This is a genomic window from Pedococcus aerophilus (assembly GCF_039532215.1).
GTDB classification, from domain to species: domain Bacteria; phylum Actinomycetota; class Actinomycetes; order Actinomycetales; family Dermatophilaceae; genus Pedococcus; species Pedococcus aerophilus.
This window is the reverse complement of record NZ_BAAARN010000004.1, coordinates 227,648-341,125: the sequence shown is the minus strand read 5'-3', so window position 1 is coordinate 341,125 and position 113,478 is coordinate 227,648. Positions and strand designations below refer to the sequence as shown.

Annotated in this window: 108 protein-coding genes, 2 tRNA genes and 1 pseudogene (2 of these 111 only partly in view); 48 read left to right on the top strand and 63 right to left on the bottom strand. The window is 71.6% G+C overall.

Annotated features, from left to right (window positions below; all coding sequences use genetic code 11):
- The 3 genes from ABD286_RS16175 to ABD286_RS16165 all read right to left on the bottom strand — a co-directional run.
- A protein-coding gene (locus tag ABD286_RS16175) for a hypothetical protein (protein WP_344195312.1) crosses the window boundary here: on the bottom strand, positions 1–116 show its start. It extends 592 nt beyond the left edge of the window; 116 of the gene's 708 nt are visible here — the first part of the coding sequence; its start codon is at positions 114–116; the stop codon falls past the left edge of the window.
- A gap of 175 nt (positions 117–291) precedes the next feature.
- Positions 292–807 (bottom strand): DUF3145 domain-containing protein, encoded by a 516-nt coding sequence (locus ABD286_RS16170; protein ID WP_344195310.1) that lies wholly within the window; start codon positions 805–807, stop codon positions 292–294.
- 264 nt (positions 808–1,071) lie between these two features.
- Positions 1,072–1,434 carry a bleomycin resistance protein gene (locus ABD286_RS16165; RefSeq protein ID WP_344195308.1) on the bottom strand — a complete coding sequence of 121 codons (363 nt, stop codon included), beginning with the start codon at positions 1,432–1,434 and terminating at the stop codon, positions 1,072–1,074.
- A 145-nt stretch (positions 1,435–1,579) separates the two neighbouring features.
- Here ABD286_RS16165 and ABD286_RS16160 point away from each other — a divergent pair.
- A tRNA-Ile gene (locus tag ABD286_RS16160) sits at positions 1,580–1,653 on the top strand.
- Between the two features lie 385 nt (positions 1,654–2,038).
- Here the strand turns inward: ABD286_RS16160 and ABD286_RS16155 are convergent.
- The 7 genes from ABD286_RS16155 to ABD286_RS16125 all read right to left on the bottom strand — a co-directional run bounded on the left by ABD286_RS16155 (position 2,039) and on the right by ABD286_RS16125 (position 11,466).
- Positions 2,039–2,491, bottom strand: coding sequence for an ANTAR domain-containing protein (locus tag ABD286_RS16155; RefSeq protein ID WP_344195306.1), 453 nt, complete (start codon positions 2,489–2,491; stop codon positions 2,039–2,041).
- Positions 2,492–3,795: 1,304 nt separating this feature from the next.
- Positions 3,796–5,766 carry a DUF6541 family protein gene (locus ABD286_RS16150; protein ID WP_344195304.1) on the bottom strand — a complete coding sequence of 657 codons (1,971 nt, stop codon included), beginning with the start codon at positions 5,764–5,766 and terminating at the stop codon, positions 3,796–3,798.
- Between the two features lie 4 nt (positions 5,767–5,770).
- Positions 5,771–6,502 carry an ABC transporter ATP-binding protein gene (locus ABD286_RS16145; RefSeq protein WP_344195302.1) on the bottom strand — a complete coding sequence of 244 codons (732 nt, stop codon included), beginning with the start codon at positions 6,500–6,502 and terminating at the stop codon, positions 5,771–5,773.
- Positions 6,502–7,389: an ABC transporter permease gene (locus tag ABD286_RS16140; protein ID WP_344195300.1), complete on the bottom strand. Its 888-nt coding sequence runs from the start codon at positions 7,387–7,389 to the stop codon at positions 6,502–6,504. The genes ABD286_RS16145 and ABD286_RS16140 overlap by 1 nt, the downstream gene beginning before the upstream one ends.
- The gene (locus ABD286_RS16135) at positions 7,386–9,350 is read right to left on the bottom strand and encodes a glycosyltransferase (RefSeq protein ID WP_344195298.1); all 1,965 of its coding nucleotides are present in this window, start codon (positions 9,348–9,350) and stop codon (positions 7,386–7,388) included. Before ABD286_RS16135 ends, ABD286_RS16140 begins: the two co-directional genes overlap by 4 nt.
- Positions 9,347–10,558, bottom strand: coding sequence for a UDP-galactopyranose mutase (gene glf, locus ABD286_RS16130; RefSeq protein ID WP_344195296.1), 1,212 nt, complete (start codon positions 10,556–10,558; stop codon positions 9,347–9,349). Before glf ends, ABD286_RS16135 begins: the two co-directional genes overlap by 4 nt.
- A complete protein-coding gene (locus ABD286_RS16125) occupies positions 10,555–11,466 on the bottom strand; it encodes a glycosyltransferase (RefSeq protein ID WP_344195294.1) in 912 nt (303 codons plus the stop codon). Before ABD286_RS16125 ends, glf begins: the two co-directional genes overlap by 4 nt.
- Positions 11,467–11,633: 167 nt before the next feature.
- Here ABD286_RS16125 and glfT1 point away from each other — a divergent pair, with 167 nt between their 5' ends.
- From glfT1 to ABD286_RS16100, 5 genes are all read left to right on the top strand, one after another.
- Entirely contained in the window at positions 11,634–12,578 is a 945-nt protein-coding gene (glfT1, locus tag ABD286_RS16120) for a galactofuranosyltransferase GlfT1 (protein WP_344195292.1), read from the top strand.
- Positions 12,579–12,631: 53 nt separating this feature from the next.
- Positions 12,632–13,372, top strand: a complete 741-nt coding sequence (locus ABD286_RS16115) for an amino acid ABC transporter ATP-binding protein (protein WP_344195290.1) — start codon at positions 12,632–12,634, stop codon at positions 13,370–13,372.
- A gap of 59 nt (positions 13,373–13,431) precedes the next feature.
- Positions 13,432–14,277 carry a glutamate ABC transporter substrate-binding protein gene (locus ABD286_RS16110; protein WP_344195288.1) on the top strand — a complete coding sequence of 282 codons (846 nt, stop codon included), beginning with the start codon at positions 13,432–13,434 and terminating at the stop codon, positions 14,275–14,277.
- A gap of 110 nt (positions 14,278–14,387) precedes the next feature.
- Complete coding sequence (locus ABD286_RS16105; RefSeq protein WP_344195286.1) at positions 14,388–15,050, top strand: amino acid ABC transporter permease; 663 nt, start codon at positions 14,388–14,390, stop codon at positions 15,048–15,050.
- Positions 15,047–15,982, top strand: a complete 936-nt coding sequence (locus ABD286_RS16100) for an amino acid ABC transporter permease (RefSeq protein WP_344195284.1) — start codon at positions 15,047–15,049, stop codon at positions 15,980–15,982. Before ABD286_RS16105 ends, ABD286_RS16100 begins: the two co-directional genes overlap by 4 nt.
- Before the next feature lie 94 nt (positions 15,983–16,076).
- Here the strand turns inward: ABD286_RS16100 and ABD286_RS16095 are convergent.
- From ABD286_RS16095 to dnaG, 3 genes are all read right to left on the bottom strand, one after another.
- Positions 16,077–16,149 (bottom strand) — tRNA-Asn (locus ABD286_RS16095).
- 94 nt (positions 16,150–16,243) lie between these two features.
- The gene (locus tag ABD286_RS16090) at positions 16,244–16,792 is read right to left on the bottom strand and encodes a hypothetical protein (RefSeq protein ID WP_344195282.1); all 549 of its coding nucleotides are present in this window, start codon (positions 16,790–16,792) and stop codon (positions 16,244–16,246) included.
- Positions 16,792–18,804: a DNA primase gene (gene dnaG, locus ABD286_RS16085; RefSeq protein ID WP_344195280.1), complete on the bottom strand. Its 2,013-nt coding sequence runs from the start codon at positions 18,802–18,804 to the stop codon at positions 16,792–16,794. Before dnaG ends, ABD286_RS16090 begins: the two co-directional genes overlap by 1 nt.
- A gap of 218 nt (positions 18,805–19,022) precedes the next feature.
- Here dnaG and ABD286_RS16080 point away from each other — a divergent pair, with 218 nt between their 5' ends.
- From ABD286_RS16080 to ABD286_RS16070, 3 genes are all read left to right on the top strand, one after another.
- Complete coding sequence (locus ABD286_RS16080) at positions 19,023–20,054, top strand: iron ABC transporter substrate-binding protein (protein WP_344195278.1); 1,032 nt, start codon at positions 19,023–19,025, stop codon at positions 20,052–20,054.
- A 105-nt stretch (positions 20,055–20,159) separates the two neighbouring features.
- A complete protein-coding gene (locus tag ABD286_RS16075) occupies positions 20,160–21,635 on the top strand; it encodes an ABC transporter permease (protein ID WP_344195276.1) in 1,476 nt (491 codons plus the stop codon).
- Complete coding sequence (locus tag ABD286_RS16070; RefSeq protein WP_344195274.1) at positions 21,632–22,669, top strand: ABC transporter ATP-binding protein; 1,038 nt, start codon at positions 21,632–21,634, stop codon at positions 22,667–22,669. The genes ABD286_RS16075 and ABD286_RS16070 overlap by 4 nt, the downstream gene beginning before the upstream one ends.
- Before the next feature lie 21 nt (positions 22,670–22,690).
- On the opposite strand, the gene ABD286_RS16065 is transcribed toward ABD286_RS16070, so the two are convergent.
- Both ABD286_RS16065 and ABD286_RS16060 read right to left on the bottom strand, forming a co-directional pair.
- Complete coding sequence (locus ABD286_RS16065) at positions 22,691–23,929, bottom strand: deoxyguanosinetriphosphate triphosphohydrolase (RefSeq protein WP_344195272.1); 1,239 nt, start codon at positions 23,927–23,929, stop codon at positions 22,691–22,693.
- Positions 23,930–23,939: 10 nt separating this feature from the next.
- Positions 23,940–24,665 carry a YdeI/OmpD-associated family protein gene (locus ABD286_RS16060; protein ID WP_344195270.1) on the bottom strand — a complete coding sequence of 242 codons (726 nt, stop codon included), beginning with the start codon at positions 24,663–24,665 and terminating at the stop codon, positions 23,940–23,942.
- Between the two features lie 134 nt (positions 24,666–24,799).
- On the opposite strand from ABD286_RS16060, the gene ABD286_RS16055 reads away from it, so the two are divergent.
- Positions 24,800–25,372, top strand: a complete 573-nt coding sequence (locus ABD286_RS16055) for a type 1 glutamine amidotransferase domain-containing protein (RefSeq protein WP_344195268.1) — start codon at positions 24,800–24,802, stop codon at positions 25,370–25,372.
- 91 nt (positions 25,373–25,463) lie between these two features.
- On the opposite strand, the gene dusB is transcribed toward ABD286_RS16055, so the two are convergent.
- The gene (gene dusB / locus ABD286_RS16050; RefSeq protein WP_344195266.1) at positions 25,464–26,684 is read right to left on the bottom strand and encodes a tRNA dihydrouridine synthase DusB; all 1,221 of its coding nucleotides are present in this window, start codon (positions 26,682–26,684) and stop codon (positions 25,464–25,466) included.
- 38 nt (positions 26,685–26,722) lie between these two features.
- Between dusB and ABD286_RS16045 the strand changes: the two genes are divergently transcribed.
- Positions 26,723–27,592, top strand: a complete 870-nt coding sequence (locus ABD286_RS16045; RefSeq protein WP_344195264.1) for a sulfurtransferase — start codon at positions 26,723–26,725, stop codon at positions 27,590–27,592.
- A 51-nt stretch (positions 27,593–27,643) separates the two neighbouring features.
- On the opposite strand, the gene ABD286_RS16040 is transcribed toward ABD286_RS16045, so the two are convergent.
- The 6 genes from ABD286_RS16040 to ABD286_RS16015 all read right to left on the bottom strand — a co-directional run bounded on the left by ABD286_RS16040 (position 27,644) and on the right by ABD286_RS16015 (position 35,322).
- Positions 27,644–28,252 carry a response regulator transcription factor gene (locus ABD286_RS16040; RefSeq protein ID WP_344195262.1) on the bottom strand — a complete coding sequence of 203 codons (609 nt, stop codon included), beginning with the start codon at positions 28,250–28,252 and terminating at the stop codon, positions 27,644–27,646.
- Positions 28,249–29,577, bottom strand: coding sequence for a sensor histidine kinase (locus ABD286_RS16035; protein ID WP_344195260.1), 1,329 nt, complete (start codon positions 29,575–29,577; stop codon positions 28,249–28,251). The genes ABD286_RS16040 and ABD286_RS16035 overlap by 4 nt, the downstream gene beginning before the upstream one ends.
- A 50-nt stretch (positions 29,578–29,627) precedes the next feature.
- Positions 29,628–30,428, bottom strand: coding sequence for an ABC transporter permease (locus tag ABD286_RS16030; RefSeq protein WP_344195258.1), 801 nt, complete (start codon positions 30,426–30,428; stop codon positions 29,628–29,630).
- A complete protein-coding gene (locus tag ABD286_RS16025; RefSeq protein WP_344195256.1) occupies positions 30,425–31,375 on the bottom strand; it encodes an ABC transporter ATP-binding protein in 951 nt (316 codons plus the stop codon). The genes ABD286_RS16030 and ABD286_RS16025 overlap by 4 nt, the downstream gene beginning before the upstream one ends.
- Positions 31,376–31,486: 111 nt before the next feature.
- Positions 31,487–32,959 carry an HNH endonuclease signature motif containing protein gene (locus ABD286_RS16020; RefSeq protein WP_344195254.1) on the bottom strand — a complete coding sequence of 491 codons (1,473 nt, stop codon included), beginning with the start codon at positions 32,957–32,959 and terminating at the stop codon, positions 31,487–31,489.
- A gap of 92 nt (positions 32,960–33,051) precedes the next feature.
- Positions 33,052–35,322 carry a cell wall-binding repeat-containing protein gene (locus ABD286_RS16015; protein WP_344195253.1) on the bottom strand — a complete coding sequence of 757 codons (2,271 nt, stop codon included), beginning with the start codon at positions 35,320–35,322 and terminating at the stop codon, positions 33,052–33,054.
- A gap of 219 nt (positions 35,323–35,541) precedes the next feature.
- Between ABD286_RS16015 and ABD286_RS16010 the strand changes: the two genes are divergently transcribed.
- The 4 genes from ABD286_RS16010 to ABD286_RS15995 all read left to right on the top strand — a co-directional run bounded on the left by ABD286_RS16010 (position 35,542) and on the right by ABD286_RS15995 (position 39,253).
- On the top strand, positions 35,542–36,750 hold the full coding sequence (locus ABD286_RS16010) for a threonine synthase (RefSeq protein WP_344195251.1): 1,209 nt from the start codon (positions 35,542–35,544) through the stop codon (positions 36,748–36,750).
- A gap of 34 nt (positions 36,751–36,784) precedes the next feature.
- The gene (locus tag ABD286_RS16005; protein ID WP_344195249.1) at positions 36,785–37,483 is read left to right on the top strand and encodes a spermidine synthase; all 699 of its coding nucleotides are present in this window, start codon (positions 36,785–36,787) and stop codon (positions 37,481–37,483) included.
- A 199-nt stretch (positions 37,484–37,682) separates the two neighbouring features.
- Positions 37,683–38,228, top strand: coding sequence for a heme NO-binding domain-containing protein (locus ABD286_RS16000; RefSeq protein WP_344195247.1), 546 nt, complete (start codon positions 37,683–37,685; stop codon positions 38,226–38,228).
- Positions 38,228–39,253 carry a sensor histidine kinase gene (locus ABD286_RS15995; RefSeq protein ID WP_344195245.1) on the top strand — a complete coding sequence of 342 codons (1,026 nt, stop codon included), beginning with the start codon at positions 38,228–38,230 and terminating at the stop codon, positions 39,251–39,253. Before ABD286_RS16000 ends, ABD286_RS15995 begins: the two co-directional genes overlap by 1 nt.
- Positions 39,254–39,296: 43 nt before the next feature.
- Here the strand turns inward: ABD286_RS15995 and ABD286_RS15990 are convergent, their stop codons facing one another.
- Both ABD286_RS15990 and ABD286_RS15985 read right to left on the bottom strand, forming a co-directional pair.
- Positions 39,297–40,949, bottom strand: coding sequence for a sigma factor-like helix-turn-helix DNA-binding protein (locus tag ABD286_RS15990; protein WP_344195243.1), 1,653 nt, complete (start codon positions 40,947–40,949; stop codon positions 39,297–39,299).
- Between the two features lie 25 nt (positions 40,950–40,974).
- Entirely contained in the window at positions 40,975–42,366 is a 1,392-nt protein-coding gene (locus ABD286_RS15985) for a glycine--tRNA ligase (RefSeq protein ID WP_344195241.1), read from the bottom strand.
- A gap of 96 nt (positions 42,367–42,462) precedes the next feature.
- On the opposite strand from ABD286_RS15985, the gene ABD286_RS15980 reads away from it, so the two are divergent.
- The 5 genes from ABD286_RS15980 (at position 42,463) to ABD286_RS15960 (ending at position 46,048) form a co-directional block, all read left to right on the top strand.
- The gene (locus ABD286_RS15980; RefSeq protein WP_344195239.1) at positions 42,463–42,744 is read left to right on the top strand and encodes a DUF6703 family protein; all 282 of its coding nucleotides are present in this window, start codon (positions 42,463–42,465) and stop codon (positions 42,742–42,744) included.
- Between the two features lie 61 nt (positions 42,745–42,805).
- Positions 42,806–43,753: a metal ABC transporter substrate-binding protein gene (locus ABD286_RS15975; protein WP_344195237.1), complete on the top strand. Its 948-nt coding sequence runs from the start codon at positions 42,806–42,808 to the stop codon at positions 43,751–43,753.
- A complete protein-coding gene (locus tag ABD286_RS15970) occupies positions 43,750–44,571 on the top strand; it encodes a metal ABC transporter ATP-binding protein (protein WP_344195235.1) in 822 nt (273 codons plus the stop codon). The genes ABD286_RS15975 and ABD286_RS15970 overlap by 4 nt, the downstream gene beginning before the upstream one ends.
- Positions 44,568–45,608 (top strand): metal ABC transporter permease, encoded by a 1,041-nt coding sequence (locus ABD286_RS15965; RefSeq protein ID WP_344195233.1) that lies wholly within the window; start codon positions 44,568–44,570, stop codon positions 45,606–45,608. Before ABD286_RS15970 ends, ABD286_RS15965 begins: the two co-directional genes overlap by 4 nt.
- Positions 45,605–46,048, top strand: coding sequence for a Fur family transcriptional regulator (locus tag ABD286_RS15960; protein WP_344195231.1), 444 nt, complete (start codon positions 45,605–45,607; stop codon positions 46,046–46,048). The genes ABD286_RS15965 and ABD286_RS15960 overlap by 4 nt, the downstream gene beginning before the upstream one ends.
- A 171-nt stretch (positions 46,049–46,219) precedes the next feature.
- Here ABD286_RS15960 and ABD286_RS15955 read toward each other — a convergent pair whose 3' ends face one another.
- Positions 46,220–47,002 (bottom strand): isoprenyl transferase, encoded by a 783-nt coding sequence (locus ABD286_RS15955; RefSeq protein WP_344195229.1) that lies wholly within the window; start codon positions 47,000–47,002, stop codon positions 46,220–46,222.
- A 170-nt stretch (positions 47,003–47,172) separates the two neighbouring features.
- Positions 47,173–47,895, bottom strand: a pseudogene (gene recO, locus ABD286_RS15950) (DNA repair protein RecO); the annotation flags it as partial.
- Positions 47,896–47,972: 77 nt separating this feature from the next.
- On the opposite strand from recO, the gene ABD286_RS15945 reads away from it, so the two are divergent.
- The 3 genes from ABD286_RS15945 (at position 47,973) to ABD286_RS15935 (ending at position 50,488) form a co-directional block, all read left to right on the top strand.
- On the top strand, positions 47,973–48,470 hold the full coding sequence (locus ABD286_RS15945) for an HIT family protein (protein ID WP_344195227.1): 498 nt from the start codon (positions 47,973–47,975) through the stop codon (positions 48,468–48,470).
- A gap of 33 nt (positions 48,471–48,503) precedes the next feature.
- The gene (locus ABD286_RS15940; protein ID WP_425565407.1) at positions 48,504–49,142 is read left to right on the top strand and encodes an alpha-ketoglutarate-dependent dioxygenase AlkB; all 639 of its coding nucleotides are present in this window, start codon (positions 48,504–48,506) and stop codon (positions 49,140–49,142) included.
- A 722-nt stretch (positions 49,143–49,864) separates the two neighbouring features.
- Positions 49,865–50,488, top strand: a complete 624-nt coding sequence (locus tag ABD286_RS15935; RefSeq protein ID WP_344195225.1) for an Ig-like domain-containing protein — start codon at positions 49,865–49,867, stop codon at positions 50,486–50,488.
- Between the two features lie 19 nt (positions 50,489–50,507).
- Here the strand turns inward: ABD286_RS15935 and ABD286_RS15930 are convergent, their stop codons facing one another.
- The 6 genes from ABD286_RS15930 to ABD286_RS15905 form a co-directional block, all read right to left on the bottom strand.
- Positions 50,508–51,104: a GNAT family N-acetyltransferase gene (locus ABD286_RS15930; RefSeq protein ID WP_344195223.1), complete on the bottom strand. Its 597-nt coding sequence runs from the start codon at positions 51,102–51,104 to the stop codon at positions 50,508–50,510.
- Between the two features lie 32 nt (positions 51,105–51,136).
- Positions 51,137–52,876: a 2-isopropylmalate synthase gene (leuA, locus tag ABD286_RS15925; protein WP_344195221.1), complete on the bottom strand. Its 1,740-nt coding sequence runs from the start codon at positions 52,874–52,876 to the stop codon at positions 51,137–51,139.
- Between the two features lie 204 nt (positions 52,877–53,080).
- Complete coding sequence (locus ABD286_RS15920) at positions 53,081–54,118, bottom strand: 1-aminocyclopropane-1-carboxylate deaminase (RefSeq protein ID WP_344195219.1); 1,038 nt, start codon at positions 54,116–54,118, stop codon at positions 53,081–53,083.
- A gap of 2 nt (positions 54,119–54,120) precedes the next feature.
- Positions 54,121–54,825 (bottom strand): GntR family transcriptional regulator, encoded by a 705-nt coding sequence (locus ABD286_RS15915; protein ID WP_344195217.1) that lies wholly within the window; start codon positions 54,823–54,825, stop codon positions 54,121–54,123.
- A gap of 33 nt (positions 54,826–54,858) precedes the next feature.
- Positions 54,859–56,139, bottom strand: a complete 1,281-nt coding sequence (locus tag ABD286_RS15910) for an MFS transporter (protein ID WP_344195215.1) — start codon at positions 56,137–56,139, stop codon at positions 54,859–54,861.
- The gene (locus ABD286_RS15905) at positions 56,136–56,726 is read right to left on the bottom strand and encodes an ArsR/SmtB family transcription factor (RefSeq protein WP_344195213.1); all 591 of its coding nucleotides are present in this window, start codon (positions 56,724–56,726) and stop codon (positions 56,136–56,138) included. The genes ABD286_RS15910 and ABD286_RS15905 overlap by 4 nt, the downstream gene beginning before the upstream one ends.
- Before the next feature lie 120 nt (positions 56,727–56,846).
- Between ABD286_RS15905 and ABD286_RS15900 the strand changes: the two genes are divergently transcribed.
- Positions 56,847–57,839, top strand: coding sequence for a GNAT family N-acetyltransferase (locus ABD286_RS15900; RefSeq protein ID WP_344195211.1), 993 nt, complete (start codon positions 56,847–56,849; stop codon positions 57,837–57,839).
- A gap of 3 nt (positions 57,840–57,842) precedes the next feature.
- Here ABD286_RS15900 and ABD286_RS15895 read toward each other — a convergent pair whose 3' ends face one another.
- The 8 genes from ABD286_RS15895 to ABD286_RS15860 form a co-directional block, all read right to left on the bottom strand.
- On the bottom strand, positions 57,843–58,082 hold the full coding sequence (locus ABD286_RS15895; protein ID WP_344195209.1) for a hypothetical protein: 240 nt from the start codon (positions 58,080–58,082) through the stop codon (positions 57,843–57,845).
- A gap of 23 nt (positions 58,083–58,105) precedes the next feature.
- Positions 58,106–59,140, bottom strand: coding sequence for an aspartate-semialdehyde dehydrogenase (locus ABD286_RS15890; protein WP_344195207.1), 1,035 nt, complete (start codon positions 59,138–59,140; stop codon positions 58,106–58,108).
- A gap of 44 nt (positions 59,141–59,184) precedes the next feature.
- The gene (locus tag ABD286_RS15885) at positions 59,185–60,951 is read right to left on the bottom strand and encodes a BCCT family transporter (RefSeq protein ID WP_344195516.1); all 1,767 of its coding nucleotides are present in this window, start codon (positions 60,949–60,951) and stop codon (positions 59,185–59,187) included.
- A 366-nt stretch (positions 60,952–61,317) separates the two neighbouring features.
- A complete protein-coding gene (gene era / locus ABD286_RS15880) occupies positions 61,318–62,289 on the bottom strand; it encodes a GTPase Era (protein WP_344195205.1) in 972 nt (323 codons plus the stop codon).
- Entirely contained in the window at positions 62,286–63,608 is a 1,323-nt protein-coding gene (locus tag ABD286_RS15875; RefSeq protein WP_344195203.1) for a hemolysin family protein, read from the bottom strand. Before ABD286_RS15875 ends, era begins: the two co-directional genes overlap by 4 nt.
- Positions 63,609–63,618: 10 nt before the next feature.
- On the bottom strand, positions 63,619–64,086 hold the full coding sequence (gene ybeY, locus ABD286_RS15870) for an rRNA maturation RNase YbeY (protein ID WP_344195201.1): 468 nt from the start codon (positions 64,084–64,086) through the stop codon (positions 63,619–63,621).
- Positions 64,064–65,137: a PhoH family protein gene (locus ABD286_RS15865; RefSeq protein WP_344195199.1), complete on the bottom strand. Its 1,074-nt coding sequence runs from the start codon at positions 65,135–65,137 to the stop codon at positions 64,064–64,066. The genes ybeY and ABD286_RS15865 overlap by 23 nt, the downstream gene beginning before the upstream one ends.
- 24 nt (positions 65,138–65,161) lie before the next feature.
- A complete protein-coding gene (locus tag ABD286_RS15860) occupies positions 65,162–65,587 on the bottom strand; it encodes a histidine triad nucleotide-binding protein (protein WP_344195197.1) in 426 nt (141 codons plus the stop codon).
- A 70-nt stretch (positions 65,588–65,657) separates the two neighbouring features.
- Here ABD286_RS15860 and ABD286_RS15855 point away from each other — a divergent pair, with 70 nt between their 5' ends.
- Together ABD286_RS15855 and ABD286_RS15850 are read left to right on the top strand one after the other, a co-directional pair.
- The gene (locus ABD286_RS15855) at positions 65,658–66,260 is read left to right on the top strand and encodes a SigE family RNA polymerase sigma factor (protein ID WP_344195195.1); all 603 of its coding nucleotides are present in this window, start codon (positions 65,658–65,660) and stop codon (positions 66,258–66,260) included.
- Complete coding sequence (locus ABD286_RS15850; RefSeq protein WP_344195193.1) at positions 66,257–67,447, top strand: Gmad2 immunoglobulin-like domain-containing protein; 1,191 nt, start codon at positions 66,257–66,259, stop codon at positions 67,445–67,447. The genes ABD286_RS15855 and ABD286_RS15850 overlap by 4 nt, the downstream gene beginning before the upstream one ends.
- A gap of 15 nt (positions 67,448–67,462) precedes the next feature.
- On the opposite strand, the gene ABD286_RS15845 is transcribed toward ABD286_RS15850, so the two are convergent.
- From ABD286_RS15845 to hrcA, 3 genes are all read right to left on the bottom strand, one after another.
- The gene (locus tag ABD286_RS15845) at positions 67,463–68,206 is read right to left on the bottom strand and encodes a 16S rRNA (uracil(1498)-N(3))-methyltransferase (RefSeq protein ID WP_344195191.1); all 744 of its coding nucleotides are present in this window, start codon (positions 68,204–68,206) and stop codon (positions 67,463–67,465) included.
- Positions 68,207–68,257: 51 nt separating this feature from the next.
- Complete coding sequence (gene dnaJ, locus ABD286_RS15840) at positions 68,258–69,382, bottom strand: molecular chaperone DnaJ (RefSeq protein ID WP_344195189.1); 1,125 nt, start codon at positions 69,380–69,382, stop codon at positions 68,258–68,260.
- 83 nt (positions 69,383–69,465) lie between these two features.
- Complete coding sequence (gene hrcA / locus ABD286_RS15835) at positions 69,466–70,497, bottom strand: heat-inducible transcriptional repressor HrcA (protein ID WP_344195187.1); 1,032 nt, start codon at positions 70,495–70,497, stop codon at positions 69,466–69,468.
- 165 nt (positions 70,498–70,662) lie between these two features.
- Here hrcA and ABD286_RS15830 point away from each other — a divergent pair, with 165 nt between their 5' ends.
- The gene (locus ABD286_RS15830) at positions 70,663–71,538 is read left to right on the top strand and encodes a DUF3097 domain-containing protein (RefSeq protein ID WP_344195185.1); all 876 of its coding nucleotides are present in this window, start codon (positions 70,663–70,665) and stop codon (positions 71,536–71,538) included.
- 113 nt (positions 71,539–71,651) lie between these two features.
- The gene (locus ABD286_RS15825) at positions 71,652–72,074 is read left to right on the top strand and encodes a DUF4870 domain-containing protein (RefSeq protein WP_344195183.1); all 423 of its coding nucleotides are present in this window, start codon (positions 71,652–71,654) and stop codon (positions 72,072–72,074) included.
- A 7-nt stretch (positions 72,075–72,081) separates the two neighbouring features.
- On the opposite strand, the gene hemW is transcribed toward ABD286_RS15825, so the two are convergent.
- Entirely contained in the window at positions 72,082–73,314 is a 1,233-nt protein-coding gene (hemW, locus tag ABD286_RS15820; protein WP_344195181.1) for a radical SAM family heme chaperone HemW, read from the bottom strand.
- Positions 73,315–73,374: 60 nt separating this feature from the next.
- On the opposite strand from hemW, the gene ABD286_RS15815 reads away from it, so the two are divergent.
- From ABD286_RS15815 to ABD286_RS15795, 5 genes are read left to right on the top strand one after another with little or no spacing between them, the layout of a single operon-like run.
- On the top strand, positions 73,375–73,914 hold the full coding sequence (locus ABD286_RS15815) for a hypothetical protein (RefSeq protein ID WP_344195179.1): 540 nt from the start codon (positions 73,375–73,377) through the stop codon (positions 73,912–73,914).
- 8 nt (positions 73,915–73,922) lie between these two features.
- Complete coding sequence (locus tag ABD286_RS15810; RefSeq protein WP_344195177.1) at positions 73,923–74,315, top strand: hypothetical protein; 393 nt, start codon at positions 73,923–73,925, stop codon at positions 74,313–74,315.
- Between the two features lie 9 nt (positions 74,316–74,324).
- Positions 74,325–75,122 carry a tyrosine-protein phosphatase gene (locus ABD286_RS15805; protein ID WP_344195175.1) on the top strand — a complete coding sequence of 266 codons (798 nt, stop codon included), beginning with the start codon at positions 74,325–74,327 and terminating at the stop codon, positions 75,120–75,122.
- Positions 75,119–75,709, top strand: a complete 591-nt coding sequence (locus ABD286_RS15800; RefSeq protein ID WP_344195173.1) for an NUDIX hydrolase — start codon at positions 75,119–75,121, stop codon at positions 75,707–75,709. Before ABD286_RS15805 ends, ABD286_RS15800 begins: the two co-directional genes overlap by 4 nt.
- A 55-nt stretch (positions 75,710–75,764) precedes the next feature.
- Entirely contained in the window at positions 75,765–76,469 is a 705-nt protein-coding gene (locus tag ABD286_RS15795) for a VOC family protein (protein ID WP_344195172.1), read from the top strand.
- 17 nt (positions 76,470–76,486) lie between these two features.
- Here the strand turns inward: ABD286_RS15795 and ABD286_RS15790 are convergent, their stop codons facing one another.
- The 4 genes from ABD286_RS15790 to ABD286_RS15775 all read right to left on the bottom strand — a co-directional run bounded on the left by ABD286_RS15790 (position 76,487) and on the right by ABD286_RS15775 (position 80,611).
- Positions 76,487–77,056 (bottom strand): dihydrofolate reductase family protein, encoded by a 570-nt coding sequence (locus ABD286_RS15790; RefSeq protein WP_344195171.1) that lies wholly within the window; start codon positions 77,054–77,056, stop codon positions 76,487–76,489.
- A gap of 79 nt (positions 77,057–77,135) precedes the next feature.
- Positions 77,136–77,606 (bottom strand): hotdog fold domain-containing protein, encoded by a 471-nt coding sequence (locus ABD286_RS15785; RefSeq protein WP_344195170.1) that lies wholly within the window; start codon positions 77,604–77,606, stop codon positions 77,136–77,138.
- Between the two features lie 129 nt (positions 77,607–77,735).
- Entirely contained in the window at positions 77,736–79,574 is a 1,839-nt protein-coding gene (lepA, locus tag ABD286_RS15780; protein ID WP_344195514.1) for a translation elongation factor 4, read from the bottom strand.
- A gap of 125 nt (positions 79,575–79,699) precedes the next feature.
- Positions 79,700–80,611, bottom strand: coding sequence for a S41 family peptidase (locus ABD286_RS15775; RefSeq protein ID WP_344195169.1), 912 nt, complete (start codon positions 80,609–80,611; stop codon positions 79,700–79,702).
- 57 nt (positions 80,612–80,668) lie between these two features.
- Here ABD286_RS15775 and ABD286_RS15770 point away from each other — a divergent pair, with 57 nt between their 5' ends.
- Complete coding sequence (locus tag ABD286_RS15770) at positions 80,669–81,214, top strand: ArsR/SmtB family transcription factor (protein ID WP_344195168.1); 546 nt, start codon at positions 80,669–80,671, stop codon at positions 81,212–81,214.
- Here ABD286_RS15770 and ABD286_RS15765 read toward each other — a convergent pair.
- A complete protein-coding gene (locus tag ABD286_RS15765) occupies positions 81,174–82,472 on the bottom strand; it encodes an MFS transporter (protein WP_344195167.1) in 1,299 nt (432 codons plus the stop codon). The two genes, ABD286_RS15770 and ABD286_RS15765, sit on opposite strands and share 41 nt — an antisense overlap.
- Before the next feature lie 129 nt (positions 82,473–82,601).
- Between ABD286_RS15765 and ABD286_RS15760 the strand changes: the two genes are divergently transcribed.
- The 9 genes from ABD286_RS15760 to ABD286_RS15720 all read left to right on the top strand — a co-directional run bounded on the left by ABD286_RS15760 (position 82,602) and on the right by ABD286_RS15720 (position 93,329).
- Entirely contained in the window at positions 82,602–83,546 is a 945-nt protein-coding gene (locus ABD286_RS15760; RefSeq protein WP_344195166.1) for a M48 family metallopeptidase, read from the top strand.
- 2 nt (positions 83,547–83,548) lie between these two features.
- Positions 83,549–84,598, top strand: a complete 1,050-nt coding sequence (locus ABD286_RS15755) for a phosphotransferase (RefSeq protein WP_344195165.1) — start codon at positions 83,549–83,551, stop codon at positions 84,596–84,598.
- Between the two features lie 51 nt (positions 84,599–84,649).
- A complete protein-coding gene (locus ABD286_RS15750; RefSeq protein ID WP_344195164.1) occupies positions 84,650–85,774 on the top strand; it encodes a hypothetical protein in 1,125 nt (374 codons plus the stop codon).
- Positions 85,771–87,537 (top strand): ABC transporter ATP-binding protein, encoded by a 1,767-nt coding sequence (locus ABD286_RS15745; protein ID WP_344195163.1) that lies wholly within the window; start codon positions 85,771–85,773, stop codon positions 87,535–87,537. The genes ABD286_RS15750 and ABD286_RS15745 overlap by 4 nt, the downstream gene beginning before the upstream one ends.
- Positions 87,534–88,769, top strand: a complete 1,236-nt coding sequence (locus tag ABD286_RS15740; protein ID WP_344195162.1) for a glycosyltransferase family 4 protein — start codon at positions 87,534–87,536, stop codon at positions 88,767–88,769. The genes ABD286_RS15745 and ABD286_RS15740 overlap by 4 nt, the downstream gene beginning before the upstream one ends.
- Positions 88,766–89,932: a glycosyltransferase gene (locus ABD286_RS15735; RefSeq protein WP_344195161.1), complete on the top strand. Its 1,167-nt coding sequence runs from the start codon at positions 88,766–88,768 to the stop codon at positions 89,930–89,932. The genes ABD286_RS15740 and ABD286_RS15735 overlap by 4 nt, the downstream gene beginning before the upstream one ends.
- On the top strand, positions 89,929–91,665 hold the full coding sequence (locus ABD286_RS15730; protein ID WP_344195160.1) for a phosphotransferase: 1,737 nt from the start codon (positions 89,929–89,931) through the stop codon (positions 91,663–91,665). Before ABD286_RS15735 ends, ABD286_RS15730 begins: the two co-directional genes overlap by 4 nt.
- Before the next feature lie 30 nt (positions 91,666–91,695).
- Entirely contained in the window at positions 91,696–92,328 is a 633-nt protein-coding gene (locus ABD286_RS15725; RefSeq protein ID WP_344195159.1) for a type II toxin-antitoxin system PemK/MazF family toxin, read from the top strand.
- A 140-nt stretch (positions 92,329–92,468) separates the two neighbouring features.
- On the top strand, positions 92,469–93,329 hold the full coding sequence (locus ABD286_RS15720) for a lysozyme (RefSeq protein ID WP_344195158.1): 861 nt from the start codon (positions 92,469–92,471) through the stop codon (positions 93,327–93,329).
- A gap of 126 nt (positions 93,330–93,455) precedes the next feature.
- Here the strand turns inward: ABD286_RS15720 and rpsT are convergent, their stop codons facing one another.
- The 3 genes from rpsT to ABD286_RS15705 all read right to left on the bottom strand — a co-directional run bounded on the left by rpsT (position 93,456) and on the right by ABD286_RS15705 (position 95,433).
- Positions 93,456–93,716, bottom strand: coding sequence for a 30S ribosomal protein S20 (gene rpsT / locus ABD286_RS15715; RefSeq protein WP_344195157.1), 261 nt, complete (start codon positions 93,714–93,716; stop codon positions 93,456–93,458).
- A 216-nt stretch (positions 93,717–93,932) separates the two neighbouring features.
- Positions 93,933–94,904, bottom strand: a complete 972-nt coding sequence (gene holA, locus ABD286_RS15710; protein WP_344195156.1) for a DNA polymerase III subunit delta — start codon at positions 94,902–94,904, stop codon at positions 93,933–93,935.
- A 49-nt stretch (positions 94,905–94,953) separates the two neighbouring features.
- Positions 94,954–95,433 carry an XdhC family protein gene (locus tag ABD286_RS15705; RefSeq protein WP_344195155.1) on the bottom strand — a complete coding sequence of 160 codons (480 nt, stop codon included), beginning with the start codon at positions 95,431–95,433 and terminating at the stop codon, positions 94,954–94,956.
- A gap of 18 nt (positions 95,434–95,451) precedes the next feature.
- Between ABD286_RS15705 and ABD286_RS15700 the strand changes: the two genes are divergently transcribed.
- Positions 95,452–95,802, top strand: a complete 351-nt coding sequence (locus ABD286_RS15700; protein WP_344195154.1) for a hypothetical protein — start codon at positions 95,452–95,454, stop codon at positions 95,800–95,802.
- 101 nt (positions 95,803–95,903) lie between these two features.
- Positions 95,904–96,422, top strand: coding sequence for a hypothetical protein (locus tag ABD286_RS15695; RefSeq protein ID WP_344195153.1), 519 nt, complete (start codon positions 95,904–95,906; stop codon positions 96,420–96,422).
- Between the two features lie 16 nt (positions 96,423–96,438).
- Here ABD286_RS15695 and ABD286_RS15690 read toward each other — a convergent pair whose 3' ends face one another.
- On the bottom strand, positions 96,439–98,721 hold the full coding sequence (locus tag ABD286_RS15690) for an ATP-dependent DNA helicase (RefSeq protein WP_344195152.1): 2,283 nt from the start codon (positions 98,719–98,721) through the stop codon (positions 96,439–96,441).
- A gap of 66 nt (positions 98,722–98,787) precedes the next feature.
- Entirely contained in the window at positions 98,788–99,837 is a 1,050-nt protein-coding gene (locus ABD286_RS15685) for a GNAT family N-acetyltransferase (RefSeq protein ID WP_344195151.1), read from the bottom strand.
- A gap of 82 nt (positions 99,838–99,919) precedes the next feature.
- Between ABD286_RS15685 and ABD286_RS15680 the strand changes: the two genes are divergently transcribed.
- Together ABD286_RS15680 and ABD286_RS15675 are read left to right on the top strand one after the other, a co-directional pair.
- On the top strand, positions 99,920–102,556 hold the full coding sequence (locus ABD286_RS15680) for a DEAD/DEAH box helicase (protein WP_344195150.1): 2,637 nt from the start codon (positions 99,920–99,922) through the stop codon (positions 102,554–102,556).
- A 50-nt stretch (positions 102,557–102,606) separates the two neighbouring features.
- Positions 102,607–103,341, top strand: a complete 735-nt coding sequence (locus ABD286_RS15675; protein ID WP_344195149.1) for a class I SAM-dependent DNA methyltransferase — start codon at positions 102,607–102,609, stop codon at positions 103,339–103,341.
- A 38-nt stretch (positions 103,342–103,379) separates the two neighbouring features.
- Here ABD286_RS15675 and ABD286_RS15670 read toward each other — a convergent pair whose 3' ends face one another.
- Both ABD286_RS15670 and hflX read right to left on the bottom strand, forming a co-directional pair.
- Entirely contained in the window at positions 103,380–104,264 is an 885-nt protein-coding gene (locus ABD286_RS15670; RefSeq protein ID WP_344195148.1) for an SDR family oxidoreductase, read from the bottom strand.
- 12 nt (positions 104,265–104,276) lie between these two features.
- A complete protein-coding gene (gene hflX / locus ABD286_RS15665) occupies positions 104,277–105,725 on the bottom strand; it encodes a GTPase HflX (protein ID WP_344195147.1) in 1,449 nt (482 codons plus the stop codon).
- Positions 105,726–105,809: 84 nt separating this feature from the next.
- Here hflX and ABD286_RS15660 point away from each other — a divergent pair, with 84 nt between their 5' ends.
- A complete protein-coding gene (locus ABD286_RS15660) occupies positions 105,810–106,427 on the top strand; it encodes a class I SAM-dependent methyltransferase (protein ID WP_344195146.1) in 618 nt (205 codons plus the stop codon).
- 8 nt (positions 106,428–106,435) lie between these two features.
- On the opposite strand, the gene ggt is transcribed toward ABD286_RS15660, so the two are convergent.
- From ggt to ABD286_RS15625, 7 genes are all read right to left on the bottom strand, one after another.
- Positions 106,436–108,316, bottom strand: coding sequence for a gamma-glutamyltransferase (gene ggt, locus ABD286_RS15655; protein ID WP_425565405.1), 1,881 nt, complete (start codon positions 108,314–108,316; stop codon positions 106,436–106,438).
- Between the two features lie 96 nt (positions 108,317–108,412).
- The gene (gene dapF / locus ABD286_RS15650; protein ID WP_344195145.1) at positions 108,413–109,276 is read right to left on the bottom strand and encodes a diaminopimelate epimerase; all 864 of its coding nucleotides are present in this window, start codon (positions 109,274–109,276) and stop codon (positions 108,413–108,415) included.
- Positions 109,269–110,210, bottom strand: a complete 942-nt coding sequence (miaA, locus tag ABD286_RS15645) for a tRNA (adenosine(37)-N6)-dimethylallyltransferase MiaA (protein WP_344195143.1) — start codon at positions 110,208–110,210, stop codon at positions 109,269–109,271. The genes dapF and miaA overlap by 8 nt, the downstream gene beginning before the upstream one ends.
- Before the next feature lie 10 nt (positions 110,211–110,220).
- Positions 110,221–110,817, bottom strand: a complete 597-nt coding sequence (gene def, locus ABD286_RS15640) for a peptide deformylase (protein ID WP_344195141.1) — start codon at positions 110,815–110,817, stop codon at positions 110,221–110,223.
- A gap of 21 nt (positions 110,818–110,838) precedes the next feature.
- The gene (miaB, locus tag ABD286_RS15635; RefSeq protein WP_344195139.1) at positions 110,839–112,356 is read right to left on the bottom strand and encodes a tRNA (N6-isopentenyl adenosine(37)-C2)-methylthiotransferase MiaB; all 1,518 of its coding nucleotides are present in this window, start codon (positions 112,354–112,356) and stop codon (positions 110,839–110,841) included.
- A gap of 112 nt (positions 112,357–112,468) precedes the next feature.
- The gene (locus tag ABD286_RS15630) at positions 112,469–113,263 is read right to left on the bottom strand and encodes a YoaK family protein (RefSeq protein ID WP_344195137.1); all 795 of its coding nucleotides are present in this window, start codon (positions 113,261–113,263) and stop codon (positions 112,469–112,471) included.
- Between the two features lie 37 nt (positions 113,264–113,300).
- Positions 113,301–113,478: the 3' end of a regulatory protein RecX gene (locus tag ABD286_RS15625; protein ID WP_344195135.1), read on the bottom strand. It continues 470 nt past the right edge of the window; only the last 178 of its 648 coding nucleotides appear in the window; the start codon falls outside the window, past its right edge; the stop codon is at positions 113,301–113,303.

Below are 113,478 nucleotides of genomic sequence, written 5' to 3'. Positions count from 1 at the left end.
GCACCGGTGGGCAACGGAGCGGTCAGAACGAGCCAGGCGCTCCACAGCAGGGTCCCCACACCCACTGCGGCCAGCGCCCCCACGAACGCCAGCGCACTGGCCTTGGGGCGGGTCACAGATACCTCCAGGGTCGGATGATCAGCGTGCGAGGCTACCGACCTCCGCCCGCGCCCCGCGAAACATGCAGGTCAGCGCGGCCCTCCCGACCCCGTCCTCACCCCATGGACAGACGAGCCGGCGACCCTCCCCCCGGAAGGTCGCCGGCTCGTCCCCGCAGTGCTGACCGCTCGGTCAGCCGACCTTGTGGAGCCAGCGCACGGGGGCTCCGTCCCCGGCGTACCGGAACGGCTCGAGCTCGGCGTCCCAGTCCGTGCCCAGCAGCTCCTCGAGCATCTCCGCCATGGCCTCGGGAGACCCCTGGGAGAGCCGGACGACCTCGCGCAGCCGGTCCTCGTTGACCACGGCGTCACCGGCCGCAGAGGTCCAGGTGTGGTGGATCCCCAGCGCCGGGGTGTGCGACCAGCGCGACCCGTCGGCGCCGGGACTCGGCTCCTCGGTCACCTCGTAGCGCAACCTGTCCCACCCTCGCAGCGTGGACGCGAGCTTGGCGCCGGTGCCCTGCAGGCCCGACCACGCCAGCTCGGCACGGACCAGGCCGGGGCCGGCGGGCTGAGCGGTCCAGTCCAACGACAGCTTGCGGTCGAGGGCTGACTCCAGTGCCCAGGTGATGTGCGGGCACAGCGCTTTGGGGGTGGAGTGAATGAACACCACCCCGCGGGTCGTGACACGCGGCATCGCGACAGACATCCGGGCCTCCTTGGGTGTGCGAGGGACGTCTTCCCCACGAACCTGCGCACATCTCGAGCTCGGCGTGTTGCCGCGATCTTCAGTTGGACTTGCTGGCGACCATTGTGCACCACGCACCACGTCGGCACCAGCGTTATCACCAGTCCCGTCCAGCACACCTTTCACACCCCGGTATGGCGCCGCCACGCGACGGTTCCCCCGCGCCATACCTGAGCCTCTGGCCCAAGGCCATTGAGGGCCGGACGCAAGCGCGGGCGGATGCGCTCAGGGGTTCTGGACGAGGCGAAGCAGCGTGCCGTCGGGGTCGATCAAGGCGCCGATGACCAGGCCTGAGGCCTCGAGCCGCGGTGGGTGCAGCCGTGGCCAGCCGTGCGTGATCTCGGGCAGCCCGGCGTCACGGCACCGGTCGTAGAACGCCTGGACGTCGTCGAGGCGCAGGCAGCAGCCGAATGAGCTCGACGACGGATCGAGGTCGGGGAAGGGAAAGAACTCCAGCACCACGTCGTCGCGCTCCAGGATCATCCAGCCGTCGTCGCGGTACCCCTGCGTGAAGCCGAGCCGCTCGTAGAACGCGCTGGTGGCGGTGAGGTCTCGCGCTGGAAGATTGGGTGTCGCCCGGTTGGCCATGCCGCATCGTAGGCACCACTCGTCCCGTGGCGGGGCGTGCGAGTGCCCGGCGCGGACTGTCGCCGTCGGCTGCGCCTGCATCGCTGATCACCGGCCCCGGCGGGTAGGCTCACCGCGCCCAGCCGGTGAGAGCCGAGCTGGTGCCGGGGCAGTAGCTCAGTCGGTCAGAGCAGCGGACTCATAATCCGTCGGTCGTCGGTTCAAGCCCGACCTGCCCCACAGGTGTTCACTCAGGTCAGCGGCGTGCGCTACTCGTTCGAACCCCGTGCCAGCGCCGAGCAGGGCTCGGCTGGGCTTGAGGGGATGTACGAGTCCACTCCCGACCAGGGGATCACGTTCACGACCAACGTCGACACGATCATCCGGAAGGGCTTGGATCCACAGGTCGTGGCACGACTGCTCGCGGAGGGCCCGAGATGGCGCACCCGTGCTGGAGGCACTGCTGTCGGGGAACTCAGCGAATCTCATCTCGATGACGAACGGCGCGGAGGCTCAGCTGAGGGCAGTCACAGCCTCTCTGGTGCCTCAAGCACGACTCACGGCGATGGCCGTTAATACCCCCACCGATGCCCTGGTTGACACCCTCGGGGACGTCGACGTCACTTCACGGGCGGCAACACGCCGACATGGCCCTTGATGACCACGACCTCTGCCAGGTCACGCAGCTTGCGGTTCGTGTCCTGGCTGGACTTGACAGGAAGGCGAACGCCTCCTCCTCGCCGACCTGGAGGTGCGACATGACGATGCCGATGGCCACGCCGATCTTGCGCGACGTGCGCAACGCCACCTCAAGCTCGGCTGCATGCTTCGTGCTGAGAAGGCCATCCTCCTGCAGCTCCATGATCATCGCGCGGTCCACATCGACGTGCGTCTCCAGACTGTCCAGGCGACCGCCCTGGAGGTCTTCGCGCACGTCCCTTGCGTCCGCCCGCTGGGTTGCCTCATCCGCCTGGTACTGAAGCTTCTCGATGTCACCGTGGTCTTGAGCCACGGTGGCTGCAAGGTCATCCACGCGTTCTTCCACACTCTTGGGAGTCTTCTGTCCGGCGGCGCTCATGGGCGGAAGTATGCACCGACCGCCAAGGCGCGAACAGTCACACGCCACCTGCTGATCGCCCCGCCTGTCGTTCGGCGGCCTCGGCCCACAGGTCGGCTGACGACGGTCCAGATGCCGCCGGCGCCGCACCGAGGCCGCCAGCCCTTGTCCTCGAGGTCCTGCGCCAACTGCTCGAGTGTCTCTTGGCCGGTGGGGTCCCGGCGATGAGCAGGATCCAACGCATCGGCCGATGGTGCCGTGACATGGAAACGCTGGCCCATCAGGAGGCCAACGTCCCACGCGCGAGACCCGTACTGGGGGTGCGGCTTCGCCCGTTTTCGCACGATACTCCGCCAATGCACGCGTGAAGTGAACGGCAGGTCATGATCTGGTCTGCATAACCCGTAGGTCAGGCACGACACAAGCGCTCCCACCCTCGGGGGACGAGGGTGGGAGCGCGGCCTGTGCTGGAGGGGGATCCGCACAGGCGTCTGTAGCGAGCCATCTGGTCAGCGGTGGTGCGCGGCCACGCGCGGCTACCGAGCCGACGCCGTTGCCCCCCAGGCGACCAGAGTGCCCAGACTCGATCCGACCATGACCATGAGGGCTGCTGTGCGTGCTTGCATGGTCGGACCGTCGATTCTGTTGTAGATCCAGCGGGCCGTGGTCCGGCGCAAAGGCACCCCCTGCGCGCGAGGGCCGGACCACGACTGTTCGGTAGGTACCCCACACTCGAGGCGGGAAACTGTCGTGACGGGAAGCCGCCAAACTTCGTCATGGTGGCTGGCGGTGACACGCCTCACGATCGCGGCAGACTGTCCCGGTGACTGGTGCCTGCGCTGCGGTACCACGACTGGGGCACGAACCCGATCGTCACTGACGTGTCAGGGCGCATGACCGACTCATCATCCGTCGGTCGTCGGTTCGAGCCCGACCTGCCACACCCAGGCCCGGATCCCGTGGTCGGAGTCCGGCCCCACGCGAGGGCGTTTCGGCCTTCACGGCCAGCATGCGAGATTTGAGGGCTGTTAGCACGGTTCGGGGTATGGACTTGCCCCCTTGCGGGCAAAGGTCCGGTCAAGGTACTGCCGCTGGGCGGTGCACCGCGCGTACCGTCATGGGGGTCGGCAGGTCCAGCGCACCCCCACTCCAGCGGCGGAACCCACCGACAGCGTCGAAGGCCCCGGTCTCATCCCCCGCGGGCCCCGACTGCGGCCGACAATCAGGGGTAGGCCGCACGTCAAGCGCCTCCGTCTCTCCCGTTCTGGGCCTGGCGGAGGCGCTTTCGTGTGTGCCAGCGTGCCGGCACAGTGCTGGCGGCAGCCTCAGCAGGCGGTGATGCGGTACAGCGTGAGCCGTCCGCCGGAGGCCACCGGCTCGAAGCCCGGCGCCGTACCGACGTCGAGGCCGCGGTAGCCCGCCTGTCGCCAGTCGCCCTTCCAGAAGGTGACCGGTCCGGCGAGCACGTACCCCAGCCGCAACCGGTGGACCGCGGGACAGACCTCGGGGTCCTGTTCTGCAGCAGCAAGGTGCGCGGCCACGACCGTACGATCGCTCCCCCAGCTGCCCTGGAGGTGGGGGTACAACATGGTCCGGTCACCCAACGGTGCGGCGAGGACCGAGCCGTTCCACGGGTTCCCGGCGATGGTGCTGCCTGCGGGGACGAGCTCGGGAAGCCTGGCCAGCAGGCTCTCCTCGGCCGGGCCCAGCATGTCGTGGCCGCCGTACCAGGTGCCGACGACCTTGCTGTTGGCACCGGCGTACATGCCGCCCGACAGGACGACGAGCGCGACGGCTGCGGCAGCCAGGGCGACCTCGGGGAGGTGGCGTCGGCGTGGACCGACGAGGTGCGGGTGCTGCTGACCGGCGAAGGAGACCACGGCCGCGACGAGGCGGTCCAGACCCACGACGGCCAGTGGTACGGCCGTGACGCCGACGAGGGCCGCCAGGCGGAACGAGTCGTCGTACCAGGGGCCGCTCAGGGCCCGCGCCACCGGTCCGTCGCTGCCCGCCACGAGGACGAACGCCGCCCCGGCGGTGGCGTGCGCCAGCACCAACCAGCGCAGCGGGCGTCGCTTCCACGCCGCCACCCACCCGACGACCACCAGGGCAGAGGCCAGCCACGGGACGGGGGACCGCACCGGCGCCGACAGCACCCACTCCCCCGCTGCCTGCGCCAGGCTCTGTCGCGCCGGCCAGCTGGTCTGCCGGGTGGTGGCGAACACCGGGGACTGCGTCACGAACCACAGCTCGGCCAGGACGAGCAGCACCGCGGCACCCGCCACCGCCGCCCGTCGCGCCCTGCTCGTGCCGGGACGGGCGATCCACTGCCACCCCGAGACCAGGGTGACGACGGTGACGAGCAGGACGGCGCTGAGCACGGCATTCGGGTGCGCCAGCGCCAGGCCGGGAAGCGCCCCGAGGCCGAGCACCGCTCCCCGGAACCGGCCCAGCGACCGGTCGCTGCCGGGCTCGCCGTCCACCCGCAGCACGGTCACGGCGCACGCGAGGACGGCCGGGAGCATCGCCGTCGCCAGGGCGTTGGGCCACAACGTGCCGTACGACAGCAGCAGGCTCGGTGTGGCGGCGAAACCCGCTGCCACGACTCCTCCGGCCAGCAGGACCCCCGGACGCGCGCCGAGCGCCTGACGGACCAGGAGGACGCAGCCCAGCGGCCAGACGATCCCGGCGATCGCCACCGACACCGCGGAGACCGAGGAGACGACCCCGGCGCCCCCGACCTGCTCCACGAGGACGGCCACGCCGTGCCACGCCGCCGGGTAGAAGCCCGTGGGTCGTTCCGGCGCCGCAACCGTGCCCAGCGTCAGCGAGGACGCGTCGCCGGTGCGCAGTGCGGTCCAGACGGCGTTGAGGTGGAAGACCGCGTCGAAGGTCTGCGGGAAGACGTCGGGGCGACCGATCCCTCGAGCGACGGCCACCGCCGCACAGGCGCCGCCGACCAACGCCCCCACGACACCGGCGGTGTCGGGCACCCGGGCACCGTCGCGCGGTTCGACACCTCGGAGCCCAAGGGCACGACCGAGCGCGAGGACGCCCACGAAGCAGGCCCCGAGGACCGCGACCCCGACACCGACGGCACCGATGCCGAAGGGCGCCCCCACCTCCTCCGCCACGATGGCGGTGAGCGCGACCGTCGTGACCGACAGCGCGGGGGCCAGACCCAGGGCCGGTATGCCGCGCAGCCCGGCGAGCAGCGCGAGGACCAGTCCGGGGACGAGCAGGACACCCGCGGCGGCCACCAGAGCCGGCCACGCGGCATACCAGGCGCTCAGCACGGGCTCACCGGGCCACCCGCACGGCCTCCACGGCCGCGCCGATCGGGCCGTCGGTGACGAGGTGCCCGCGGTCGAGGACGACGCCGCGGTCGCACAGCCGCTCGACGAGCGGCAGGTCGTGACTGACGACCACGAGGGTCCTTCCCTGCACCCGGAGCAGCTCGATCCGCTCGAGGCACTTGGTGCGGAACGCCTCGTCGCCGACGGCGAGGATCTCGTCGACGAGGAAGACGTCGGGCTCGGTGTGCACGGCCACGGCGAAGGCCAGCCGCAGGAACATGCCCGAGGAGTAGAACCGCACCTGGGTGTCGAGGAACTGGCCGATGTCCGCGAAGGCCACGATGTCGTCGAAGCGCTCCTCGATCTCGGCGCGCTCGACGCCCAGGATCGAGGCGTTGAGGTAGACGTTCTCGCGTCCGGTGAGGTCGGGGTGGAAGCCTGCACCCACCTCCAGCAGTCCGGCGAGGCGGCCCCGCACCCGCACCTCCCCGGTGTCCGGCGCCATGACCCCGGCGACGAGCTTGAGCAGGGTGGACTTGCCGGATCCGTTGCGCCCCAACAGCGCCACCGACTCGCCCTGCCCGACGTGGAGGTCGATGGGGTGCAGCGCCGTGAACTCGTCGCGACGCGCGCGGCCCTGGAGCGCCCAGACGACGCTCTCCTTGAGGGAGTGCGTGTGGCGGAGGCTGAAGTGCTTGGAGATCCCGTCGACCTCCACCGCGCAGACCCTGCCCATCACAGCTCCTGGGCGAAGCGACCGGACAGCCGGCGGAAGGTCAGCTGCCCCACCGCCAGCAGGGCAGCAGCGATGGCGAAGGACAGCAGCACCCGGGGCCCGAGGTCAGGCGGCAGGGAGGCTGCGTTGCCGGGCGAGGCGTGCGCCCAGGTGCCGCGGTGGACGAGCTCGACCGCCACGGTGAGCGGGTTCGACTGGTAGACCGTCAGCAGGAGCGAGTCCGGGCCCAGGAGGTCGGCCACCCGCTGCCACGGGTAGAGCACGGGGCTGGTCCACACCAGCACCATGAGGACGAGGTCGACGACGTTCTCGACGTCACGGAACAGCACGTTGACCGCCGCGAGCAGCAGGCCCAGGCCCAGGGCCAGCAGCGCCACCAGCGTGAACGCACCGACGAGTGCGAGCAGCCCCAAGGGGTCGGGCGACCATCCTGCGACCAGGGCCCCGACCAGCAGGACGAGGAGCTGGGGCCCCAGATGGACGCCGGCGACGCACAGGCTCGACACGGGGAAGAGCTCGCGCGGCAGGTAGATCTTGCGCACGAGGTCGGCGTTGGTGACCACCGAGCGCGTCGCGTTCCCCACCGCCTCGCCGAAGGCGGTCATCACGACCAGCCCTCCGAAGAGGTAGACCGCGTAGTCGCCGATCGCGTTCTGCCGCAGCACCAGACCCAGCCCGACGAAGTAGACCCCGAACTGCACCGCCGGCTTGACGTAGGACCAGCCGAGACCGAGGACCGATGCGCGGTATCGGACCCGGAGCTCCTTGCGCACCAACAGGCTCAGGAGGAAGCGGCGACCGACGACCTCACGCAACCCGCCGCTGCGCCCCTGGACGAGCAGGGGTGCGGCAGGGAGCGCGGCCGACGCGGGAGGCCTCGCCGTCACGTGGCATCGCCGTGGTCGGGCAGCGGCAGGTCGAGGGTCTTGCGCCAGGCGTCCTCGCCGACGAGCTCGGGCAGGGCCGCGCGGTACTCCGCCGCGAGCCGGGGCCACTCACGCAGCAGTCGCTGGTGCACCGCAGTGGCACGCCGCGTCGCCGCGAGGACCTGGGAACGGTCGCGCCGGTGCCACGAGACACCGGTGCCGTCGGTCGTGGAGACGAGCGCGGAGTCGAGCCGTGACAGGGTCCACCACCCGGCGTCCACGGCCGGGACCTCGCGCTCGGGGCGCTCGCGGGACCCGGCCGGCACGGGGGTGAGCTGTCGCGCCATACCGAGGAGCGCGGTCGTCAGGGTCGCCACCTGGCTCGTCGGCCTGCCCGTGCTGGGATCGCGCCGTCGCGGCTTGGCCGGTCGGACGGCAGCGAACTCCGTCGGGTCGGCCGCGACCCGGGCGTCGTCGAACTCGGTCCGTGCGGCACGCACGGCCGGCAACGTCGTCCCGAGGCCGGCGTGCAGCCCGTCCGGCCCGTCGAGGACGTCGAGCAGGGCCTGCTCACGCAGGTGGGCGGCGGAGTACTGCATCGCCATGAGGTGCTTGAGCTGGATGGCCAGGCTCTCGCGGACCATCCGGCCACCGTGCTCGAACGGCGAGTGCAGCAATGCTGCGACGAAACGGTTGCGGGCGTGGAAGTAGGCCTGCCAGTCCACCGAGTCGTCCTTGTCGGTCCACGGCACGTGCCACACCGCTGCGCCCGGCAGGGAGACCGTGGGGTACCCGGCGGCTGCTGCACGCAGCCCGAACTCGGCGTCGTCCCACTTGATGAAGACCGGCAGGGAGAGCCCGACGTCGCGCAGGACCGTGGTGGGGATCAGGCACATCCACCAGCCGTTGTAGTCGGCTGCGGCTCGCCGGTGCAGCCACGGCGTGGAGCGCAGGTTGGACTCGGACAGGTCGTGGTCGTGCTTCGTCGCGGCCGACGGCGCCCAGCGGAACTGCCACGGGACGACCCGTTCGGCGAAGGCGTGCAGCACCGAGCGCTCGTACATCGAGAACATGTGCCCACCCACGACGGTGGGCGTCCGGGCGAAGTCGGCGAACGTCACCGCGCGGGCGATGCCCTCCGGCTCGCAGACCACGTCGTCGTCGAGGAGCAGGACGTGGTCGCTGCGACCCACGTCGAGGGTCTCGAGCATCGCCCTGGCGAAGCCGCCGGAACCGCCGAGGTTGCCCTGCTCGAGGATCCGCAGCCGTCGCCCCAGCGCCCCCGAGGCTGCGGTGAACCCCGCGTCGCGACGTACCGGCTGGGTGCCCTGGTCGACGACGAGGACCTCGTCGACCACACCACGCAGCTCGTCCGCGGCCCCGAGCTGGGCGAGGAGGGCGGTGCAGTAGGCCGGGCGGTTGAACGTCGTGATGCCGATGGTGACGGTGCCGCGCGGGGCTTCAACGGAGTCCGGGCGGCGTTCGCCTGCAAGCCATTCCGCCGACTCGAGGACGAGATCGTTGCTCCCGGCGACGAGGTCGAACCAGTACCACCCGCCGTCACCGAAAGCGCCCAGGGGCAGGGACACCAGCTCGTCCGAGGACGCACTGAGGGACCTGGCCGTCACCCGGGCGACAGATCCCCGTGCCGAGGACCGGTAGACGACGAGCGTGCCGGTGCCGGACGTCCTGACCCGCAGCCGAACCCCGGCGAGCGTGCTCCACCGGCGCCAGTACCCGGCGGGGAAGGCGTTGAAGTACGTCGCGAAGGACGCGCGCTCGCCGTGGCCGAGCCGGTAGGAACGACGCCCCAGCACCTGGTCCGGGTTCTGGTCGTAGGCCACCGGCTGGGCCGCCTCGCCGTCCGGACCGGCCACCGGCACCTGCTGTCCGTCGACGTAGAGCGGCAGCACGTCGAGGTCGCCGTCGGTGGGGAAGACCACCCGCGCCAGGACCCGCTCGTCGGCCCCGGTGGCGCTCATGCCCCCGCTCCTGCCTGCGCGAGGGCTGCCCGACGACCGGCCGCCGTGACCGTCCCCCGACCGTGCACCAGCTCGTCGAGGTCGTCGACGAGGCGCAGTGCCGAGGCGATGGCCATGTGCATGTCGAGGTACTGGTAGGTGCCGAGGCGGCCACCGAACGCGACGCCCGAGGCCCGCTCCTGCTCCACGAGCTCGCGGTAGGCCAGCAGCCGGCTGCGGTCCTCCGGAGTGTTCACGGGGTAGTACGGCTCGTCGCCCGGGCCTGCGCTGCGCGAGCGCTCACGGACGATGACCGTCCGGTCGGCGCGGTAGTCGCGCTCGGGGTGGAAGTGGCGGAACTCGAGGATGCGGGTGAAGTCCACGTCCCCGTCGGCGTAGTTCATCACCGGCGCCCCCTGGAAGTCGCCGACGGGCAGCACCTCGCGCTCGAAGTCGAGCGTCCGCCAGCCGAGCGCACCGTGGGCGTCGCCGAAGTACCGGTCCACCGGACCGGTGTAGACCACGGGAACCTGGCCGCGGACGGCGTCACGCGACAGTGCGTGGTCACCGTCGAGGAAGTCGGTGCCGAGGTGCACCGAGATCCGCGGGTGGTCCGCCATCCGGCTCAACCACGCGGCATACCCGTCGGTCGGGAGGCCCTCGTAACGGTCGTTGAAGTAGCGGTTGTCGTAGGTGTAGCGGACCGGCAGGCGGCTGATCACCTCCGCGGGGAGGTCGCGCGGGTCGGTCTGCCACTGCTTGGCGGTGTAGTCGCGGATGAACGCCTCGTAGAGCGGGCGACCGATGAGGGAGACCGCCTTCTCCTCGAGGTTGCGCGGCTCCCCCATCAGCTCTGCTGCCTGCTCGGCCACGAGCCGACGCGCCTCGTCGGGACCGTGGTTGGACCGGAAGAACTGGTTGAGCGTGCCGAGGTTGATGGGCAGCGGGTACACCTCGCCGCCGTGGACGGTCCAGACGCGGTGCTGGTATGCCGTGAAGCCCGTGAAGCGGTTGACGTACTCCCACACCCGCTCGTTGGAGGTGTGGAACAGGTGGGCGCCGTAGCGGTGCACCTCGATGCCGGTCTCCGGGTCGGTCTCGCTCCAGGCGTTGCCACCGGGGTGGTCGCGACGGTCCACGACGGCGACGTCCAGGCCACGCTCTGCTGCCTGCTCGGCGACGGTCAGGCCGAACAGGCCCGCGCCGACGACGACGAGGTCGACCCTCATGCCCCGCTCCTCTCGTGGCGGACGGGTCGCGGGGGCACCGCCGTGCCCATCCCGACCTCGCGGTCGACAGAGCTGCCCGCCTCGCCTGCGGACGTGGTGAACCTGTTGCGGTACAACGAGGTCCGCAGCCCGACGGGGATGACGCGGTAGCCGCCGCGCACGGCGACGTTGCGCAGCATCTGGCCCGACGAGGTGAAGCCCTCACGGTGCAGGCGACGCTGGAGCCCCAGCTCGGAGCGGAGCAGGCGCACTCCCCCGCGGCGCTGGTAGGACCCGGCATCGACGCGGTAGAGGACGAGCGGCTCGGGCACGTTGGCCACCACGGAGCCTGACTCGATCATGCGGGTGAACAACCAGTAGTCCTCGAGCAGGGGCAGCTCGCGGTACCCGCCGGCCTGGAGGACCGCGGACCGCCGGTAGACGACGGTCGGGTGGTTGAACGGGCTCCGCAGCCGGGCCTCGGACGCGATCTGCCCGGGGTCGGTCGGGGGGATCCGCAGCAGGCCACCGCTCGGCGTGGTCTCGCCGAACTCGCGCATCCCTGCTCCGACGAGGTCTGCACCCGCCTCGATCAGCGGCAGCTGCACGGCGAAACGGTGCGGCAGGCTGATGTCATCGGCGTCCATGCGCGCGACGACCTCGTGCGAGCAGGCCGACAGGCCGCACTGCAGCGCCTGGGCCAGACCGACGTTGTGCTTCAGCCGCAGGCGACGCACCGGCACCGGGCTGGACGACTCGGCGCGCTCGAGGGCCGAAGCCAGCTCCGGTCCGATCTGGCCGTCCTGGACGACCACGACCTCCGACGGGCGCACGGTCTGTTCGTGCACGGTGCTCTGGAACGCCCTGGCCAGGTAGTCGGCACGATCGCCGCGGTACACGGGCAGGAGCAGGGAGAAGGGAGTGCTCACGTCGACGACGCTAGGGACGCAGGGGGACGGGACGGTGAACACGCCGCGTCCTCGCGGTGGACCGCCGGCCAAGGACACGGTTCGGTGCGCGAGTCGACACCCGCGGTGCACCCGACGTTCACCCGCAGACCGCCCGGGCGGCATCCACGCCGCCTAACGTGCCGGTCGTGAGGATCCCTCCGCAGGACCGCGCCCCCTTCGTCGTGTGCGTCATCGTGACGTGCGACCGGACCGAGCTGTTGCGCCGGTGCCTCGACGCGGTCGCCGGCCAGCACCACCGCCCCGACCACCTCGTCGTCGTCGACAACGGCGAGGAGCCCGGTGCAGCGGATTCGCTTGCCACCACTGGGATCCCACACACGCTGCTGACCAGCGAGACGAACCTGGGAGGAGCCGGAGGGTATGCGTACGGCGTGTTGACCGCACGTGCCCTCGGCGCCGACTGGGTGTGGCTGGCCGACGACGACGGCCTCCCGGGCTCCCCCTGGACCCTGGGCCGGCTGCTGGCCTGCGCCGACGACCACGAGCTCGACGTCGTCTCCCCCCTGGTGGTCGACCAGGACGACCCCGAGCGCCTCGCCTTCCCGCTGCGCCGCGGGCTGCGCTGGGTGCGTCGGCGTGCCGAGCTCGGTCCCGGCGTCCTGGTCCCCAACGTCGCGAACCTGTTCAACGGCGCCCTCTTCTCCGCCCGCGCCCTCGACGTGGTCGGCGTGCCGGACCCCCGCCTGTTCGTGCGGGGCGACGAGGTCGAGGTGCACCGCAGACTGCGACGCAGCGAGCTGCGCTTCGGCACCTGCGCCCCCGCGACCTACCTGCACCCGCAGGGCCACCACGACTGGAAGCCTTTGCTCGGTGGCCGACTGGCCGTGCTCGTCCCGCAGGACCCGGCACGGCGCGACCGCACCTTCCGCAACCTCGGTTACCTCACCGCCCAGCCGGGTCTGCGGTGGAGGCGCTGGCCGGACGAGATCCGTTACGCCTGGTACTTCCTCGGGCAGCAGCACGATCCGGCAGGGTGGTCCCGGTGGCGCCGACTGAGCCGTGCGGGGCGGCACGAGATCTTCGAGCCGTCGCCCGAGCGCGCGCGGGCTCGCCATGTTGCCATTGCGTGACGGTCCGGGTGGGGGTGCTCCCCTGAGGGGGTCGAGCCGGTAGGTTGCCGGTCATGACGGAGCCCCTCGTCGTCCTCAAGGACGTCAACAAGCACTTCGGCGACCTCCACGTGCTGCGCGACATCAACCTGTCCATCGGCACGGGTGAGGTCGTGGTCGTCATCGGCCCCTCGGGGTCGGGCAAGTCGACGCTGTGCCGCACGATCAACCGGCTCGAGACCTTCGAGAGCGGTTCGATCACCATCGACGGCAAGGCGCTGCCCGAGGAGGGCAAGGAGCTGGCCCAGCTGCGTGCCGACGTCGGCATGGTCTTCCAGTCCTTCAACCTGTTCGCGCACAAGACGATCCTCGACAACGTGACGCTCGGCCCGATCAAGGCCCGCAAGACGCCCAAGGCCGAGGCGGAGAAGCGGGCGATGGAGCTGCTCGAGCGCGTCGGTGTGGCCCACCAGGCGCAGAAGTTCCCGGCCCAGCTCTCCGGCGGCCAGCAGCAGCGCGTGGCGATCGCCCGCTCCCTGGCGATGGACCCCAAAGTCATGCTCTTCGACGAGCCGACCTCGGCCCTGGACCCCGAGATGATCAACGAGGTCCTCGACGTCATGGTGAGCCTCGCGAAGGAGGGGATGACCATGGTCGTCGTCACCCACGAGATGGGCTTCGCCCGCAAGGCGGCCAACCGCGTCGTCTTCATGGCCGACGGGGCGATCGTCGAGGAGCAGGCTCCCGAGGCGTTCTTCACCGCGCCGAGGTCCGACCGCGCCAAGGACTTCCTCGGGAAGATCCTCACCCACTGACCACTGACCTGCTCGACCGCAGTGCACCGGTGCTGCGATCCACAACCAGGAGGAAAAACATGAAGGTTCGTCAGCTCGGAGCCGTCGCCGCCGCATCGGTGCTCGCGCTCAGCCTGACCGCATGCGGGGACAGTGCGTCCGACAGCGGCGCCAGCGGTGACGGCGGCAGCGGCAAGGCGTTCAAGGTCGGCATCAAGTTCGACCAGCCGGGTCTGGGTCTCAAGGAGGGCTCGACCTACACCGGCCTCGACGTCGACGTCGCGACCTACGTCGCCAAGGAGCTCGGCCACGAGGCGGCCGACATCCAGTGGGTCCAGGCCCCCTCGGCCCAGCGCGAGACCCTGATCTCCACCGGTCAGGTCGACATGGTCGTCGCGACCTACTCGATCTCCGACGCCCGCAAGGAGAAGATCTCCTTCGCCGGTCCGTACTTCATCGCCGGCCAGGACCTGCTGGTGCGCAACGACGACACGTCGATCACCGGTCCGGACTCGCTGACCGGCAAGAAGCTCTGCTCGGTCAAGGGCTCGACCTCGGCCCAGAAGGTGAAGGACACGTATCCCGGCGTCCAGCTCCAGGAGTTCGGCACCTACTCCGAGTGCGTCGCCGCCCTGGTCTCCAAGGGCGTCGACGCCCTGACCACCGACAACACCATCCTCGCCGGCTACGCCGCGCAGGAGCAGTACAAGGGCAAGCTCAAGGTCGTCGGCAAGACCTTCTCCGAGGAGCGGTACGGCATCGGCATCAAGAAGGGCGACACCGCCACCTGCGAGAAGATCAACACGGCGATCGCCAAGATGATCAGCTCGAACGAGTGGCAGGCCGCCGTCGACAAGAACCTCGGCCCGGCCGGGTTCAAGGTCGACACCGCGACCAACCCGCCCAAGCAGGACGCCTGCTCCTGACCGGCTGACGACGTCCTCGGTATGCCGCCCGCCCACCCTGGCGGGCGGCATACCGAAGCCTCGCTCCCCTCCCCCCACCTGCCCGCCCCGGCGACGGAAGGCTTTCCTGCATGGGCGACATCCTGAGCAACTACGACGTGCTCGGCGCGTTCTGGCTGACGATCCGGTTGGCCTTCTTCTCCGCCATCGGCGCACTCGTCCTCGGCACGATCGTGGCGGTCATGCGCGTCTCGCCGGTGGCCGTCCTGCGGCTGCTCGGCACGTCGTACGTCAACATCTTCCGCAACACCCCGCTGACCCTGCTCATGGTCCTCAGCGTCCTCGGCCTGACGTTCATCATGGGCATCTCGCTCTCGGAGGACTTCTCGCAGAACGCGATCCGCTGGGCGATCGTCGTGCTCGCCGTCTACCACGCGGCCTTCGTCTGCGAGGCCCTGCGGTCGGGCGTCAACACGGTGCCGGCCGGCCAGGCCGAGGCGGCCCGCGCCGTCGGCCTCACCTTCGGCCAGAGCATGACGAACGTGATCCTGCCGCAGGCCTTCCGCGGCTCCATCGCCCCGCTCGGCTCGGTGCTCATCGCGCTGATCAAGAACACCACGGTCGCCGCCGTCATCGGCACCGCGGACGCCGCCGGCCTCATGCAGGAGATCGTCGAGAACGAGACGGGGTCGATCGGCGTCTTCGCGATCTTCGCCCTCGGGTTCGTCATCCTCACCCTGCCACTCGGCCTGCTGTTCACGAGCATGTCGCGACGACTGGCGGTGAAGCGATGAGCGGGGCCAGCATCCTGTTCGACGCCCCCGGACCGCGGGCCCGCCGTCGCCACGCGATCCTGGCCGCCCTCGGCCTGGTCGTCGCCGTCGGCATCGTCGTGCTGGTCGTCCTCAAGATGAAGGACGCGGACCAGCTCCAGGGTCAGATGTGGAAACCGTTCGTCACCGACCGGGCGGTCTGGCGCGACTACCTGCTCCCGGGGCTGATCGGCACCTTCAAGGCCGCCGCAATCTCGATCGTGTTCGCTGCCGTCTTCGGCCTGCTCTTCGGTGTCGGTCGGCTGTCGTCGATCACCCCGGTGCGGTGGGTGTGCGGTGTCGTCGTGGAGTTCTTCCGCGCCGTGCCGGTCCTGCTCATGATGATCTTCGCCTACTTCGGCATCTATGCCCGCAGCGACATCTTCTCGGCCGAGACGGCTCCCCTGGCCGCCGTCGTCACCGGGCTCACCCTCTACAACGGGTCGGTCATCGCCGAGCTCGTCCGCTCGGGTGTCTTCTCGCTCCCCAAGGGGCAGTCCGAGGCCGGCCTGTCCGTGGGACTCACCGAGTCACAGGTCATGCGTGCCATCCAGCTCCCCCAGGCCCTCACCGCGATGCTGCCGGCCCTGATCGGCCAGTTCGTCGTCGTCCTCAAGGACTCGGCGCTCGGCTACCAGGTGACCTACCTCGAGCTGCTCAACTGGAGCAAGACCCTCGGCTCGGCCTTCGCCAACACCATCCCGGCCTACCTCGTGGCCGGGGTGCTCTTCATCCTGGTCAACTACCTGCTCACGGTGATCGCGTCGCGGGTCCAGCAGCGGCTGTCGCGCCGTGGTCGCGCCGTCATGGCAGCGGCCGGACCGGTCACGGGCGCGGTCCCCGAGGCCTCGACGATGGGCGGCAAGGGCGTGGTCAACACCGACGCGAACGCCGGTGGTGGCACCGGCCACTGACCCCGCCCCGGCACGACACCGTGCTCGACGCAGACGGAACGACGCAGACGAACGACGAAGGACCGGGTCGGATGACCCGGGCCTTCGTGGTGCGCTCCCCCGGTTGGACTCGAACCAACAACCTGCCGATTAACAGTCGGCTGCTCTGCCAATTGAGCTACAGGGGAAAGTGCTTCGGCGGTCACCCGCCGTTGGCGCTGCGCAACCATAGCAAAGGATGCGCGCCGACCAGAAAACGGGATGCCGTCAGCGAGTTCGACCTCAGGACAGGCCGACCTGTTCACGCAGGTAGGCCAGTGCCGCTTCCGTGGCAGCCGCCACCTCGGGGTCGTCGGCGCGCGCCCCACGACCCAGCACGACCTGCTCCACGAGCCCTCCGCCACCGAGGTCCTGGCGGATGACCGCGCGGGCCGTCCGCCGCGGGCCGAGCTCGATCTTCTGGGTGAGCACGACGCTCGCCTGGACCCGCTCGCGCAGCGTCTCGGGCAGCAGGGTGGAGTCGCCCAGCACCCACTGGCCGGGCTTGGCGCCGTCCACCCAGGTGACGGTGAGCTGGGTCAGCTCGGCGGACCAGGAGCCGGAGTCCACCTCGTGCCAGGGGCGGGTGAGCGTGGCCTCCCCGGCCGCGTCGACGGCATACAGGGCGTGGTTGGTGGCCACGAGGGTGGCGCCTGTGGGCTCGCCGGTCACACCGGGGCCCGCGCCGAGGAGCACCGGCGCCCACGAGAGCACCCGTTCACCGGGGCCGAGGTCCACGGCGTCGCGGACCGACGACGGCAGCTTGGGACCGCGACGCAGCGAGATCGCCATCAGGACGCCCGGTCGCGCAGCTGCGCGAGCTCGCGCTGCAGGTCCTGCAGCTCGCCGCTGAGGGCGCGGGCCGCGGCGGGGTCGCTGTGGGCGTCGGCCGCCATCCGGCGCATCGCCGACATGGCGTCCCCGATCTTCCTCGTCAACATGACCTCCTGGACCCGCACGAGCAGCGAGTCGATGTAGCGGCGCTCCGGCAGGCCGGTCGCCTTGTCGAAACGGGTGGGCAGGGGTGCGACCGACAGCTCTGACACGAGCGATCGCACGGACAGCGGAGCGGCCTCGGCCACCGCGTCGCCCCAGGCCTGCGTGGACGTCCCGCGCTGCGGGCCGCCGACGCCACGGACCCCGTCGAAGACGGCCCGGTGGGCCGGGGCGGTGAACGCCTCGGGGCTGATCGCGTCGATGTCGGACTCCGCGAAGCTCTCGGGGTACTGCAGCAGCGTCTGGAGCAGCTGGCGCTCGGCGAAGACGACGGGGTCGCGCAGGTCGGGGGCCGGCAGGGACGACCGGACCTCCTCGAGCGAGGGCTCGGGGACGACGTCGGCGTCGGGACGGTACTGGCCGCGCCCGCCCTGTGATCCCTGGCCGCCCGAGTCGCCCTGGCGGCCCGAGCCGCCCTGGCCACCCTGCCCGCCCGGGGCATCGGCCTCGGCCTTGGCGTCGCGCGCGGCCATCCGCTGGGCCCGCGCGACCTCGGCCTGCACCTGCTCGACCTCGACGCCGATCCACCCCGAGACCGTGCGGATGTACTCGGGTCGCATCGAGCTGTCGCGGATGCTGTTGACGATCGGCGCCGCGGCCCGCATGCCCTGCACGCGCCCCTCGGCGGTGGACAGGTCGAACCGGTCGATGGTCGTCCGCACCGCGAACTCGAACATCGGCACGGCGTCGTCGATGAGGTGGCGCACGGCGTCGTCGCCCTTCGCGATCCGCAGCTCGCACGGGTCCATGCCACCGTCCGCCACCGCCACGAACGACTGCGACGCCCAGCGCTGGTCCTCGCCGAACGCCCGCATCGCCGCCTTCTGCCCCGCCGCGTCGCCGTCGAAGGTGAAGACGACCTTGGCCGGGGCGAGGTCGGCCTCGTCGCGCATGATGCGGCGCAGCATCTTGATGTGGTCGACGCCGAAGGACGTGCCACAGGTGGCGACGGCACCCTCGATGCCGGCGAGGTGGCAGGCCATGACATCGGTGTAGCCCTCGACGATGACGGCCTTGCGGTCCCCGGCGATCGACTTCTTGGCGGCGTCGAGGCCGTAGAGGACGCGCCCCTTTGTGTAGATCGGCGTCTCGGAGGTGTTGAGGTACTTGGCGGCGATCCGGTCGTCCTCGTAGAGCCGTCGCGCGCCGAAGCCGACGGTGTCGCCGGTGATGTCGCGGATCGGCCACACGAGGCGTCCGCGGAACCGGTCGTACAGCCCTCGACTGCCGCGCCCGGACAGCCCGCCGAGCGTGAGCTCCTCGTCGGTGAACCCCTTGCCGCGCAGGTGGCGCGACATCTCCTCGCCGCTGCGCGGGGCGAAGCCGATGCCGAAGCGCTTGGCCGCCTCGCTGTCGAACCCGCGCTCGCGCAGGAAGTCGCGCCCGATCCGCGCCTCGGGCGAGTTGAGCAGCGCGTGGTGGTAGAACTCCTGCGCCACGCGGTGCGCCTCGACGAGCCGCGAGCGCCGACCGAGCGACTCCCCGTCGTGGGGGCGCCCGCCCTCCTCGTAGTGCAGCTCCATGCCGAGCTTCTGGGCGAGCCGCTCGACGGCCTCGCTGAAGGTGAGGTGCTCGACCTTCTGGACGAACGAGATGACGTCGCCGCCCTCGCCGCACCCGAAGCAGTGCCAGGCGCCGACGGTCGACCGGATGTTGAACGAGGGGGTCTTCTCGTCGTGGAACGGGCACAGCCCCTTCATCGAGCCCGGACCCGCTGGGCGCAGCGTGACGTGCTCGCGCACGACGTCCTCGATGGACGAGCGCTCCTTGACGAGCGCGACGTCCTCGGTCCTGATCCGACCCGGCAACTGGCCCTCCTTGTCGCCGCCGAGTCTAGGTGGTGCCCCCTCCCCCGGTGGGCACCACCCACAGGCGCATCCAACCAGGGACGACGGTTGGGGTATGGCGCGGACGTGGCTGCGCGCCATACCCGTCCTGCGGTGGCCACCCGCGATTTCGGCGGGCCGGAGGCGAGCAGTAAGGTAAGCCTTGCCTTCGCACCCCATCCTCGTAGGAGTACCGCACCGTGATCCGCCGACGGACCGCCCTGGTCGCCCTCGTGGCGAGCGCCACCCTGGCCCTCACCGCCTGTGGCGACGGCACGCTCGAGGCCGGGAAGAACCTCGACCCCGACAAGCTGACGATCTACAGCGCACAGCACGAGAACCTCACCGAGGCCTGGGCGAAGAAGTTCCAGGAGGACACCGACATCGAGGTGCAGATCCGCTACGGCAGCGACTCCTCGATGGGCGCCCAGATCGTCCAGGAGGGTGCCAAGTCGCCCGCCGACGTCTTCCTCACCGAGAACTCCCCCGCGATGACGACGGTGCAGAACGCCAAGCTGCTCGCCCCGGTCGATGCGGGCACGCTGGCCCAGGTCGGCGACGCGTACGCCCCCTCGAGCAAGGAGTGGGTCGGCATCGCCGCCCGCTCCACCGTGCTCGTCTACAACCCCACCAAGATCAGCGAGGCCGAGCTGCCGAAGTCGATCCTGGACCTGCAGGACCCGAAGTGGGCCGGCAGGTGGGGCGCCGCTGCCGGTGGCGCCGACTTCCAGGCCATCGTCAGCGCGATCCTCGCGACTCAGGGCGAGGAGAAGACCGCCGCCTGGCTCAAGGGCCTCAAGGACGGCGCGAAGATCTACCAGAACAACATCGCCGTGATGAAGGCCGTCAACGCCGGTCAGGTCCCGGTCGGGATCATGTACCACTACTACTGGTACCGCGACCAGGCCCTGACCAAGGCCGGCAGCGGGAACACCAAGCTCCTCTACTTCCGCAACGAGGACCCGGGTGCGTTCGTCAGCGTCTCCGGCGGTGCGGTGCTCAAGTCGAGCAAGCACGCGGCCAACGCCCAGAAGTTCCTCGCGTTCGTCACCAGCGCCGAGGGGCAGAAGATGCTCGCGACCAGCGACGCCAAGGAGTACGCCGTGGGCAAGGGTGTCGCGTCCGACGCCGCGCTCGAGCCGCTCGACACGCTCCAGGCCCCCAAGGTCGACCCCTACACGCTCAACGGCCCGAAGGTCATCGAGCTCATGACGGCAGCGGGCATCCTCTAGGTGTCGACGCAGGTCCCCACCCCGGTCACACCCCACAGGGCACCGGCCAGGCGGCGCGGAGGGTCTCCCTCCGCCCCGGCAGCAGTCGTCGCGGCGAGCCTCGCCGTGGCGGCGCTGTGCGTGCTGCCCCTGCTCGTCGTCGGCTTCACCGCCTTCGACACCGGGGTGGGCGCCGCGTGGGACCTGCTGTGGCGGCCCCGGGTCGGTGAGCTGCTGCGCAACACCGCGTCGCTCGTCGTCCTCACCGTGGCTCTCACGACGGCCATCGGCATCGCCACCGCGTGGCTCGTCGAGCGCACGTCGCTGCCCGGCGCGAGGTTCTGGCGGGTCCTGCTCGTCGCGCCGCTCGCGGTTCCGGCCTTCGTCAACAGCTACGCGTGGACGACGGTGCGCCCCGACCTCGAGGGACTGGCCGGCGCGGTCCTCGTGACCACGCTGTCCTACTTCCCCTTCGTCTTCCTCCCTGTCGCCGCGGTGCTGCGCGGGCTCGACCAGAGCATGGAGGACTCCTCCCGCTCCCTCGGCCTCGGACCGTGGCCGACCTTCTTCCGAGCCGTGCTCCCCCAGCTGCGTCCGGCGGCGCTCGGCGGGATGCTGCTCGTGTCGCTGCACCTTCTGTCGGAGTTCGGCGTGCTGGCGATGCTGCGCTTCCCGACGTTCACGACGGCGATCCTCGAACAGTTCCAGGTGGCCTTCAGCAACAGCGCCGGCAGCCTGCTCGCCCTCGTCCTCATCGCCCTCTGCCTCGGCCTGCTGACCGTGGAGCTGCTGCTGCGCGGGACGATGCGCCACTCCCGCTTCGGTCGCGGGGCCGCCCGCCGCGCGCTGCCGGCCCACCTCGGCGCCTGGACCGCACCGGCCCTGCTGGGTCTGGCGTTCCTGACCGTGCTGTCCCTCGGGGTGCCGCTCGGCAGCCTCCTCTACTGGTTCGTGGCGGGCGACGCCCAGCCTGACGTGCCCGAGCTGCTCCAGACCCTCGGCAGCACCCTGGGCCTCGGACTGGGTGCCGGCCTGATCACCGTCGTGGCGGCCTTCCCCATCGCCTGGCTCATCGCCCGCCGTCGCAGCTGGCTCTCGGTTCTAGTCGAGCGGGCCACGTACGTCGCGTCGTCGCTTCCCGGGGTCGTCATCGCCCTGGCGCTGGTCACCCTCTCGGTCACCTACGCGAACGCGGTCTACCAGACGAGCGTCGTCCTCGTCGCGGCATACGCGATCCTCTTCATCCCCCGCGCGATGGTGAGCATCCGGGCGGCCATGGCGCACGCGCCCGAGGAGCTCACCGATGCGGCACGGGCGTTGGGCGACAGTCCTTTCCGCGCGTTCGTCCGGGTGCTGCTGCCGCTGACGCTGCCGGGGACGCTGGCCGGCTTCGCGATGGTGTTCATCGCCGTCTCGACCGAGCTGACCGCCACGCTGCTGCTCGCCCCGACCGGCACGCAGACACTGGCCACCGCCTTCTGGAGCGCCAGTGAGAGCATCGACTACGCGGGCGCGGCTCCGTATGCCGCCGCGATGATGCTCGTGTCCGCTCCCCTGACCTACCTGCTGCTTCGATCCCCCGACGAGGAGCCTGCCCTGTGACCACCTTGCGCGTCAGCGGTGTCGACGCCTCCTACGGACCGCGCCCGGTGCTGCACGGCATCGACCTCGTGGTGCCCTCGGGGACGACGACGGCGATCCTGGGCCCGTCGGGGTGCGGCAAGACGACCCTGCTGCGGGTCGTCGCGGGGTTCCAGACTCCTGACGCCGGGACCGTCCAGCTCGGTGAGCAGACGGTCGTGGGCCCCGGCACCTGGGTCGCCCCCGAGCGCCGCGGCATCGGGTACGTCCCGCAGGAGGGCAACCTCTTCCCGCACCTGTCGGTCGGGCACAACGTCTCGTACGGCCTGCCCCGCGCCGCCCGCCGCGCCGGTCACCGGGTGTCGGAGCTGCTCGAGCTCGTCGGCCTGTCCGCCGACCTGGCGTCCCGACGGCCCGACCAGCTGAGCGGTGGGCAGCAGCAGCGCGTCGCCCTGGCCCGGGCACTCGCCCGTCGCCCGTCGGTGGTCCTGCTCGACGAGCCGTTCTCCTCGCTCGACGCGGGACTGCGCGCCTCGACCCGTCAGGCCGTCGCCGATGCGCTGGCCCACGAGGGCGTCACGGTCATCCTCGTCACCCACGACCAGTCCGAGGCGCTGTCGTTCGCCGACGAGGTCGCGATCATGCACGAGGGTCGGTTCGCCCAGGTGGGGGCACCCACCGAGGTCTACGCGACGCCCGCCGACCGGCACGCCGCGGCCTTCCTCGGCGACGCGGTGTTCCTGCGCGGCCGGGCCGAGGGCACCTCTGTCGCCACGTCGCTCGGCACCATCCCGGTCCACCAGCCGGCTCCTCCCGGCACGGTCGACGTGCTGCTGCGTCCCGAGCAGATCCAGCTCGGGACCGTGGCCGAGGGCCGCCCCTGCGCCGAGGTGCTGTCCACCACGTACTTCGGCCACGACGCCCTCGTCGCCCTGCGCCTGCAGGCCGACCACACCGTCGTCACCGCCCGCATCCACGGGACGGACGTGCCGGCCGCTGGGTCGATCGTCGGCCTCAGCGTGGTCGGCGAAGCGCGGGCCTTCAGCCCCGCCTGATCTCGTTCCTCAGGTTCCGGGTCAGCACCAGCGCTGGTGCAGGGCCAGGGCGCGGACGTCGGTGAGCGAGGCGACCTGGTCGACGATGAGCCGCAGCGCGGCCGCATCGCTGTCGGCAGCCTTCCAGTCGGCGAGGAGGTCGGGGTCGAGGCGACCGGGCGGATCTGCCTGGTACGCCTCGACGAGCGACCGCACGACCTCGCGCTGACCGGCCATGACCGTCACGCGTTCCTGGGCGTGCATGACGAAGTGCGCGGCGACGGCCTTGAGGACTGCGCACTCGGCGCGGGTGTCGTCCGGGACGACGAGGTCGGCTGCATACCGCGTCAGCGTGCCCGTCCCGTGCCGCTCGCGGGTGGCCACCTCCACGGCGAGCACGAAGCGTCCGATGAGCCGGGACGTCATGTCCTTCAACGCTGCCCGGTCGGTCCGCGACCCGTCGTATGCCGCCGGGACGGCGCCGCTGGCGAGCACGCGTTCCAGCGCCGCACCGAGGGCGTCGGTGCCCAGGTCCGCGGCGTAGAGGCCGGTGGCGACCGCGAGGACGCTGTCGACGTCAGCGCCGTCACGCAGCTGACGGACGTCGAGCCTCCCGGAGGCGATCGCGTCCTCGACGTCGTGGACGGAGTAGGCCACGTCGTCGGACCAGTCCATGACATCTGCCTCGAGGCACCGCCGTCCCGGCTCACGTCCGTCGCGGAACCACTCGAAGACAGGGAGGTCGTCCTCGTAGACGCCGAACTTCGGCGTCGCACCGACGGCGGCCGGGGCTGCGCCACGGGCCCACGGGTACTTCGTCGCGGCGTCGAGGCTGGCGCGAGTCAGGTTGAGCCCGGCGGGCCGACCGTCGGGGTGGGTGCGCTTGGGCTCGAGGCGCGACAGGAGCCGGAGGGTCTGGGCATTGCCCTCGAAGCCGCCGATGTCCGCCGCCACGGCATCGAGCGCCTGCTCGCCGTTGTGCCCGAAGGGCGGGTGCCCGAGGTCGTGGGCCAGGCAGGCGGTGTCGACGACATCTGCGCTGCACCCCAGTGCTGCCCCGAACTCACGGCCGATCTGGGCCACCTCGAGCGAGTGCGTCAGCCGGTTCCGGACGAAGTCGTCGTCACCGGGCTGCACCACCTGGGTCTTGGCCGAGAGCCGCCGCAGGGATGCCGAGTGGACCAGGCGCGCACGGTCGCGGGCGAAGTCGTCGCGGTCGGCGCGCTTGAGGACCGGGTCCTCGCGGACCCAACGCTCCCGGTCGACCTCGGTGTACCCCACGCGGGGAACTCTAGGCGTCGTCACCCGCTCCGGCGGAGGCAGTGTCGTCGGCAGCGGACCCGGCCGCGCCGGTCGGCCTGGTCGCGCCCGCTCGGGCGGCTGCCTCGGCCGCGCGCTCCTGCCATCGTGGAGCCTGGCCGTAGCGCTGCGACGGGATGAGTCGGCCGTGCGCGCAGTCGTCGAGCAGCTGGGCCAGCCGCTTCTCGCGCATGGCCTCCTGCTTGGCGGTCAGCACCCAGTTGACCGCGGTCCTGCGGTACGACGGGGTCGCCTCCTCCCAGAACGCGGTGGCGCGCGGGTCGGCAGCCAGCCGGGCTGCATACGCCTCGGGGAGCTCACGGTCACGCGTCTCGTAGGCGTAGATCCCGGACCGCTCAGGGGACCGGCGCTCGTAGGCGGCCAGGCCCGACGGCTTCATCCGCCCCTCGGCCTTGAGGCGCTCGACGCTGGCGATGTTGATGCTGCTCCAGGTGCTCTGCGCCTTGCGCGGGGTCCACCTCTGCCGGACGGTGTCCTCGTCGATGCGCTGGGCGACCGAGTCGATCCACCCCCAGCACAGTGCCTCGACGACCGCCGCCTCCCAGGTCAGGCCGCGGTCGGGCACATGCTTCTTGCGCAGGCCCATCCAGAGCTCGGTCTCGGTCTCGTGGTGGGCGGCGAGCCACCGCCCGAACTCCTCGGGTCCGGAGAAGAACGTCGCCGGCCGCTCCAGGGTCCCGCCCGGTGTCCCGATCATGCAGTCAGCCTGCCACGGCGGTCTGACGGCGACTGCTGTTCCCCGCCGGGAAGATCCCAAACGGTGGCCTTCGCCACAGGAGGAGCGCGTCCCTGCAGATTGCGAGCCCAAGCGGGGCGTCGCAGGCTGTAGGTATGAGCCATCTGAGTGGAAAGACCATCGCCTTCCTCGTCGCCGCCGAGGGCATCGAGCGCGTCGAGCTGACCGACCCGTGGCAGGCCGTCACCGACGCCGGGGCCACCCCGGTGCTGCTGTCGCCCGAGGAGGGCGAGGTGCAGACGTTCGACCACCTCGACAAGGCCGAGACGCGCCCCGTCGACAAGACCGTGAAGTCCGCCTCCGTGGACGACTACGACGCCCTCGTCCTGCCCGGCGGTGTCGCCAACCCCGACGCCCTGCGCACCGACGACGACGCCGTCGGCTTCGTCCGTGACTTCGTCGCCTCCGGCAAGCCGGTCGCCGCGATCTGCCACGCCCCGTGGACCCTCATCGAGGCCGACGTCCTCAAGGGCCGCACCCTGACGTCGTGGCCGAGCCTGCAGACCGACCTGCGCAACGCCGGCGCCACCTGGGTCGACAAGGAGGTCGTCGTCGACGGCAACCTCATCACCAGCCGCAACCCCGACGACCTGCCGGCGTTCAACAGCCAGCTGCTCGAGTCGATCGCCCACGGCGCTGCGGCGCAGGAGTCCTCGACCCCTGCCTGACCCCTCCCTCGGTTCGATGTGTACGCGCCGCGAACTCACGGCGCGTATGCATCGAACGCCGGGGCCAGGCGAGCGGTGCCGTCGCCCGGGTCTAGCCTCCGGAGACGGAGAGCTCGGCCTGGGCGACGGCTTCGCGTGCGGCGTCGTTGAGCTCGCGGGAGTCGAGCCAGCCCTCCGGCAGTGCGACGTGACGCGGCGAACCAGCACGACCACGCTGGCCCTCGGCTGCCTCCCCCGGCCACGGGGCGTCCGCCTCCATGGTCGCGATCAGGGTGTCGAGGGCGTCGAGCGAGTCGACCAGCGCGAGCGAGTGGCGCACGGTCGATCCGGCGGGGAATCCCTTGAGGTACCAGGCGATGTGCTTGCGGATGTCGCGGCAGGCCTTGTACTCGTCACCGTAGAAGTCGACGAGGTACTCGGTGTGCCGGCGCATCGTGGCCGTCACCTCTCCGAGGGTCGGCTCCGCGCGGGCGGTCGTCCCGGCGAAGGCTGCGGCGAGGTCGGTGAACAGCCATGGCCGACCCAGGCAGCCCCGCCCGACCACGACCCCGTCGCAGCCGGTCTCGGTCGCCATGCGGAGTGCGTCCTCCGCCGACCAGATGTCGCCGTTGCCCAGGACCGGGATGGTCCTCACCGTCTCCTTGAGCCGGGCGATGGCGCTCCAGTCGGCCTGGCCCGAGTACGCCTGCGACGCCGTACGACCGTGCAGCGCAACGGCTGCGACACCTGCACGCTCGGCCGTCAGGCCCGCCTCGAGGTAGGTCAGGTGGTCGTCGTCGATGCCCTTGCGCATCTTCACGGTGACCGGCACGTCATACGGGCTCGCCTCACGCACCGCGGTCGCGACGATCGCGGTGAAGAGGTCCTTCTTCCACGGCAGCGCCGCTCCCCCGCCCTTGCGGGTCACCTTGGGGACGGGGCAGCCGAAGTTGAGGTCGATGTGGTCGGCCCGGTCCTCGGTGACGAGCATCCGCACGGCCGCGCCGACGGTGGCCGGGTCCACGCCGTAGAGCTGGATCGACCGCGGGGACTCGTCCGGGTCGTGCTCGATGAGGCGCATGCTCTCCGGCGTCCGCTCGACGAGGGCACGCGAGGTGATCATCTCGCTGACGTACAGCGAGGTCGCCCCGCTGGCGCCACCGGCCTCGAGGCCGTCCCGCCCGTACTCGCGGCACAGCTTCCGGAAGGCACGGTTGGTGATCCCCGCCATGGGGGCGAGGACGACGGGCGACTCGATGGTGTGGCGGCCGATCTGCAGCGGGGGCAGGACGGGCGACGGGACGCTGGTCTGGGGTGCGGTGGCGGTCGTCATGGCGACACCAGTGTCCCATCTGCTGCTTGACTGGCCGAATGCATGCCCTCGTCAGTGCCCTGGTCAGCGCCGCCGACCTGCGAGCCGAGCTCGCCTCCCCCACCCCACCCGTGCTGATGGACGTCCAGTGGGTCCTCACTGGTGCGCCGGGTCCGGTGGGCAGGGAGAGGTATGCAGCGGCGCACCTGCCTGGCGCGACGTGGGTCGACCTCGACACCGAGCTCGCCGGCCCGGTCGCTGTCGACGGCCGCGGTGGTCGGCACCCCCTGCCGGACCCCGCCGTCCTCGAGACCGCGCTGCGCCGGTCCGGCGTGCGGGCCGGCGGTCGGGTGGTGGTCTACGACCAGGGACCGGGCTTCGCCGCGGCCCGGGCCTGGTGGGTGCTGCGCTGGGCCGGCGTGGAGGACGTCCGCGTCCTCGACGGAGGGTTGACGGCGTGGACGGCGGCGGGTGGCGCGACGACGACCGACGTGCCCGCGACCGCCACCGGCGACGTCACCGTGCGGGCGGGATCGCTGCCCGTCCTGGACGCGGCCTCGGCGGCCGAGGTGGCGCGCGACGGCGTCCTCGTCGACGCCCGAGCCGCCGAACGGTTCTCCGGCTCCACCGAGCCGATCGACCCCGTGGCCGGACACGTCCCCGGTGCGGTCAACGCGCCCACCACGGACAACGCCGGCGCCGACGGACGGCTGCTCCCTGCAGACGAGCTGCGGAACCGGTTCTCCTCGTTGGGGATCCAGGCTGATGGCCCGCCGGTCGGTGTCTACTGCGGGTCCGGGGTGACGGCAGCTCACGAGCTGTTGGCCCTGCACGAGGCCGGCATCGACGCGACGTTGTACGTGGGCTCGTGGAGCGACTGGGTCAGCGACCCGGACCGCCCCGTGGCGACTCTCGACAGTTCGATGTGAACACGCCCGTGATTCCGGGCGCGTTGACATCGACCCATCGCGAAGGGGACGTCAGAGCCAGCCGAACTCGTCCGCGATGCGCACGGCATCGGCCCGGTTCCGGGCCATCGTCTTGCCGATGGCCGAGGACAGGTGGTTGCGGACGGTCCCCTCGGAGAGGCTGACGTGCTTGGCGATGTCGGCGACCGAACCCCCGTCGCGGGCCGCCACGAGCACCTCGGTCTCGCGGGCCGTCAGCGGCGAGTCGCCGCCGGACAGCGAGTCCGCGGCGAGGGCGGGGTCAACGACACGCAGCCCTGCGTGCACCCGCCGGACGGCTTCGGCGAGCTGACGGGCCGGGGTGTCCTTGACGACGAACCCGCTGGCCCCGGCCTGCAGCGCCCGGCGCAGGAACCCCGGTCGCCCGAACGTCGTGACGATCAGCACCCGCACACCGGGCAGGGCCGCGTGCAGGGCCGCCGTGGCCGCGATCCCGTCGAGTCCGGGCATCTCGACGTCGAGGAGGGCCACGTCGGGTGAGCTCCGCCGCGCAGCCGCCACCACCTCGTCGCCGCGGCCGACCTCGGCCACGACCTCCATGTCCGCCTCGAGGCCGAGCAGGGTGGCCAGCGCTCCACGCACCAGCGCCTGGTCGTCGGCCAGGAGCAGCTTGATCGTCATGCCTCCACCCTCTCGCCGGCCGCCGGCCCACCCGACACCGGTCCACCCGACGCCGGTCCACCCGACACCGGACCGCCCGACACCGGACGAGGCACGGAGGGCACGGTGCGCACGGACAGCTCGAACCCGTGCGGGTCGAGAACCACCGTGCGGAGCTGGGCTCCGGCCGCCTGGGCTCGTTCGCGCAGCCCGATCAGCCCGGTCCCGGCCTGGGGATGGCTCGTGACGTCCGACCTGCCCGCGTCACCTCCGTGGCCTCCGTTTCCCGGGTCGCCGCGGTGGACCGGCCCGTCGTCGGCCACGGTGATCCCGCCCTCGTCGAGGGTCACCCGACAGGTGGTGGCACCGCTGTGCCGGATGACGTTGGTGACGCCCTCCCGCAGCGTCCAGGCACACAGCTCGCGCAGGTCGGTGGGGACCGCGTCGGCCGCCGTCGGGAGGTCGGCCTCGATCCCCGCTGCAGAGAGGGAGGACCGCGCCCGCGCCAGCTCCGCGGGCAGCGACATCTCCCGGAACCCGGCCACCGCCTGCCGCACGTCGGCCAGGGCGTCCCGCGCCAGCCGTTCGAGGTCGGCCACCTCGGTGCGGGCGCGCTCGGGGCTGACCTCGAGCAGCCGTGCGGCGAGCTCGGCCTTGACCGTGATGACGGTGAGGCTGTGGCCGAGGATGTCGTGGACGTCGCGGGCCATCCGGTTGCGCTCCTCCTGGATGGCCAGGCGCGCGTTCTCCTGTCGCGCCTCGGCCAGGGCCCGCTGCCGCTGCGAGGCGATCATGCCGCCGGTCACCGCAGCCATGGCCAGCACCATCGACATGGAGATGCTGGCGTCGTGGCTCCACCCGTCGACGTGGAAGGTGAGGAACTCGTAGAGCAGGACGAGCGCCACTCCGAGCACGAGGCCCAGCCGCAGCCGGAACGTCCAGAGCCCCGACACCGCCAGGAACACCCAGGTGCTCGCCCCCTCCTGGCCGACCGTGATCGTCGACAGCCCGGCGAGCACGGCCAGCCCCAGCCAGCCGGCGACCCCGGTCCGGGTGACGAACCAGCGGTGCGGTGCCGGCGTCGACTCCCCCCACACCGACCCGCGCAGGTGCGCGAAGTGGGCGATGTAGAGGGCGACGAACAGGACCAGGACGACGAGGGCGGCGTCGCCGCGCAGCTCGAGCCGGTGCCGCCAAGCGGCAGAGAACGCGTCCGACAGGAAGACCAGCCAGATCCCGGCGAAGACGAGACCGAACAGGCGTCCGCTCCAGCCTGCGTCCGGCTCGGAGTCCAGCAGCCGCGGACGTGGTTCGGCGAAGGCGTCCCTGGGCCCTGGTGCGCTCACGGCACCCAGCCTCTCAGAGTCCAGCGCCGATGCCGCGGCCAGGACGGCGCTCAGACGCGCGCGGTGTCCCGGCCGAAGCGCCACACCGCTCCTCCCACGAAGACCGCGAACCACACGGCGACGTTCGCGACGGCGGCCCACCCGGGGGCGTCGCCGGTGAGCGGGGTCCGGACGAGCTCGCCCAGCCCGTACATCGGGGTCACGGTGGCGACGTCCTGGAAGGCGTGGCCCAGCTGCTCCAGCGGGACGAAGATCCCGCCGAGGAAGGCGAACAGCGCGAGGACCGGGCCGAGGACCTGCATGACGTTCTCACTCGGCAGCAGGTACCCCATGAAGACCCCGAACGCCGCGAAGACCAGCGAGCCGATCCACACCGCCAACGCGGTCTCGACCCAGACCGCGGGTTCGGCGCGCGCCCCACCGAGGGCGGCGGCGCCATACGTGACCACGATGGAGATCGCGGCCAGGACCAGCGCCACGAGGACCTTGACGGCGATGTATGCCGCGGACGTGAGCGGGGTGAGCCGCAGCTGCCTGCTCCAGCCCTGGGCCCGTTCCACCGACACCATGGCGCCGGCACTGGTGGTGGAGAGCATGGCGCCGTACAGGGCGAGGTCGATCATGACGTAGGCCGCGACGTTGCCGTGGCCGGCGTCCTGGTTCGAGTAGGACTGCCCGGTCCCGAACATGAAGAAGAACGCGACAGGCATGATCACCGCGAAGACCAGGGTGCGACGGTTGCGCAGCAGGCGCCTGACCTCGAGTCGTAGCAACGTCGGGTTGAGCCCTCCGAGTGCCGGCACGGCGCCTTGCGTGCCCTGTGCTTCGAGGCGGTGGGTCGTGGTGGTCATGACTCGGCTCCCTCTGAGGTCAGGCTGATGAAGGCGTCCTCGAGACCGCGGCTGGTGATCTCGAGGTCGTGGGCGTCGCTGGTGGTGAGCAGGTGCCGGGCGACGGCGTCACTGTCCGTCGACGTGACGATCAGGGTGTCGCCGCGCAGCTCGACGCTGTCGACCACACTCATGTCGGTCAGGCGTTGCAGCAGAACAGGATCCGCGTCGTGGAGGGTGGCCCGGAGCGTGCGTCCGGACACGAGTGACTTGACCTCGGACGCGGTGCCGTCGGCCACGACCTCGCCGTGGCTCACGAGGACGATGCGGTCGGCGTACGCGTCGGCCTCCTCGAGGTAGTGGGTCGCGAACACGACGGTGCGACCACGTGCCGCGTCCTCGTGGATCGCGCTCCAGAAGTCCCGGCGTCCGGTGACGTCCATGCCGGTGGTGGGTTCGTCGAGGATGAGCAGCTCCGGGTCGGGCAGCAGGGCCATGGCGAACCGCAGCCGCTGCTGCTGGCCGCCCGAGCACTTGCCCACGCGGCGGTCGGCGAGGTCGCTGATTCCGGCCCTGTCCAACACCTCGTCGACCGGACGGGTCCCGGCGAACAGGCTCGCCGTGAGCTCGAGGGTCTCGCGTGCCGTGAGGTCCTTGAGCAGTCCCCCGGACTGCATGACCGCACTCACCAGGCCCCGCCTGACCGCGGTGGAGGGGTCGAGCCCGTGCACCTTCACTGATCCGGCATCGGGTCGGGACAGGCCGAGGACCATGTCGATGGTGGTGGTCTTGCCGGCGCCGTTCGGGCCGAGGAAGGCGACGACCTCGCCCGGAGCGATGGTCAGGTCGAGGCCGCGGACGGCGTGGACGCTGCCGAAGCTCTTGGTGAGCCCGGTCAGCTCGATCGCGGGAACGGTGTGGACGGCGGCTCCCCCGCTGGGCCGCCGCACGGTCTGCGTCGATGACATGCCTCCACCGTGCTGCGTGCAGGGCCCGGCGACCCGCGACGCTCGTCACGACCTCCCCATGACGTCTGTCAGGGGCCGCTCAGGCAGCTGTGGGCAGGGCTCAGCGCCCGCTCACCCAGTGGCGGGCAGGGAGCTGGGCAGACTTCGCCGCCGTTGCCGACCATGGCCGCGTGCGCGGTCCTGCCCGCGTTCGCGCGGCTGGTCCCCGACGTGCCGCTCCTGCTGGTGGCGCTGGTCGGTCAGAGCCTGGTCGTAGGAGCCGATGGTCAGGTCCCACTCGACCCGCGGCTTGCTGCCCGGTTCGTGACGGACCCTCCCCGCGTACCGGTAGGTGTGCACGACCGTGTGGTGCGCCCGACACAACAACGCCGCATTACCCAGGTCGGTCGGTCCACCGTCGGCCCAGTGGACCAGGTGATGGGCATCAGACCAGGCCGCCGGCTTCGAGCACCCCGGGAACGTGCACCCCCCATCACGCAGCCACAGACCGCGGATCTGGGCCCGGTCGAACAACCTGCGCGCCATGCCCTGGTCCAGCACCTCCCCCGCCGTGCCGAGCACCACCGGCACGACCTGCGCATCACACGCAAGGCGCCGGACCACGCCCGCACCCAGGTCCTGACCCTGCAGCGTCATCCCCGCACCACGACACCGCTGCGCCAACACCTCCAACGGCACCGTCACCACCAACGACGTCTTCGCCTGCCTCGGCACCCCCTCCGGAGCCGACACCGCCCGCACGACCAGGTCCAACAACGCATCCGCACGCCGCGCAGCCGGGGACCTCACGTCCAGCTCCCCGGTGTCCTCGTCACGGCGGGGTTTGGCCAACGCGTCGACCGCAGCATCGACGACCGCAGCACCCTCCTCGTCCAACATGAGCGTGTACCGCCACATCCCGACCGGACCCGGACCCTTCACCAGCGACCGGTGCTCCCGCCGCACCTGCGCGTCACGCTCCACCGACCCCTCGGACCGAGCCAGGTCGGCCGTGCGCCGCAACCCGGTCGCCAACGTCTTCTCGTCCCACCCGCGATCACCCCGAGCCCCTCCCAGCAGCCCTGCCGTCGACTCGGCAAGCCACCCCGGCTCGGCAAGACCACGGATCCCCCGGTGGAACCGGCACACCTGCGCCGCCTTGGTCACCGACAACGCCTGCTCCCGCACCCCCGGATCCGGCGACGTGGCTCCCGCCACCGCCTCGACGACCTCGACCAGACGCCGGTCCGGCGCCGCGACCGACGACGACAACGCCACCACGCCCGCGACGACGTCCGCTTCGAGCAGGTCCCGGGTCGGCAACGACGGAGCGACCGCCCGCGCCCAGTCCACCGGACCGCACCCCTGTCCCGCCCCCAGGCTGCGCCGCTTCGCCTCGGCCAACACCACCACCAGCTGCGCCGACACCGCCGCCCGCACATCGGCCAGGACCCTCAACGCGTCCGCGACCCCGGCATCGTCGAGCAACGCCACCCGCTCCAGATCGGCCTGCGCCAACACCCCCCGAGCAACCTCGGCACCACTGACCACCGGACGGCCGAAGCCGCGCGCGGACAGATTCGTGATCCTTGGACTGGTCGCCATACCAAGGACACTATCGGCGACCACCGACAACGCCCCCGCACGACTCCGCAGACCCAATCACATTGCCCAGCAACGCAACTCGACTAACGAAGTCACCTTCCCGCTGGCAGCCGCAGGCCTTGCCCGACGAGCCGCAGCCGGGCGTTGCCGTTGGTGGTCAGCCGTCCAAGACCTACCCATGAGGGTGAGCCCACCGTGGTCCTCGCCATCGTCGCGGCAGCGTCCGTCGCGCCGGGAAGACGCGGGTTCGGGACCGTCGGAGAGGTGAAGCCCCACAGCGCGGTCTGGTTCCCCGCTGCCCTCAGCGCCTCACGACTCACTGCGTCCGACAGCACGCTGACGCCGCCGAAGAGGAGGATGGCTTCGGTGCTCGCCCGGTAGGCGTCGCCCACCCCACCGAGTCCCGTGAAGGGATCGCGCACGAGCACCAGAGGCTGTCCGAGAGCGCCCATCAGAGAACCTCCGGTGAGGGCGTCGGGGAAGGCCTCCCCCGAGGCGTACCCGATCACCGTGGCGCCCGGGAAGAACGTCGCCAGGACCTGGGCGTTGGTCCCGTACCGGTCCTTGCCGTAGAGCCCCGAGGACCTGCTCCCGTAGAGAGCGTAGGCGCCCTCGGCCGCCGCACCCCCGATGCCGTAGACATCCACGTATCCACCGGCGGCCACGTGGGTGCGCACGGTGGCAGGGATGCTGGTGCCGTTCGTGAGCAGGACCGGAGCCGACAGCCGGGCAGCGGCTGGACCAGCCGACAGGGCGTCGGGGAACGACCGCCCGTCGGCGAGGAACACAGACAGGTACGTGGGGTTGCCGGTCCAGCGTGAGCGGACCGCCTTGGCCACCTCCACGCTCGTGGCGTACCGATCAGCTCCTGCATGACGAACAACTCGGAATCCCCTGCCCTTCAACGCCTTCTCGATGTCGGGACTCATCACTCCCGAACCACCGACGAGGTGCACCGTGCGGCGCACAGGTTCTGTCCGGGCTGTCAGGCGCTCGAGCTCGGCCAGCACGCGCGGGTCGAGGACCTTCGGACCATTCAGCAACAGCGGCATCTTGACGGCCGCGGCCAACGGCCCTCCCACGACGGCGTCCGGGAAGGACGTCGAGGAGGCCAGTACTGCCCCGTCTGACGTGGTCCAGCCCCACTGGCTCGCCGCCACGCCCGTGGCGATGCGATCCGCGCCACTCAGGCGCTCGATCAACGCCTCGGGGGTCCGGGCGCGCCACGATGCCGACTCGAAGGTGCTGCCTGACGGTGAGGTCGCGACGATCGAGGCCGGACCGCCCGCGAACGAGCCGTGGCGACGTCCCAACACCTTCAGCGCACTCGAGGTGCAGCCCGTACCCGAGGAGACGTAGGTGATCATCGTGCCGCTGGGGGCGAAGCCGGGGCGTTGACCGGGGCAGTCGGCTCCGAGGGCGGCCACCGGGATGGCGCCCGACCCCTCGTCGACGAAGATCGCCGGGCCTGCATCGGTGGTGCCGACGAAAGCCAGCGTGCCGTCGGGGCCGACCACGGGCTCCCGAGCGTCCACGGTGGCATAGCCCAACGGCTCCGGGGTCGCGAACGGGGTCTGCCCGCCGTTCGGGAACACGCGTGGGAACGGTGCAGCCTCGGTGGCCTTGTCCTTCGCCGTCAGGGCCAGGTCGCGCCGACCAGCGATGACGTCGGAGGGGACCGTCACGACCAACCCGAAGCCGTCTGGGGTGGGGGCGGGCGCTCCGGGGTCGTACGCCGCGGGACGGATGAGGCCCGAGTAGCGCCACGTGTCGACAGCCCACCTGGCGATGGGGAGGTAGCCGCTGCTGACCTTGGTCGTGGTGGTGATGCTGTCACCGAAGGGAGACCACAGGGCGGGCGCCTTGTAGGGGTAGGTCGACATGACCATGTCGCCGGGTCCCACCAGGTCGTAGCCCCTGCCTGAATCGGCGATCACCGCGTCACCACCAGGGCTCCAGACCAGCTGTCGCCCGTCGATCGGCGTGGACGGACCCGCCGGAGTGCCGTCGCGACGGAACACGCGCATCGTCCCCGCCCCTGACGCGTCGACCTGCGCGACGCTGAGCTCCCCGTCGACCGAGGGTGCCGGAACCCACGGCAGGGCGAACCTCTGTGGGTCCCAGCCGCTGGCGGCCAACGCTCCGGTGGTGGCCGCGGGTCCGGTCAAGGCTGTCGCACCGGCAGCGGCAGCGCCGGCCGCTCCGACGCCGAGCCCCGTGACGAGCCCGGTGACGAGCCCGGTGACGAGTCCGGTGACACCGAGCAGCGCGCCGGCTCCCGTCGCTGCGACCCGCCGCCCGACGCGTCCGTGACGACGTCGGTGAAGACGTGAGTGCCGACTCTGCCGCGAGCCACGCGCCATGGTTCCCCTCCATCTGACCCGGCGATGTCCAAGCCTCAAGACAGTTCATGCGGCGGACAGGCACAAGGTAAGGCACCACCTGCACCCACGTGGGCGTTCTGTGCACAATTCGGGGGGCGCCCACCACGTTCCCCGCGCGAACCCGCGCACCGAACGCGGACCGCCGGGCGACTCCCGGCCCCGCGCCCGCTCCCCACACCCGATCACCGGGAAGGAACCGTGTTCTCCCACCTCAGCCACCTCGAGTGCTCCCGTACCGGCGAGCGCCACGATGCCGACGTCGTCCAGGGCACCAGCCCCGTCGGCGCGCCCCTGCTCGCCCGCTACGACCTCGAGCGCGTCGCAGCCACCGTCGACAAGGCGGTCCTCGCCACCCGCGAGGCCTCGCTCTGGAAGTACCACGAGGTGCTTCCCGTCCGTGACCCCCGCTTCGTCACCACGCTGGGCGAGGGCTGGACCCCCATCGTCGGCCTCCCCGCATACGGAAGGGCGGTGGGGCTGCCCCGACTGGCGATGAAGGACGAGGGACTCATCCCGACCGGGACGTTCAAGGCCCGCGGGGCCGCGGTCGGGGTGTCCCGCGCCGCCGAGCTCGGGGTGCGCGGCGTGGGCATGCCCACCAACGGCAACGCCGGGTCCGCCTGGGCGACGTATGCCGCGCGCGCCGGCCTCCCGTCCCTCATCGTCATGCCCGAGGGCGCACCCGAGATCACCCGCACGGAGTGCGCTGCGGCCGGGGCCGAGCTCTACCTCGTCGACGGGCTCATCGGAGACGCCGGCGCCATCGTGCACGAGGCCATCGGTCGCCGGCCCGGTTGGCAGGAGGTGTCCACCCTCAAGGAGCCGTACCGCCTCGAGGGCAAGAAGACCATGGGTTACGAGCTCGCCGAGCAGCTCGGCTGGCGACTCCCCGACGTGATCCTCTACCCCACCGGCGGAGGCGTCGGCCTGATCGGCATCCACAAGGCACTGCTCGAGATGCGCGAGATGGGTTGGATCACCGGTCCCCTGCCGCGCTGGGTGGCCGTCCAGGCCACCGGGTGCGCACCGATCGTGCGGGCGTATGGCGCGGGCGCCAGGGAGAGCGAACCGTTCCCCGACGCGCAGACCGTGGCCTTCGGCATCACGGTGCCCAAGGCGCTAGGCGACTTCCTCGTCCTCGACGCGATCCGGGAGACCGACGGCTGCGCGGTGGAGGTGAGCGACGAGGACCTGCTCGCCGAGCAGCGCCGACTGGCGGCGTCCGACGGGGCGTTCATCTGCCCCGAGGGGGCAGCGTGCCTCGCCGCGGCGCGCGACCTGCGGGAGTCGGGGTGGATCCGCGAGGACGAGCACGTGCTCGTCATCAACACCGGCACCGGGATCAAGTACCCCGACACCATCACCGTCGACGCGCCGTTGCTCCCGGTGGGTGGTCGGCTGCCCTGACCGGGGCGCGCGGGTGAGGCCCTAGTCTCGGGAGGTGAAGATCGAGGAGCTCGACTGGGCCGAGACCCCCTGGGGTGAGATCAGCCTCCGCCGACGGTTCGACCGCGTGACCGGGCGCGATGTGTTCGAGGTCCGGCTGGGCGAGGACTACCTGATGTCCAGCCAGTTCGTCGTGGGCGAGCAGGAGCTCTCGCGGATCGGCCTCGCCGCCTCGACGGCGGCGGCATCGACGGTCCTCGTGGGCGGGCTCGGCCTCGGTTACACCGCCGCGGCAGCCCTCGAGGACGACCGGGTCCGTGAGCTGACCGTGGTCGAGGCGCTCGAGGCCGTCATCTCCTGGCACGAGCGCGACCTCTTCCCGGACACCCACGGCCTGGCTGCAGACCCCCGGGTGCGGCTGGTGCACGACGACTTCTTCGACCTCGTGCGGTCCGGACGTGCCGACCGCACCTACGACGCGGTGCTGGTCGACATCGACCACGCCCCGGACTGGCTGCTGCGCGACGACCACGGCGACCTGTACACCGTCGAGGGCTTCTCGAGGGTCGGCGCGATGCTGACCGACGACGGTGTCTTCGCCCTGTGGTCGGACGAGCCACCCGTCCCCGAGGTGGTCCGGCGGATGGGCGAGGCGTTCGAGCAGGCCGACGCCCACGTCGTCCCGTTCCCCAACCCGATCACCGGCGGCGAGTCGACGAACACCGTCTACCGAGCGATCCGTCCGCGGCGCTGACCGACGCGCTCCTCGAACGGCGTGTCGCGCCACGCGACGGGAGGGCTGACGCCCATCCGGCCATTCGTCTGCGTCCCGGGTGGGCCGAAAGTACCGTCCTGCCTGCACGGCTGTCGTCCCTGAGACCGCAGACCTAGGCTCCTTGAAAGTTGCACTGCCCGGTGAGGGTCGACCCCAGCGACGCGAGGAAGAGGCACACGTGAAGGGCATCATTTTCAACCTCGTCGAGGACGCTGTCGTCAGCGGTCACGGCGAGGACACCTGGGACGACCTCGTCGATGCCGCCGGCGTCGAGGGCTCGTACACGGCCCTGGGCAACTACCCCGACGAGGACCTCACCAAGCTCGTCGGCGCCGGCGCAGCCGCCCTCGACACCCCGCCCGAGGACCTCACCCGCGGACTCGGCCGAGAAGCACTGCTCGGCCTGGCCCGGCGCTACCCGCACTTCTTCACGCCGCACACCGACGCACGCAGCTTCGTCCTCACCCTCAACGACGTGATCCACGCCGAGGTGCGCAAGCTCCACGCCGACTCCAACCCGCCCGAGTTCTGGTTCGGCGATGCCGACGCCAAACAGCTGCAGATCCACTACCGGTCGCAGCGCCGGCTGTGCTCCCTCGCCGAGGGCATGCTGGTCGGCGCCGGCGAGTACTACGGCGAGAAGGTCACGGTGCGCCACGAGGGCTGCATGCACGAGGGGCGCGACCACTGCACCTTCGCCGTCGACTTCCAGCCTGCCGCGTAGTGGGCAAGGGAGACCACCAGGACGTCACCGGAGCACCGACGAACAGCGGGTCGTCACCCGAGTCCGAGATGCACCGCGAGGTGCAGCGGCTGCGCAGACGCCTGGAGCGTGAGCGCGCAGCCCGTGTCGAGGCCGAGAACATCGGCGAGCGGGCCACGTCCGACCTCTACGCCTCGCTCCGGGAGCTGCGTGAGCTCCACGACCAGCAGGACGAGGCGATCCGTCGCCTGCGCGACCTCGACCACGCCAAGGACGCCTTCCTGTCCACGGTGTCGCACGAGCTCCGCACACCGCTGACGAGCATCATCGCCTACCTGGAGATGATCGAGGACGGCGACATCGTGGCGGGGCCGGGCATGACCGAGGCCGTCGACGTCATGAGCCGCAACGCGCACCGCCTGCGCCAGCTCGTCGAGGAGCTCCTCACCTTCTCCGAGCTGGAGCACCAGCAGGAGACGATGGTCGTCTGCCCCGTGGACCTCGTCGAGGTCGCCGGCCAGGTGCAACGGTCCCTGATGCCCCTGGCGATCCGGCGCCGCATGTCGGTCTCGGTCGAGGCGCCGGACGGCGTGCCGCCGTGGGTCGACGGTGACGCCGCGCTGCTGGAGCGGGTGGTCCTCAACCTGGTGAACAACGCCGTCAAGTTCACGCCCGACGGCGGCTCGGTGTGCGTGCGCGTCACCCACGACAGGACGCACGTGGTCCTCGAGGTCATCGACACCGGCATCGGCATCCCGGCCGACGAGCAGGACAGGGTGTTCGCCCGCTTCTTCCGGTCCTCCCGCTCCGTGGCGGAGGAGATCCAGGGCACCGGTCTCGGGCTGGCCCTGGTCGCCACCGCGGTCGAGCGCCACCACGGGACCGTGTGGCTGGCCTCCACCGAGGGCGAGGGCACCACGGTGACGGTCCGGCTGCCGGTCGGCACCCTGCGGTCCTCCGACCCCCAAGGCACCCGGGGCACGCGAGGTCGGGTCGACGCCACCGCTTCCCGACGGGGCACCGCAGCAGGCTCCGCCGCGTCCTAGCCCCGCCTGCTCTGCCCGGCTCGCCGCCGGCAGAGTTCGGTTCCTAGCCCCGCTCGCCCACTGCGAGCGCGAGGGCCTGCGGGTAGTCCACCCCACGCCCCTCGTCGAGGCGGGTGACGTCGTAGACGCGACCGGTCCTGACGTTCCACGCCAACACCCACGACCCGTCGTAGCCGGCAGAGCGGAACAGCAGCGTCGACGGGTCGGCCCAGGCCAGCGCGGTGCAGCACGACACGAACCGGCCGGTCTGCCCGTCCGGTGACTCGGGGGCCAGCAGCACCCGGCCGGGCTCGCCGGCGCCGGACACCGCGACCAGCCCCTGGTAGATGGGCCCGTTGCCGCGGACGATGACCGGCGAGGTGACGACCTGGTCGAGCACGGCACCGCTCGCCGACCACGGTCCGGCAGACACCGTCTCCCCCACGAGGTCGGTCACCGGCAGTCCGCGCGGGTCGAGCCGCTCGGCTGCGGGCGCCGCCGCCACCGCCCGTGGAGAGCTGCTGCCGAGGTCGAGGGTGAACGACCTGTCGGCGGTTCGGGCTCGCACGGTCTGCCCGTCGGTCCACTCGGCCACGGCGAGGTCCTCCGCCGGCACTGCATACCTCTCGAACGACCCGGTCCTGAGGTCGAGCCGCACGACGGCGCGTGGCTGGGCGAAGACCACCCAGCGTCCGTCGGCGCTGATCGCCTTGGGCCCCAACGGAACTCCGTCGTTCCTTCCCGCGTCGCGGGTCGGCAGCAGGTCCAGCCCGTCCACGACGACCTGGGTGCGACCCTTGGGCACCAGCACCGCGCGGTAGTGCGTTCCGGCCCGACGCAGGTAGACGGCGACGACGTCCGGCGGTGGGCCCGCGAGCGACGACAGCTCCACCGCGCGCCCCTCCGGATCGATCGCCGACGGGAGTCCGGCGTCGTAGTCGGGCAGCTGGTCCTCGTCCCCCTCCAAGGGCATCGCGGCGTACATCGTGCCGTCGGGGAGCCGGTTCACCGGCGCCGTCACCGACGTCGAGGGCGTCGGGCCCGGCGACGGGGAGGACCCACCGCGCTCCACCCCCAGGGCCACCGCGACGACCACCGCGGCCGCTGCCACGCTGCCTATTCCCGACAGCGCCCGCCGGCGGCGGCGGGCGCGACGGTCCAGGGCCAACGCCCAGGCGCGGTCGGCGAGGTCGACCTCGACGAGCCGCTGGCTGGCGCGGTCGAGGAAGCCGCCGACAGCCTCCGCGCCCATCCCCAGGGTGGCCAGGGCCTTTTGCTCCTCCCCGGCGACCGTTGCCTGCGACTCCCCCAGCACCTCGGCGGCGTCGGACTCGCTGCGCTCCTCGAAGTGCCGGAGCACGACGACGGCCCGCTGGCGTGGGGTCAGCGCCGCCAGTCCACCGACGGATCCATCGACGGACCCACGGACAGATTCCGAGGCGGGCTCGGTCGCGAGCTCCGTCGCCAGCTCGGCGGCCAGGGACTCGGTGCCGGCCTGCTTCGCCGCGGCGAGCGCCTCGCGGTAGACGTGCTGGCGCACCACCGTGTCCGGGTACTCGCGCACCCGCGGCCACCGTGCGGCCACCGTGGCGAGGGCACTCTCGAGCGCATCCTGCGCCAGCCGCTCGTCACCGCAGACGAGGTGGGCGGCGCGCAGCAACCGGTGCTGGCGCGCCCGCACGTACCGGGCGAAGTCGGCGTCGACCGCGGGCTGCATACCTCCCCCGTGCTCGGCTGCTGCGTCAGCAGCCGAGCAGGCGGGCTCCGAGGTAGGACTCGACCTGGTCGAGCGCCACGCGCTCCTGCGCCATGGTGTCGCGCTCACGGATCGTCACCGCGTGGTCGTCGAGGGTGTCGAAGTCCACGGTGATGCAGAACGGTGTGCCGATCTCGTCCTGGCGGCGGTACCGGCGACCGATGGCGCCGGCGTCGTCAAAGTCGATGTTCCAGTGCTGGCGAAGTGTGGCCGCGAGGTCGCGCGCCTTCGGCGACAGGTCGGCGTTGCGCGACAACGGAAGCACCGCGGCCTTGACCGGGGCGAGGCGCTTGTCGAGCTTGAGGACGACGCGCTTGTCCACGCCGCCCTTGGTGTTGGGGGCCTCGTCCTCGGTGTACGCGTCGACGAGGAACGTCATGAGCGAGCGCGACAGCCCGGCCGCCGGCTCGATGACGTACGGGGTGTACTTCTCACCGCTGGCCTGGTCGAAGTAGACGAGGTCGGTGCCCGAGTGCTCGCTGTGCGTCTTGAGGTCGAAGTCGGTGCGGTTGGCGATGCCCTCGAGCTCGCCCCACTCGCTGCCCGCGAAGTTGAAGCGGTACTCGATGTCGACGGTGCGCTTGGAGTAGTGGCTCAGCTTCTCCTGGGCGTGCTCGAAGTGGCGCAGGTTGTCGGGGTTGATGCCGAGGTCGGTGTACCACTTGGTGCGCTCGTCGATCCAGTACTGGTGCCAGGTCTCGTCCTCGCCCGGCTTGACGAAGAACTCCATCTCCATCTGCTCGAACTCGCGCGTGCGGAAGATGAAGTTGCCCGGCGTGATCTCGTTGCGGAAGCTCTTGCCGGTCTGGGCGATGCCGAACGGCGGCTTCTTGCGCGCGGACTGCATGACGTTGAGGAAGTTGAGGAAGATGCCCTGCGCGGTCTCGGGGCGCAGGTAGTGCAGGCCCGACTCGTCCTCGACGACACCGAGGAAGGTCTTGAGCAGGCCCGAGAACTGGCGCGGCTCGGTCCACTGGCCGCGCGTGCCGCAGTTGGCGCAGGCGATGTCGGCGAGCGCGACGTCGTCGGGGTTGTCGAGCTTCTTCTTCTCGGCGACGGCCTCCTGGAGGTGGTCGGCGCGGAAGCGCTTGTGGCACGACAGGCACTCGACCAGCGGGTCGGAGAACGTCGCCACGTGGCCGGAGGCCTCCCACGTCTGGCGCGGCAGGATCACCGAGGAGTCGAGGCCAACGACGTCGTCACGGCTGGTGACGGTGCTCTTCCACCACTGCCGCTTGATGTTCTCCTTGAGCTCGACACCCAGGGGGCCGTAGTCCCACGCCGACCTCGTACCGCCGTAGATCTCACCGCAGGGGAAGACGAACCCCCGGCGCTTGCAGAGGGAGACGACGGTGTCAACGGTGGAGGGCGCAGCCATGCGCGCAAGGTTACTGTGCCCTTCCCCACCGTTGGACGGGGTATGCCGCGTGGCCGCCGCGGCCGCTCGTGTCACCCACCATCTAGGGTTTCCTGCGTGTCTTCCCTGCGTGAGTCGATCCAGCGTGCCAGCCAACCCGCCGTCGAGAGGCTGAACGCGCTCCCCCGCGTCGTGCCGTTCCTGCTGATCCTCGGCCTGATGCTGGCCGGCCTCTTCGTGCCCTTCGGCTGGGTGCTGCTGCTGGTCGTGGTGCTGTTCCTGCTGTGGACGCTCTACCTCGCGTGGCCGGTGATGGACCCCACCCAGCGCCTGATGCGGATCACCATCGTGCTCATCGCCGTGGCCATCACCCTCACCCAGGCCTTCCCGCGCGGCTGACGGGGACGCCGAGCCTCGGCTGTTTTGACAATGGTTCTCATTTCAGATGAGAATGGTTGTCATGACGCCTCGACTCCTCGGTCTGTCCGCCGCCGCAATCGCCATCGCCATGGTCTCCGCCTGCGGGTCGGCCGGGGAGTCGGGCGCCTCTGACGGCAAGGTCACCGTCGCCGCCGCCTTCTACCCCCTCGAGTACGCCGTCTCCCAGATCGGGGGCGACCACGTCGCCGTGCAGGCGCTGACGAAGCCGGGCGCCGAGCCGCACGACCTCGAGCTCAACCCCAAGCAGGTGGGCGAGGTCGCCCAGGCCGACCTCGTCGTCTACGAGAAGGGCTTCCAGCCCGCCGTCGACGACGCCGTCAAGGGCGAGGCCGCCGACAGCGCGTTCGACGTCTCCCCCGCCGCCCGGCTCGACCTCCTCGCCACCGAGGACGGCCACGACCACGCGGGTGAGTCGCAGGAGGAGCACTCGGCGCACGAGGGCGAGGCCAAGGACCCGCACTTCTGGCTGGACCCCCTGCGCTACGCCGACGTCGGCGACGCGATCGCCGCGGAGCTGGGCAAGCGCGACTCCGCCAACGCGGCGGCATACACGGCGAACGCCGAGAAGTTCCGCGCCCAGATGGTGAGCCTCGACGGGGAGTTCAGGACGGGGCTGAAGACCTGCAAGGTCAAGGACCTCGTCACCTCGCACGCGGCCTTCGGCTACCTGTCGGAGGCCTACGGCTTCACGCAGGAGAGCATCACCGGGCTGACCCCCGACAGCGAGCCGAGCCCGTCGGCCCTGGCCGACCTCGCCGCCCACATCAGGGAGAGCGGGGCCACCACCGTCTACGCGGAGACCCTCGTGAGCGAGGACGTGGCGAAGACCCTGGCGCGCGAGACCGGTGCCACACTGGCCGTGCTCGACCCCATCGAGGGCATCACCACGAAGTCGGCGGGCCAGGACTACCCGAGCGTCATGCGGGCCAACCTGGCGACGCTCGAGGCAGGACAGGAGTGTTCGTGACCGACCCGATCATCGAGCTGAGACGGGCCTCCTTCGGGTACACCGACCGGGCCGTCGTCCAGGCCGCCGACCTCGCCGTGCACGCCGGTGAGGTCGTCGCCGTGCTGGGCCCCAACGGCTCGGGCAAGTCGACCTTGGTCCGCGGGCTGCTCGGGCTCAACGACCACCTCGGTGGAGAGGTCCGGCTCTTCGGGCAGCCGCGGGACTCGTTCCACGACCACGCCCGGCTCGGGTACGTCCCGCAGCGCCACACGCTCTCGGCCTCGGTGCGGGCGACGGTCGAGGAGATCGTCGCCGTGGGGCGGCTGTCGCACCACCGCTGGTGGCGGCCGGTGGTCCGCAGCGCGCAGGACGTCGCGATCATCGACAAGGCGCTCGACGTCGTCGGCCTCTCCGACCGGGCGGACGCCGACGTGTCCACGCTCTCCGGTGGGCAGCAGCGCCGGGTGCTCATCGCCCGTGCGCTCGCGTCGAACCCCGACGTCCTCCTCATGGACGAGCCGACGGCAGGTGTCGACGCCGCGAACCAGCACGTGCTCCAGACCGTCCTGGCCCGGCTGGCCGACCGCGGCACGACCATGGTCATCGTCACCCACGAGCTCGCCGCGCTCGCCGGCATCGTCACGCGGATCGTCGTGGTGCAGGGCGGCCACATCGCCTTCGACGGCACCCCCGACGACTTCGCCGCCCACCGTGACGGGTTCGGGCACGACCACCATCACCATCACCACGACGACGAGCCGGCACCGGGCCGGACGCACCTGCCCGGCGCGCCCTCGGCCGGGCCGCTCGACCCCCGCGAAGGAGCACGCCGATGAGCGAGATCCTCGCCCTCGAGTTCATGCGCCAGGCGCTCGTCGCCGCCCTGCTGGTCGGGATCGCCGCTCCCCTGGTCGGCGTCTTCCTCGTCCAGCGCCGGCTGTCCCTGATCGGTGACGGGATGGGCCACGTCGCCCTGGCAGGTGTCGCGGTCGGACTCCTGACCGGGCAGGCCCCGGTGCTCACCGCCCTGCTCTTCGCCGTCGCCGCAGCCGTGGCCATCGAGCTGATCCGTTCGCGAGGCCGCACCAGCGGGGACATCGCCCTCGCGGTGATGTTCTACGGCGGCATCGCCGCCGGTGTCGTGATCATCGCGAAGTCGCCGAGCAGCAGCCCAGCGAACCTCACGGCATACCTCTTTGGCGCCATCACCACGGCGGACCAGAACGACCTCTGGGTCTTCGCGGGGCTCGCCGTCGTCGTGCTCTTCACGACGTGGCTGCTTCGGCCGTGGTTGTTCGCCGTGGCCAACGACGAGGAGTACGCCCGCGCGAGCGGCCTGCCCGTCACCGCGCTCAACATCGCCCTCGCGATCCTCACCGCGGTCACGGTCGTCGTGTCGATGCGGGTCGTGGGCCTGCTGCTCATCAGCGCGCTGATGATCATCCCCAACGCCACCGCCCAGCTCCTGGGGCGCAGCTTCCGGGCCTCGGTCCGCTGGGCCGTCCTCGTCGGCGTGCTCTCCAGCGTGGGCGGCGTCATCACGTCGTACTACGCGGAGACGCCCTCCGGCGGCACCATCGTGCTGCTCGCCATCGGCGCGTTCGTCGTCGTGGCCACGGTCAGCGCCCTCGGCGCCAAGGCGCGAGCCGCGCGGCACCGGCTGGCCGAGCGCCACGACCACGAGCACGGTCCCGGCTGCGGCCACGCCGCTGTGGCCCACGACGACCACGTCGACTACGTCCACGACGGCCACCGGCACGCACCCCACGAAGGGCACTACGACGAGCACGCCCCCGACGACCACCCCCACGACGGACCGGACAGCGGCCACGACCGTGACGGGCTCGCACCGAAGGAGACGGCACCCCGATGACCGGAGTCCAGGAACGCACCCCCTCAACCACCTCTGACGCGGTCGACCCCGTCGAGGCCACGCGGCGGCCGACCCGTCAGCGCGCCGCGGTCGCCGCGGTCCTCGCCGACACCGGCGAGTTCCGTTCCGCCCAGGAGCTGCACGCGCTGCTGCGCGAGGCCGGCGACAAGGTCGGGCTCGCCACCGTCTACCGCAACCTCCAGGCGATGGCTGCCGACGGCGAGATCGACATGCTGCGCACCGACGAGGGCGAAGCCGTCTACCGCGCCTGCTCGACCGGCCACCACCACCACCTCGTCTGCCGTGACTGCGGACGCACCGTCGAGGTCGAGGGCCCGACCGTCGAGGCGTGGACGACCAAGGTCAGCGCCGAGCACGGGTTCACCGACGTGCACCACACCCTGGAGATCTTCGGCACCTGCGCCGACTGCTCCCGCTGAGGCCGAAACCTTCTGTGCCCCGGCGGTGCGGGGGTGGGGTCCTGACCCGTGTCCGGGCGATGGGTGTGCCGGAACCAGCGCGAATCGCCCCTCGTGGACCCGTCGCAGGACCATTCGCGCACGATCTGGCGGAGCTGGCCCCTCAGCACCAGCGTCGAGGCCGGCTGAGCGCTAGCTGGTCGGCAGGTCGACGGCACCGCCGTAGCGGCGGTCGCGCTCGGCGTAGGTCTGGATGGCCTGCCAGAGGTGCCGGCGGTCGTAGTCCGGCCAGAGCGTGTCCTGGAAGACCATCTCCGCGTAAGCGCTCTGCCACAGCAGGAAGTTGCTCGTCCGCTGCTCCCCCGACGACCTCACGAACAGGTCGACGTCGGGCATGTCGGGCTCGGGCAGGTGGCGGGCGATCGTCTTCTCGTCGATCGACCCGGGCTTGAGCTTGCCCCGCTGCACCTGCTCGGCGATCTTCTGCACCGCGTCCGCGATCTCGGCGCGACCGCCGTAGTTGACGCAGAAGTAGAGGGTCAACCCGGTGTTGTCCCTGGTCAGCTCCTGGGCGGTCTCGAGCTCCTTGATGACCGAGCCCCACAGTCGCGGGCGCCGACCGACCCAGCGCATCCGCACGCCCCACTCGTGCAGCTGGTCGCGCCGTCGACGGATGACGTCGCGGTTGAACCCCATGAGGAACCGGACCTCGTCGGGGCTGCGCTTCCAGTTCTCCGTCGAGAACGCGTACGCCGACAGGTGGGTCACCCCGATGTCGATGGCACCGGCCACGACGTCGAGCAGCGCGGCCTCGCCTGCCTCGTGCCCCTTGGTGCGCGCGAGGCCCCGCTGGTTCGCCCAGCGACCGTTGCCGTCCATCACCACCGCGACATGGTTGGGCACGAGTTCCTTTGGCAGAGAAGGCGGTTGGGCCCCGCTCGGGTGTGCGAACGGCTTTGCGTATGCAGCGCTCACGCCTGCGCCGCCCGGGCTGCGGCGTGCGCCTGGTCGACCTTGGCCACCGCCGCGAACGCCTCACCGATCGCTGCCACGGCACCCGCCCCCTCGACGGGGTCCGACGCCGTCAGCGGCACGGCCGACCACGTCACCCGCGAGCTGGACGGGTTCAGGGCGTCGGGGTCACGTCGGTCCACGAGGCGCAACGATCGCACACCCCGCTCGAGGTGCCACTGGAGGAACGCACTCGCGAGCGTGCTGCCCTCACGACGGTGCCGACCGCCGGAGGCGTCGGCGACCACCCAGTCCCCCGCAAGCAGGGCCGCGAGGAGGGACAACGTCTCCGGCGCCGGCGCGGCAGAGCCGGGCGGGCGGCATACCGGGCACACGGTGCCTCCCGACGCGAGGTTGAAGGCGCGGTGCGGACCCTGCGCCCCGCACAGGGCGCAGTCGTGGAAGCTCGGCGCCCAGCCGGCGACCGCGAGCGCGCGCAGGAGGTAGGCGTCCAGGACGAGCCCGGGGTCGTGGGCACCCTCGGCCATCGAGCGCAGCGCGCCCTGGAGCAGGAGGTACTGCTGGAGGTTCGGCTCGCGCTCCTCGGTCAGCCGGTCGGCGGTCTCGAGCATCGCGGCGGCCGCGGTGTAGGTCGTGTAATCGCGGGCGAGGACATCGCCCCAGGAGGCCAGGGACTCGGCCTGGGTCACCGTGTCGAGGTTGCGTCCCTCGTAGCACTGGACGTCGACCATCATCGCCGGCTCAAGCCGCGCCCCGAACCTGCTCTTGGTGCGCCGGACGCCCTTGCCGACGACGCGCACCTTGCCCAGTCCCCGCGTGAGGAGGGTGACGATGCGATCGGCCTCGCCCAGCTTCTGGGTGCGCAGGACGATGCCTTCGTCGCGGTACAGGGGCATGGCTCCATTGTCTCCCACCAGCGCCGTGGGACCGGGAGGCGGTGCCGCACCCGGGTCGTCCGCTACTGTCGCCGCCCATGGACGCGGGCGCGGGCGACTGGCGACACGACCGGGTGGGCGCGGCCCTGCGGGGCGAGAACCCGACGGTGCTGCGACGGCTCGGCGCGGGCTTCGCGGTCATCGGTGACGTGCAGTTCCTCCCCGGCTACTGCGTCCTCGTCACCGATTCCCCGGGCATCGACCGGCTGACCGACCTCCCGCGCGGGCGTCGGCTCGCCTTCCTCGCCGACATGGATCTGCTCGGCGAGGCGGTCCAGACCGTCTGCGCGCGGCGGGACCCGGGGTTCCGGCGGATCAACCTCGAGATCCAGGGCAACCACGACGCGTTCCTGCACGCGCACGTGTGGCCGCGCTACGAGTGGGAGGGACCGGAGCACACCTGGCGTCCCGTGGCACTGCACCCGATCGAACGCTGGCGGGCACCGGAGCCGTCGACCGTGCTGGGACCGCAGCACGACGACCTGCGCGCCGACCTCGTGGCGGAGCTCGACCGTCTGGGTGCCAGCAACCACTAGAACAGGTGTTCGAACGCGAGGTATGCTGCCGGCATGGCCATGGCACTCCCCGCGCTCCAGGGGTCCCTGCTCGACACCGCCGACGAGATCGAGCTGCACGGGCTCGACGTGCGCCTCACGCGCACCGAGCTCAGCCGCGGCGCGTGGGTCGACTACCGCCCCGGCTGGCTGGGCGGTGCCGAGCAGCTCTTCGACGCACTCCACCACGACGTCCCCTGGTACGCCGAGAAGCGCGAGATGTACGAGCGCGTCGTCGACGTCCCTCGCCTGCTCAAGTTCTACGGCGAGGGCGAGGCACTTCCCCACCCGGTCCTCACCGAGGCCCGCGACCAGCTCAGCACCTGGTATGCCGCGGAGCTGGGTGAGCCCTTCGTCAGCGCCGGCATGTGCCTCTACCGCGACGGCCGCGACTCCGTCGCCTGGCATGGCGACCGGATCGGGCGGTCCAAGGACCAGGACACGATGGTCGCGATCCTGTCGATCGGCTCGGCACGTTCACTGATGCTCCGCCCGCGCGGCGGCGGCGAGTCACTGGGGTTCTCGCTCGGCCACGGCGACCTGGTCGTCATGGGCGGCTCGTGCCAGCGCACCTGGGACCACGCCATCCCGAAGACGAACCAGCCGGTGGGTCCACGCATCTCGATCCAGTTCCGCCCCCGAGGAGTCCGCTGATTGCGTCCACGCGCAAGTTCACGCAAAGCGCCCCATTCGGCTGAACGGCACTGGCACACTCCCTCGTGTACTCACGACTGCTTTGAGGGGATTTGTTCTGATGCGTCGACTCACCGCTGCCATCGCAGCCGCCATCCTGGTGCTCTTCGGCTGTGTGGCCCTGGCGGGCAGCGCCGCCGCCGCGCCCGGTGAGGTGACCATCACCGCCCCGGGGGAGGACGGCGAGGACACCACCCCGCTCATCGAAGGCACCGCCGACGCGGGCGTCGAGGTGCACGTCATCATCGCCTCGGACGAGGTCGACGTCGTCACCACAGAGGATGACGGCACCTGGAGCTACCAGGTCACCTCGCCGCTTCCCCAGGACGCCGCCACCTCCCTCCGCGCCGAGGTGCAGGACGAGAACGGAGGGGTGGTGGGTTCCGCCGAGCAGCCGTACTACGTCTGGCCCGAGCGGTCCACGCTCACCATCCTGTCCCCCACGAACGACCAGGTGGTGGGGCCGACCTTCGAGGTCAGGACCAAGGTCGTGGGCGATCCGAACCGCCTCGAGTACTTCACGGTCCAGGTGGACAACGAGGGCGTGACGGACGAGTTCGGCTTCGGCGACTACGAGGCGGGGATCTTCACCTCGACGGTCACCCCCAAGAACCTCCGCGACGGCACGCATTCGGTGAGCATCGTGGCCACCGACGTGTACGGGAGAGTCATCCGCTCCCCAGGTGGCCACCTTCACCGCGGACGTCACCCCGCCGAAGCAGCCGGTCCTGACCAGCCCTGCGGCCGGCAGCACCGTCACGACCAAGCAGTTCACCTTCCGGGGCACCGGCACGCCCGGGGACACCGTCGAGGTCGTGTTCGACCGCTCTGGCGAACCCGTCTCCGACCGAGTCGTGGTGGGCGCCGACGGGACGTTCGCCGCCCCGGTGTACGCGAGCGCGAAGCCGCCCTTCAACCCCTTCGACGGACTCGGACAGGGCCAGCGCGCCTACGGCTTCCGCCTGGTCGAGACCGACCCCTTGGGCAACCAGATCTCGAACGAGTTCGCGTTGACCATCGACCTACGTCCCGCGACCTCGACCCCGTCGCCTTCGCCGTCGACCCCGTCGACGACGGCTCCTTCCAGCCCCACGACCGCCGACCCGACCGGCTCGGGCTCAGCCCCCGCCGGCGCCTCGGGTTCGGGATCGACGCCTGCCAGCGCGGTCCCCGCCGTCGACAGCGGCGCAGAGCTCGCCAACACCGGACCCTCCACCCTGCCCGGAACAGCTGCAGCGCTGGCCCTCATCGCCATCGGCCTGGGCCTGACCCGCTTCTCGCGCAGGTTCGCCGGCGCGCGTCACTGACCGGCTCGGCCGGATCCGGTCAGGCGAGGCGCTTGGTGAAGACCGTCGTCGAGATCAGCGTGCCGTCGGCAGCACCGGCGAAGAGCGGGATCTCCCCGACGCGCTCCCAGCCGGCCCGCGCGTAGAGTCGCTCGGCGTCGCTTCCGGTCTCGGTGTCGAGGACGAGGGTGGTCCGCCCGAGACCGCGGGCGACGTCCTCGGCCGCCGCGAGCAAGGCTCCGGCGATGCCCCGACGGCGGTGCCCGGAGTGGACGAGCATCTTCCCGATGTCGGCCCGGTGCCGGCCGTTGGCCTGGGGCGCCGGCAGCACCCGCACGCACCCGACCACCTCGTCGCCCGTCCTGGCTATGACGACCACGGCCGTCGCGTCGGCCAGTGCCGACAGCCACCAGTCGCGTGCCTCGTCCAGCGCCAAGGGCGCGAGGAACCCCACGCTCGCGCCGTGCTCGACGCTGTCGACGAGGAGCCTCGCCAGCTCGCCCGCGAGGTGGTCGGCTGGGTCAGGACGATCGGCGCGGTCGGGGTGCTCGGCGCGGCCGGGGGCGTCGGCGGGTGCCGACCCGGCAGCATACGTCTCGATGCGTGTGCCGCCGGGTCCGGTCCTGCTGGCGCTCATCCTGCTCGTGCCAGTCGCCCGGCCGGTCCCGGTCAGTCCTGCTCGCGCAGGGCGCGGTTCACCGCGGACAGGACCGCGGTGAGCGAGGCCTTGACGATCGAGCTGTGCAGCCCGACACCCCACAGGACGCGGTCGCCCACGGCGCACTCGACGTAGGCGGCGGCGCGGGCGTCGCCGCCCGAGGACAGGGCGTGCTCGGCGTAGTCGAGGACGCGGACGTCCACACCCACGGTCGACAACGCGTCGATGAAGGCGGCGATCGGACCGTTGCCTGTGCCCTCGATGGAGACCTCGACGCCGTCGTCCAACATGGTGGCGACGATGCGGTCTGCACCCCCGGCCTGGCTCTCCAGCGCATGGCTGATCGGCGTGAACCGTCCCCAGGCGTTCGCCTCGCCGTCGACGGCGGGCAGGTACTCGTCCTGGAACACGTTCCACAGCTGGGCCGCGCTGACCTCGCCGCCCTCGGTGTCGGTCTTGGCCTGGACCACGCCGCTGAACTCGATCTGCAGGCGACGCGGCAGGTCGAGCTGGTGCTCCTTCTTGAGCAGGTAGGCGACCCCACCCTTGCCGGACTGGCTGTTCACGCGGACGACGGCCTCGTAGGAGCGACCGACGTCGTGCGGGTCGATCGGCAGGTACGGCACCCCCCAGACGAGCTCGTCGATCGGCTTGCCGGAGGAGGCCACCTGGCGCTCCATGTCCTCGAACCCCTTCTTGATCGCGTCCTGGTGCGAGCCGGAGAACGCCGTGAAGACGAGGTCGCCGCCCCACGGGTGGCGCTCGGCCACGGGCAGCTGGTTGCAGTGCTCGACGGTGCGCCGGATCTCGTCGAGGTCGGAGAAGTCGATCTGCGGGTCGATGCCCTGGCTGAACAAGTTCATGCCGAGGGTGACGAGGTCGACGTTGCCGGTCCGCTCACCGTTGCCGAACAGGCAGCCCTCGATGCGGTCCGCGCCGGCGAGGTAGCCGAGCTCGGCGGCGGCGACACCCGTGCCGCGGTCGTTGTGCGGGTGCAGGCTGACGACGATCGAGTCGCGGCGCTCGAGGTGGCGGATCATCCACTCGATCGAGTCGGCGTAGACGTTGGGCGTCGCCATCTCCACGGTCGCGGGGAGGTTGATGATCATCTTGTGGTCGGGCGTCGGGTCGATGACGTCGGCGACCTCGTTGCAGATCCGCACGGCGAACTCGAGCTCGGTGCCGGTGTACGACTCGGGGCTGTACTCGTAGTAGACGACCGTGTCGGGGATGGTCTCCTCGAGCTTGCGGCACAGGCGCGCCGCCTGGAGCGCGATGTCGACGATGCCGTCCTGGTCGAGCCCGAAGACGACGCGCCGCTGGAGCACCGATGTCGAGTTGTAGAAGTGCACGATCGCCTGCTTGGCGCCGCGGATCGCGTCGAAGGTGCGCTCGACGAGGTGGTCGCGGCACTGCGTGAGCACCTGGATCGTCACGTCGTCGGGGATCATGTCGTCCTCGATGAGCATGCGCACGAAGTCGAAGTCCGTCTGGCTCGCCGAGGGGAACCCGACCTCGATCTCCTTGTAGCCCATCCGCACGAGCAGCTCGAACATCCGCTTCTTGCGGTCCGGGCTCATCGGGTCGATGAGCGCCTGGTTGCCGTCGCGCAGGTCGACCGCGCACCATCGCGGTGCCGCCTCGAGGACCTTCGTCGGCCAGGTGCGGTCAGGGAGGTCGACCGCGATCTGGTCCTGGAAGGGGACGTACTTCGCCACGGGCATCCCGGACGGCTGCTGCGGATGAATCATGTTCTCTCGCCTATCGATTCGTTGCTCGGTGGTTCAGACAGAACCTCAGCCTGGGCAACGCTACTCCGCGACGAGGGGCGGCTGATCGGTCAGGCCCCGCCGCGGCGGCGAAGAAGGAGGCGCGAGAAACGCACACGTGGAGGGTATGCCGCCCACGCGGCATACGTCCATCGTCACCGGTGCACGGCCCACGATCCGGACGGCTCACTCCCCCACCCAGCCCTCCTCGAAAATCGCGGAGTAGGCGTTGAGGGCAGGCTGGCCACCGAGGTGGGCGTAGAGGACCGTGGAGTCGCGCGGGATGTCGCCGGAGGCGACGAGGTCGATGAGACCGGCCATGGACTTCCCCTCGTAGACGGGGTCGATGATCATGCCCTCGAGGCTGCCGCTGAGCCGGATCGCGTCGATCGTCGACTGGACGGGGATGCCGTAGAGGTCGCCGGCCCAGCCCTCGAGCACGGTCACCTCGTCCTCGCGAAGGGCCCGGCCCAGCCCGATGAGGTCGGCGGTGTGCTGGGCGATCCGCCGCACCTGCTCCCGGGTCTTGTCGAGGGTGGCGGACGCGTCGATGCCGATGACCCGCCGCGGACGCCCGCCCGCGTCCTCGAGCGCCGCGAACCCGGCGATCATCCCGGCGTGCGTGGACCCGGTGACCGTGCACACGACGATCGTGTCGAAGAAGACGCCCAGGTCCTTCTCCTGCTCGGCGACCTCGTAGGCCCAGTTGGCGAAGCCGAGCCCTCCGAGCGCGTGCTCGCTGGCGCCGGCCGGGATGCCGTAGGGCGTGCCGCCGGACTCCTCGACCTCGCGCAGCGCGTCCTCCCACGACGTGCGGATGCCGATGTCGAACCCGTGCGGGTCGAGCCGTGAGTCGGCGCCCATGATGCGCGACAGCAGGATGTTGCCGACCTTGTCGTTGACCGGGTCGTCCCAGTCCACCCACTTCTCCTGGACGAGGCGGCACTTGAGCCCGAGGTGGGCGGCGACCGCAGCGACCTGACGGGTGTGGTTCGACTGGTACCCGCCGATGGAGACGAGGGTGTCGGCACCCGAGGCGAGGACGTCGGGGACGATGTACTCCAGCTTGCGGGTCTTGTTGCCACCGAAGGCGAGACCGCTGTTGACGTCCTCGCGCTTGGCCCAGACCTGCGCCCCGCCGAAATGCTCGGTCAGGCGTGCCAGGCGGTGCACCGGGCTCGGGCCGAACGTCAACGGGTGGCGCGGGAAGTCATGGATCGACATGCTCAGTCTCCTTGTGCTGCAAGGTGTTCGGCGTCATTCGTCAGGGCGTCCAGCAAAGGCTCGAGGGTCTGCCACGTCTCGAACGAGACCTTGGCAGCAGCCTCGGTGTCGCCCTGCGCACACAGGTCGATGAGCCGGGCGTGCAGGGCCACGGACCCACGCCCGGAGAGGGAGGCGAACCGCAGGCGCTCCACGCGGCGAAGGACCGGCGTGTACTGCTCCAGCACGGCCGCCACCGCGGCGTTGCCGGCAGCCACGACCGGTACGGCGTGCAGCTCGTCGTCCGCCTCGAGGGCGGCATCAGGGTCGCCGGACCGCAGTGCCGCGTCGAAGCGTGTGTTCGCAGCCCGCATGCGGTCGAGGTCATCGTCGGTCAGCAGCCCGACCGCCTCACGGACCGCCAGCTCGTGCAGGGACGCGACGACGGACTGTGCGTCACGGACCGCACGAGCATCCAGGGACGCGACCGTGGTCGACCGCCCCGGCCGCGCCGCCACGAGGCCCGCCTGTTGCAGCCGTAGCAGCGCCTCCCGCACCGGCGTCCGGCTCACGCCGAGCCAGACAGCCAGCTCCTGGTCGCGGAGCTGCTCCCCCGGCTCGAGGGTGCCGTCGACGATGGCGTCGCGCAGCCGTCGGTAGACGTCGTCGCGCAGCAACGCCCGGCCGACCGGAGGGGCGGGCGAGTTCGATGACGGTGGGACGGGCATGCGATATATTGCATATCCCCCGCGCACCTTTCGTCAAGCCCGGGATCCACGCCCTCCCGCCAAGGTGTCCGCGACACCGTCGAGCTCGTCGATGGTGCGCGTGCGCAGGATCGGCGACCCGACGAGCCACAGCACCGCGAGGGTCCCGCCGGCAGCCGCGAGGACGAGCGTCGGGGCGATGCCGATCCACTCCCCGAGGAAGCCGCCCAGGACTGCGCCCGCGGGCCGGATGCCGTAGTTGACGGTGGAGAACGCCCCGGCCACCCGACTGCGGACGTCGTCCGGGATGACCGCGGTCTGCAGCGCGTTGAGCGGCACGTCGAGCCACATCACCCCGAGACCCGTGACGAACTCGACGAGACCCAGCACCCCGGCGCGCATCCACAGTGGCCCACCGGCGAGCGGGAGCAGTGCGACCGGCGCCGAGAACAGCACGCCCCCGAGCAGGATCGTGCGCCCGACCCCGAACAGGGACGTCGCCCGTCGCGCCAGCACCGCCCCGAGCAGACCGCCCGTCGCCCCGACCCCCAAGACGAGACCGATGACCCCGGGGGACAGCCCCAGGTGGCGGCTCGCAAACAGGATGAGCAGCGCCGCGACGACGAAGTTGAAGAAGTTCACGGTGGTCGCGAACGCCAGCGACACCCGCAGGTACGGATGGCGCAGCACCAGCGCCATACCTTCACGGGCCCGGCGCAGCAGCGCAGGCGCACCCTCACGGTCCACCGGCGGATCGGTGACCCGCACTCCCCGGATCAGGACCGCCGACACGGCGAAGGTGAGGGCATCGACAAGCATCGCGACGGGTGCTGTGAGGAGCTGGATCAGGCCACCGGCTGCCGCGGGTCCGGCCACGAACGAGAAGGACCGGGTGGTGCTGAGCAGGCTGTTGGCCTCGACGTACTGGTCACGCCGGACCAGCGCGACGAAGAAGCTCGGGTAGGCCGTCTGGTAGAGAACCTGACCGAGCCCGGCGAGCAGGGCGACCACGAACAGCTGCCCGATCGTGACGACGCCGAACCAGTGCGCGACAGGAAGGCTCAGCAGCACCGCACACCGCAGGAGGTCGGCGAGCACGAGCAGCCGACGCTTGCGCTCGTGGTGGTCCACCCAGGTGCCGACGAGCAGCGAGAGCAGGTTGGGCGCCCACACCGCCGCGGTCAGCAGGCCGACGGTGGGCGCAGTCGCGTGCAGCGTGGTGACGGCGATGAGCGGGAGCGCGAGCTCGGTGATGCGGTCGCCGAACTGGGAGACGCCCTGGCCCATCCAGTAGCGACCGAAGCGCCGGTCCCGCCACAGCGCCGTGTCGCTCACGCCGACTCACCGGTGTCCGTGGGGGCCTCGGGAAGGACGTAGCGCAGCAGCCGGACCGGGCGCGTGCCCTCCACCGCCGGGCCGCCGGACTTGCGCAGCACGTATGGCGCGAGGACGGCCTCGATGGCTGCCTCGACCTGCTCGAGCTCGTCCGCGGTGACGAGGACCGTGGTGTCGGAGAGCCCGGCGGAGCGCCGCCAGGCGGCCTCGAGCAGGGGTTCGGTCTCGCGCGCCCAGGCCTGGGGACGATCGCGCGCTTGGTCGAACAGCACGTGTTCGAGCAGGGTGGCGGCGTCGCGGCCGTCCTCGTCCGGCGCCGGGGTGAACCGGAAACCACGTCCCACCGCCTCCCACCAGCGCTGGCGACCGTCGGACTCGACCTCGGCGTCACGCACGAGTCCGTGCTCGGCCAGGTGCCGAAGGTGCCAGCTGGTCACCGACGGTGTCGCACCGACCTCGGGCGCCAGGGCCGTCGCGGTGCTGGGGCCGTGCCGCTGCAACCGGTCGAGGATGGCCAGCCGGGTCGGGTGGGCCAGGGCGCGCATGCTGCGCGGGCTGAGCTCGACGTCGTCGTACGGGTTGGACATCGGCCGGCTTCCTGGACGTGAGAGAACTGTTTCGAGAGGACTCTCTCATACTCTTCTGGCACCCACCAGACCCCGGAAATGGACGTGCGGCGACCCACCCTCGACCGCCACCATGGGCCCATGAACCTGCCCGACGGACTCGTCGCCCGCCCGCTGGAGCCGACCGATGCCGGGGTGATGTACGAGCTGTTCGCCGCCTCGGAGCTGGCCGACACCGGCGAGGTCGCCGTCGAGCCCGAGGACATCGAGGGCGACTGGCAACGACCGAGCTTCGACCTCGCCACAGAGAGCATCGGGGTCTTCGACGGGGAGTCACTCGTCGCGGCGGCCGAGGTCTACAAGACGCGACGGGCCGAAGCGACGGTGCACCCGGACCACCGTGGTCGTGGCATCGGGTCGTGGCTGGCGCGCTGGGTCGAGGACTGCTCCCGTCGGCGGGGAGGGCACCTCGTGGGTCAGAGCGTGCCCGTCGGCAGCTCGGCCGAGCAGCTGTACCGGTCGCTGGGCTACCGACACGGGTGGCAGTCCTGGGTGCTCGTCGTCCCGGAAGGCGCGGCGATCGCGCCGCAACCGCTCGCGACCGGGTACACGCTGCGCGACCTCGTCCCAGCCGGAGCTGGCGACGAGGGGGTTGGTGTCGAGGGGGTTGGTGGCGAGGGGGTTGGTGGCGAGGGGGTTGGTGGCGAGGGGGTTGCTGGCGAGGGCGGTGGCGACGCGCACGCTGCATACCGGCTGGTCGAGGACGCGTTCAACGAGTGGCCGGACCGCCAGCCCAGCTCGTTCGAGGACTGGGCGGCCGGCACGGTGCGGCGGCCCGGGTTTGAGCCGTGGCAGATCAGGTTCGCCGTCGACCCGGACGGGATCCCGGTGGGCGTCGCGTTCACGATCGTCGCGGACGGGTGCGGCTACGTCGACCAGCTCGCCGTCCGCGCCGACCAGCGCGGGCGCGGCCTCGCCAGGGCGCTGCTCGTCGACGCCTTCGAGCGAGCCCGCGAGCACGGCGCGACGCGCAGCGAGCTGTCGACGGACTCACGCACCGGCGCACTCCCCCTCTACGAGCACGTGGGGATGGTGGTGAGCAAGCGCTACCAGCACTGGATGACCGACGTCTGACGCCTACCCACCGGGCGTGAGGTCCGCCGTCCGCCACCGGGTCGGGCGCACGGTGAACACGGACTCGGGGCCGAAGCTCTCCTGCGCCATCGCGAGGTAGGCGTCGGCTCCCTCGACCCCCAGGTATCGCCGCGCCAGGCGCGTCCGGTCCTCCGTCGTGGCCACCCGCTCGCCCACGAGCTCCACGTCGATCGACGCGTAGCGGACGCGCGGCTCGACCGTGTCGACCACGAGGGTCGCCACCCTTCGGGACGTGACGCCGGGCGTCAGCGGCGCTTGAGGAGCTCCTCGGCGATCTGCACGGCGTTGAGGGCAGCACCCTTGCGCAGGTTGTCCCCCACGACGAAGAGCACGAGGCCCTTGCCGGCCGGCGCAGCCTGGTCGGCGCGAACGCGACCGACGTACACGTCATCGCGTCCTGCGGCCTCGAGCGGGTTGGGGACGTCCGCGACGACGACACCCGGGGCCTTGGCCAGCAGCTCGAGCGCGCGCTCAGGTGAGATCTCCCGGTCGAACTCGGCGTGGATCGCGAGCGAGTGCCCCGTGAACACCGGCACGCGGACACAGGTGCCCGAGACCCGCAGGTCGTCGATGTGCAGGATCTTGCGCGACTCGTTGCGGAGCTTCTGCTCCTCGTCGGTCTCGAGCGACCCGTCGTCGACGATCGACCCGGCGAGCGGGATCACGTTGAACCCGACGGGAACGGCGTAGACGTTCGGCGCCGGGATCTCGACCGAGCGGCCGTCGAGCGCGAGGTCGGCAGGCTTGCCGGCGGCATACCCACCACGGAGCTGGCCGTCGAGCTCGTCCACGCCCTTGCCACCCGAGCCGGACACGGCCTGGTACGACGCGACGGTGAGGCGAACGAGGCCGGCCTCGTCGTGCAGCGGCTTGAGGACCGGCATCGCGGCCATCGTGGTGCAGTTGGGGTTGGCGACGATGCCCTTGGGGATCGTGTCGAGGTCGTCGGCGTTGACCTCGCTCACGACGAGCGGGACCTCGGGGTCCTTGCGCCAGGCGGAGGAGTTGTCGACGACGACGGCGCCGGCGGCGGCGACCTTCGGTGCGAGCTCCTTGGAGGCCGCACCACCGTTGGAGAACAACGCGATGTCGATGCCGGAGAAGTCAGCCGTCGCCGAGTCCTCGACGGTGACCTCGCCGCCGGCCCACGGCAGCGTCGTGCCGGCAGAGCGCGCCGACGCGAAGAAGCGGATCTCGTCGACCGGGAAGGCCCGCTCGGCGAGGAGTGCACGCATGACCGAGCCGACCTGCCCGGTGGCCCCGAAAACACCAATTCTCATGGGGCCAAGGATAGGTCGGCTCGGTCGTGCACCGGCTCAGCGGCTCACGATGTGGCAGAACCTGCGCGCACATCGGCAGCCACGAGCTCGTCGTCCTGCCTGTCGTCCAGCTCGCTGTCGGTCGTCGGTGCCGTCGGCACCAGGTCGCCGACACCCTCACCGGGTGCGGACTCCTCGTACGTCAGCGTGAAGTCGTCCCCGTGCTCGGTGACCCCCGCGACGACGGCCTGCTCGACGGCAGCCACGGCGTAGGCCCGACGCACGATCATCGGGTCGCTGCTCAGGTCCTTGACCAGCGCGATGGCCAGCCCGATCATCACGAGCAGGAACGGCAGGGCAGCCACGATGGTGATGTTCTGCAGACCCGACAGGGCGTCCTCACCACCGACGAGGAGCATGACGGCGGCGACGGCACCGGTGGCCGCGCCCCAGAAGATCACCGTCTTGCGGCTCGGCGCCAGGGTGCCCCGCTCGGAGAGCGTGCCCATGACGATCGAGGCCGCGTCGGCACCGGAGATGAAGAAGATCGCGACGAGGACCATGACGAGCACCGAGGTGATCGTGGCCAGCGGCATGTGCGAGAGCATCTCGAAGAGCGTGCCCTCGGCCGACCCTGCGCCGGCGACGTCCGTGCCACCGCGCTGCATGTCGATGCCGGCGCCACCGAAGATCGCGAACCACACGAGCGAGACGACGCTCGGCACGAGCAGGACACCGGTGACGAACTGGCGGATGGTGCGCCCGCGCGAGATGCGCGCGATGAACATGCCGACGAAGGGGGTCCAGCTGACCCACCACGCCCAGTAGAAGATCGTCCAGCCGGACAGCCACTCCTGCATGGCGTCGCCGCCCGCGGCGTCGGTGCGCGCCGACATCATGGCGAGGTTCTGGAAGTAGCTGCCGACCTCGGTCGGGATGAGGTTGAGGATGAAGACCGTCGGGCCGACGACGAAGACGAAGGCGGCGAGGGCCAGGGCCAGCACCATGTTGATGTTGGACAGCCACTGGATGCCCTTGGCGAGGCCGGAGACCGCCGAGAGGATGAAGCACACGGTCAGCACCGCGATGATGGCGACGAGCACCATGTTGCCGGTCTTCCCGAGGCCGGCGACGATCTCGAGGCCGGAGCCGATCTGCAGGGCGCCGAGCCCCAGGGAGGCGGCTGAGCCGAACAGCGTCGCGAAGATGGCGAGCATGTCGATGACGCGACCGGCAGGGCCACCGGCGCGCCTCTCGCCGAGGAGCGGCGCGAACGCCGAGCTGATGAGCAGCGAGCGGCCCTTGCGGAAGACGCCGTAGGCGACCGCGAGGCCGACGACCGCGTAGATCGCCCACGGGTGCAGGGTCCAGTGGAAGAGCGTGGTGGCCATGGCGTTCTGCACGGCCTCGGGATTCCCGGCGGCACCGGTCCCGGGCGGCGGGGTGACGAAGTGCGAGAGCGGCTCGGAGACGCCGTAGAACATCAGGCCGATGCCCATGCCCGCGGAGAACATCATGGCGATCCACGAGACCGTCCTGAACTCCGGCTCCTCGTCGTCACGGCCGAGCGGGATGCGCCCGTACTTGCTGGCGGCGAGCCAGATGACGAACAGGACACAGCCGGAGGCGAGCAACGAGAACAACCAGCCCATGTTGTGCACGACCCAGCCCAGGCCGGCGCCAGAGGCCGAGCTCAGGGTGTCTGTGCTGAGGAATCCCCACAGCACGAACGCGATCGCGATCGCCGCGGTCACTCCGAAGACGATCGTGTCGACCTTCTGGGGCTCCTCGGCAGGGTGCTCCTCGATGACGGGGTCGAGGGCGGGGTGCAGGGCGTCGAGGGCGTCGTTCTCGCCCGCGGCCTGGGCCGGTGCGGCCGGGCCTGTCTTGGTCAGTGTCGTGTCCACGTGGTGTAGGCGCCCTCGTTGGGGAGGGCGCCGCTCCTTCGCTGTTCTGGGGTAGTTGCGTAACAAAACCGTCGTTGGTCAACCGCCCACTGTGCCGAGAAGGAGCACACATCTCAAATCGCGGACCGCGGGAACTCTCCCGTCACTTCACCGAACCTGTTGGTGCGCAACGAGATCCGCGTATGCCGTGACCCTCACCACTCGTCGCGCAAACCCCGTGAACCCCGCAAACCACGCACGCGCCGTCCGGGCCGCAGCAGCCACGGTCGCCGGGCCGGCTGCGCCTCCGGGTCAGAAACCCAGGCGCTGCAGCTGCTTGGGGTCGCGCTGCCAGTCCTTGGCGATCTTCACGTGCAGGTCGAGGTACACCCGCTGGCCGAGCAGCTCCTCGATCCCCACCCGGGCGTTGGTGCCCACCTCACGCAGCCGCGAACCACCGCGGCCGATGATGATGGCCTTCTGCGACGACCGTTCGACGAAGACGTTGACCCGCACGTCGAGCATCGGCTTGTCGGCCGGGCGGTCGGGGCGCTGGACCATCTCCTCGACCACGACGGCCAACGAGTGCGGGAGCTCGTCGCGGACCCCTTCGAGGGCAGCCTCGCGGACGAGCTCGGCGATCATCACCATCTGCGGCTCGTCGGTGAGGGTGCCTGCGGGGTACAACGGACCGGGTGACGTCGGCAGGTAGCTCGACAGCACCTCGGTGACCTCGCCGACCTGCGAACCGTCGACGGCCGAGCAGGGCACGATGGCGTCCCACGAGCCGAGCTGGTCGATGGAGATGAGGTGCTCGGCCAGCCGCTGCCGGTCGACCCGGTCGGTCTTGGTGGCGATCGCCACGACCGGACGACGCTTGCCCTGCTGGATCTCCTTGAGCTCACGGGCGATGAACCCGTCGCCGGGCCCGATCTTCTGGTCCGCCGGGAGGCAGAACCCGATGACGTCGACCTCGAGCAGCGTCTCGCGCACGACGTCGTTGAGCCGCTCCCCCAGCAGGGTGCGCGGCTTGTGCAGGCCCGGCGTGTCGACGAGGACGAGCTGCGAGCGCTCGTTGGTGACGATCCCGCGGATGGTATGGCGCGTGGTCTGCGGCTTGGACGACGTGATGGCGACCTTGTGCCCGACCATCGCGTTGGTCAGCGTGGACTTCCCGGCGTTGGGACGGCCCACGAGGCAGGCGAACCCGGCCAGGTACGGCTTCTCCCCCGACGGCGACCCGTCGGCATACCCCTCGGATGATCCGGAACCACTCGCAGTCATGACACTCCCTCGCGCTCGGGCTCCACCGTAGTGCGCTCGGAGGCGTCCTCGGACCCACCCTCGGGCGTCACCGGGATCCGGGTCACGATCACCGAGGCGATCCGGTGGCGGCGACCCGCCATGCGTTCGGCGGTCAGGGCGAGCCCGGACACCTCCGCGCGCGAGCCGACGATCGGCACCCGGCCGATGCTCTTGCCGATCAGGCCCCCCACGGTGTCGACCTCGTCCTCGTCGATCTCGACGTCGAACAGGTCGGCCAGGTCGTCGATGTCCATCGTCGCGGGCACCCGCACGGAACCGTCGCCGAGGTCCTCGACACCGGGGGCCTCGCGGTCGTACTCGTCGGCGATCTCACCCACGATCTCCTCGATGATGTCCTCGATGGTGACCAGCCCTGCGGTGCCGCCGTACTCGTCGACGACCACGGCGAAGTGGCTCTGGTCGCGCTGCATCTCGCGCAGCAGGTCGTCGACCGGCTTGCTCTCGGGGATGTAGTGCATCGGGCGCATCTGCGTCGTCACGGGCAGCGACCCCGCGTCGTGGTCGGCGTTGACGCGGCGGGCGACGTCCTTGAAGTAGAGCAGGCCGAGGATGTCGTCGGACCCGTCGCCGACGACCGGGATGCGGGAGAACCCGGACCGCAGGAACAGCGACATCGCCGAGCGCAGCGACTTCTCACCGTCGATGGTCACCATGTCGGTGCGCGGGACCATCACCTCACGAGCGACGGTGTCACCGAGCTCGAAGACCGAGTGGATCATCTCCCGCTCGCCGGCCTCGATGACCGAGCTCTCCCCCGCCAGGTCGACGAGGTCGCGCAGCTCCGACTCGCTCTGGAACGGCCCGTCGCGGTAGCCCCGTCCCGGGGTCACGGCGTTGCCGAGGGCGATGAGGACGCGGGCGACCGGCCCGAGCAGGGTCCGCAGCCACACGATGACCGGGGAGGCGATGAGCGCGACGGCATCAGAGTTCTGCCGGCCGAGCGTGCGGGGCGACACCCCGACCACGACGAACGACACGAGCGCCATCACCCCGATCGCGATGAGCAGCGGCTTCCAGAACCCATCGACGAGGTCGACCGCCCCGAGCGTGATGAGCACGGCGGTCGTGGCCTCCGCCACGACGCGCAGGAACGCCGTGACGGACAGGTATGCAGCGCTGTCACCGACGATGCGCATCAACGACTTCGAGCCGGCGCGCTTCTCCTCGAGCAGCTCGTGGGCCCGCACCCGCGACATCCGCCACAGGGCGGCCTCGGACGCGGAGAGCAGGAAGGCGACCGCGATGCTGAGCAGCGCAGCCAGGACGAGTCGGGTCATCGTCGTGCCATCAGGTGGTGGGGCGACCACGGCCCGCGAGGAACGTCAGCAGCAGCTGGCGCTGGAGCTCGAACATCTCGCGCTCCTCCTCGGGCTCGGCGTGGTCGTAGCCCAGCAGGTGCAGGATGCCGTGCGTGGTGAGGAGCAGGAGCTCCTCCTCGGTGGCGTGGCCGGCCTCGGCCGCCTGCTTCTCCGCGACGGACGGGCACAGCACGATGTCGCCGAGGACGCCCTCCTCGGGCTCCTCGCCGTCCCGGCCGGGCCGCAGCTCGTCCATCGGGAACGACATGACGTCGGTGGGTCCGGGCAGGTCCATCCACTGCACGTGGAGGACCTCCATGGCGGCCTCGTCCACGAGGCGCAGGCACAGGTCGGCACCGGGGTGCACCCGCATCTCGCTCATGACGTACTTGCTCAGGGCCACCAGCTCGAGCTCGTCGAGCCGGTGGTCGGTCTCATTGAGAACGTCGACGCTCACGCTGGACCCGCCCTCCCTGCTGCTGTCCGTGCGTCTCGCCCTGCTGGTCGTCCCAGCGGCCGTAGGCGTCGACGATGGCACCGACGAGGCGGTGCCGGACGACGTCCTGCGGGCTGAGGACCGAGAAGTGGATGTCGTCGACGCCGGTGAGGATGTCGCGCACCACGCGCAGCCCCGACCGCGAGCCGTCGGGCAGGTCGACCTGGGTGACGTCGCCGGTGACGACCATCTTGGAGCCGAAGCCCAGTCGGGTCAGGAACATCTTCATCTGCTCGGGCGAGGTGTTCTGCGCCTCGTCGAGGATGATGAACGCGTCGTTGAGCGTGCGGCCACGCATGTAGGCCAGCGGCGCCACCTCGATCGTCCCGGCGGCCATGAGGCGCGGGATCGACTCGGGGTCGACCATGTCGTGCAGCGCGTCGTAGAGGGGGCGCAGGTAGGGGTCGATCTTGTCGTTGAGCGTGCCGGGCAGGAAGCCGAGCCGCTCGCCCGCCTCCACCGCCGGTCGGGTGAGGATGATGCGGTTGACCTGCTTGGCCTGGAGCGCCTGGACGGCCTTGGCCATCGCGAGGTAGGTCTTGCCCGTGCCGGCGGGGCCGATGCCGAAGACGACCGTGTGCGTGTCGATGGCGTCGACGTAGTGCTTCTGGTTCAACGTCTTCGGGCGGATCGTGCGGCCGCGCGAGGAGACGATGTTCATCGTCAGCACGTCGGCGGGGCGCTCCGTGGTCTGGGCGCGCAGCATGCTGATGGAGCGCTCGACGGCGTCCCGGTTCAGCGGCTGGCCGCCCTCGATCACGGCGAGCAGCTCGTCGATGGTCCGCTCGGCCAGGGCCACCTCGGCGCTGGGCCCGGTGAGGTGGAACTCGTTGCCGCGGACGTGGATCTGCAGCTGCGGGAAGGCACGCTCCATCGTGCGGAGCAGCTCGTCGCGGGGTCCGAGGAGGGTGACCATCTGGACCTGCGGAGGGATCTCGACGGTGTGGGTGGGCAGGGAGTGCACGCTCTCGGGCGCGCCCCCCGGCGTGGTCGGCTGATCGGCATCAGGCATGGTCGGGCCAGTCTACGGTGCTGCTCAGCCGGGTGGCCACGCCATTGCCCGGCCGCCCAGCACGTGCAGGTGGGCGTGGAAGACGCTCTGCTGGGCGTCGGCGCCGGTGTTGAACACCGTGCGGTAGCCGGTGTCCGCGACCCCTTCCTGCGCGGCGACCTGCGCCACGGCCACCAGCAGCGCCGCCGCGTCCTCCGGGCGCTCTGCGGCGAGACCGGCGGCGGTGGCCACGTGGTGTCGCGGGATGACCAGCACGTGGGTCGGGGCGTGGGGGTCGAGGTCGCGGAATGCCACCGTGGCCTCGTCCTCGTGCACCACCGTGGCCGGAATCTGGCCCGCGACGATCTTGCAGAACAGGCAGTCGGGGTCGGTCGCGCGCGCGGCGGCGCCGGTGGGCTGTTTCGAGGGCTCCGCCGTCGGATCCTGCGCTGAGTCGGTCGCACCAGTCATGCAGGCGAGCGTATCGGCGGGTCAACCGAAGACGCTGGTTGCGCGTCAAGGGAGCGTGAGACTGTTGAGCGTGGCAGAGCGCGAGCCCCGCGGGGAGCCCGGGAACGGGCGTGGCGGTGCGGGCGGCGGACGGGCCGGGACCCCCGGCGCCGACGCACCGAGCGCCGACGTCGCCATCGCCGAGCTGTATGCAGCCCACTGGACCGGACTGGTCCGCCTCGCCTGGCTCCTCCTGCGGGACGACCTAGCGGCCGAGGAGGTCGTGCAGGACGCGTTCATCGCGGTGCACCGCCGCTGGGACTCCCTTCGCAACCACGAGAGCGCGGCGGCCTACCTGCGCCGCGCCGTCGTGAACGGAGCGCGCTCCGGCCTGCGCCACCGCGGCGTCGAGGAGCGGTACCTGTCACGGGAGCAGGGCGAGCCCACCACCTACGCACGACGCACCGAGGCGAGCGCCGAGGAGCGCGCCCTCGACGCAGAAGCCACCAGCTCCATGGTCGTGGCGCTCGGGCGGTTGCCCCAGCGCCAGAGAGAGGTCCTGACGATGCGCTACTACCTCGACCTGAGCGAGGCCGAGATCGCCGACGCGCTCGGCATCTCCGCCGGTTCGGTCAAGGCCCACGCCCACCGCGGCCTCGCCGCCCTGCGCGACCGGATGGAGGTGTCGTCATGAGCGACCGCACCGAGTTCCTGCACCCCGACTTCGAGCCCGGCGAGTTCGACCGCATCGAGCGCGAGCTGCGCCGCACGCTGAGCCAGGAGGCGGGTCGGGTCAGACCGGCCGAGCGGCTCGACACGATCCTGCACGAGGCCCGCACCGCCGGCCCCGTCACGGCGACGGGTGGCACCGGGGTGCGCCGCTGGCTCGTCCCGGCCGCGGCCGCGGCCGTCGTCGCTGCCATCGCCGGAGGCGTGTGGGTCTCGAACCAGGACCCGTCCGTGGTCCCCGGCCCGCCGGCCGGGAGCCCCTCGGCCACGGCACCCGCACCCACGGGCACGGCCAGCGGCACCGCGAGCGCGACCGACCAGCCCACCACCGCCCCGTCGACGTCGGGCGCGTCCACGTCCGGTCCGTCGACGTCCGGCCCGACCACCTCGGGACCGGCAGCGACGACGGTGGCACTCCCCGCGTACTTCGTCGGCCCCATCGGTGACTCCGTGCCCACGTACAAGCTCTTCCGTGAGTTCGTCCGCACACCCCTTCCCGCCGGCGCCACGGACGTCGACAAGGTCGTGGCCGCCCTGGGGCTGGCCGTGAACGCGCAGCCGTACTCCAACACCGACGGCTACCTCCAGCCGTGGTCCGGCACGACGGTCACCGCCGCGACCGTCACCGCCGACGCCATCGAGGTCCGGCTGAGCGGTCCCGGTGCGGAGGGTTTCACCCCCGAGATCCAGCGCCTCGCCGTGCAGCAGCTCGTCTGGACGGCCCAGGCCGCCGTCGGCCGGGGCAACCTGCCCGTGCGGTTCGAGATCGAGGGCGGCGGGACGAAGCTGTTCGGATCGATCGCGACCGACCAGGCGTTCACCCGTCCATCGGCCGACGAGTCCTGGAAGGACCTGGCCCCGGTCTGGATCACCTCGCCCACCCGCGACCAGGTGCTGCCGTCGGCAGCGACCGTCAAGGTCGCCGGAGAGGCGACCGTGTTCGAGGCGACGGTGAGCTGGGAGCTCCGCAGGGGCACGACGCTCGTCACGCGGGGCAACGCCATGGCCACCCTCGGCGCCCCCGGCCGTGGCACCTACTCGTTCGACCTCGGCACCCTCTCCCCCGGCACCTACACGGTCAAGGTCTACGAGGCGAGCGCCAAGGACGGATCCGTCGCTGCTGAGGACTCGGTCACCTTCACGGTGAAGTAGCCCTTCCGGGCGGGTTCAGCGCCAGCGGGACGCCGCGCTGAGCACCGCCAGGGCCGCTGGTCCGGCGCTCGACGAGCGCAGCACGGTCGACCCCAGCCGCACCGTGACTGCACCCGAGGCCTCGAGGGCGGTCACCTCCTCGGGGGTGATCCCACCCTCGGGACCGACGACCACGAGGACCTCTCCCTCGCTCGGAAGTGCCTGTGCTGCAAGGCTCTGCGTGGCGTCCTCGTGGAGCACGTATGCCGCCGCGGCGCCGGCGACCCGCGTGGCGAGGGTCTTCGTCGTCGCCAGCTCCGCAACGACGGGCACCCGCGACCGGCGGGACTGCTTGGCCGCTGCGACGACGGCCGACTCCCACTTGCGGCGGGCCTTGTCGCCGCGGTCGCCGCGCCACTGGACGATGCAGCGCGAGGCCTGCCACGGGACGACCTCGTCCACCCCGAACTCGGTCGCCGCCTCGACGGCCTGGTCGTCACGGTCCCCCTTGGCGAGCGCCTGGACGAGAACGAACCTAGGGCTCGGCTCGTCCTCGGCAGACAGGTCGGCCACGACGAGCTCGAGCTCGGCCTTCCCCGCCCCGACCACGTCGCACGTCGCGCGCCGCCCGGCACCATCGGCGAGCAGGACCTGCTCACCCGGCGCGATCCGTCGGACGGTGGCCGCATGGCGCCCCTCGGGGCCGTCGAGCACGACCCGGTCGCCGACCCCGACCCCCGCGAGCAGGGTGGGGTCCACCAGGAACAGCGGGAGCGTCATGCGGGCAGCCTAGAGATCGGGACCGGGGGCGGGAGCCGCGGGCTCGAGCTCCTACTTGGCCTTGAAGGCGTCGCGGAGCTTGCCGAACAGACCCGGGTGAGCGGGCGTCATACGGCCCTCGGGGCGCTCCTCGCCACGCAGCGCGGCGAGCTGGCGCAGGAGCTCCTCCTGCTGCTCGTCGAGCTTGGTCGGCGTGAGGATCGTCGCGTGGACGATGAGGTCGCCACGGCCACCACCGCGCAGGTGGGTGACGCCGAGGCCGCGCACGGTCATCACGTCACCGGACTGCGTGCCCGGCTTGATCTCGAGCTCGTTGACGCCGTCGAAGGTGTCGAGCTTGAGGGTGGTGCCGAGGGCTCCGGCGGTCATCGGCAGCTCGACCGTGCAGTGCAGGTCGTCGCCGCGGCGCTGGAACGTCTGGTGCGGGCGGACCGCCACCTCGACGTAGAGGTCGCCGGCGGGACCGCCGCCCTGGCCGACCTCACCCTCGCCGGTGAGCTGGATCCGCGTGCCGGTGTCGACGCCGGCCGGAACCTTGATCTTCAGGTTGCGGCGGGTGCGGACCCGCCCGTCGCCGGAGCACTCGAAGCAGGGGCTGACGAGGACCTCGCCGTAGCCCTGGCAGGTCATGCACGGGCGGGTCGTCATGACCTGGCCGAGGAAGGACCGCTGCACCTGCTGGATCTCACCGCGACCCGCGCAGACGTCGCAGGTGCGGCGGGACGTGCCGGGCTGGGCGCCGTCACCGTGGCAGGTCGAGCACACGACCGCGGTCTCGACGGTGAGCTCCTGCTCACCACCGAACACGGCGTCGGCGAGGTCGAGGTCGAGCCGGATCAGGGCGTCCTGGCCGCGGCGCTGGCGCGAGCGCGGTCCGCGCTGGGCCTGGCCGGCGCCGGCACCGAAGAACGCGTCCATGATGTCGCTGAAGGAGAAGCCCTGGCCGAACCCGGCCGCACCGGCGGCATACGGGTCGGCGCCCTGGTCGTAGGAGCGCTTCTTGTCGGCGTCCGAGAGGACGTCGTAGGCCTGGGAGACCTTCTTGAACTGCTCCTCGGCCTCGGGGCTGGGGTTGACGTCCGGGTGCAGCTTGCGCGCCATCTTGCGGTACGCCCGCTTGATGTCCTCCGGCGACGCGTCCTTGGAGACGCCCAGGTCCTGGTAGTAGTCGTTCAACGAGTGTCCTTGTCAGTGGTGCGTGGTGCGTGGTCGTGGTGCGGTGGCGGCAGGCCCTCGGAGCAGGTCCTCGGGCCGGGCCCTCACTGCGCCAGGATGCGGGAGACGTACGTGGCGACTGCCCGCACCGACGCCATCGTCGTGGGGTAGTCCATGCGGGTGGGGCCGAGGACGCCGAGCCCGGCCACGAGGTCGGAGCCGGTGCCGTACTCGGTCGCGACGACCGAGGTGGACTGGAGCCCCGCGAACGGGTTCTCGTGCCCGATGCGGACCGAGACGAGGTCGCTGTTCTCGCGGGCGGTCCCGAGCAGCTTGAGGAGCACGACGTGCTGCTCGAGCGCCTCGAGGACGGGTCCGATGCTGAGCGGGAAGTCGGTGCCGACCCGGGCGAGGTTGGAGGTGCCAGCCAGCACGACCCGCTCCTCGCGCTCCTCGACCAGGGCGTCCTCGAGGGAGCGGACGACGGCACGCACGAGGTCGCGGTCGGCCGGCTCGAACTCGTCGGGCAGCGACGCGAGCGACGCGGCGGCGTCGACGAGGCGCTGGCCCACCGCACTGGCGTTGATCTTGGCGCGGACCAGGCCGAGGGTGGCCTCGCCCTCGGTCGTCGACAGGTCGTGGGTCGTCTCGATGACCCGCTGCTCGACCCGGCCGGTGTTGACGATGAGCACGACCATGAGGCGGGTCGCGCCCATCGGGACGAACTCGATGTGCCGCACGGAGGACCGCGTCAGCGACGGGTACTGCATCACCGCGACCTGGCGGGTCAGCGAGGACAGCAGCCGCACGGTGCGCGCGACGACGTCGTCGAGGTCGACGGCGCCCTCGAGGAACTGCGCGATCGCCGAGCGCTCGGCGGCAGACATCGGCTTGACCGAGCTCAGCCGGTCGACGAACAACCGGTAGCCCGCGTCGGTGGGGACCCGTCCCGCGCTCGTGTGGGGGGCGGCGATCAGCCCCTCCTCCTCGAGCGCAGCCATGTCGTTGCGGACGGTGGCAGCCGAGACCCCGAGGTGGTGGCGCTCGAGGAGCGCCTTGGACCCCACGGGCTCGGAGGTCTCGACGTAGTCCTGCACGATCGCGCGCAGCACGGCGAGACGACGTTCCTCGCTCATCGGACACCTCCCTGCGGTCGGTCTGGTTGGGTGAGCGCTCAGCGGGCCGGACCACGCTGGCACTCATGCTCAGCGAGTGCCAAGTCTACGGTGTTCCCGACCGCGGCACCGCACCGGCGGCGCGTCCTCGCGGACGGCGGCGACCACGCGGCATACCCTGCGTCGGTGTCCGACCGCTATGGCTCCGATGTCCTCTCCGGCGACTGGAAGGTCCCCCCGCGGGGACGCTCCCGCGAGGTGGAGGCCGAGACCGGTCTGGTCGTCGAGGACGTCGACACCGGCTGGTGCGGCGCCGTCGTGCGCGTCGAGAAGGCCGGCGGCATGCGCGTGGTGCACCTCGAGGACCGGCGCGGGCGCACCAAGGGTTTCCCTATGGGGCCCGGGTTCCTGCTCGACGGGGCTCCCGTGATCCTCACCCCGCCGACTGCCGCGGCCCGGGCGCAGCTCGCCGAGGCCAGGGCCGCGACCTCACGGACCGCGTCCGGATCGCGCGCCGTCGAGGGTGCCAAGGCCCGGGTGGCCAGTGGTTCGCGCATCTTCGTGGAGGGGCGGCACGACGCAGAGCTCGTCGAGAAGGTGTGGGGCGACGACCTGCGCATCGAAGGAGTCGTCGTGGAGATGCTCGACGGAGTCGACGACCTCGCCGGCGCCATCCGCGACTTCCGTCCCGGTCCGGGACAGCGGATGGGGGTCCTCGTCGACCACCTGCTCCCCGGCACCAAGGAGGACAAGGTCGTGCAGGCCTGCCGCAAGGGCCCGTATGCCGCGCACGTCAAGATCCTCGGCCACCCGTACGTCGACGTCTGGCAGTCGGTCCGCCCCGAGCGGCTCGGCCTGCGGCAGTGGCCGGTGATCCCGCGCGGGCAGTCGTGGAAGCACGGCATCTGCCACCACCTCGGGTGGCAGGCCGACAGCCAGGCCGACATCGCCCGCGCCTGGAAGCAGATCCTCGGGACGGTGCGGTCCTACGCCGACCTCGAGCCGACGCTGCTCGCCAGCGTCGAGGAGCTCATCGACTTCGTGACCGAGCCGGGGCACTGACGTCGGGGTCGTCCCTGACCTGCCCCTGACCCGCCCCTCGCCAGACCCCGAAAGTCCTGTCCGCGCGGCCGACCATGCGTTTGACTGGTGGCACACCACCACGGAGGAGCACCATGACCGAGCAGCCCCAGTACCAGCCCCCCACCGACCAGCCCACCTCACCGGCCTACGGCGCGCCCGCCGCCCCGATGACGCCGGAGCAGGAGAGGAACTGGGCGACGTTGTCCCACGTGGTCCCGCTCGTCGCGATGGTCCTGAGCGCCGGCACCCTGGGCTTCGTCGGCTCGCTGGTCATCTACCTGATGTACAAGGACCGCGGCCCGTTCGTGCGCCAGCACGCCGCCAACTCGCTGAACATCCAGATCATCACGGGCATCGTGCTGCTCATCTCGTTCCCGCTGATGATCGTGCTCGTGGGCTTCTTCACCTACGGGCTGGCGCTGCTGTTCGCCTTCGTCATCCACATCATCGCGGCCGTCGCCGCGAACAAGGGCGACTGGTACTCCCCGCCCTTCACGCCCAGCTTCGTGAAGTGACCGTGGGCTAACGCAGTCCGAGCAACCGCCGCACCACGGTGTCGGCCAACAGGCGGCCCCGCCTCGTCAGCACCACCCGCTGACGGCGCAGGGCCGCTGTCGCGTCCACGAGCTCGTCGGCGATCAGCCCGGCGACGGCGGTGCGCCCTTCCGGCTGCAGGTCGTCGAGCGGTAGCCCCTCGACCAGGCGCACCCCGAGCAGCACCCGCTCGTCGTACCGCTGCTCGTCGGTGAGCGTCTCGCGGCCGTGCGCCGGGCTCGTCCCCGGTGAGGCGACGCGGGCGGCATACGCATTGGGGTGCTTGACGTTCCACCACCGGACGCCACCGACGTGGCTGTGCGCGCCGGGGCCGATCCCCCACCAGTTGCCGTCGGCCCAGTAGCCCTCGTTGTGGCGGCAGCGGGCGTCCTCGCGGGTGGCCCAGTTGCTCACCTCGTACCAACCGAAGCCGGCCGCGGTGAGGTGCTCGTCGGCGATCTCGTACTTGGCCGCCTCGTCGTCGTCCTCGGGCGCCGGCACCTGCCCGCGACGGACCTGGGCCGCGAGCTTGGTGCCGTCCTCGACGACGAGGGCGTACGCCGAGACGTGGTCGGGCCCGAGGTCGGTCGCCGTCCGCAGGCTCGTGCGCCAGTCGTCGAGGCTCTCCCCCGGCGTGCCGTAGATCAGGTCCAGGCTGACCTGGAGCCCCGCGGCACGCGCGGCGTCGACCGCGCGCGAGACGTTGGCCGGGTCGTGGGTGCGTTCGAGGGTCCGCAGCACGTGCGGGACGGCGGACTGCATCCCCAAGGAGACCCGGGTGAACCCTGCGTCCGCGAGCCGGCGCAGCCCCTCGGGGGTCACCGAGTCCGGGTTCGCCTCGGTGGTCACCTCGGCGTCGTCGGCCAGCCCGAACCGCTCCCGTATGCCGCCGAGCATCGCCGCGAGGTCAGCCGCGGCCAGCATGGTGGGGGTGCCTCCCCCGATGAACACGGTCTGCACCTGCGGTGCCCGGTCGCCGAGGACGGCAGCAGCGAGGTCGAGCTCGCGCACCGCGGCACCGGCGAACGTCGCGACGCTCGCGCCGTCGTTGCCGAGCTCGGTGAGCGTGTAGGTGTTGAAGTCGCAGTAGCCACAACGCACGGAGCAGAACGGCACGTGCAGGTAGATCCCGAACGGCCGGATCGGCAGGGTCGCCAGAGCGGACTCGGGCAGGGCGCCGTCGGCGGGTGCGGGATCTCCGTCGGGAAGGGCGCTGGGCATGCGGTCATCCTCTCAGCAGCCGCGCCGACCGCCGTCGTCGGCTGCGGCTACCGTCGTCGGATGCGCCACCTCACCGACGCCGACGTCGAGGCCCTCCTGCCCCCTCCCGCCGACGCGGTCCGGCTCGTTCACGACGCGCTCGTCGCCCTGGCCCGGGGCGAGGCCGAGGTGCCGGCGAAGCCAGCCGTCCACGCGCCCGGAGGAGCGTTCGCGAACGCGATGCCGACAGCATACCCAGCGCGAAACCTGTTGGGCTGCAAGTGGATCAGCATCTTTCCCGAGAACCCGGGGCGCGGGCTGCCGACGGCCAGCGGGCTCATGGTGGTCAACGACGGTGACACCGGCGTGCCGCGAGCAGTCATGTCGGCGGGTGCCCTCACGGCCGCACGGACCGCGGCGGTCTCGGGCGCCTGCGTCGCGGCCCTCGCCTCCCCCGGCGCACCCGTGGCCTTCACCGGGGCCGGGGTGCAGGCCCGCTCGCACCTGCGCGTCCTTGACGCGCTGGGGCACCACGACGTGACGGTCTACGCCGGCCGCAGGCGCGGGACGACCTCACCGCCTGGGCCGCCGAGCACGTCCCGGCGGTGCGGTTGGAGGTGACGGGGGACGTGCGTGAGGCGGTCGAGGGACGGCCGGTCGTCGTCACCGGTCTGTCCATCGGGCTCACGGACACCTGGCTCGACCCGTCCTGGCTGGACCCCGAGGCGCTCGTGCTGCCGCTGGACTACGCGAGCTCGGTGGGACCCGACCTGGCGCGCACGGCGGTGCTCGTCGCCGACCACGTCCCGCAGTTCGAGGCGGTCCGGACCGGTCCGGCGTGGGGCGACTACCCGGCCGCCTCGGCGTGGACCGGCGACCTGCTCGACGCCCCTCGACCCCGGGGGCGCGTCGTCTGCCAGAACCTCGGCAACGGCCTGAGCGACCTCGTCGTCGCAGCCGCCGTCGTGGACGCCGCCGAGGGGCAGGGTGCCGGACACCTGCTGGACACCGGCTCCGCGTAGGGTCCAAGGGTGAGCACCTCCCGCTGGATCGACCTCGACGGCGTCGTCAACATGCGTGACGTGGGCGGCCTGCCCACCACGGACGGGGGCACCGTCGCCACCGGCCGACTGCTGCGTTCGGACAACCTCCAGGACCTCAGCGACGCCGACATCGACCACCTCGTCGAGGTCGTGGGCGTCAGCGACATCGTCGACCTGCGCAGCAACGTCGAGGTCCACATCGAGGGACCGGCGCCGTTGCAGGCGCGTGGCCTCGCCACCCACCACCGCTACTCGCTCTTCCGCGACGACGAGCGCGAGATCACCGCCGAGGACGCCCTCGTCGTCCCGTGGTCGAAGAAGAACCAGAAGGCTGCCGACGCCCGCCCACGGCTCGACGACGACTACTGGGCCAGCCACTACCTCGGCTACCTCGCGGACCGGCCGGACTCGGTCCTCGGCGCGCTCGAGGTCATCGCGCAGTCGCCCGGCGCGACGATCGTGCACTGCGCCGCGGGCAAGGACCGCACCGGCACCGTCGTGGGCCTCGCGCTCTCGGTCGCCGGGGTGTCCGACGAGGACGTCGTTGCCGACTACGTCGCGACGGGTGAGCGCATCGAGAAGATCGTGGGGCGGCTGACGGCGCGTCCGGCGTACGGCGAGGTCCTCAAGGGCCAGCCGATGGACCACCACCGCCCCAGGCCGGAGACGATGACCCGGATCCTCACGGTCCTGGCCGAACGGCACGGCGGTGCGAGCGGCTGGTTGCAGGACCAGGGCTGGAGCAGCTACCAGGTCGGGGAGCTCCGCGGCCGCCTGCGCGCATGACGCGCCGCACCGACGACGTCCGCCCGCGGGGTCGGCGGCGCGCGATGCGCGTGCTGCTCGTCGACGACCGTGACCGCCTGCTGCTCTTCCGCGACAGCGACCCCGGTATGGAGCCGGTCCCCCACTGGTGGATCACGCCGGGTGGCGGGGTCGAGCCAGGCGAGTCCGACGTCGACGCCGCGGTGCGCGAGGTCTTCGAGGAGACCGGGATCGAGGTCTCACCGCAGGACCTCGTCGGCCCGTTGGCGACCCGTGTCGTCGTGCACGGGTACAGCGACGTCGTCACGACCCAGGACGAGGCGTTCTGGTACGTCAGGGTGCCGGCGTTCGAGGTGAGCACCGTCGGGCACACCGACCAGGAGCTGCTCACCATGACCGCGCACCGCTGGTGGACGCGGGACGAGCTCGCGGCGACGGACGAGGAGATCTGGCCACGCGCCGTACTCACGCTTTGGTCCCTCGCCGAGGACATCGCCGGGCCCACCACCGAGGACACCGCCGAGGCCGCCCGTGAGGACGTCTCCGCTGGTGGCACGACGCCGCCGCTCGACCTCGGCACCGTGGAGGAGTCCACCGTCCCGGTCTGACAGCTGCTGACGCGCAACCGGTCCGGGGAGGGCAGATCGCGGCTATCGTCCGGGAATGGACATGCTGCGGGGGGGACAGATCGCCCAGGCCGGGTTGACCGACTGGCGCAAGCTGGCGCAGGGGCTGCACGCGCGGTTCCTCGTCGACGACTTCGCGGCCGGCGCCCGGTTCGTCACCGCTGTGGGTGAGGCGGGAGACGCGCTGGGCCACCACCCGAGCGTGGGGCTGGGGCCGGGATACGTCGACCTCAAGCTGGTCACCGACGACGCGATCTACCGCGAGGACGACGGCACCGAGCACGTCGTCCAGTGGCCGACCCAGCAGGACGTCGACCTCGCCCGCGAGGTCTCCCGGGTCGCTGCCGAGCACGGGCTGACCGCCGACCCGACATCGGTCAGCGTGCTCGAGCTCGGCCTCGACACCCGCCGTTCGGCGACCATCGCCCCGGTCTGGGCCGCGCTGCTGACCGGTGACCCCGCCGCCCAGGGCCGCGGGACGCCCGGGGACGAGGTCCGCGACGCGACCGGGCGGGTCCCGAACCTGTGGTTCGGCGACCCGGACGAGAACGATGGTCGGCCCCAACGCTTCCACGTCGAGGTCTACGTGCCGGCCGAGGTGGCCGAGCAGCGCCTCGCCGCCGTCGTGGCCGCGGGCGGCACCGTGGTGGACGACAGCGAGGCACCCTCGCTCGTCGTCGTGGCCGACCCAGACGGCAACCGCGGGGTGCTCTGCGTCGCCGAGCCACCGTCCTCGAGCTGAGACCCCCGGCGGTCGCGTCACCCGGCCGTGGTCACCGGGCGGAACCGCAGCGCCACCGCTCCCGACCGGAACTCCCGACGGTCCAGCGGCTCGAGCCTGACGCGTTCGCGCAGCCCCGAGAGCAGGGTCGGACCATGACCGGCCAGGACCGGGTGCACGACGAAGGTGTACTCGTCGATCAGCCCCAGGTCGGCCAGTGCCAGGGGCAGGGTCACGCCCCCCACGGACAGGCCGTCGCCCGGTTCGTCCTTGAGCCGCTGCACCGCTTCCCGCAGGTCGCCCGTGAGCAGCTCGGCGTTCCAGTCGACCTCGGCCACGGTGCTGGACACGACGTACTTCGGCTTCTGGTCGATGGACTCGGCGAACGGGATGTCCTCGTCACCCATCCAGTCGGGCCACCCGCCGTCCGCCGGCCGCCGCCACGCCGACTCCATCATCGAGTAGGTCACCCGGCCGTAGAGCAATGCGTCGGCGCGCTCGAGCTCGGCCGTCCAGAACGCCATCGACTCCTCGTCGGGAGGCAGTCCCGCCTCGTGGTGGCAGCAGCCGTCGAGCGTGACGTTGATGCCGTACCGAAGTGGTCTCATCGGAGTACTCCCTCAGTGGCAGGGCGGGTTTTCGGACTCTACCCAGCCCTGTGCCGCTCGGGAACAGCACTGACGCGGGTCACCGGGTCGGCTTGTCGGTGACCCAGAGCCGGATGGTCCCCTCGACCACGGCGGTGCCGTCGGCCCGGGTCGCGACCACGCGGACGGGGACCTCGACGTCGCCGGCCCGCGCCCAGTCGGCAGGGTCGGTGGTGGCGACGCAGGTGATGTCGGTCGTCGCCTTCGCGGCGTAGTCGACCTCCATGCCCTTCGGTATCCAGCGGCGGTGCGTCGGGATCGTCGCCTCGGCGAGCGCGCCCATCGCCGCCTCGAGCCCGTTGCAGATCGCGATGACGTGCACGGTGCCCAGGTGGTTCTGGACCCGGCGGCGCCTGCGGATCGTCAGCACGGCACGGTTCGGCCCGAGCTCGACGAAGCGCGGTCGCGCGGTGCGGAAGTACGGAGCCGCCTGCTCGAATACGAGCGAGAAGACCGTCCGTCCGCGGGGCAGGCGCGAGAGCCGTCGGTAGAGCGCGTAGGTGTCGACCATGCGGCGATATTACCCATGGGTAACCGCACCGAGTTGCTCCCCTTCATCAGCTTTGGGTGTCCAGACGGTCGGACTTCCGACTGTCAGGACACCCAAAGCTCGACGAGGACCCACCGGGGTCGACGAGACCTACTTCTTGGCCTTCTCGCCGTCGTTGGACAGCGCTGCGATGAACGCCTCCGGCGGGACCTCGACCGAGCCGATGTTCTTCATCCGCTTCTTGCCGGCCTTCTGCTTCTCGAGCAGCTTGCGCTTGCGGCTGATGTCGCCGCCGTAGCACTTGGCCAGGACGTCCTTGCGGATCGCCCGGATGTTCTCGCGGGCGATGATCCGCGCGCCGATGGCGGCCTGGATCGGCACCTCGAACTGCTGGCGCGGGATGAGGTCCTTGAGCTTGCTGGCCATCATCACGCCGTACGCGTAGGCCTTGTCCTTGTGGACGATCGAGGAGAAGGCGTCGACGGTCTCGCCCTGGAGCAGGATGTCGACCTTGACGAGGTCGGCCTCCTGCTCACCGTCGGGTTCGTAGTCGAGCGAGGCGTAGCCGCGGGTGCGCGACTTGAGCTGGTCGAAGAAGTCGAAGACGATCTCCGCGAGCGGCAGCGTGTAGCGCATCTCGACGCGCTCCTCGGACAGGTAGTCCATGCCGCGCAGGTTGCCGCGCTTCTGCTGGCACAGCTCCATGACGGCGCCGATGAACTCGCTCGGCACGAGGATCGTGGCGCGCACGACGGGCTCGGTGACCGAGGAGACCTTGCCGTAGGGGTACTCGCTCGGGTTGGTGACCGTGAGGACCTTGCCGTCGTCCATCGTCACGTCGTAGACGACGTTGGGCAGGGTCGAGATGAGGTCGAGGTCGAACTCGCGCTCGAGGCGCTCGCGCACGATCTCGAGGTGCAGCATGCCGAGGAACCCGATGCGGAAGCCGAACCCGAGGGCCGCCGACGTCTCGGGCTCGTAGACCAGGGCCGCATCGTTGAGCTTGAGCTTGTCGAGGGCGTCACGCAGGTCCGGGTAGTCGGAGCCGTCGATCGGGTAGAGCCCCGAGAACACCATCGGCTTGGGGTCGCGGTAGCCGCCGAGGGCCTCCTTGGCCGGCTTGGCCGCGTTGGTGACGGTGTCACCGACCTTGGACTGCCGCACGTCCTTCACCCCGGTGATGAGGTAGCCCACCTCGCCGACCCCGAGACCCTTGGCCGGCGCGGGCTCGGGTGAGCTGACGCCGATCTCGAGGAGCTCGTGGGTCGCCTTGGTCGACATCATCGCGATCTTCTCGCGGGGGTTGAGGTTGCCGTCGATGACCCGGACGTAGGTGACCACACCGCGGTAGGTGTCGTAGACCGAGTCGAAGATCATCGCGCGCGCCGGGGCGTCGGGGTCGCCGACGGGGGCCGGGAGCTGGCGGACGATCTGGTTGAGCAGCGGCTCCACGCCCTCGCCGGTCTTGCCGGAGACGCGCAGGCAGTCCTCGGGCTCGCAGCCGATCAGTCCGGCGAGCTCCTCGGCGAACTTCTCCGGCTGAGCCGCCGGCAGGTCGATCTTGTTGAGCACCGGGATGATCGCGAGCTCGTTCTCCATGGCGAGGTAGAGGTTCGCCAGCGTCTGCGCCTCGATCCCCTGCGCTGCATCGACGAGCAGGACCGCACCCTCGCAGGCGGCGAGCGACCGGGACACCTCGTAGGTGAAGTCGACGTGGCCGGGGGTGTCGATCATGTTCAACGCGTACGTCGTGCCGTCGAGCTCCCACGGCATGCGGACGGCCTGGCTCTTGATCGTGATGCCGCGCTCGCGCTCGATGTCCATCTTGTCGAGGTACTGCGCGCGCATCGCGCGACCGTCGACGACACCGGTGACCTGGAGCATGCGGTCGGCCAGCGTGGACTTGCCGTGGTCGATGTGGGCGATGATGCTGAAGTTCCGGATCAGGTCCGGCGGCGTTGCGTGCGGCTGCAGCGCGGTGCGGGCCATCGGGGACACGGGTGGACTCGACCTCACGGGTGGGACGGCGGGGAACGGTTCATCCTCCCACGAGCGGGACCGTGCGCGTGACCTGCCCATGACGCCACGCGGCGGCACCGCAGGCGCGCCGACCCTCAGGCGGTGGGCGCCAGGAACGCCAGGGCGGTGTCGAGGGCGTCCGACGCCGCCACCTCGACGTCCGGCAGGACGCCCGCGCCCTCCCAGTTCCCCCCGGTGCGGGGGCTGACCGACCTGGCCACCGGAAGGCTGAGCTCCAGCTGCGGGTGGACGGACACCCCGATCCGGGGGTGGGCACCACCGCGGGTGCGCTCCCCCACGACCGTGGCCCGCCCCAGGTCCTGCAGGTCGAACGCCACCGCCTCCCCACCGGAGAACGTCTCCGCCGACGTGAGCACGGCCACCGGCTTGTCGGGTCCGAACCGCCTTCCCGCGAGCGCGGACTGGGTCCAGTACTGGTGGGTGCCGCCCTCGCGGGACTCGACGTCGCCCAGGCGCACCGGCTCGGGCTCGAACAGGTGGCTCAGCAGGAGCACGACGCCGTCGGGGCTCCCGCCCCGGCACCCACGGACGTCCAGGACGAGGGCATCGGCGTCCGCCACGAGCGACATCGCCGCGGCGACGGCGTCGCCGCCCATGGCCGGGTGGCAGAGCACCGGGCCGAGCACGACGACGCCGACCCCGGAGGCCGTCCGCTCGACCCGCTGCACGCCCCCGGCGGTGCGGCGGGCCTCCTCACGCCAGTAGGCCTCCAGCGCGGCCGGGTCCTGCTCCCCCATGGCACCGTCGGCGTGGAAGAGCAGGCGCAGGTGCAGGTCTGCGGTGAGCTCGTGCAGGTGCGCGGTCACGGCGACGGCGAGGTCCTCGGGACCGGTGCACGCGGCATACCTGCCCGCCGCGGCGGCGGCACGCAGAGCCTCCGCGACGCGCGGCGCGACCTCCGGGAGGACGTATCGGGCGTCGACGAGCTCCGCGCAGTGCTCGAGGATCGGGGTGGTCCAGGTGGCCGTGAGGGTGTCGGTCGTCATGCGTCCGAGGGTGCGGCCCCCGTTGACAAAGCGTCAAACTTTCTTGACGCTTGACGGGTGACCCCTGACGACGTGGGCGACGCGGACGTGGTCGAGGCGGATGTGGTCGAGGCGACCGAACCCGCCCAGCTCAAGGCCCTGGCCCATCCCCTCCGCAACCGGATCCTGTTCACGATCGGGCAGGAGGGCGCCACCGTGAGCCAGCTGGCGAAGCGGCTGTCCTCCAACAAGGGCAACATCGCCCACCACCTCATGGTCCTGGAACGGGCCGGTCTCGCCCGGGCGGACCGGACGCGCACGGTGCGCGGTGGCACGGAGCGCTACTGGGTCCGGACCTCTCGACGACTGCGCACCCCGAGCGGGCCGCAGGGCGCTGACCACACGGCCGCGCTGTTCGGGGCCGTGGCCCAGGAGCTGGCCACCGCGGTCGGCGAACCGCTCATGCACCTGCGTCGGGTGCGGCTGACGCGCGCCCAGGCGCAGGCCCTGTCGGCACACCTCGAGCGCGTCATCGAGGGCCTCGACGAGGCACCGGTCGGCGAACCGACCCACGGCGTCCTGGTCAGCGTGTTCGAGCGACCTGGGCGGAACGGCGGCCGGTGATGCCGGACGCCAGCGCGATGCCGACACCGAGGACCGCGAGCACGGCGCCGAGCCGCGAGGGCCACTCGTACCCCAGGCCCGCGGAGAGCACGATCGAGCCGAGCCAGGCGCCGAGGGCGTTGGCGAGGTTGAGGGTGGAGTGGTTGAGGGCGGCGGCGAGCGACTGCCCCTCGTGGGCGACGTCCATCAGCCGGGTCTGGAGCATGGGCACCAGTGCGCTGGGCAGCAGCCCGAGCATGAAGACGGCCACGACCGCCAGCCACTTCGACGCCGCGACGGCGGGGCCGAAGAGCGCCAGCATCACGGCGATCGTCCCCATGACGACGACGATCCCGCGCAGGAGGCCGAGCCTGGAGACCGGCCCCGAGGCCATGGCGCCGGCGGTCATGCCCACGCCGTAGACGGCGAGGATGAGCGGGATCGCGCCCTTGCTGAACCCGCCGAGCTCGGTCATCGTCGGCGAGATGTAGGAGAACGTCGCGAACATCCCGCCGAAGCCGACCGTGCCGATCGCGAGCGCGAACCACACCTGCGGACGACGCAGGGCCGAGAACTCCGACCGCATGGTCGCGCCACCGTCGGGCGGGCAGAACGGCACCCAGCGCCACACGGCGAGCACGGTGATGGCGGCGAGGACGGCCACGGCTGCATACGGCCACTGCCAGCCGTAGGACTGACCGAGGCGCGTCGTGAGCGGCACCCCCACGATGTTGGCGACGGTCAGCCCGGTGATCATCATCGACACGGCCCAGGTGCGGCGGTGGGCCGGCACCAAGGAGGCCGCCACCAAGGCACCGACGCCGAAGTACGCGCCGTGCGGCAGGCCCGACAGGAAGCGCGCGGCCATGAGCAGCCCGTAGCTGGAGGCCAGCGCGGACAGTCCGTTCGCGACGGCGAAGCCACCCATGAGCCACAGCAGCAGGGTCTTGCGGGGCATCTTCGAGCCGAGGGTGGCCAGCACGGGGGCACCGACGACGACACCGGCGGCGTACGCCGAGACGACGTGCCCCGCGGTCGGGATCGAGATGCCGACACCGGCGGCGACCTCGGGCAGCAGGCCCATGGTCACGAACTCGGTCGTGCCGATCGCGAAGCCACCGATGGCGAGCGCGAGGAGCGCGAGGTTGGTGTGGGTCGAGCGGACCGGGGGGCCCACCGGGTCGACCATCGGGTCGATCGCCGGGGCGGCCGAGCGGTCGGCGCCGTCGAGGGCGCCGGGAGCGGGCGCGGCAGGTGCGGGCGGGGCGGACTCGGTCACAGCGGTGCAACAGATCGTGCGTGGAGGTGCATTCCCCGAATGTCCCACGCCCTGCGCACGCCTCGACGCGAGCCACCACGGGCCGAGACATACGATCGACCCCGACGCCGACCACACATCGAGGGGACCATGGCCGAGCAGACCCAGGCACCACAGCAGCACCCGAGCGGCGCGCACCCGCTCGACCAGTTCGCCACCCAGGGTGGCCCCGCCGGACCGTCCGGCCCGGAGGGGCCGTTCGCACCCCCCGGGTTCCGTCGACGCGTGCGTTCCCACCTGCGCCACCCGCTCGAGAACCTCTGCCTCGTGCTGGTCATCCTCGGGTCGGTCGTCGTGTGGTCGTTCTGCACGTACGAGATCACCTCGGCGATCATCGACCGGCGCGACCCCGACCCCTATGCCGTCCTGCTGCTCGCGGCACCGGTCCTCGTCTACTTCCTGCGTGGCCAGCTCTACGCCCAGCAGCGCCTCACCGGGGTGAAGATCAGCGAGACGCAGTACCCCGAGGCGCACCAGATGCTCCTCGACGCCTGCGCGCACTACGGGCTGCCCAAGGTCCCCGACGCCTACGTCGTGCTCGGCAACGGCATGATCAACGCCGCCGCCTCGGGGCACGGGTTCAAGCGGTTCATCTTCCTCTACAGCGACCTGTTCGAGATCGGCGGCGAGGCCCGCCAGCCCGACGCGCTGCGCTTCATCATCGGCCACGAGGTCGGCCACATCGCCGCAGGTCACACGAGCTACTGGCGCATCGTGGCCATCAGCGGCTCCCAGTGGGTGCCGTTCCTGGGCTCCGCGCTGAGCCGGAGCCAGGAGTACACGGCCGACAACTTCGGCTACTCCCTCGTCCCGCACGGCAGCGCCGGAGCCATGTCGACCCTGGCCGCGGGCAAGTACCTCAACCGCACCGTCGACGTGAACGCCTTCGCCGACCGTGCCACCACGGAGAAGGGTTTCTTCGTCTGGCTCGTCAACGCCCTCGCCAGCCACCCCGTCCTCGTCTGGCGATCGCACGCGCTGCGTGACCGCCGCCGGCCCGGACGCCTGCTCTGGCGGCCAAGGGCCAACGCCTGACCGTGGGGGTCGACTACCACCGCACGTCGCGCCGCCCCGAGTTCGCCGACCTGCCCGACGAGGTGTGCAGGCTGCTCGCCTCGGTGGCCGGGTCGCCTGTCGCGGTGGCACGCCCCAGCGTCACCTCGGGTTTCACCGGCGCCTTCGCCGCCGTCCTCGAGCTCGCGGACGGGCGCCGGGTCTTCGCCAAGGCGGCAGGGCCGGCCGCGCCGCACGCCCGGGTCGCCCTCCCCCAGGAGGCCTCGGTCCTCGGCCGGCTGGACCGCGTCGCCGGCCGGCTCACGGCACCGGCGCTCATCGGCGCCGGCAGCACCACCGTGCCGGACCGCACCACCGGAACGGACGACGTCACGGGAGCGGACGACACCGGAGCGGACGGCGACTTGTGGCAGGTCATCGTCCTCGAGGCGATCGACGGGCGCATGCCCGGGATCCCGTGGACCGAGGCCGAGGTCGCCCTCGTCCACGACACCTGCCGCGCGCTCGCCGCCGTGCCACCGGCGGAGGTCGCCGCGATCACCACCTCGTCGCTGGCCACCGATGTCGGGGGCGACCCGGTCGCCCGCGCCACCCTCGACGAGCTCGCCGCCGGCACCCGCGCCTGGCCCGCGCACGTCACGCCCCTGCCGGCGCACCAGACGGCACAGGTCGCGGCCCTGGGGCACCTGGCCGGGGAGCTGCTCGAGGGCGAGCACCTCGTGCACTCCGACCTGCGCCCCGACAACCTCCTGCTGGACACCTCCGGGCGGATCCGCGTCGTCGACTGGAACTGGGTCACCCGAGGACCGGCCTGGGCCGACTTCGTCGGCCTGTGGCCGCTCATGGCCAGGGACGGCATCGACGTGGCGGCCCTGGCCGAGTCGTCGCCGCTGACCCGGGACGCCGACCCCGAGGCCATCGACGCGTTCCTCGCGGTGCTCGCGGGGTACATGCTCACCCACGCAGGCCACCCGGCACCACCACCGCCGACGCTGGCTGCCCTGCGGGACCACCAGCGCCTGCTCGGCCAGCTCTGCCTCGACCTCCTCGCCACCCGCCGTGGGTGGTCTTAGTACCAAGAGACACGTGGTGGCTGCTACCGCCGTCGCCCTAGCGTCGCGGCCATGACTTCACCCGCCGGCCCCCGCGTCCTGCTGGTGTCGCACGACGGTTACGGCCTGGGCCACGCCCGCCGCAACGTTCGGCTGGCTGCCGCGGTCCACCGCCGAGCGCCCGGCGCCGACGTCACGGTGGTCACGGGCATCTCGAGCCGGCTGGGTTGGCTCGAGGACGGGCTGACGACGATCGAGCGGGTCCCCTCCGTCACGAAGGGGGCCTCCGGCCACCGCGAGGGAGCCGGGCGACCGCTCGCCGAGGTGCTCGCCGAGCGCTCCCAACGGTTCGCGGCGGTCGTGGAGCAGGTCCGCCCGGACGTCGTCGTGGTCGACCGCCACCCGTTCGGCGTCGGTGGGGAGTGGCGCCGTGGGCTGCGGCTCGCCAAGCGGGCGGGCGCGGCCGTGGTCCTCGGGTTGCGGGACGTCCTCGACGACCCGGCCACGGTCCGCCGCGAGCTCGCGGGGCCGGACTGGGACGGCGCGGCCGACCTCCTCGACCAGGTCCTCGTCTACGGGACCCCCCTGTTGTGCGACCACCAGAATGAGTACGGACTGGACCTGCCCCTCACCTACTGCGGCGTCGTCGTCGACACCCCGCGGCCCAGTCGCTCGCGGCGTGACCTGCTGCTGGTCTGCTCCGGCGGCGGCGCGGACGGCCGCGCCGTCGGGGAGCTCGGGGCGCACCTGACCCTCACCCCCGGCCTGCGCGAGACGGTGCTCGTCATGGGCCCGGCCGCCGCGCAGGGGCGCCCCACCGACAGCCAGGCCCACGTCCGCGTCGTCGCCAGCGTCCCCGACTGCGGCGAGCTGTACGTCCGCGCGGCGGCCTGCCTGCAGATGGCCGGCTACAACTCGACGTACGAGGCGCTGGCCGCGGGCCTGCGCCCCATCCTCGTGCCGCGGGTCCAGCCCCGGCGCGAGCAGGTCATCCGGGCCACCCGCCTGGCCCACCTCGGGCTGGCCGACGTCCTCGACGGCGACGCGACCGTGAGCGACGTCGAGTGGATGCTGCGCCAGCCACGTCGACTCGCCCCCGGTGCCCTGCGCCGGGCAGGCATCCGGACCAACGGCGCCGACGTCGCCGTGGGCCACCTCCTGTCCCTCGCCGGCGCGGTGGCGGTGGGTGTCGCATGATCGAGGCCCTGCGCACCTTCCGGCCGTATGCCGCCCGCTACCGCGGCATGCTCCTGCTCGGGGCCCTGCTCGCCGTCGCGGAGGTCATCGTCCGCCTGGCCGAGCCGTGGCCGCTGCGGATCGTCGTCGACCACGTCGTCTCCCCCGACCGGACCCCGCTCGCCGGCATCGAGAACCGCTCCACTGTGCTGCTGCTCGCCGTCGCGCTGCTGCTCGTCGTGGTCGGCCTCGCCGCGAGCCTGGACTACTGGTCGAGCAGGCTGCTGTCCACCGCGGGGCTGCGGATGTCGGCCGACGTCCGCGGGGTGGTGTTCTCCCACCTGCACCGGCTGTCGCTGGGGTTCCACGGCTCCCAGCGGGTCGGGGACCTGTCGACGCGGGTCACCAGTGACGTCGACCGGGCCCAGGACATGATCGTCCAGGCCCTGGCCGTCATCGCCCCCAACGTCATGCTCGTGGTCGGGATGTTCGGCGTGATGCTGTTCATGGACCCGGCGTTCACCCTCGTGGCCCTGGCGCTGACCCCGTTCCTCGTCTTCGCCGTGCACCGTTCCACGGTCCAGCTCAAGGCCAGCAGCCGCCGGGCCCGCAAGGCCGACGGGCAGGTGGCCGCGGCCGCCACAGAGAGCCTGGGCCTGATGAGCATCGTCCAGCTGTTCACCCTCGAGCGTTCGCAGCGGGCACGGTTCGACGAGCTCACCCGCACGAGCCTGGACGCCGGACTCGAGTCGGCGAGGGTCCAGGCCCGGTTCAGCCCGATGGTCGACCTCACGGCCGCCCTGTCGGCCGCGGTCGTGCTGTGGTTCGGCGCGGGTCGGGTCATCGACGGCGATATCACCCTCGGCGCACTGCTCGTCTTCGTCTCCTACCTCGGCACCCTGTACAAGCCGCTCAAGGCGCTTTCCCGCGTGAGCACCACCTTCGCCAAGGGCACCGCGGCGAGCGAGCGGGTCCAGGAGGTCCTGGCGACGGTGCCCGAGATCCGTGACAGCACAGGGGCGCTCGACGCGCGGCGACTGCGTGGCAGCGTGGAGTTCTGCGACGTCCACTTCGACTACGGCGGCGAGCCCGTCCTGCGCGGCATCGACCTCGCCGTCGCTGCCGGTGAGACCATCGCCCTGGTCGGGCCGACCGGAGCGGGCAAGAGCACGCTGGTGTCGCTGATCCCGCGACTGGTCGACACGCGCCGCGGGTGCGTCCGGGTCGATGCCCTCGACGTGCGCAGCTACCGTGTCGAGTCGCTGCGCTCTGAGGTGGCCATGGTCCTGCAGGACTGCGTGCTCATGAGGGCGACCCTGGCCGACAACATCCGCGTGGGCCGCCCCTGCGCCACCGACGCGGAGGTCGCCCGGGCCGCGCGGTTGGCGCTCGTCGACGAGTTCGCCGACCGGCTCCCCGACGGGCTCGACACCATGGTCGGCGAGCGTGGGGCCAGCCTGTCCGGTGGCCAGCGGCAGCGGGTCTCGATCGCCCGCGCCATCCTCCGTGACGCCCCGATCCTCATCCTCGACGAACCCACGTCGGCCCTCGACGGCCGGTCCGAGGCGGCCCTCGTGGAGGCGTTGTCCAACCTGCCCGCGGACCGCACCACGTTCATCGTGGCGCACCGGCTCTCCACCATCCGGCGGGCGGACCGTGTCGCGGTCCTCGACGGCGGGCGCATCGTGCAGCTGGGCACGCCGCAGGAGCTCGCCGCCCGGCCGGGCCCCTTCCGTGACCTCGCCGACCACGGTGGAACGGTCACGGCAGGAGGACGGTCGTGAAGGTGCTCTACGTCCTCAAGCGGTACCCCCGGCTCAGCGAGACCTTCGTGGTGCGGGAGATCCTCGGCGTCGAGGCGCGGGGCGTCACCGTCCTCGTCGACGCGCTGCTCCCCCCGGAGGACGAGCCGCGCCACCCCGAGGTCGACCGCGTCAGGGCGCTGGTGCGGTACCTGCCCCGGCGGCCCGTTCGGCGCCACGTGCTGGTCGCCGCGGCGCACCTCGCCGTCCGACGACCCGTCCCCCTGGCGACCGAGGTGCTGCGGGCGGCCCGCAGGGTCCGTCGGCTGCGCCGAGCCGGTGACCAGGCGCTGGCGCGCAAGGTGTGGCGCCAGCTCGGCCTGTCCGTCCTCGTGGCCGACCGGGCCCGGTCCGAGGGCGTGACCCAGGTGCACTGCCACTTCGCTACCGCGGCCTGCGACGTCGGCGTTCCGGCCGCGGCGATGGCCGGGGTGCCCTCGTCGGTCACCGTCCACGCGAAGGACCTGTACCACCGCGACAACGTCGAGGAGCTGCCGCTGCGCCTGGCTCGGGCCTCGGCCGTGGTGACGGTGTCGGCCTACAACCTCGAGCACCTCGGCACGGTGCTGGGTCCCGCTCGACGGCCGCTGCTGCGCCACGTCCCGAACGGCGTGGCCCTGGGTGAGGTCAACCTCGACGGCGTCGGTGACCGCGCGGCACCGGTGCTGTGCGTCTCCCGCCTCGTCGCGAAGAAGGGCATCGACACCCTGCTGCGGGCGCTGGCCCTGGCCGCCGTCGACGACGAGGGGCTGCGGCTCGAGGTGATCGGGGGCGGCCCCCTCGACGCCGAGCTCATGGCGCTCGCCGCCGACCTCGGGGTGGGCGACCGGGTCCGGTGGTGGGGGCCGCAGCCGGCCGGCGTCGTCGAGCGCAGCTATGCCCGCGCCGGCGTCGTGGCGCTGCCGTGCCGCATCGACGAGGACGGTGACCGCGACGGCCTCCCCACGGTTCTCGTCGAGGCGCTGGCCCGCGGGGTTCCCGTGGTCTCCACCGACGTCGTCGGCATCCCCGAGCTCGTGCGGCACGGCGAGACCGGCCTGATCGTCCCGCCGGACGACCCGCCTGCCCTGGCCCGCGCCCTGTCCGAGCTGCGCGGCAACCCCTCCCTGGCCCGCCGGTTGGGTGGGCAGGGACGCGACCTCGTGCGGGCGGCATACGACCCCGCGGCCTCGGCCGCGCAGCTGCAGCGCACATGGTCGCAGGTGGCGTCGTGAGGATCCTCGTCCTCTGCACCGACCAAGGCGTCCGCGTCCCCGGCACCAAGGGAGCCGCCCTGCACCTGGGGGCCGTGACCCGGGCGTTCGCGCAGCTCGGGCACGAGGTGCTGCTCATGGGGGTGGCCGGGCACGACGCGCCGGACGTCGACTGCCGCACCTGGCTGCTCTCCCACCCCGGCCGTGCCGAGGGCCGCCAGCAGGAGCTCAACAAGCTGGCGCTCACCGCGCAGTTCGCGACGCGCGGCCTCGACGTGGCCGTGTCCTTCGCGCCGGACGTCGTCTACGAACGGCTCTCGCTGTTCGGCACGGCGGGCCTGGCGCTCGCCGACGCCACGGGTGCCGAGCACGTCCTCGAGGTCAACGCCATCCTCAGCCGTGAGCAGTCCCGCTGGCGCGGGCTGCACCATGTCGAGGAGGCGGTGCGACGCGAGGAGCTGACGCTGTGCGGCGCCGACCAGGTCGTCGCCGTCAGCGACGAGGTCGCGCAGGCGGTGCGCGAGGTCCGCGGCGAACGGGTCCACACCGTCCCCAACGGGTTCGACGAGCAGCTGTTCGAGGCGGAGGTCGACCGTGATGCCGTGCGCGGTGGCTGGGGCGTCGGGGGGCGGGAACGGGTGGCCGTGTTCGTCGGCACCTTGCGTCCGTGGCACGGGGTCGAGCACGCCGTCCGGGCCCTGCCCCATGCTCCCCGGGAGGTCCGCCTCGTCGTCGTGGGCGACGGACCCGGTCGCCTGGAGCTCGAACGGCTCGCCGAGCAGTGCAGGGTGAGCGACCGGGTCGTCCTCACGGGGGCGCTGTCGCACACCGACGCCGTGGCGGCGGTCCGGTCCGCGGACCTCGGGCTCGCGCCCTACCCCGAGCTGGACGACTTCGCGTTCTCCCCGCTCAAGCTCTACGAGTACCTCGCGGCCGGACTGCCGTTCGTGGCCTCCCGGCTGGGCCAGATCTCGGCTCTGGTGGACGAGTACGGCTCGGGTCTGCTCGTCCAGCCCGGTGACCCACTGGCACTCGCCGAGGGCATCCGCTCGACCGTCTCCGACGCAGGGGCCGCCGACCGCGCCGACCGGGCCAGGACGCTGGCCTTCGACCGGTGCGGGTGGCGGGCCCGCGCGTCACAGATCCTGACCCTCACGACACGGACAGGAGTCGCAGTCCCATGACCACCCACCCCGGCCGAGCCCTGCTGGCCGACGACCCGGTGCTCGCCGCCCACCTGGACGCGGCCCGCCACGAGCACCAGCTGCTCGACCCCGGGCTGCAGGTCACGGCCATGCTGCGCCACCTGCCGGGAAGGCGGGCGGCCCTGCTCGCCGAGCGCGAGAGCACCCCGCTGGTGGTCAAGGTCTTCTCCTCACCGCGGGCCCGGGGCAACCATCGACGCCTCGAGGCCATGGGGCGGGCCGGCCTCGCCGCGATCACCCCCGCGTCGCTCGGGGTCGCCGCCAACGGGCACGTCGGGGTACTGACCTACACACCTGGGCAGGTGCTCGACATCGTCGACGACGACCAGTTCCTCGTCGGCGCCAGCGGAGCCGGTCTCGCCCTGGCGCGGCTGCACCAGTCCGGGACCGAGCTCGACCGCAGCTGGACCTGGCAGGACGAGGTGGACCAGCTGGTCCGGCGGGCTCCTGCATCCCTCCTGCCGGTGGCTTGGGGGGCCCAGCACCGCCCCCTGCGGACCGGGCCGCTGGTGCCCTCCCACCGCGACTTCCACCCCCGCCAGATCGTGCTCACACTCGACCACACCGTGCGGCTGATCGACCTCGACGACGCCGCCATGGCCCCCGCAGGGCTCGACGTCGGCAACATGGTGGCCCACCTGCGTCGTGAGGCGCTCGTGCATGGCCGGGCCAGTTGTCTCGTCGAGACCGCCGTGCGCGCGTTCCTGTCTGCCTACGGCGCCACCCCCGCCGGCCTGGAGCAATGGGTGCAGCTGGCCCTGATCCGGCTGGCCGGCCTGGCCGAGACCCGCCACCACGACCTGCCCCAGCGAGACGCCCTGCTCACCATGGCCGGCCCCACCCTCACCGCGCCGGAACCCCGGACGATCACCGTCGTCACGGGGCACACCGACCGACCGGTGCGCATCGAGGAGCGTCCCGGTGCGGCGCCGGTGGTCCTCAAGGAGTACCGCGCTGGGGCAGGCAGCGAGGTGCACGAGGTCATGGAACAGCTCTGGGCATCGCCATTCGGTGCCGGGCGCAGCCCCCGACCTGGTATGCCGCGCCCGCTGGCCTTCTCGGCCCAGCGCCACACGCTCACCATGGAGTTCCTCCCGGGCGAACCGGTCGCCACGCGAGGCGACCTCGGGTCGAGCCTGGTGGTCGCCGACGAGGCGGCCCGGCTGCTGGCCGACCTGCACGCCAGCGCGGTCGGGGTGGAGCGCGCCCGACCGCTCCACCGGCTCGTGCGGTCCGCCGCCCGCAAGGCCCGCGACCGCAAGGACGATCCCACTGCGGCGGAGTTCACCGCCACGCTCGTCGCCCTCGACGAGGCGATGGGCCGACAACCCGACGAAGGACGGGCCGTGCTGACCCACGGCGACTTCTCGCCGCGCAACGTCCTGCGGACCCCGACGGGCCTGGCGCTGATCGACTTCGACCGTCTCCAGCTGGCTGCACCGGCCCGCGACGTGGCGTACTGGGGCTCCTGGCTCTGGACGACGAACGTCCTGGCCGGCCGCCCCGTCGACGAGTCGTGGGCCCTGTCCGAGCCCTTCACCGCGGCCTACGGCCGATACGCTCCCGGCGCCGTGCCCGAGGCGCGCGTCCTCGCCTTCCACCGGGCCCTGGCCCTCGTGCGGATCGCCCACGGCTGGAGCGCCCTCGCCTCCGACTCCGGGGCTGTCCGCACGATCCTCGCGGAGGCCCGGACCCAGCTTCTCCTCGCCTGACACGACCCATCCCCCGGTAGCGTGGCGGCCATGGCGCGACGCGGGCTCGGAGAGCAGCTGGCACAGGTCCTCGGACGGGCCGTCCGCGACGGCGCGCTGCGCTGGGTCCGCAACCGCACGTCGTCCTCCCGCGCGTCGACACCCGGCACGTCGACACCAGGCACGTCGACCGCGCCCCGGCCCCGCACATCCCGACCAGACTCGACGCGTCCTCGATCGACCACTTCCCGCTCGACGGCCCCAAGGAGGGGCGTCGGCGGTGACTACCCCGGCGACTTCACCGGCCTCCCGGACCTGACGTATGCCGCCAACCCGGACGGGCGCCCCGACCCCGGCGAGATCGTGTGGACCTGGGTGCCGTACGAGGAGGACCACCGCCAGGGCAAGGACCGACCGGTGCTCCTCGTGGGCCGCGACGGCGGCTGGCTCCTGGGCCTCATGCTCACGAGCAAGGACCACGACCGCGACGGCGCCCGGGAAGCCCGCCGCGGGCCGCAGTGGCAGGACATCGGCAGCGGTGACTGGGACCGGCAGGGCCGGCCGAGCGAGGTCCGCCTCGACCGCGTCATCCGGGTCGACCCCGCGTCGGTGCGGCGTGAGGGGGCGACGCTCGACCGTGCCAGGTTCGACGAGGTGGCCACCGCGGTCCGTGCCCTGCACTGAGGGGCCCCGCGGCGGCATACCGATGGGCGAGTCCTGACCCGGAGCATGGCAACCCCTCACCGTTCCTTGACCCCGTGACCCTGCGGCGGTTTGTACCTTTTGCGGTGTTCGACGATCCGGACCCACCCGAAGGGGACCCCATGAAGCGAAGCCGACGGCACCGCGCCGCCACCCTGGCCGCAGCCGCCGCCACCCTGCTCGCCGCGACGACCGCCGGTGCGGCACCGTCCACGGCGAGCTCGGGGGCGCCGCACCCGACCGACCACGCCCAGCGCGCGGGCATCGCGAGGGGCGGCGACGCCTTCATGGGCTGGTCGCAGGACTCCACCACGGCGGCACCGACCCAGAAGCAGGCCGCCGACGCCTCGACCCTCGCCGCGGCGACGCAGACCCCGGGCATCGACGTGTCCAAGTGGCAGGGCAACGTCGACTGGGCGAGCTACTGGAGCCAGGGGAAGAAGTTCGCCTACGTGAAGGCGACCGAGGGCACGACGTACCAGAACCCCTACTTCGCCCAGCAGTACAACGGGTCGTACAACGTCGGGATGGTCCGCGGCTCGTACCACTTCGCCCTGCCGGACAACTCCAGCGGAACGGCCCAGGCCGACTGGTTCGTCGACCACGGCGGCGGCTGGTCCGCGGACGGCAAGACGCTGCCCGGCGTGCTCGACATCGAGTACGACCCGTACGGCGCCACCTGCTACGGCCTCAGCCAGGCGGCGATGACCAGCTGGATCGCGGCGTTCACGTCGCGGTACAAGGCCCGCACCGGCCGCGACGCCGTCATCTACTCGACGACGAGCTGGTGGACCACCTGCACCGGTAACACCAGCCAGTTCGGGGCGACCAACCCGCTCTGGATCGCGCGCTACAACACCACGCCCGGCACCCTCCCGGCCGGATGGTCGTACTACACGTTCTGGCAGTACAGCGACAACCCCGTCGACCAGGACTACTTCAACGGCGACCTGGCAGGACTGCAGAGGCTGGCGCTCGGCTGAGTCGTCCTCTGCTCCGGCTGTCACCCAGCCGGTCTCGTCGCCGTCGGCTGGGCACTCCGGTGGGGACGACGAAGGGGCCCGCTCACCGTGAGGTGAGCGGGCCCCTTCGAGATGTCAGGGACTCGATCAGATCGAGTTGGCCTTCTTCGCCATGGCCGACTTCTTGTTGGCGGCCTGGTTGGCGTGGATGACGCCCTTGCTCACGGCCTTGTCGAGCTTGGTCGACGCAGCCTTGAGCGCCTGCTGGGCCGCGTCCTTGTCGCCCGCCGCAGCGGCCGTCTGGAACTTGCGGATCCAGGTCTTGAGCTCGCTCTTGACGGCCTTGTTGCGCTCGGTCGCCGTGCGGTTCGTCTTGATCCGCTTGAGCTGGGACTTGATGTTTGCCACGTGTGTCTCTCTTGGTTGGTCGGTGGTTGCCGTTAGAGGGCGGCAGAAGCATCTCGGGACCGGGCGTGGGGCACCCGTGGTTGAGACGCTCTGGGTGGTGCTTGCATGCGCACACGACCATGCGCGCACGCGACGGGTAAATCTACCAGCGCGAGGGCCCCAGCCCCAAAACGTGCCCGTCGGACCCAACGGCGGTCAGTGGCGGTCGGTTGGGGGTCAGCGTCCGTGGCGGGCTGCGGTGATCGTCAGGATGGCACGCTCGACGGCGTAGACCGGGTCCCGGCCGCCGCCCTTCACCTCGAAGTCGGCCGCCGCCACCGCTTGGATCGAGTCGGCGAGCCCCTCCGGCCCCCACCCCGACAGCCCGCGCCGGGCCTTGTCCACCTGCCACGGCGCCATGCCGAGGTCGCGGGCGACGTCGGCGGAGCGGCCCCGGCCGGCGGCGCCGACCTTGACGAGCTGGCGCAGCTGCTGGGCGAGCACCGCCACGATCGGGACCGGGTCCACCCCGGTGGCGATGGCGTGGCGGAGCAGGCGCAGGGCCTCCCCCGCGTTCCCGGCGACAGCCGCGTCGGCCACCCGGAAGCCGGTCGCCTCGACCTTGCCCCCGTGGTACTTCGCGACGAGCTGCTCGTCGATCGTGCCGGTGGTGTCGGCGACGAGCTGCTGGCAGGCGGCAGCCAGCTCGCGGACGTCCTTGCCCACCGCCTCGATGAGCGCGCGGACGGCGTCGGGAGTGGCCTTGCGGCCCGCCCGCCGGAACTCGTGGGTCGCGAACTCCGCCTTGTCGCGGTCGGACTTGATCGCCGGCGCCTCGATGACCCGGGACTGCGCCTTCTTGATGGTGTCGAGCACCTTCTTGCCGCGCTGTCCCGACTTGTGGGTGACCACGAGGGTGACGTCGGGCTCGGGCGCCGCGAGGAACGCGAGCAGGTCGAGCTGCAGCTCGTCGGGCGCCTCGTCGAGGTCGTGCACGACGATCGCCTTGGACCCGCCGAACAGGGAGGGGCTCGCGTGCATGGCCAGGGAGCCGGCCTCGTAGGTCGCCGCGTCGAGGCGGACGACCTCGAGCTCGGGATCGGCCTGCCGGAGCTCGTCCAGGGTCGAGCTCAGCGCACGGTCGGCGATGACCTGCTCCGGGCCGGTGATGAGCACGAGCGGCGGCACGGACGTCGCAGTGGTGGTCACGGGACCACCCTCCCACGCGGCAGCGACACCACCCTCGCTGCGTGGCGCATCAGCCGCCTGGGCAGTAGGCCTCGCCGGGAGCCAGGTCGGGGTGGATCGCCCCACCGCGGTCGGACACCGACGTGACGGCGGCGGCTGCGCCGCGCCATACCGACACCACCTCGGCCAGGACCGCGACGGCGATCTCCCCCGGCGCCTGGGCACCGATGTCGAGCCCGATCGGCGCGTGCAGGGTGGCGAGCGCCTCCTCGGACACGTCGTGGGCCAGCAGCCACTCGCGGCGCCGCGCCTGGGTCTTGCGCGAGCCCATGGCGCCGACGTATGCCGTGCCCGCCGCGAGCGCGTCGCGCAGCACCGGTCCGTCCACGCCCTCGTGGTGGCTGGTGACGACGACCGCGTCGAAAGCCGGGTCGACCGCCACCTGCTCGGACGACACCGTGGTGATCCAGCCGAGCGGGACGCACAGCGCCTCGAGGGCCTCGACGACCGGTCCGTCTCCGACGAGCAGCAGGTGCGGGGAGCCATCCATGGGGCCAGTATCACCCGTATGGCGAAGTACACGGTGAACTCTGCAGCCGTCGAGCACGTCACGAGGTTGATCGAGGCGAAGCAGTACGTCCTCGACAGCTCGTGGGGCGACGTCCAGCCCGACGCCGAGGCCCAGAACGCCTACCTCGAGAAGCACGACTGGGAGGCGTACGGCGCGTGGCACCTCGGGCTCACCGGGGGCGCCACCGACGAGACGAAGGGGCGGTTCGCCTTCGCCGTCGGGGACTTTCGGCGGGTGCACCGCAGCGCCCTCATCGCCTGCGTCTACCGCGCGTCGGAGTGGCGGCACAAGGAGGTCGAGCTCGCTGCGCACGACCTGCTGCAACTGCTCGACCGCACCTCCGGCTGAGCGGCTGGACCGGTACCAACGTCCGGAACCTCCTGAAACCTGCCTGCCCGGATCACCGCGCGTGGCACCCTGTCGGCTCCGCCGCCTGCAAGGAACGAACTATGAGCCAGCCCCCTTCCCCGCCCACTCCCCCCGGCGTCTGGGCGACCCCGACGACGGGCCAGCACCCGACGGGGGGTCACCAACAGCACGCCGTCCTCCCCCAGACCGGCGTTCAGCGCGGGAGCAGCCTGCCGCTCTGGCTCGCCGGGGGCGCGCTGCTCGTGGCCCTGGTCGCCCTGGCGGTCGCCGTGGTCGCCCTGCTCGTGCCGTTCGGGGCCGGAGGGTTCGGCGGTGACCCCTCGGACTTCGCGGGCGGCTACGGCGAGTACGACGGCACGGTGCCGGGCGCGGTGGTCGGGCAGCAGCTCTCGGGCGACCGGATCGCGTACGCCGTGGTCGACAGCCTCCTGTTGGACGGCGCCGAGGTGGAGCCCGGCGGCGTGCAGTGCCAGACGGTGCTGAGGCTCGACGAGGGCTCGGCGGCCGACTGCCACGGCACCGTGGACGGTGACGAGGAGTGGAGTGGCTGGATCGAGTTCTACGGCGCGCCCGGGGAGTTCACGCTGTACCTCGACTGACGCGCAGGGCCCGGCCCTACTCGAACTGCATGGCGGCGGCACCGGTCTCGAGGCCGAGGCCCTTGAGACGGGCCGCGATGACGTCCTCGGGCAGCTCGAGGCTCTCGGCGAGCTCGGCGAGGTCCAGGCCCAGCTCGACCCCGTCGCGCAGCTCCTCGTCGGACTCCGGCGTCCACGCATGGCCCTGCGTCACAGCGGTCCTGGAGGTGTCCGCGGGTGGCGGGTCCTGCGCGACCGGTCGTGGGTCGGCAGCGGGTTCGGCGGGACGCGGGTGCTCTGCGGCGTCCTCGCCGGTGCGGCCCATCGTCGTCCCGATGACCGCACCCGTCGCCCCGCGCAGCGCGGGCTCGTGGACGGTCAGCGGCGGGGCAGCCGTCTCGTCGAGCCGCTTGAGGGCCGCCAGCACCCGGTCGCGGTCGGTGGTCGGCCAGAACGGCGGGAGCGACTTCTGGAGGAACCCGGCATATCGCGCCGTGATCATGCGGGAGTCGAGGAAGGCGACGACGCCGCGGTCGTCCGCCCGGCGGATGAGGCGGCCGGCTCCCTGCGCGAGCCGCAGGGCCGCGTGGGTGGCGGAGACCGCCATGAACCCGTTGCCACCCATGCGGGCGATGGCCTGGGCGCGGGCCGAGGACAGCGGGTCGTCGGGTCGCGGGAACGGGATCCGGTCGATGATGACGAGCTGGCAGCTCGACCCCGGCACGTCCACGCCCTGCCAGAGGGTCAGTGTGCCGAACAGGCAGGTCTTCGGGTCCTTGGCGAACTGCCGCACGAGCGTGGTGATCTGGTCCTCGCCCTGGCAGAGGAACCCGATCTCGCCGTCGAACCGCTCGCGCATCGCCTCGGTCGCGTCGCGCGCCGCGCGCATGGACGAGAACAGGCCGAGCGCCCGGCCGCCGGAGGCCCGGATGAGGGCCTCGATCTCGTCGAGGGTCGCGTCGCTGATGCCGTCGCGACCCGGCGCGGGGAGGTGCTGGGCGACGTAGGCGATGGCCTGCTGGGGGTAGTCGAACGGGCTGCCGACGTCGAGGCCGCGCCACTCGGGCGCCCCCTCGCCACGCAGCCCCATCGTCCCGGCCACCGCGTCGAACGTGCCGCCGAGCTCGAGCGTGGCCGAGGTCATGACGACGGTGCGGTCACCGAACACCTTGTCCCGCAACAACATCGCGACACTCATCGGAGCCACCCGGAGCACCGACCCGCGCCTCGGGTCGCGGTTGAGCCAGACGACGTCGAGGTCGCGCTCCTCGAGGATGCGGGAGGAGTTCTCGAAGACCTCCTCGATCGCGGCCTGCGCGACCTTGCGGGCGCCGTCGGCCTCGACACCCTTCTCGGGCTTGAGCTCGGTCATCACCTGGCGGGAGGTGTCACGGACGCGCGCCAGCGCCATGGCCAGCGAGTCGGGGATGCCGCCGAGCTTGCCCTCGGGCAGCTCGTCGAGGACGCCGGCCAGGAAGTCGGCCGCGTCGTCGACGGTCTCGGCGGAGTCGGCCATCCGGCCGGCGCGCTTGGCAGCAGCCGTGACCATCGGGCCGGTGAGCTCGTCGGTGATCGTCGAGGTGACCCGGTCGACGAGCTCGTGGCCCTCGTCCACCACCAGGACGTCGTGCTCGGGCAGCATCTGGCGGCCCTCGAAGGAGTCGATCGCCATGAAGGAGTGGTTCGTGACGATGACGTCGCACTCCTTGGCGGCCTCGCGCGAGCGCTCCACGAAGCAGTCGGCGAACGCCGGGCACTTGCTGCCCATGCACTCGTGCGCACTCACGGACACCTGTCGCCAGGCCCGCTCGCTCACACCGGGGACGAGCTCGTCGCGGTCGCCGGACTCGGTGGTGTCGGCCCACTCACGAAGGCGCACGACCTCCTGCCCGAGGCGCGAGGCCGCCTTGTCGACCTCGCCGACGCCGAACAGCCCCTCCTCCTCGTCGGGGAAGCCGCCCTCCAGCTTGTGCGCGCACAGGTAGTTGCGCCGGCCCTTGACCAGGCCGTAGGTCGGTCGGCGCCCGAGGATCGGCGTGATCGCCTCGGCGAGGCGCGGCATGTCGCGGTCGACGATCTGGGCCTGCAGGGCGAGCGTCGCCGTGGCGATGACGGCGGGCTTGCCGGTCTTCTGGGCGTGCATGACCGCTGGGATCAGGTAGGCGAGGGACTTGCCGGTGCCCGTGCCGGCCTGGACGAGCAGGTGCTCGTCCTTGGTGATCGCGTCCGCGACCGCGTGCGCCATCTCGACCTGGCCGGGGCGCTTGACCCCACCCACTCCCTGGACGGCGGCGTGCAGGAGTTCGTCGAGGGAAGCCACCGGGACAGGGTATGCCGTGCGGCCGGCCCCCGGTGTCAACCGTCCCCAGGGCTCACCGGGCCCCGGTCAGGTGCCGCCGTGCGGTCGCAGCGGTGCGCCGTCGACGCGGCGGGCCATGGTGACGTCATCACGGTCGTCGCCCGGGGCGACCCGGATCGCCCCCGGGATGCGCCCGACCTCGGTGTAGCCGCACTGCGCGTAGAAGTCGCTCGCCCCCGAGCCGCTGCGCACGCCGAGCTGGAGCAGCTCGACGTCGTCCTCGCGCGCGATCCGGTGCATCCCGGCCATGAGCAGCAGGCCCAGACCGCGGCGTTGCCGCGTGGGGTCGACCATCACGCGGTAGAGCCAGCGGCCGTGGTGCAGCAGGGGGTTGGGCGTCCTGACCCACCACGCCCAGCCCACGAGCGTGCCGTCCGGCTCGCGCAGCGCCCCCGCCACCGCGTCACCCGCCCCCATCTGCCGTTCGTGCGCGGTGAGCGCCTCCGCCACCCGCTCGACCGGGGCACCGGGCAGGAAGCCGACCGCTCCCCCGGCGTCGTTCACGGCGGTCCACAGGGCAAGCACCTCGCGGCGCACCGTCTCGTTCAGCGCGTCGACCCGCGTCACCCGTGGCGCCTCGAACACCGCCGAGGCGGGTTCGTCGGGGAGGTCGTCGGGGAGCACGACTCGCTCCCCGGTCCGGACGAAGCCGGCCGACTCCGCCGTCCGCACGGACGCGGTGTTGTGGTCCTTGACCAGGGCGCGCACGGGGTCGTGCGGCTGCCACTGCGTCGCCATCGTCGCCGCCGCTCGGGCCGCCTCGCGAGCCAGGCCGCGGCCCTGCGCCTCGAGGGTGAAGCGGTAGTAGAGGTTGAGGTATCCGTCCTGCTGCTTCACGCCGACCCAACCCAGCGGCACACCGGTCTCGAGGTCCTCGGCCACCCAGTAGCCGAAGTTCTGGTCCTGCCAATGGGCCAGGATCGACGTGAAGAACTTCGCGTTGGTCCCGGGGGTGCCGAGCACGTGCGGTGCGTGGGTGTGGAGGCGCGGGTCGCTGTGCACGGCGGAGTGGAAGGCGCGGTCCGCCTCGGTCGGGCGCCGCAACCGCAGCCGTGCGGTGGTGGTCTCGAAGGCCATGGCACCAGCCAAGCACGGCCCGCCGACACGGTGGGCCCGGCCGAGGTCCAGGCAAGTTCCGGGCCTGCGAGGATGGGCGGTGATGAGCACCGACCCCGCCGATCCCACGGTAGCCGCCGCCCCCTCCCTGCCCGACCTCCTCGACGGTGCCGCGGCCGGACCCGAGGAGGCGTATGACGCGTTCTCCACCTGGGCGGCGCAGCGCGGGCTCCCGCTCTACCCCCACCAGGACGAGGCGCTGATCTCCCTGCTGGCCGGGGAGAACGTCGTGCTGTCGACGCCGACCGGCTCCGGCAAGTCGCTCGTCGCCACGGGCGCGCACTTCGCCGCGCTCGCCGAGGACCGGGTGAGCTTCTACACAGCGCCGATCAAGGCCCTGGTGAGCGAGAAGTTCTTCGCGCTGTGCGAGGTGTTCGGGGCCTCCGAGGTCGGGATGCTCACCGGTGACGCGTCCGTGAACCCCGATGCCCCGATCATCTGCTGCACCGCGGAGATCCTCGCCAACATCGCGCTGCGCGAGGGCAAGGACGCCGATGTGGGGCTGGTCGTCATGGATGAGTTCCACTACTACGCCGAGCCCGACCGCGGGTGGGCGTGGCAGGTGCCGCTGCTCGAGCTGCCGCAGGCGCAGTTCCTCCTCATGTCGGCGACCCTCGGCGACATGACCGAGCTCGCCGAGGACCTGACCCGGCGCAACGGCCGCTCGACGGCTCTGGTGACGGGCACGGAGCGACCGATCCCGCTGAGCTTCTCGTGGGCGATGACGCCGCTGCCCGAGACGATCGAGGAGCTGCTGACGACCCACCAGTCGCCGGTCTACATCGTCCACTTCACCCAGGTGTCGGCGCTGGAGCAGGCGCAGGCGCTCATCGGAATGAAGTCGGCGCTGAAGGCCGACAAGGAGGCGATCGCCGAGCGGATCGCCGGGTTCCGCTTCACCGCAGGGTTCGGAAAGACGTTGTCCCGCCTCGTGCGTGCGGGGATCGGCGTCCACCACGCCGGGATGCTGCCGCGCTACCGCCGGCTCGTGGAGCAGCTCGCGCAGGACGGACTGCTCAAGGTCATCTGCGGCACCGACACCCTCGGGGTCGGCATCAACGTGCCGATCCGGACGGTGCTGTTCACCGGGCTGGTGAAGTTCGACGGCTCGCGCCAGCGGATCCTCAAGGCGCGCGAGTTCCACCAGATCGCCGGGCGCGCGGGTCGGGCGGGCTACGACACGAGCGGCTCGGTCGTCGTCCAGGCCCCAGAGCACATCATCGAGAACGAGAAGAACCTCGCCAAGGCCGGCGACGACCCCAAGAAGCGGCGCAAGGTCCAGCGCCGCAAGCCCGCCGACGGCGAGGTCTCATGGACCGAGCAGACCTACGACAAGCTCGTCGCGGCCGACCCCGAGCCGCTCGTGTCCCGGATGCGGGTCGACCACTCGATGATCCTCAACCTCGTCCAGCGCCCCGGTGACCCGGTGACCGCGCTCGCCAAGCTGATCCGCGACAACCACGAGTCACCGCGCAACCAGGCCCGGCTCGCCCGCCGTGCCATCACCCTCGGCCGCAGCCTGCTCGACACGGGCGTCCTGCACCGCGTGGACCCGCCCGGCTCCGACGGCCGCACCATCGCCGTCCGCGAGGAGCTCGCCGACGACTTCGCCCTGAACCAGCCGTTGGCACCGCTGGCCCTGGCGGCCCTGGACGTCCTCGATCCCGAGTCTCCGACGCACGCCCTCGACATCGTCTCGGTCATCGAGGCGATCCTCGACGACCCCCGGCAGATCCTCATGCAGCAGCAGTACAAGGCGCGCGGCGAGGCCGTCGGCGAGATGAAGGCCGACGGCGTCGAGTACGAGGAGCGGATGCAGCTGCTCGAGGACGTCTCCTGGCCCAAGCCGTTGGCCGAGCTGCTGGACGCGACGTTCGAGATCTTCCGGCAGAGCCACCCCTGGGTGTCGGAGTCCGCGCTGTCGCCCAAGTCGGTGGTGCGTGACATGTACGAGCGCGCCATGACGTTCACGGAGTTCGTGTCGTACTACCAGCTCGCACGCTCCGAGGGCCTGGTGCTGCGCTACCTCACCGACGCCTACCGGACCCTGCGCCAGACGGTGCCGGAGGCCCACCGCAGCGAAGCCTTCGAGGACCTGCACGAGTGGCTCGGGGAGACCGTCCGCCAGACCGACTCCTCGCTGCTCGACGAGTGGGAGGCGCTGACCGACCCCGACGCGAACGCCCGGCTCGACGAGCTCGAGCGACTCGCCGCGCACGGCGGGACGCGCGCGGGGCGACCGATCACGTTCAACGAGAAGGCTTTCCGCGTCATGGTGCGCAACGCGATGTTCCGTCGCGTCGAACTCGCATCACGCGACAGGTTCCGCGACCTGGCCGCCCTCGAGGAGGCGGCGGCGTCGATTCCCGAGCCGCCGCGCCACGCGATCATGGACGAGGCGGCCTGGGACGAGGCCCTCGGTGCCTACTACGCCGAGCACGACACCATCGGCACCGACGGCGCTGCCCGAGGTCCGGGCCTGCTGCACCTCTCCACCACCACCGGTCCCGCGCCCGGCGAGAACGAGCCCGAGGGCGACCACCGCCTCTGGCTGGCCCGCCAGACCCTCGAGGACCCCGAGGGCGACCACGACTGGGTCATCGAGGCGACCGTCGACCTCGACGCCTCCGACGAGGCCGGCGAACCCGTCGTCCTCACGACCGCGTTCCGCCGCCTCTGACGCCCGAAACCCGGTGGACGGGTGGACCCGGCTCGGGCAGGGTCGAGGACGTGCAGCCTGACGAGATCTGGGACCAGACCGCCGCCGACCTCTACGACACCCCCGGCGAGGGGATGTGGTCCGACGAGGTCCTGCGACCGACCGTCGACCTGCTCGCCGGGCTCGCCGGGGACGGCTCAGCCCTCGAGCTGGCCATCGGGACCGGCCGCGTCGCCATACCGCTCGCGGAGCATGGCGTCGCGGTGACGGGGATCGAGCTGTCGGAGCCGATGGTCGGCAAGCTGTACGAACGCGTTGGTACGCAAGCGATCCCAGTGACCATCGGTGACATGGCCACGACGAGGGTGGAGGGCGAGTTCTCCCTCGTCTACCTCGTCTTCAACACCATCTCGAACCTGCTCACCCAGGACGCCCAGGTCGAGTGCTTCCGCAACGCCGCCCGCCACCTGTCCCCCGGCGGCGCGTTCGTCATCGAGCTCTGGGTGCCCCAGCTGCGCCAGCTCCCGCCCGGCGCACCGGCCGCGGTCTTCTCGAGCCGGCCCGGCTACGTCGGCCTCGACGACTACGACGTGCTCGATCAGCGCGTCACCTCGCACCACTTCCGGTACGACCGGGGCCGCGAGGCCACCCACGCGATCAGCCCGCACCGCTATGTGTGGCCGGCCGAGCTCGACCTCATGGGACGCCTCGCGGGGTTCGGACTCGAGGCTCGGTATGCCGACTGGGACAGGTCCGCGTTCACCGCCGACTCCCGCTCGCACGTGTCGGTCTACCGGCTGCTCTGACGGCCGCAACGTCCCGGACGGGGGCCAGCCGTCGCGGATCAGCTGCTGCGCATGAGGAGCTCGCGCAGGCTCGTGGCCGGGCGGCCGGTGAGACGCTCGACGCTGTCGCTCACGGCGGCCACCTCGCCGCGCGCGATGGCGGTGTAGGTCGACACCCACGCCTCGACCTGCCAGTCGGGAGCACCGTACGACGCCCGTGAGGCGTAGGCCTCGGGCAGCGACTCGTCGACGTAGGTCGTCGGTCGGCCGGTCACCTCGGTGACGACCTGGGCTGCCTCGGCGAGGGTCAGGGCCTCAGGTCCGGTGAGGTCGTACGTCGCCCCGACGTGCCGGCTCGGGTCGATGAGGACAGCGGCAGCGGCTGCTGCGACGTCGTCACGCGCGACGGCCGCGACCCGGCCGTCACCCGCGGGTCCACGGATCGCTCCGTCGGTGGCCATCAGGGGCAGGAAGTCGGCGTAGAAGCTGTCGCGCAGGAAGGTGTGCTCCATGCCCGAGGCCCGGATCGCCTCCTCGGTCGCGAAGTGGTCGCGCCCGAGCGTGAAGGTGCAGTCGGCGGCCGCGCCCTGGAACGACGTGTAGACGACGTGACGAACGCCCGCAGCAGCGGCAGCCGCGACGAAGGCCAGGTGCTGACCGCGACGGTCGACGTCCTCGGACGCCGACACCATGAGGAGCGTGTCGATGCCGGCCAGGGCCTCGCGGACCCCCGGGGTGTCGGCGTAGTCGACCTTCCGCACGTCGGCGCTGGGAACGGAGGGCGCCGCCTCGGGGCGCCGAGCCAGGAGCACCATCCGGTCGGCCGGGGCGGTCTGCTCGAGGAGCAGCCGGGTGACCGCACCACCGAGGGCACCGGTCACCCCGGTCACCCCGGTCGTGCGGGGACCGGCTGACTCGGCCGGACCAACGGGAGCAGGCGGCATACGAGGTTGCTCCTAGGCAGCGAAGTCGGCGAGCTCGGACGCGAGCTCGGGGTGCACCCGCGCCTTGACGTGCGTGCCCCGCTCGGTGTGCTCGCTGGAGAGCACCTCGGCCTCCTCGTGCAGGCGGCTGACGAGGTCACCTCGGTCGTAGGGCAGCAGCACCTCGACGTCGATGTCGGGCCGGGGCAGCTCGTCCGCGATGAGGGCGCGCAGCTCGGCGAGCCCGGCACCGGTGCGGGCCGACACGACGATGCAGTGCTTCTCGTGGCGGCGGATCCGGTCGATCACCTCGGGGTCGGCGGCATCGGCCTTGTTGACGACGATGACCTCCTTGACGTCCGCGGCGTCGACATCGGCCAGAACTGCGCGCACGGCGCTGATCTGGCCCTCGGGGTCGGGGTGCGAACCGTCGACGACGTGCAGCAGCAGGTCGGCGTCGGCCACCTCTTCGAGCGTCGAGCGGAAGGCCTCGACGAGCTGCGTCGGCAGCTGGCGGACGAAGCCCACGGTGTCGGCGAGCGTGTAGAGACGGCCGTCCTCGGTCTCGGCGCGACGCACGGTCGGGTCGAGGGTGGCGAACAGCTGGTTCTCGACGAGGACGCCGGCGCCGGTGAGGCGGTTGAGCAGCGAGGACTTGCCGGCGTTGGTGTAGCCGGCGATCGCGACGCTGGGCACCTCGTGGGCCTTGCGGCTGAGGCGGCGGGTGTCGCGGCTGGTCTTCATCTCCTTGATCTCGCGGCGCAGCTTGGCCATCCGCGTGTTGATCCGGCGACGGTCGAGCTCGATCTTCGTCTCACCCGGACCACGCGAACCCATGCCCTGGCCGCCGGCTGCCTGGCCACCGGCCTGGCGGGACATCGACTCACCCCAACCACGCAGGCGCGGCAGGAGGTACTGGAGCTGGGCCAGCTCCACCTGCGCCTTGCCCTCCTTGGACTTCGCGTGCTGGGCGAAGATGTCGAGGATCAGTGCGGTGCGGTCGATGACCTTGACCTTGACGACGTCCTCGAGCGCGCGGCGCTGGGACGGCGTGAGCTCGGTGTCGCAGATGACGGTGTCAGCGCCCTCGGCGATGACGATGTCGCGCAGCTCGATGGCCTTGCCCGAACCCAGGTAGGTGCCGGTGTCGGGCTTCGCCCGGCGCTGGACCAGCCCCGCGAGCACGGTGGAGCCGGCGGTCTCGGCCAGGGCCGCGAGCTCGCGGAGCGAGTTGTCGGCGTCGTCGGCGGACCCCTCGGTCCACACGGCGGCGAGGACGACGCGCTCGAGGCGCAGCTGGCGGTACTCGACCTCGGTGACGTCCTCGAGCTCGGTGGACAGCCCGGCCACGCGGCGCAGGGCCGCGCGGTCCTCTCGGTCGTACTGGTCGCCGTCGAAGCCGTGCTCCTCGCCGTGGACGAGGGTGTCGTCGTCGGCGAGTGCTTCGGCGCGGAAGTCAAAGATGTCAGAGCGTGGTGTCATATCTCCCTCAGGATCTCACTGATACAACGGAAGCGGCGACCCGTTTATGTCCTCGCCCCTCGGGTGGCCCTAGCGTTGACCCCGATGAGCGACCACGACCACTACTTCACCGCCGAACCGGTCAGCGCGGCGCAGCAGCGCTCCACCTCCGTGGAGCTTGCCGGGCGCGAGGTCACCGTGCGCACCGCGGCCGGCATCTTCAGCCCCGACGGCATCGACAAGGGCACCGCCGTGCTGCTGCGCGAGGCCCCGGCGCCGCCGACCTCGGGCGCCCTCCTCGACCTCGGCTGCGGCTGGGGCCCGATCAGCCTCACCCTCGCGCTGCGCTCCCCGGAGGCCACCGTGTATGCCGTGGACGTCAACGAGCGCGCGCTGGACCTCCTCCGCACGACCGCGGCCTCCCTCGGCCTCACCGCGGTGCACGCGTGCCGTCCCGAGGACGTGCCGGCGGACGTCGAGTTCGCCGCTATCTGGTCCAACCCCCCGATCCGGGTGGGCAAGGCGGTGCTGCACGACATGCTCCTGACCTGGCTCCCCCGCCTCGCCGTGGGTGGCGCGGCCTACCTCGTGGTCCAGAAGAATCTCGGCTCGGACTCGCTGCAGAAGTGGCTCGTCGGCCAGCTCCCCGGCGAGGCGTATGCCGTGGAGCGGTACGCGTCGGACAAGGGCTTCCGGGTCCTCGAGGTCCGCCGCACCGCCTGACCCGCCGGTCAACGGGCCGGGTGCACCACCATCGCCGATCCGCCGCTGCGACGCGTGGTCTCGGCGGCCGCCTCGAAGTCGTCGCGGCCGTTGATCCGGATGGCCGCCGCGTTGCCGATGACGGCGGACTCCCTCAGCTGGTGACCGAGAGCCTTGAGGGCGCTGCCGTCGGCAGAGCCCAGCAGGGCAGGCTCGGCGTCCTCGGTGCCGTTGCGGGACGACAGCCGGGGGGCGGCGATCGCGTCGACGAGGGCCAGGTCCCTGTCGAGGTGCTCGGTGATGACCTGGGCGACCGTCGTGATGATCGTCGCGCCACCGGGACTGCCGACGCTGAGGATCGGCGTGCCGTCCTCGAGGATGATCGTCGGGCTCATCGACGAGCGCGGCCGCTTGCCGGGTCCGGGGAGGTTCGGGTCCGGGACGCCGGGCTGCACCGGCGCGAAGTTGAAGTCGGTGAGCTCGTTGTTGAGCAGGAAGCCGTAGCCGGGGACGGTGATGCCCGAGCCGCCGTACTGCTCGATGGTCAGGGTGTAGGCGACGACGTTCCCCCACCTGTCGGCGACCGACAGGCTGGTGGTCGACCGACCGTCGTTGGGCAGGCCGGTCGTCTTCTTCGCCGTGCCACAGGCGCTGTAGTCGCCGTCGGGCTGGCCGAACGGGATGGGGCGCGGCTGGGCCTTGTCCGCGTCGAAGAGGCAGGAACGCTCGTTCGCGAAGCCTTGCGAGAGCAGCTCGTTCGTCGGGACGCCGCTGACGTCACCGACGTAGCGGTTGCGGTCGGCGAAGGCCGTGGCGGACGCCTCGCTGAAGCGGTGCAGGTACTCCGCGTTGCTGACCTCGGAGAGCGATGTGCCCGTGCGCCGGTCGTAGGACTCGAGCAGGTTGAGGATCTCCCCGACGGCGATGCCACCCGAGCTGGGGACCGGCATGCCGTAGACGTCGAGTCCGCGGTACGTCGTGTGCGTCGGCTTGCGGTGCACGACGTCGTACGCCCGCAGGTCGCCGAGCGTCAGCTGGCCCCGGGGCACCTCGACGCCCGGTGCCGTGTGCGGGTCGGACGCCTCGGCGACGACCGCACGGCCCAGCTTCCCGCCGTAGAGGGACGCGATGCCGTGGGTGCGGACCTCGCGGTAGGCGCGGGCGATGTCGGGGTTGTTCCACCGGGTGCCGACGGCCGGCGCCTTCCCGTCGCGCAGGAACACGCGGGCCGTTTCGGGGAACATCGCGAAACGCTTCTCGTTCTCGGCCGTCAGGTCGTGGAAGCTCTGGTCGACGACGATGCCCTCGCGGGCCAGCCGCTCGGCCGGCTTGAGCAGGTCCCCGAGACGACGGGTGCCGAACCGGTCGACGGCGGCGGCCCAGGTCGCCGGCGTGCCCGGGGCGCCGACCGACAGGCCGGAGTTGACCGCCTTGTCGAAGTTCACCGGGGTGCCGTCGGGGTTCAGGAAAGCCTTGTCCGTGAACGACTTCGGCGCGGTCTCGCGCCCGTCGATGGTGGAGACGCGGCCGGTCTTCGCGTCGTAGTGGACGAAGAAGCCGCCACCGCCGATGCCCGAGGTGTAGGGCTCCACGGCTCCGAGCGCGGCAGCCGTCGCCACCGCGGCGTCGGCGGCGTTGCCCCCGGCCCGCAGGACATCGATGCCGACCTGGCTGGCCTGCTGGTCGACCGACGACACGGCACCGCCGGAGCCGCGCATCACCGGGACCTTGGGCAGGTCCTTGCCGTGCCCACCGGGATGACGGCCGGCCTGACCCGGCGCAGCGGCGCGCCCCGTTCGGTCGCCGTCACCGCCTCCACCACCCGCAGCGGTGGCAGGAAGGGCGACGGCTGCGGCGAGCGAGGCAGCCGTCACGCAGGACAGGAGCAGGCGCGGTGCGGCGAGGGTCATTCCCAGACCGTATTGCGACATTACGGACAGCGCACGTCGACCTTCGGTGCCGCGGCGCAGCCCGCAGGCGTGCGCGGCGCAGATGGGTGGGGCGGCCTAGACGAGCGAGGTCGTGCCGTCGGCCACCAGCACGGCTGGGCCGGCGAGCTCGACCTGCTGGTCCGCGAGCATGCGGACGCGGAGCCGCCCGCCGGGGACGTCGACCGTCCAGGAGTCGCCGCGGTCCCCTGCCCAGAACCGGGTCGCCAGCGCAGCAGCCGCGGCGCCGGTCCCGCACGAACGGGTCTCGCCGACGCCGCGCTCACGCACGCGCATCCGGATGTGACCGGCCCCCATCGGCCGGACGAACTCGACGTTGGTGCCGTGCTCCGGCTCGGGGTTGACCACGGGCAGCCGGTGCAGGTCGAGGGTCTCGAGGTCCACCGTCTCCGGCAGGGCGACGACGGTGTGCGGGTTGCCGAGGTCGAGGGTGAGGGCCGACAACGGCTCGTGGCCGTCGAGGTGCACGAGTGCGTCGAAACCCTCGGCGTCGGCGATGTGCGGCTGGGCGAGGCGCCACGCGCCGAGGTTCACCGCGATGAGGTCGGGGCCCTCGAACCGCACGACCTTCACGCCCGCTCGGGTCGCGATGGCGAACTCGTTGGCGGTCTCGAGGCCCTCGCGGCGCAGGTAGGCCGCGAACACCCGGGTGCCGTTGCCACACATCTCCGCCGTGCTGCCGTCGGCGTTGCGGTAGTCCATGAACCACCGCGCCGTGCTCGCCTGCTGCAGGACCTCGGGCTCGGTGGCGAACGCAGTGGGGACGACCCGGATGACACCGTCACCGCCGATCCCGGAGTGGCGGTCGGCGAGCCGGGCAGCCTGCTCCGAGGACAGCGGACGGTCCCCCTCGAGGTCGGGCACCAGGACGAAGTCGTTCTCGGTCCCGTGGCCCTTGGTGAAGGGGGTCTGGTCAGCCATGGTCGTCATTGTCCCTGATGGCTGCCCGGACCGTCGCCAGTGCCCGCGCCGTGAGGTCGCCGCGGTGCTCGGCACCGGCGTCGAGCCAGTGGATGCGGTGGTCCGGGCCGAACCACGACTCCTGCCGCCGGGCGAAGCGGCGGGTCAGGGCGACGGTCTCTTCGCGCGCTTGCCGGCCGTCGAGCCGGCCGTCGAGCTCGGCCAGCGCCTGCGCGTAGCCCAGGGCTCGGGACGCCGTGCGACCGCGGCGCAGGCCGAGGCCGTCGAGGGTGCGGACCTCGTCGAGCAGCCCCTGCTCCCACATGCGGTCGACCCGCTCGACGATCCGCTCGTCGAGCTCGGCACGCGCCACCCTGAGCCCGAGGACCACGGTGGGCTGGACGAACTCCCGGGTCGGCATCGACGCGGAGAACGGTCGCCCCGTGAGCTCCACCACCTCGAGGGCCCGCACGATGCGGCGGACGTTGTTGGGCTGCATACGCTCCATCGCCACGGGGTCCAGGGCGCGCAGGCGCTCGGCCATCGCGGCGGCGCCGAGCTCCTCGGCCTCCGCCTCCAGGCGGGCCCGCAGCTGCGGGTCCGTGGGAGGGATGTCGAGAACGTCCAGGGCCGCCCGGACGTACAGGCCCGAGCCCCCGACGACGACGGGGTGCAGCCCTCGCCCCTGGATGGCATGGAGGTCGGCCCTCGACGCGGACTGGTACGCGGCGACGGACGCCTCGTCCGTCACCTCGAGCACGTCCAGCTGGTGGTGGGGTATGCCGCGGCGTTTCACGGGTGCCAGCTTGGCCGTGCCGATGTCCATGCCCCGGTAGAGCTGGCTGGCGTCGGCGTTGACGACCTCGCCACCGAGCGCCTCGGCGAGGTCGAGTCCGAGGTCGGACTTGCCGGTCGCCGTGGGCCCGACGACGGCGACGACCAGAGGCCCGGTCACCGCTGCGGCGTCACAGGTCGTGGTCGTCCGGGGCGTCGTGGCCGAACGGGTCGGGGTCGACCCCCGGCATCCAGCTGCCGCCGGGCTTGCCCCAGCCGGCCTTCTTGGTGGCCTTGCGCGCCTTCTTGCCCCACTTGTCGTTGAGCCGGTCGACGTAGAGGAAGCCGTTGAGGTGGTCGTACTCGTGCTGCATGCAGCGGGCGAACCACCCGGTCGCCTCGAACGAGATCTCGTTGCCCTCGCCGTCGAACCCGGTCACCGTGGCGAACTCGCCGCGCTTGAGCGGGAAGCTCTCCCCCGGCACCGACAGGCAGCCCTCGACCTCCTCGTGCGGATCGGGGTCCTCCTGCGCCGGCTTGCTCGGGCTGACGAACGGGTTGACGATGACGCCGCGCACGGGGACGTCGTCGTCGTTGTCCATCTGCCACGTGAAGACCCGCAGCCCCACACCGATCTGGGGAGCGGCGAGGCCGACACCGTTCGCGGCGTCCATGGTCTCGAACATGTCGGCGATGAGGTCGGCGAGCTCCGCGTCGAACGCGGTCACCGGTTCGGCGCGGCGGTGGAGCACGGGCTCGCCCAGGATCACGATGGGCCGGATCGTCATGCGGTGGAGTCTTCCAGATCGTCAGCCGCAGGCGGGAGCCGGTGCGGCAGCAGGGCGTCCGACACCGGGCATGCCGAGTGACACGGCCGGCTTGCCGGGCACCGGGGAGCCCTGGAGCGCTGCCCACGCGTCGCCACCGGCGGTGCGTCGCACGCTGTACACGCCGCCCTCGAGGGCGGCATCGGCGACGAGGTGGTGCGGGGCGCCATAGGTGACACCGACGGTGACCAGGTCACCGGGACGGGGGCGTTCGGCGCTGTCCGGCACGGCGAAGTGGACGAGGCGGTTGTCGCGGGCGCGACCGGAGAGGCGGTGGGTCGCGGTGTCCTTGCGTCCTTCACCGGTGGCGACGAGCACCTCGACCTCGCGACCCTCGAGCCGACGGTTCTCGGCCCACGAGACCTCCTCCTGCACCGCCAGCAGTCGCATGTAGCGCTCCTGGACGACCGCCTTGGGAAGCTGGTCGGGCATCGTCGCCGCGGGGGTGCCGGGGCGGATGGAGTACTGGAACGTGAAGGCACTGGCGAACCGCGACTCGCGCACGACCCGCAGGGTCTCCTCGAAGTCGGCCTCGGTCTCGCCGGGGAAGCCGACGATGATGTCGGTGGTGATCGCGGCGTCCGGGATCTGCTCACGGACCTTGTCGAGGATGCCGAGGAACTTGGCGCTGCGGTAGGAGCGGCGCATCTCCTTGAGCACGCGGTCGGATCCGGACTGCAGCGGCATGTGCAGGCTGGGCATGACGTTCGGCGTCTGGGCCATCGCCGTGATGACGTCGTCGGTGAAGGCGGCCGGGTGCGGGCTGGTGAAGCGCACGCGCTCCAGGCCCTCGATCTCGCCGCAGGCGCGCAGCAGCTTGCCGAACGCGAGGCGGTCACCGAACTCGACGCCGTAGGTGTTGACGTTCTGTCCGAGCAGCGTGACCTCGACGACCCCCTGCTCGACGAGCGCCTTGACCTCGGCGAGGACGTCTCCGGGTCGGCGGTCGGCCTCCTTGCCGCGCAGGCTGGGGACGATGCAGAACGTGCAGGTGTTGTTGCAGCCCACCGAGATCGAGACCCAGCCGGCGTAGGCCGAGTCGCGACGGGTCGGCAGCGTCGACGGGAAGACCTCGAGGCTCTCGAGGATCTCGACCTGGGCCTCACGGTTGTGGCGGGCTCGGTCCAGGAGGGCCGGGAGGCTGCCGATGTTGTGGGTGCCGAAGACGACGTCGACCCACGGCGCGCGCTGCACGATGGTCTCGCGGTCCTTCTGCGCCATGCAGCCGCCGACGGCGATCTGCATGTCGGGGTTCGCGGTCTTGGCGGGGCGCAGCTGGCCGAGGTTGCCGTAGAGCTTGTTGTCGGCGTTCTCGCGCACCGCACAGGTGTTGAAGACGACGACGTCGGCAGCGCTCGGACGGTCGTCGGCGGGCACGCTGTTGACGTCGACGTACCCGGCCGTCTCGAGCAGCCCGGCGAGTCGCTCGGAGTCGTGCACGTTCATCTGGCACCCGTGGGTGCGCACGTCATAGGTCTTGTGCGTCGTCTGTGTGGTCATCGCACCGACAAGGGTACGTGCTGCGCACCCCCGCGTATGCCGCGTGGTCGAGACCCCACGAACGAGCACGTCGTGGGTCCCAGCCCGCGTGGTGAGGGCTGGGTCGCCGTCGTCAGTCGCGGCCCGTGCGCAGGTCTGCCACGAGGGGCGGCAGCGCCGCGACGAGCAGGACCAGGGCAACGGCCAGCAGGACCGGGAACCCGATGGCCAGGTAGCCCGCCGCACCGGCCACCCCACCGGCGAAGAACAACCCGACCAGGAGGGACAACATCGACAGCTTCGCCAGGTCGGCGTGCACCGGCTCGAGGCCCGGTCGCCGACTCCGGTAGGCCAGCTTGCCGAGCTCGATCCCGATGTCGGTGACCATCCCCGTGACGTGGGTCGTGCGGATCTGGGCCTGGGAGATCTTGGTGATGATCGCGTTCTGCAACCCCATGGTGAAGCAGAGCACGGCGACGAACACCGCTGTGCGGTGGCGCCACACCAGCAGGTCGGCGGCACCGCCGAAGGTCAGGACCAGCAGGGCCTCGAGGACCAGGACATTCGCATAGCGTCCGCGCAGGTCGCGGCGACGCCCCCAGTTGAACAGCACGGCGCGGACCATCGCCCCCGCGACGAACGCGCCGATCGCCAGCAGACCCACCCCGACGACCGCGTACGAGCGGAGGACGAGGTGGTCCGCGACCGACGCGGTCAGCCCGGTCATGTGCGACGTGTAGACGGACACGGCCACGAAGCCGACCGAGTTGAGGATGCCGGCGATGAGCGCCAGCAGGTACGCCAGGTGTCGGTTCGCACGGTCGGTGCGGTTCGCCCCTTCCACGTCGAGGAGGTAGCGGCCGATCCGGGCCCGGACCCCTCTGCCCGCAGTGGTCTGCGCTGGAGGGACCTGCGGGGTGGGTGCCACGCCCGCAGCCTAGGTGACCGTCAGGAACTGGCCCGCGTCAGTCGCGCTGGTGCTCCTGCGCCTGGGCGAGGGCGTCCCGGATGACAGCCATCGCCAGGTCTGCGGGGTACCCCTTGCGGGCCAGCATCCCGGCGAGGCGCCGCTTCTGGACGAGGACCTCCAGGCCGTGCATCGACCTCAGCTTCTTGGCGACGAGGCGCTCGGCCTGGTCGCGT

Bases quoted from the DNA above. Each gene is read 5' to 3' on its own strand.
- ABD286_RS16170 (WP_344195310.1), bottom strand. From the start codon at position 807: ATGTCTGTCGCGATGCCGCGTGTCACGACCCGCGGGGTGGTGTTCATT.
- ABD286_RS16165 (WP_344195308.1), bottom strand. From the start codon at position 1,434: ATGGCCAACCGGGCGACACCCAATCTTCCAGCGCGAGACCTCACCGCC.
- ABD286_RS16155 (WP_344195306.1), bottom strand. From the start codon at position 2,491: ATGAGCGCCGCCGGACAGAAGACTCCCAAGAGTGTGGAAGAACGCGTG.
- ABD286_RS16145 (WP_344195302.1), bottom strand. From the start codon at position 6,502: ATGGGCAGGGTCTGCGCGGTGGAGGTCGACGGGATCTCCAAGCACTTC.
- ABD286_RS16135 (WP_344195298.1), bottom strand. From the start codon at position 9,350: ATGAGCGCCACCGGGGCCGACGAGCGGGTCCTGGCGCGGGTGGTCTTC.
- glf (WP_344195296.1), bottom strand. From the start codon at position 10,558: ATGAGGGTCGACCTCGTCGTCGTCGGCGCGGGCCTGTTCGGCCTGACC.
- ABD286_RS16115 (WP_344195290.1), top strand. From the start codon at position 12,632: ATGACGGAGCCCCTCGTCGTCCTCAAGGACGTCAACAAGCACTTCGGC.
- ABD286_RS16110 (WP_344195288.1), top strand. From the start codon at position 13,432: ATGAAGGTTCGTCAGCTCGGAGCCGTCGCCGCCGCATCGGTGCTCGCG.
- ABD286_RS16105 (WP_344195286.1), top strand. From the start codon at position 14,388: ATGGGCGACATCCTGAGCAACTACGACGTGCTCGGCGCGTTCTGGCTG.
- ABD286_RS16100 (WP_344195284.1), top strand. From the start codon at position 15,047: ATGAGCGGGGCCAGCATCCTGTTCGACGCCCCCGGACCGCGGGCCCGC.
- ABD286_RS16090 (WP_344195282.1), bottom strand. From the start codon at position 16,792: ATGGCGATCTCGCTGCGTCGCGGTCCCAAGCTGCCGTCGTCGGTCCGC.
- ABD286_RS16060 (WP_344195270.1), bottom strand. From the start codon at position 24,665: ATGATCGGGACACCGGGCGGGACCCTGGAGCGGCCGGCGACGTTCTTC.
- ABD286_RS16055 (WP_344195268.1), top strand. From the start codon at position 24,800: ATGAGCCATCTGAGTGGAAAGACCATCGCCTTCCTCGTCGCCGCCGAG.
- dusB (WP_344195266.1), bottom strand. From the start codon at position 26,684: ATGACGACCGCCACCGCACCCCAGACCAGCGTCCCGTCGCCCGTCCTG.
- ABD286_RS16045 (WP_344195264.1), top strand. From the start codon at position 26,723: ATGCATGCCCTCGTCAGTGCCCTGGTCAGCGCCGCCGACCTGCGAGCC.
- ABD286_RS16040 (WP_344195262.1), bottom strand. From the start codon at position 28,252: ATGACGATCAAGCTGCTCCTGGCCGACGACCAGGCGCTGGTGCGTGGA.
- ABD286_RS16030 (WP_344195258.1), bottom strand. From the start codon at position 30,428: ATGACCACCACGACCCACCGCCTCGAAGCACAGGGCACGCAAGGCGCC.
- ABD286_RS16025 (WP_344195256.1), bottom strand. From the start codon at position 31,375: ATGTCATCGACGCAGACCGTGCGGCGGCCCAGCGGGGGAGCCGCCGTC.
- ABD286_RS16020 (WP_344195254.1), bottom strand. From the start codon at position 32,959: ATGGCGACCAGTCCAAGGATCACGAATCTGTCCGCGCGCGGCTTCGGC.
- ABD286_RS16015 (WP_344195253.1), bottom strand. From the start codon at position 35,322: ATGGCGCGTGGCTCGCGGCAGAGTCGGCACTCACGTCTTCACCGACGT.
- ABD286_RS15990 (WP_344195243.1), bottom strand. From the start codon at position 40,949: ATGCAGCCCGCGGTCGACGCCGACTTCGCCCGGTACGTGCGGGCGCGC.
- ABD286_RS15985 (WP_344195241.1), bottom strand. From the start codon at position 42,366: ATGGCTGCGCCCTCCACCGTTGACACCGTCGTCTCCCTCTGCAAGCGC.
- ABD286_RS15975 (WP_344195237.1), top strand. From the start codon at position 42,806: ATGACGCCTCGACTCCTCGGTCTGTCCGCCGCCGCAATCGCCATCGCC.
- ABD286_RS15965 (WP_344195233.1), top strand. From the start codon at position 44,568: ATGAGCGAGATCCTCGCCCTCGAGTTCATGCGCCAGGCGCTCGTCGCC.
- ABD286_RS15960 (WP_344195231.1), top strand. From the start codon at position 45,605: ATGACCGGAGTCCAGGAACGCACCCCCTCAACCACCTCTGACGCGGTC.
- ABD286_RS15945 (WP_344195227.1), top strand. From the start codon at position 47,973: ATGGACGCGGGCGCGGGCGACTGGCGACACGACCGGGTGGGCGCGGCC.
- ABD286_RS15940 (WP_425565407.1), top strand. From the start codon at position 48,504: ATGGCCATGGCACTCCCCGCGCTCCAGGGGTCCCTGCTCGACACCGCC.
- ABD286_RS15930 (WP_344195223.1), bottom strand. From the start codon at position 51,104: ATGAGCGCCAGCAGGACCGGACCCGGCGGCACACGCATCGAGACGTAT.
- leuA (WP_344195221.1), bottom strand. From the start codon at position 52,876: ATGATTCATCCGCAGCAGCCGTCCGGGATGCCCGTGGCGAAGTACGTC.
- ABD286_RS15920 (WP_344195219.1), bottom strand. From the start codon at position 54,118: ATGTCGATCCATGACTTCCCGCGCCACCCGTTGACGTTCGGCCCGAGC.
- ABD286_RS15915 (WP_344195217.1), bottom strand. From the start codon at position 54,825: ATGCCCGTCCCACCGTCATCGAACTCGCCCGCCCCTCCGGTCGGCCGG.
- ABD286_RS15905 (WP_344195213.1), bottom strand. From the start codon at position 56,726: ATGTCCAACCCGTACGACGACGTCGAGCTCAGCCCGCGCAGCATGCGC.
- ABD286_RS15900 (WP_344195211.1), top strand. From the start codon at position 56,847: ATGAACCTGCCCGACGGACTCGTCGCCCGCCCGCTGGAGCCGACCGAT.
- ABD286_RS15890 (WP_344195207.1), bottom strand. From the start codon at position 59,140: ATGAGAATTGGTGTTTTCGGGGCCACCGGGCAGGTCGGCTCGGTCATG.
- era (WP_344195205.1), bottom strand. From the start codon at position 62,289: ATGACTGCGAGTGGTTCCGGATCATCCGAGGGGTATGCCGACGGGTCG.
- ABD286_RS15875 (WP_344195203.1), bottom strand. From the start codon at position 63,608: ATGACCCGACTCGTCCTGGCTGCGCTGCTCAGCATCGCGGTCGCCTTC.
- ABD286_RS15865 (WP_344195199.1), bottom strand. From the start codon at position 65,137: ATGCCTGATGCCGATCAGCCGACCACGCCGGGGGGCGCGCCCGAGAGC.
- ABD286_RS15860 (WP_344195197.1), bottom strand. From the start codon at position 65,587: ATGACTGGTGCGACCGACTCAGCGCAGGATCCGACGGCGGAGCCCTCG.
- ABD286_RS15850 (WP_344195193.1), top strand. From the start codon at position 66,257: ATGAGCGACCGCACCGAGTTCCTGCACCCCGACTTCGAGCCCGGCGAG.
- ABD286_RS15845 (WP_344195191.1), bottom strand. From the start codon at position 68,206: ATGACGCTCCCGCTGTTCCTGGTGGACCCCACCCTGCTCGCGGGGGTC.
- hrcA (WP_344195187.1), bottom strand. From the start codon at position 70,497: ATGAGCGAGGAACGTCGTCTCGCCGTGCTGCGCGCGATCGTGCAGGAC.
- ABD286_RS15825 (WP_344195183.1), top strand. From the start codon at position 71,652: ATGACCGAGCAGCCCCAGTACCAGCCCCCCACCGACCAGCCCACCTCA.
- hemW (WP_344195181.1), bottom strand. From the start codon at position 73,314: ATGCCCAGCGCCCTTCCCGACGGAGATCCCGCACCCGCCGACGGCGCC.
- ABD286_RS15815 (WP_344195179.1), top strand. From the start codon at position 73,375: ATGCGCCACCTCACCGACGCCGACGTCGAGGCCCTCCTGCCCCCTCCC.
- ABD286_RS15800 (WP_344195173.1), top strand. From the start codon at position 75,119: ATGACGCGCCGCACCGACGACGTCCGCCCGCGGGGTCGGCGGCGCGCG.
- ABD286_RS15795 (WP_344195172.1), top strand. From the start codon at position 75,765: ATGGACATGCTGCGGGGGGGACAGATCGCCCAGGCCGGGTTGACCGAC.
- ABD286_RS15790 (WP_344195171.1), bottom strand. From the start codon at position 77,056: ATGAGACCACTTCGGTACGGCATCAACGTCACGCTCGACGGCTGCTGC.
- ABD286_RS15785 (WP_344195170.1), bottom strand. From the start codon at position 77,606: ATGGTCGACACCTACGCGCTCTACCGACGGCTCTCGCGCCTGCCCCGC.
- lepA (WP_344195514.1), bottom strand. From the start codon at position 79,574: ATGGCCCGCACCGCGCTGCAGCCGCACGCAACGCCGCCGGACCTGATC.
- ABD286_RS15775 (WP_344195169.1), bottom strand. From the start codon at position 80,611: ATGACGACCGACACCCTCACGGCCACCTGGACCACCCCGATCCTCGAG.
- ABD286_RS15760 (WP_344195166.1), top strand. From the start codon at position 82,602: ATGGCCGAGCAGACCCAGGCACCACAGCAGCACCCGAGCGGCGCGCAC.
- ABD286_RS15750 (WP_344195164.1), top strand. From the start codon at position 84,650: ATGACTTCACCCGCCGGCCCCCGCGTCCTGCTGGTGTCGCACGACGGT.
- ABD286_RS15745 (WP_344195163.1), top strand. From the start codon at position 85,771: ATGATCGAGGCCCTGCGCACCTTCCGGCCGTATGCCGCCCGCTACCGC.
- ABD286_RS15730 (WP_344195160.1), top strand. From the start codon at position 89,929: ATGACCACCCACCCCGGCCGAGCCCTGCTGGCCGACGACCCGGTGCTC.
- ABD286_RS15725 (WP_344195159.1), top strand. From the start codon at position 91,696: ATGGCGCGACGCGGGCTCGGAGAGCAGCTGGCACAGGTCCTCGGACGG.
- ABD286_RS15720 (WP_344195158.1), top strand. From the start codon at position 92,469: ATGAAGCGAAGCCGACGGCACCGCGCCGCCACCCTGGCCGCAGCCGCC.
- ABD286_RS15705 (WP_344195155.1), bottom strand. From the start codon at position 95,433: ATGGATGGCTCCCCGCACCTGCTGCTCGTCGGAGACGGACCGGTCGTC.
- ABD286_RS15700 (WP_344195154.1), top strand. From the start codon at position 95,452: ATGGCGAAGTACACGGTGAACTCTGCAGCCGTCGAGCACGTCACGAGG.
- ABD286_RS15695 (WP_344195153.1), top strand. From the start codon at position 95,904: ATGAGCCAGCCCCCTTCCCCGCCCACTCCCCCCGGCGTCTGGGCGACC.
- ABD286_RS15685 (WP_344195151.1), bottom strand. From the start codon at position 99,837: ATGGCCTTCGAGACCACCACCGCACGGCTGCGGTTGCGGCGCCCGACC.
- ABD286_RS15680 (WP_344195150.1), top strand. From the start codon at position 99,920: ATGAGCACCGACCCCGCCGATCCCACGGTAGCCGCCGCCCCCTCCCTG.
- ABD286_RS15670 (WP_344195148.1), bottom strand. From the start codon at position 104,264: ATGCCGCCTGCTCCCGTTGGTCCGGCCGAGTCAGCCGGTCCCCGCACG.
- hflX (WP_344195147.1), bottom strand. From the start codon at position 105,725: ATGACACCACGCTCTGACATCTTTGACTTCCGCGCCGAAGCACTCGCC.
- ABD286_RS15660 (WP_344195146.1), top strand. From the start codon at position 105,810: ATGAGCGACCACGACCACTACTTCACCGCCGAACCGGTCAGCGCGGCG.
- ggt (WP_425565405.1), bottom strand. From the start codon at position 108,316: ATGACCCTCGCCGCACCGCGCCTGCTCCTGTCCTGCGTGACGGCTGCC.
- dapF (WP_344195145.1), bottom strand. From the start codon at position 109,276: ATGGCTGACCAGACCCCCTTCACCAAGGGCCACGGGACCGAGAACGAC.
- def (WP_344195141.1), bottom strand. From the start codon at position 110,817: ATGACGATCCGGCCCATCGTGATCCTGGGCGAGCCCGTGCTCCACCGC.
- miaB (WP_344195139.1), bottom strand. From the start codon at position 112,356: ATGACCACACAGACGACGCACAAGACCTATGACGTGCGCACCCACGGG.